The sequence below is a fragment of the Aquitalea pelogenes genome (assembly GCF_001515305.1).
Taxonomy (GTDB): Bacteria; Pseudomonadota; Gammaproteobacteria; order Burkholderiales; family Chromobacteriaceae; genus Aquitalea; species Aquitalea pelogenes.
In genome coordinates this window covers 1-102,576 of sequence record NZ_LNQV01000012.1, presented here as the reverse complement: position 1 = coordinate 102,576, position 102,576 = coordinate 1, and the positions used below count along the sequence as shown (strand labels likewise).

Sequence of the window (102,576 nt, the reverse complement as noted above, 5' to 3'; positions counted from 1 at the left end):
AACATGGTGGCAATGTACTGAGCCGGGTGGTGGCGCGCCTTACCGAAGTGGCACGCATCGTGCCGCAGATGGAACAATGGCTGGCGGCATTGCAACTGGACGACGCATTCCAGCTGGCCACCCCCACCCAGCCACAACACAGCCAGGCCATCGGCCTGACCGAGGCGGCACGCGGCATGCTGGGGCACTGGGTGGCACTGGATGCCGGGCGCATCAGCCGCTACCAGATCATCGCGCCGACGACATGGAATTTCTCGCCGCGCGACAGCCAGGGCCTGCCCGGCCCGCTGGAAAAGGCACTGGAAGGGGTGGAAGCCAGCGACCCGCAAGCCTTGCACGTGCAGCACATCGTGCGCAGCTTCGACCCCTGTCAGGTGTGTACCACGCACTAGCGCAGCTTATCTTTCATGTCCGGCCATGTGCGCTTGCCCGGTTCCGGGATCAACGGCAGGTAAACAGCGGGTTGGTGTTGCTGACAAAGTCCTCGCGCTTGCCCAGCTTGCGCGTCATGGTGGAAACATGGCCAACACCGCCACCCGACTCGGTCTCGCCAAACCGTAGCTCAACCACGTCGCCCTTGCGGATCTGGCTGCCCTCAGCTACATGAAACAGCCATATTGGCTGATAGTAATATTCGCCAAAGATGTCGCGCAGCGCACAGGTCCCGACCCCTACCCGACCGGCAGCAAAGTCCGCATCGGAAAACTGCTGGTGCCTGGCCCGCTCGGCTCGGGCAAAGTCCAGCGTCCATGCCTGGACAGCCATGCCTGCTTCAACCGCTTGCGGCACACCATCCGCACCGAAGCGGCACTCCAGTTCCCGGAATACCGTGCCACCGGGGCGATAGCTATGCAGATAAAACGGCAGGGCGGAGGCATCGTCGATGGTGGCCTGGTACTGGAACAACTTCCCGCTCAATGCCGGATCAGCATGTTTGCTGATCCGGACATAATCCTTCTCCTGCACCGTGCCACGCGCCGGTAACAACAGCAAGCGCTGCCACTGACGATAGCCATCGTATGCCTTTTCATCCGGAATCACACACCGCACCTGCACCAGCCGCCCGGCGCGGATTTCACTGTCAAATTGCTCCAGCCATGGTTCCAGTTGCGCAAACTGATGCAGCGCGGCGCGTTGCGTCGGTACCTCGCTGACCAGAACACGTCCCAGGCTGCCTTCATCCGGAGTCAGCTGACAAGCTGACAGCATCAGTCCCAGCAAAGTCAGCAGCAGGCTTGAGCACCGCGTCATGACATCCCCCTGTATCAGCTCCACTCACTACGGCTTGCCCCGCCGCTCAGACAGACAACAGCGATCAATCAGGTTTAGCTGAGTCTTCGTTCTGGCTGTGCAGCATGAATGTAAACAGTATAGGTATCCGCCGGCCGCTGTGCCCCGGCCAGCTCCAGCGCATGACCAATGGCACCACGGTGATAGGTGCCGTGATTGAGGATGTGAAACAGGATTTCCTCCCGGCTCATGCTGCCTGCCAGGCCATCGGCAAACACGAAACAGATGATTTCTGCCGCACGGTCCGGTTCCATGCCGGCAACATGGCTGGCAAACCAGGCGTCGGACGCCAGCAGACGGCGCTCCAGCTCGGTCAGTTCAGGCAGTTGCGCACTGTTGGTGGCAGCATGCGGCGCAGGCAGGCCCAGCAAGCGGGCGCGGAACAACTCTTCCACGATCAGCATGTGATTGAGCTGCTGGCAGACAAACCCCATAGTGGCTGACTGAAGAGTGGCATCCAGCGTGGCGATGGCCTGCAAGGTGCGCTGGTCGGCCCACTGTTTGTAGGCAAAAGCATGGGCAAACATGGTGTGAGTCCGGTGATGGTGAATGCCATATCATGCCATGCGACTGCGCGTGCGGCATCCGCAAGCCTGCGCTGCCATCAAAAAACCCCGCCCGGCCTTGCCAGGCCTGACGGGGTTGCAGATGAACAGGAAAAGCACTCAGCCCAAGGCTTCCACGCGGGCAATGCCTCCATCCGTCAGATGGTGTACCACCATGACCTGCTTGTCCTTGCCCGCCAGCAGCACTTCCAGCGGAATGCCCAGCTGCCGGGCGACATCTTGCGGTCTGGCATTACCGCGCGGTTTGCGGCGGTCCACCCCCTTGTACTTGTAGTAACTGGACATGGCCCATACCACCAGAGCGGTGCCCAGCGTGACACCAATCAGCGTGTAGATGCCCAGCGTGATCAGCTCGCCACTGCTGCGCGCGGAATCGAACACGCCTCCGGACTGCAATACATCCGCGCACCACTGCCATGCCGGCAGCCACAGATAGCACCAGACCACCCAGCCCAGCGTGGTGAGGAACCAGGACAGGAAGCGCTGCGGCGGCGACAGCAGGTGCGGCGCTTCGATAATCAGTTTGTCGGCACTATTTTCCATAATGAACTCCCCGATCGGGACTGGTCCAGCGGGCCCGGGTCCCTTTCTTTCTGATGACAGCTTGAGGAAAGGCGTACACCGAAGTCAGCACATTGAGCAGCCAGTACGCCAGCGGATACCAGATCATCCAGTAGTAATTCCTGCCCAGCCCCTTGTCATACTGGCTGTCGATGGCCTTGCTCACGGCAAACTGGGTGAGGCAGGTATAGCCCAGCAGCAGGCCGTACCAGCCCGGCAGGAAGGGGCTGGAGATGGATTGCAGCATGTTGGGCAGCAGCAGCGAAGCCAGCCAGTAGCAAATAACGAAGGCCATGCTGTACGACCACACCACGCTGAGGAAATACTCCAGATAGATGGGCCACATGTAACGGTGCCGCCAGCTGGTGAACACCCAGGCATTGCGCATCAGCGCCTGCGTGCCGCCCTTGGCCCAGCGCACCCGCTGCTTGAACAGGCCCCTGAGGGTTTCCGGCATCAGGATCCACACCAGCGCATGCGGTTCGAAGCGCACGGCCCAGTGCTTGTGTTGCAGCTTCCAGCTGATGTCGATGTCCTCGGTCAGCATGTCCTCGCTCCACATGCCCGCTTCTATCACTGCCGACTTGCGAAAGGCGCTGATGACGCCCGACACCGTGAACAGGCGGCCATAGGCACGCTGGGCACGTTTGATCAGGCCGATGATGGCGGTGAATTCCCCCACTTGCAGCCGCCCCAGGAGTGTGGTGCGGTTGCGGATACGCGGGTTGCCGGTGACAGCCGCCACGCGCGGCGAGCTGATGAAGTGGCGCAGCAGCCATTTGGCGGAATAAGGGTCCAGCACCGCATCGCCATCAATGCACAGCAGGTATTCGTTGCGCGAAAAAGCCAGTGCGGTGTTCAGCCCCACCGCCTTGCCCTGATTGGGTGACTGGTGAATCACCCTCAGGCGCGGGTTGCTGGCCGCCAGTTCGTTCAGGATGCTGCCGGTGTCGTCGGTGCTGCCGTCGTTGACGGCAATGACTTCAAAATCCGGATAATCCAGCGCCAGCGCGGCACCGATGGTTTCCCGCGCATTCTGCCCCTCGTTGTAGCAAGGAATGATGACCGAAACCGGCGGGTAATCCAGCACTGGCGGCTGGGAGACCGGCGGGTCCTTGCGCTCGTAATGCCAGTAGTAGAACACCGCCCCCTGCATCCACAACCAGGCCATGAACAGCGGGTAGTAGAAGGCGAAGGCCAGAATCACTGCAATCAATGTGCTCATCGTGGTCTCCCCTTATTCGGCCGGATTGGATTTCATGGAAAACACCCGCCGGATGACCGACAGCTTTGGCTGGTCCTTGAACTGGTCATCCGGGTAGTAGGCAAAGTGGCGGGCACCTTGCTCGTGCAGGGTATTCACCGTCTCCACCAGCTCTTCGGCCGGTACCGGCTGATTGGTGCGCCAGTTGGTGGCTTGCAGTTCGAACACGGTCTTGTCCAGCGCACCCGGAATGTCCTTCACGTCCTTCAGTAGCGCCTGCATCCATTGCCTGGGCTGCTCGGCCTTTTCCATATAAGGCATGGCCATCACCGCAACGTAGTCGTAGTTCTGCAAACCGCTGCGGTAGGACTGGGCAAACCAGGTTTCCGAGGCCGGGTTGAGCACCACCGGGGCGTAGTAATTGCGGGCTACCTTGAGCGCCGGTTCGTAGGTTTTCACCAGCTCGGCCAGTTCCAGGCTGAAGTCATCCAGCCGCTTGATCTTTTCGCTGGTCCAGCGTGCCAGGGTGGCCGGGTCCTTGCGTGCCTCGGCCGGGTTCAGCGGCAGGCCCTGTTGCTGATACCAGGCCTGGGCGTCGGTGCTGACGTCTTCATCGTCGGACAGGGTGGCGTCGTCATGGAACAGCAGCCCATGAAAGTGAGCGCCGCGTGCCAGGTCTTCGTAAATGCCGCGGATGGTGGCGCGGGCCTCGGCCGAATACGGCGACAGGCGGCGATAGCCTTTCACCTGTGGTGGCGAACCGTCACGCGAGGCAGCCAGCACCAGCTTGCCGGCCACCGGGTTGCTGTCCGGCAGCTTGAAAGCCAGCAGCGGCATCCAGGCATACACTTTCACATCGCAGCGGGTGTCCAGCGACCAGGCCACGCGGTTGAACAGGTCGGCGCGCATTGGCAGGTAACGGTTGGGGAAATACAGCGCCTCGGCTTCGCCAGTGCCCTTGGGGTCGGCAAAGGCTTGCAGGTAGACCGTGCTCACACCCATGGCCTTCACCCTATCAAGCAGGGCATCGATGTTCCTGTCCTGCTGAGCCGGGTCCGGGTCGTAGATGTAGTCCAGGTCCACATGCATGATGCGGCTGGATTCCGGTCGCACACCATCGGGAAACTTCTCCAGCTGGTGAAACTGGAAGGCCAGCTCCGGAATCCTGGTACGCGCATCCATCAGCACGCGGCGCATGGCTTCCAGTGGTGTCTTGCCGGTGTTGATGCCATCGTCCAGGCTCATGGTGATGGGCATGCCCAGCTCACCCGCCAGCTTGGTCACGCGGAAATTGTAGGCACCATACGGCCACACCATCACGCGCGGACGCTCGCCCAGCTTTTCTGCCAGGTAGTCACTGTTCTTTTTCATGTCCGCCGCAGCGCGGGCCAGATAGGCGTCGTAGCTTTCGTACTTGCCCTCGCTCCAGCTGGGGCTGGTATAAGCCGGTTCGGAGCCGCCTTGCGGATTGGCCATCACCCCCTTGTGCATGGCGTAGGAATGGCTGGCAATTTCAATCAGCCCGCTGGCTTTCATTTCCCTGATTTCATCCCAGCTGAGAAAACGGCTGCGCGGCACCCAGATGTCGCCGTATTGCACTTCCTGATCGTCCCGCGGCACCAGCCAGGAACCCACCAGCGCCACCACGGCCGGGGCCTTGAACTGCTTGAGAATGGGGAAAACCTTGCTGTACATGCTCTGGTAACCGTCGTCAAAGCTCAGCAGTACGGCTTTTTCCGGCAAGGGACGCGTACCGTTGCGGTCGGACAGAATGTCATCCACGCTGACAAAGTGGTAACCCTGCCCTTTCATCCAGGCCAGTTGTTTGGATAACAGCTGCACATCCACCGCATACGGGTCGGACAGCGACAAGGCATCTTCAGCCACTTCGTGGTAGCACAGGATGATCAGTTTGGAGTTGGCGGAGCTGGCCCCGGCATGCAGCGACAGCAACATGCCCAGTACCAGCAGCAGAATGCGGATCAGGTTTTTCATTTGATTTTCCAGTCCAGGAAGAGATAGATGCGGTTGCTACCGTCCGATACCCCGTCATAGGGGTGCATGGACCGCGAGAAGCCGTAACGGATCTCCCCTCCTTTTTTGAAATCCCAGACTTGTTCGATGGTGTAGGCCCAGGTGTTCTTGCTGCCGAAGGCCGTTTCGTAATAGCGCCCGCCGCTGATGCCGATGCGCTGATGGAAGCTGTTGTCGTAATAGCGCCATAGCGTGATGTCATTCATCAGGGTGATGCTGGTATCCAGGTCGCGGTGCGGGCTGTAGTAGTTGGCCGTGTCCAGCACGTCGTTGTGATTGGTGCTGGCTTCCAGAATGCCGTTGAGCTGATAGATCGGCCCCTTGATCAGGGTCTGGTTCACGGTCAGCGCAAAGCCCTGGCGCCGGTTGGTGTCGGTGAAGTCCATTTGCGAGGCTTCAAATTCCACCGTGGTGAGGTCGTCACGCTTGTACTCCAGCTTGCCCAGCAGGCGGTTGGCGTACACCCCGCTCTGGCGTGCTTCCAGCGGCGTGGCCATGCTGTTTTTCTCGTAGCGCAGACCCAGCAGCCAGTTGTCGTTCACCGTCCAGTCAAAACCGGCAAAGCCGCCTTGCATGGCGTGGCCATCGAGCTGGCTGAAACCGCCGATTTCACCGGTGCCGTACTGGCTGCGGTATTGCAGGCCCAGCCCGGCCGTTTCAAAGCGCACCTTGTCGCTGCCCACCCCGGTGGTGGAGGCAAAGTCGGCGGTCTGGAACTGGTGCTGGGCAAATACGCGCAGAGTGTTGTAGGTGGCGCTGTACAGCCGGGTCTGGCTGTCATAGGCATTGTGCATGCTGGTGCCCTGGCTGCTGCCCAGGTCGTGCCCGGCCTCCACCACCAGCTCCGGCCCCATCAAGGCGCGGTATTGCTCTTGCTGCTCGGTCAGCTTGAGCCGGCTTTCGGCCGAGTCCACCGGCATGGTTTCCAGTTCATCCAGCAGTCGTCGCGCTTGCTGGAAGTCCTGCCGCGCCAGGTCGGCCTCCACCTGTCCCACCATCACGTCCCAGTTTTTCTCCGGGCCATCGTCCACGGCCAGGCGCTTGAGCATGGCCTTGGTGGTGGTGGGCGACTCCAGCAACAGGGCAATCTGCGACATGCCGATGCGGGTTTGCGCGGCAAATGGCGCCAGGTCCAGCAGGCTGTCCATTTGCCGCTGTGCACCTTTCACATCACCCAGAAAGGCGGTGATCATGGCCTGGTGATAGGCCAGCGACAGGTAATCCGGGTTGAAGCGCTGATTACCGGTCAGCGGGTCGGCACTGCTGCGCGGCGTGGTGCGCAGCGCATCAGCCATGGTCTGGCTTGCCGCCTTGTACTGGCCGGATTCCAGCTGGGCATAGGCCAGGCCCACTTGCCACTCGGCCTTGGGGTCGTCGCGCCGCACCTTGTCCAGGGCTTTGCCAAACAGGCCGGCAGCTTTTTCCGGTTGCTTCAGTACCAGATAAGATGCGGCCACCGCGCCATAAGCACTGGCGGTATAAGCCAGCTGCGGATGCTGTTCGAACAGCTGGACGGCATCTTCCGGCCGACCGCGACGCTGCAATAATTGCAGGCGTACATCAATGGTTCTGGCTTGCATGGCCGGGGTAAGGCCGGGGGCATTCAGCCAGCGGGCATTCTGCTCCAGTGCCTGGTCCAGCATCTGCTGCATCTCGCGGATTTCATCCAGGTCGGCACGCACCTGTGCCCATTCGATGGCTTGCAGGCCACGTTGTTGGTCCAGCGACCAGTGCGGGTCCTGGCCCGGTAGTGCCGGGCGATCCAGCAAGGCTTGCTGGGCATCCAGCATTTGCAGGCTGGCCAGCACGCTGCGGTACTGGGCGTTGAGTACCGGGTCGTCGGCATAGCGGGCCTGCCAACGGCTCAAGTACACCAGCGCCTGTGCGTAAGCACCCTCACGACGCAGGGCATCGGCGTGGGCGCGGACTTCGGCCAGCTCCGGGCTGACCGGAGCGACTTCGCTGCTATCCACCAGCGTTCCGGCATCATCGCCATCAATGCCGTAATACTGGCTGATCCACTGCCGCACCTGCTCGCGCTGTGCCGGTTTGCCCTGGCTGTCGCTGGCTTGCTGCAGCACGGCCAGGGTTTTGCGCGTCAGCAAGGCAGGGTTCTTCGCAGCAATGTCCAGCGCGCTGTCCAGGTGGTTTTTCTGGCTTAGCAGCACCACGTAGTTATTGAAGAAGGATGCTGCCGGAATCAGCCGCTTGTAGGTTTCGGTGGTGAATTCACCGGCGCCCTTCAATTCGATGGTAGAAACTTTCAGAATCTGCTGCCGGTCCGTCTCGCTCAGCTCAGCACCGGGCTTGCCGTCCAGATCAGGCAAACCCAGCCGGGTGAGCACATCCTGCTTCAAGGCCATCAGTACCGGGTCGGCCGGGTAGCGTTGCAGATTGTCCTGGATGTAATCCAGCGAGCGGGCCTGATCGCCATGCAACATCAGCACATAGGCCCTGGCCCGGGTCAGCTCCAGCCCATCGGCGTGCGACACCGGATTGGTCTGGTTCAGGATATCCAGCGCACGGTTAATGTCACCGCCCTCAGCCGTACTCATGGCCTGCTGGATGCTGCTGCTGATATCGCCCCCACGGACTCTGGCCAGGCCATACAATCGACTGGCATTGGCGAATTCCTTGCGGCCTCGCAAACTGGCTGCCAGCAGTCGCAGGGTATCGGCATGCAGCTGATCCTCCCTGCCCTGGCTTGCCTTGATGGCCTTGGCGTACTGCTGGTCCCAGCACAGCAAGGTGATGTAGTCGTTGAGCAAGGGTTCAGCCAGCGGGCCTTTGCCCGCCTCCTGCTCCAGCATTTGCAACGCAGGCCGGGTATTGCCCTGCCGTGCCTGGATGATGGCTGCATCATAGGCCTTGCTCTTCCAGAGCGGCGCAGCCTCCCCCGAGGCAGCCAATGCGCCAAAGGCCATGCTGATGGCCAAGACTAGTTTTCGCATAGCGGTTTCAGTCTGGTTTGTTTGTAAGGCAAGAACATCCGGCACGGCCCTGCCATGGCCGGCACGGAAAGCGCACAACAACAGCACGCACAATGGCAAACCCGTGACGGCTCACCACAAAAGTCCAATATCATTAAATTTCAAAAGCATATAGCTATTTGTCATTACTAATTTGTGCAGATTTTTTGTTGATGAATCCCCAATAAAACAACGTCATTCACGTCTCCAAACCGGAGAGAAAAAGGACAGTAATGGACAAGAATCTAATCCGCTCAAGCGGAGATCTTTATTCCATTCAGGCGAAAGGACCAAGCGAGTGAGCCGACATCAGGCAATGGATTACCCGTGTTTTTTACTGATGCGGCGCTGAATTTTAGGGTGCAAGTATAGCAAATCCATGACAATTTACTGATTTTTTCAATACTTTGTTATTACTATAAAAAGTCTTTCTTTTTAGCCGTTATTTTAAAGTTAATCGTTTAAATTATTTCCACATGAAAAAGTTTAACTGCCACAGGAGTCACATCAAATAGTCTTTTCAGTTATCACTAGTCTTTTACGACTAGCCATTTCCCTATTCCAGCCATGGTTTCCATTGAGTTGCAGCTACCTGCAATTTATAACCATATTTAAATTGTCACTATTCAGTGCAAGTTCAACGCTGCCAACCCGTCAATGCATTGCCAGCAGGCGCACTCAGGGGTATCACAAGCAAGCGCCCCCACCAAAACAAGAAGAAAAAAAATGGGCACCAGGGAAAGCCACAAAAGAAAAATGCCGGGCAGCTGGCTCCCGGCATAAAATCAGTACAGCCGGACCGCCAGGCCGCCGCTCTCGCCCGGCAGACATGCCTGCCGGACAATCCATCGGATGAAACCACCACCCCTTACAGGAAACCGCCGTCATGCCCGTATCGCACCATGCCCTGCATGCGCCAGTCAGCCTGCCGGACGACAGCATTGCTGCAGCCGGACAGGAACTGGCCGAATCAGCCTGGATTGATGTCATCCAGCGCATGGATGAGGTGTACAGCGAACTGGTGGCCTCACAGGAAACGCTGGAGACCAAGCACCGGGAACTGGCCGAGGCCCATCACTTCACCGAGGGTGTGCTGGCAGCCATGACCGACGTGCTGATCGTGTGCGATACCGTGGGCAAGGTGCGCCAGGTCAACCGCGCCATGTTGCAGCTGACCGGACGGTCGGAAAATGCACTGGTCGGCTGCGATCTGACCGAACTGGTGCAGGATAGCCAGTCCCGGCAACAGATTGCCAGCCTGCTGGCAGCCGGGCGCAGCGATGTGCAGGATGTGGAAATCGCCCTGCCCCGCCAGCAGGGCGAGCCGGTACCGGTCACCTGGAATGTCAGCCCGCTGTATGACGGTGAAGGGCGCTACAGCGGCTTTGTCGCTGTCGGCCGGCCGGTGGGCGAACTCAAGCGCGCCTATGCCCAGCTGCAGGCAGCGCATCAGGCGCTGAAATCCGCCCAGGCCCAGCTGGTGCAAGCCGAGAAAATGGCCTCGCTGGGCCGGCTGGTGGCGGGCGTGGCGCACGAACTCAATAACCCCATCAGTTTTGTACTGGGCAATGCCCACGCCATGCAGCGCTATGCCACCAAGCTCACCCGTTACCTGAACGCCATTCACGCCCATGACTTGAGTCCGGAAAACCAGGCGTTGCGTATCGAGCTGAAAATCGACCGTCTGATTGCCGACCTGCCCTCGCTCAGCGAGGGGCTGATGGAAGGAGCCGAGCGCAGCGGGCATATCGTGGATGCACTGAAACGCTTTTCTGCGGTGGAAGAAAACACCCGGCAACGGGTGGATCTGGCCGACCTTACCCAGCGCGCGCTGCACTGGGTCAGCCGTGCCGCGCCATTCCGGGTGGAAGTCATCAATATCGGGCTGGACGCCCCCGCCTGGGTGTGCGGTTCGGCCAACCAGTTGCAACAGGTGCTGGTGAACCTGATCCAGAATGCGTTTGATGCCATCGAAAAAACCATGAAGCCCAGGCTGGATCTGAGCATCACCCGTCAGGCACAAAGCGTGGAACTGCAACTGCACGACAATGGCAGCGGCATCAGCGAGGAAGCCTTGCCACTGATCTTCGACCCCTTCTTCACCACCAAGCCCATCGGCAAGGGCACCGGGCTTGGCTTGTCCATCAGCTATGGCATTGTCGAACGCCATGGCGGGCAACTGAGCGCCGACAATCATCCGGATGGCGGTGCCTGCTTCACGCTGAGCCTGCCCGCGTTCAAGGACTAGGCTGCAGCAACAAAAACGGCGTTCCCGCAGGAACGCCGTTTGTTCAACTTGTCATCCTCAGCACGGAATCAGACGCGCTCGCCCCACAGGTCGTGCTCGCTGCAATCGACAATGTCCACCTCGACAAACTGGCCGGCTTCAAGACCGGTGGCATCTTCCACAAACACCAGGCCGTCGATTTCCGGCGCATCGGCATAGCTGCGGCAGATGGCAGTGCCCTCGTCGTCGATTTCATCCACCAGCACGGTCAGGCGCTGACCGATACGGGCTTCCAGCTTGCGGGCGCTGATTTCAGCCTGCACTTCCATGAAGCGCTCCTTGCGCGCCTCTTTGACATCTTCCGGCACCTGATCCGGCAAGTCGTTGGCGGTGGCGCCTTCGACTGCGGAATAGGTGAAACAGCCCACGCGGTCCAGCTGGGCTTCACGCAGGAATTGCAGCAGTTCTTCGAAGTCTTCTTCGGTTTCGCCGGGGAAGCCGACAATGAAGGTGGAGCGGATCACCAGCTGCGGGCAGATCTCGCGCCATTTCTTGATGCGCGCCAGCACATTGTCGCTGTTGGCCGGACGCTTCATCAGCTTCAGCACTTTCTGGCTGGCATGCTGGAACGGGATATCCAGGTAAGGCAGGATCTTGCCGTCGCGCATCAGCGGAATCACTTCATCCACATGCGGGTAGGGGTAAACATAGTGCAGGCGCACCCAGATGCCGTGCTTGCCCAGCTCCTCGCACAGCTCGGTCATGCGGGTTTTCACCGGACGGCCGTCGTGGAAGCCCAGCTTGTATTTGACATCCACGCCATAGGCCGAGGTGTCCTGCGAAATCACCAGCAGCTCCTTCACCCCGGCGCGGGCCAGATTGGCCGCTTCACGCAGTACATCGTGTACCGGACGGCTTTCCAGATCGCCGCGCATGGACGGGATGATGCAGAAGGTACAGCGGTGATTACAGCCTTCGGAAATTTTCAGATAGGCGTAATGCTTGGGGGTCAGGCGAATGCCGATATCCGGCACCAGGTCGACAAAGGGGTCGTGCGGCTTGGGCAGGTAGTTGTGTACCGCATCCATCACCTCGTCAGTAGCGTGCGGGCCGGTGACGGCAAGTACCGACGGGTGGGCATTCTGCACCACGCCATCCTTGGCACCCAGACAGCCGGTAACAATCACCTTGCCGTTTTCATTCAGCGCTTCGCCAATGGCATCCAGCGATTCGGTCACCGCCGAATCGATGAAACCACAGGTGTTGACCACCACCAGGTCAGCCCCGTCATAGGAGGAGGAAATTTCATAACCCTCCGCGCGCAGGCGGGTAAGAATGTGTTCGGAATCACTCTGGGCCTTGGGACAGCCGAGGGAAACCATACCGATACGAGGAGCTTTGGACATGTGGCGTAGTGCAAAAAATGAAAAACGCCAGATTATACAGCGATTTGCCGGTGCATACCCATGCAGCTTCCGTCAAAACACCCTGCCGTGGGCAAATGCTGCCGGGCATGAGCAGCATTTCAGATTGCCGAATCCAGATCGTCAGCAATCGCTGCCTTCATGGCTGGCCAGGCCATCAGGGTTTCATGTTCGCCCACGGTAAAACCACGGCCCAGCGCTGCTACCCGTTCGCGATAGGCATGCAGTTCCGGGTAATCCGCAAACAGCCGCTGCAGCTCCTGCTGTTGCGCTGCACTGGCCATGGCACAGCCACGGAACAAGACCCAGAGCAAAAAACCACAACCTGACCACAGAAACATGGACAGCAAGATACCCAGCGTGAGTGGTGCCAGCCCCAGCCAGCCCGTGGGCAGCAGGGTCGGCATGATGGACGGTGGCAGGATGAGGATCGATAGCAATACAAGCGGAATCATCATTCGCAGCAGACGGATCTGCCAGCGGCTGAGCGCAATCATGTCGAATTGTATTTGTGGTGCTGGTGCTTGCTTGTGGTCCATCTTCACGCTTCTGTTTGTCTGGCATGCGCAGACACCCTGTTGACAGCTTCCTATCTTATTGTTTTGTTTATTAATTATCGTTAATTTTGATCATGATTCTGTCAACAAGTGTAAAGACCAGCCAAAGCCGGGCCAGCCGGGCCGGTATTGGCCTTGCAATACAAATCCTGCATAAGCCAGAGTCATGTTTCATGGCGGACAAATGCAAAAACCCCGGCAAAACCGGGGTTTTTCGTGATGCAGTGAATCAGGCGTCGGCTTACACCAGCTGCAGGCGCACATCGATATTGCCGCGAGTGGCATTGGAGTACGGGCAGACAATATGTGCCTTCTCCACCAGCGCTTGCGCCTTGGCCGTATCGACACCGGGAATGCTGATCTGCAGATCCACTTCAATACCAAAGCCGGTCGGAATCGGGCCGATGCCCACAGTAGCATTCACCGTGGTGGTGGCAGGCAAGGCCACCTTGTCTTGCATCGCCACATATTTCAGCGCACCCAGAAAGCAGGCCGAGTAACCAGCAGCGAACAGCTGCTCCGGATTGGTACCCGGGCCACCGGCACCACCCAGTTCGCGCGGGGTGGACAATTGCACCTTCAATGCAGCGTCAGAAGATTCGGCACTGCCTTCACGGCCACCGGTAGCAGTGGCATTGGCGCGGTAGAGAACTTTTTCAATGGACATGGTGGATTCCTTGTATTGCATGAGTGGGGGTTCAAGCCGTTTGGCAGAAACCACTTTACCGCGCTTGCCAATACGATATGCTACAAAAAGTATTGATAAATTGATCAGGAGTCGCAAAGTGCTGGATACCTGTACCGACAGGCTGGACGCCTTGCTGCATCACTTCCCGGTGCGTGCGCGCCTGTTTCATTCCGGCAGCCTGTGCGGGGTGACCCGCTTTGACACGCCAGAGAGCGGCGGGCAGTTACATCTGGTGCAGCACGGTGAGCTGACCGTGGAACACCCCGGCCAGGCTGCGCTGCATATTGGCAAACCCAGCCTGCTGTTTTACCCGCGCCCGCTGGCACGACGCTTTATCAGCGATCCGCAAGCCGGTGCCACCCTCGCCTGCGCCCAGTTGCAATTCGACGGCGGTGCTGACAACCCGCTGGCCGGGGCGCTGCCGGATGTGGTCTGCGTATCGCTGAAGGACATTCCCGGCACCCAAGCCATTCTGGAGCTGCTGTTTACCGAGGCCTTCAACCACTACTGCGGCCGCGAGGCGCTGCTGGACCGCCTGTTCGAGGCGGTCTTCATCCAGCTGCTGCGCTATCTGATGGAAACGGGTGCCATCCGCGGCGGCATGCTGGCCGGCATGTCCCATCCCAGGCTGCGCCGGGCCCTGGTTGCCATGCATGAACAACCGCAACAGGACTGGACCCTGGACGCACTGGCTGCACTTTGCGGCATGTCACGCAGCGTGTTTGCCAATAGCTTCCGCAGTACGCTGGGCAGTACGCCGGGGGCCTACCTGCAAGGCTGGCGCATCAGCTGGCCCAGCAAATGCTGCGCCAGGGACAAGCATTAAAGCTGATTGCCGATGCGGTAGGTTATGGCAGCGAAGCCGCGCTGGCACGGGCATTCAAGGCACATTGCGGCCAGACCCCGCGCGCGTGGCGGCTGGCGCAGCAGCCCGCCAGCCTGACTACCGGCCAGCCCGTCAGTCAGTAGTACTGTGGTGGCAGGCATTACGTTCAAAAAAACTCACCTTTACGTTTATAACTTTCAATTTAACTCACCTATTGTTTGATGCATGCTGTGCACATCAACCATGGCACCAGGAGCCATCATGTCTGCACCGCATTCTGTCTTCACCCCTAGCGATCTGAAACTCGACGCACAGTGGATGCCCTTCTCTGCCAACCGTGCATTCAAGCAAGACCCGCGCATCATCGTGGCCGCTGACGGCAATTACTTCATCGATGACAAGGGCCGCCGCATTTTCGACAGTCTGTCCGGCCTGTGGACATGTGGTGCCGGTCATAACCGCAAGGAAATCCAGGAAGCGGTAGCACGTCAGCTGGGCACGCTGGACTATGCGCCGGGCTTCCAGTACGGCCACCCGCTGGCCTTCCGCCTGGCCGAGGAAATCGCCGGCATCATGCCGGATGGCCTCGACCACGTGCTGTTTACCGGCTCCGGTTCCGAGTGTGCCGATACCGCCATCAAGATGGCCAAGGCATACTGGCGCCTGAAGGGTCAGCCCAGCAAAACCCGCTTTATCGGCCGCGCCCGTGGCTATCACGGCGTAAACATCGGCGGCACCGCACTGGGCGGCATTGGTGGCAACCGCAAGCTGTACGGCCAGTTGATGGATGCCGACCACCTGCCGCACACCCTGCAGCCGGGTATGGCCTTTACCCGTGGCATGGCCGAAACCGGCGGCGTGGAACTGGCCAACGAGCTGCTCAAGCTGATCGAACTGCACGACGCGTCCAATATTGCCGCCGTCATCGTCGAGCCGATGTCCGGCTCGGCTGGCGTCATCGTGCCGCCCAAGGGTTATCTGCAACGCCTGCGCGAAATCTGCAACCAGAACAACATCCTGCTGATTTTTGACGAAGTCATCACCGCCTACGGCCGCATGGGCAAGTGGACCGGTGCCGACTACTTCGGCGTTACCCCGGATATCATGAACACCGCCAAGCAGGTGACCAACGGCGCAGTACCGCTGGGTGCGGTGATTGCCTCGAAGGAAATCTACAACACCTTCATGCAGCAGAACCTGCCGCAGCACGCCATTGAATTCACCCATGGCTACACCTATTCCGGCCACCCGGTGGCCTGCGCCGCCGGTCTGGCCACGCTGGAAGTACTCAAGCGCGAACAGCTGATCGAACAATCGCTGGCACTGGCACCGGTATTCGAGGACAAGCTGCATGCGCTCAAGGGCAGCCAGCATGTGGTGGACATCCGCAACTGCGGCCTGGCCGGTGCCATCCAGCTGGCCCCGCGTGACGGCGATGCCACCATCCGCCCCTACGAGGCAGGCCTCAAACTGTGGCAGGCTGGTTTCTACGTGCGCTTTGGCGGCGACACCCTGCAATTCGGGCCCAGCTTCAACACCACCCCGGCACAGCTCGACACCCTGTTCGATGCCGTGGGCAGCGTACTGAACAATCTGGCCTGAGCCTGATACTCAAACCAATACCGTGCATAGCAAGAAAGAATCCAACGTGAGCACCATCGCCCATCTGATCAACGGTGAGCTTGTCCAGCAGACAGGCCGCAGCACCCCCGTCTTCAACCCCTCGCTCGGCAAGCCGGTACGCGAAGTGGCCCTGGCCGACCAGGCCATCCTGCGTGCTGCCATCGACAGTGCCAAGGCCGCCTTCCCGGAATGGCGCAAAACGCCTCCGGCCAAGCGCGCCCAGGTGATGTTCCGCTTCAAGCAGCTGCTGGAAGCCAACCGCGACAAGATTGCCCAGCTGATCAGCGAAGAACACGGCAAGACGCTGGAAGACGCGGTGGGCGAACTGCAACGCGGCATCGAAAACGTGGAATACGCCTGCGGCGTGCCGGAACTGCTCAAGGGTGAATACAACCGCAATGTCGGCCCCAATATCGACAGCTGGAGCGACTTCCAGCCGCTGGGCGTGGTAGCCGGTATCACTCCGTTCAACTTCCCGGCCATGGTGCCGTTGTGGATGTACCCGCTGGCCATTGCCTGCGGTAACTGTTTCATCCTGAAGCCGTCCGAGCGCGACCCCAGCTCCACCCTGTACATTGCCCAGCTGCTGCATGAAGCCGGCCTGCCCAAGGGCGTGCTGAATGTGGTGAACGGTGACAAGGAAGCCGTTGATGGCCTGATCCAGGCTCCGGAAGTGAAAGCCATCAGCTTTGTCGGCTCCACCCCGATTGCCGAATACATCTACACCGAAGCCAACAAGCGCGGCAAACGCGTACAGGCGCTGGGTGGTGCCAAAAACCACGCCGTGGTGCTGCCGGACGCCGATCTGGACAACACCGTCAATGCACTGATGGGCGCGGCTTATGGCTCCTGCGGCGAGCGCTGCATGGCCATTTCGGTAGTGGTGGCAGTAGGCGACCAGGTGGCCGACAAACTGGTGGAAAAACTCAAGCCCAAGATTGCCGAGCTGAAAATCGGCGCCGGCACCTCCTGCGGTCTGGACATGGGCCCGCTGGTGACCGGTGCGGCACGCGACAAGGTGGTGGGCTATATCGACAGTGGCGTGGAACAAGGCGCAACCCTGGTGGTGGATGGCCGTGGCCTGAAAGTATCCGGCTGCGAGGAAGGCTTCTTCGTCGGCGGCACCCTGTTCGACCACGTCAAGCCCGGCATGAAGGTTTATGAAGAAGAAATCTTCGGCCCGGTGCTGTGCATCGTGCGGGTGAACAGCCTGGAAGACGCCATGCAGCTGATCAACGACCACGAATACGGCAACGGCACCTGTCTGTTCACCCGTGATGGCGAAGCAGCACGCCTGTTCTGCGACGAAATCGAAGTGGGCATGGTGGGCGTCAACGTACCGCTGCCGGTACCGGTGGCCTACCACAGCTTTGGCGGCTGGAAGCGTTCGCTGTTTGGCGACCTGCACGCCTACGGCCCGGATGGCGTGCGCTTCTACACCAAGCGCAAGACCATCACCCAGCGCTGGCCGCAACGTGCCAGCCATGAGGCTTCGCAGTTCGCCTTCCCCAGCCTGTAATCGCCGCACAGCAGACTGAAACAACACAGCCCCTGCCCACACCACGTGGACAGGGGCTGTGTTAATTCAGGCCGGGTAAAGCGCGTTCATGGGCAATCCGGGCGATCCGACGAATCCGTGACTGCCGGACGCCGCAATTGGCACATGCGCTGATGCAGGCGGGCGAAATCCTCCGCAGGCCCCATGCCCAGCTGTACCAGGGCAATAATTGCCTGCCCTTCACGCTGCGCCTTGGCATCCGCAGTTTCACCCGCTCCGGGCCATACCACCCAGGTGGCAGCCAGCGATTCATCAATATGGACCACCGCGTGAAACAGCGGGCTTTCCTTGCTCGAAGTTGCAAGCCGGCACAGTATGCTTGCCTGACCGTCGCCCGGTAGATCCGGCAGTGGCTGCCCGGCGGGCAGGCAATCCGCACTCCAGACGCTTGCACGCGCCTCAGGCGCAAGCGGCCAGGCCAGCAGGCTGAATCCATTAACTGGCAGTGCCTGTATCAGCTCCGGCGAGGCGTTGTTACACAGTGCACGCGACCATTGCCGCCGCAACTGGCTACAAAACACCTGGGACTGGGGAATGTCCTCTTCCCAGCCATAATTCTTGATGCGGATGCGCAACTGCGGCAGCTCCAGCGCGGCAGCAGGTACACTGGCATCGCGCAGGCGCTGCCGCGCGGCATCGGCTGCGGTAGCTTCTGCCTTACCCGTACCCAGAGAAAAGCTCTGCCCTCCTGCATACTGACTACCCACAGCAACGCGTGGCAGCACCAGCGGGTGATCGGCCACACGCACATACACATCCTGCACCAGCTCGGCCAGTTGCTCTTCCGTCAAATCACGGGGGCCACCACAGCCGGTGAGCAGCAGGAACGCAGACACAAAAAAACCCGCACTCACGCGGGTTGTGACGGACGCTGACATCAGGACTTGTCAGTATCGTCCTTGCCCGGCGGTACATAGCCGGGGAAACCAAAGCCGCTGAACAGCTGCTTGGTTTGCTCTTGCATGCGGTTCTGCATTTCCAGGAACATGCCGGTGCTCTGCTCCATATAGCTGGACATCACGTTCTGCATGGCAGGGCCCTGCAGCTTCATGAATTCCCCCCACATGGTGGAATTGAACACCGCCTTGTCGCCGTACAGTGCACGGGTTTGTTCCTGCAATTTGTGCTGCATCTGACCAAACAGTTGCAGGTTCTTTTCCAGGAACGGGCCCATCATGCCCTGCATGGCCTGACCATAAAAGCGGATGAACTGGGTCAGCACTTCATAGCTGAACATGGGCATGCCGCCGTTTTCTTCCTCCAGGATGATTTGCAGCAGCACGCTGCGGGTGATGTCATCCTGCGTCTTGGCGTCGACAACCTGGATATCCACGTTCTCGAGCACCAGCTGCTTTACGTCTCCCAAAGTGATGTAGGAACTGGTCGCCGTGTCATACAGGCGACGGTTCGGGTACTTCTTGATGACCCTTTTTTCAACACTCATGTAACACTCCCGGATTATTGTCGTTGGTGTTGTGCACCCGCAATTTATCATAAATACAACAAGCTAGAGCAAAACTTCTACCGTCCTTGCACGGACCATGCTACATTCCGCCTGCATTGTGCAGTGCAATATAAAAATAGATACAATCAATACAGAGCTTGTCGGTCATTTCCACGAAATCTAAAGATGAGGGTAATTACATGTTCAATACTAACGATCAACTGAGCAAAGTCTCCCTGTCCGGCTTTGAAGCCGCCCTGCGCGTGGCCCAGATCTCCCTGGACAGCGCTGAACGCTTGGTCAAGCTGAACCTGGAAGCCTCCAAGCAAACCCTGGAAGAAAACGTCAAGGTTGCCAAGGCCCTTGCCGGCGCCACTGATGCCCAGGAAGCCCTGAAGCAAATCAACCAGCTGGCCACCCAATCCGTGGACAAGGCTGTTGCCAACTCCCGCAACGTTTACGAAATCGTATCCGCTGCACAAAGCGAACTGTCCAAACTGGCAGAAGAAAACCTGGGCAGCTTCAACAAGAACCTGATCACCGCCCTGGAAGGTGCCGCCAAAAACGCACCCGCAGGTTCGGACAATGCCCTGAACGCCGTCAAGACTTCGCTGGCTGCTGCCGCCGCCGCCGTTAACAGCTTCAGCAAGGCTGCCCAACAGGTTGCCGAATTCACCGACAGCAGCATCAAGGCTGCCAGCAGCGCCACTGCCGACGCTGTGAAAACTGCTACCAAGCGCGCCTGAGTACGCTGATATCCAGTCAAAACCCCGCCAAGGCGGGGTTTTTTCTATTGTCTGATGCACAGCCAGCGCGGCGGGTTTACAATTCCTCCTTTGAGTTCCGGCAAAGACGACAGGTTCAACGCATGAAAATCAGCAGCAACTTTGACGCAGGCAGTATCGAAATCGTTTCGATGGAGAGTTTCGACGACATTCAGCTGCGGATCCCCCATGACAATGCCGCGGACTTTGCCCAGTGGTTCTATTTCCGCCTGCAAGGTGCCGCCTACCAGGCTTGTACCCTGCGCTTTCTGAATGCCGGCGAGTGCGCCTACCCGGAAGGCTGGACCAATTATCAGCTGATGGCCTCCTACGACCGCATCAACTGGTTCCGCGTACCGGCGCAATATGATGGCCAGGTGATGACGGTAGAGCACGTGCCGCTGGCCAACAGCGTGTACTATGCCTACTTCGAACCCTATTCGCACGAGCAGCACCTGAACCTGCTGGGCCAGGCACAAGGCTCGGGCCTGTGCCAGATCCACGATCTTGGCTTCACCGTGCAGGGCCGTGACATCAATCTGCTGACCATCGGCCACGAGGTTGAATCCGACCTGAAAATCTGGATCACCGCCCGCCAGCACCCGGGCGAAACCATGGCGGAATGGTTTGTCGAAGGTTTCCTCAACCGTCTGCTCGACCCGCTGGATGCCACCTCGCGTGCGCTGCTGGACAAGGCAACATTTTATGTCGTGCCCAACATGAACCCGGACGGTTCCATTCTGGGCAATCTGCGTACCAATGCCGCCGGTGCCAACCTGAACCGCGAATGGCTGGAGCCTTCGGCGGAAAAGAGCCCGGAAGTGCAGCTGGTGCGCAACAAGATGCTGGAAACCGGCGTTGACCTGTTCCTGGACATTCACGGCGACGAGTCGCTGCCTTATGTGTTCGTCGCCGGTACTGAAGGCGTGCCCTCTTATACGGATACCATCCGCCAGCTGGAAGAGAAGTTCAAACACTACCTGATGGTGGCCAACCCCGACTTCCAGGATGAAGTGGGTTACGAAAAGGATGCCCCGGGCAGCGCCAACCTCAGCCTGGCCACCAACTGGGTAGGGGAAAATTTCAAGTGCCTCGCCTTTACCCTGGAAATGCCGTTCAAGGACAATGCCAACCTGCCTGACGACGACTATGGCTGGAATGGCCAACGCAGCCTGCGCATGGGCGAGGCCGTCCTCACGCCCATTTACGCGGTGATTAACGAACTGCGCTGACCATGCCTGAGTAACAAAAAAGCCGGAGACAATCTCCGGCTTTTTTTATTGCGGCCCGGCAAGACAGGCATTACATGACGATTGGCAGCTTTTCCAGCGCCTTCACCAGTTCGATTTCGGCCAGACACCAGTCACTCCCCTTTTCCAGCACCTTGCCCAAGGCAATCTGGAAATGCTTGCCGCGGGCTGTCATATAGTATTGCTTGCCAAGGGTATAGCAAGAAATCGGCATGATCAGTGCGTTGATGCGCCGTCCACCACGATCAAAAGGAACGAACAAGGAAATGTGACCGGACAACCACACCATTTCCTGCGGCAAAGTGGGGTCAATCAGCTTGCTGTCTACCGGACGAAGGGACGCTGCGACCGGACGGCTGGAGAGCGTCTCCAGGCCCAGATAAATACGCTCACGCTGATTGGCACGCTTGACGCGGCGGATCAGGCCCAGGCTCCAGTTGTTGCTGTCCACATCGCGATAACCCACCAGGCCGCCCAGGCTGACCCATTCATTTCCCAGCGCATCCAGGGTGACGCCAAGGCCTGTCTGGCTGACATTGTCCACCGTCCAGCGCAAGAACTCGTCACGTGCCTGTGCTGCAGGTACGGCAGCTTCGCCGGACAGCGGCGCCAGTGCCAGCGTGCTGCGATCACGCTTGCGACTGGTGACAAAACCGTAAATGCGGATATTTGCCGCGTCGTCAAAACTGTCGGTGTCGGCCTGACGGGTTTGCACCTGACTGGCCTCATCCGGCTGGCGAATCAGGCGATGCAACAAAGACAGACGGTGCGCTACCTCAAGATTGCGATTGGTCACCGCCGTGCGCTCTGCCCGCTCAAAGCGTACCGGTTGCGCAGCCCATTCACGGCACAACATGCGCAGCAGGCCTGCATCGATACCGGGTTCGATCAGGGGCTTGAGCTCGGGCGGCAAACGGCCACCTTCCATCACGGTGGCCCAGCCATGGATGATTTCCACCATGTCTGCCGTCGACCAGTAACGCGCAGCGTCACCAGCCATATCCCCCACTGGGCGCATGGCGGGCTTTGCCTCATTCAGCACAACTACAAAACTGGCATCCTCTGCATATTCAGGGTGCAGCGACATGCGATTGGAAACCAGGCAAAGAATATGATAGGAAAAATTGAATTGGCGCTGGGTGAGATTACCGCTACTGAGCAAGGACAGCATCAGCATGATCAGATACTGATCCTGTACTGTCGTACCCGGACTTTCCTCGCCGAATAGAAAAACAGGCGTGGAATCAACCCGCATTTTCTCAGCGAAACGATAAAGCTGGTTTACATTTAGCCAGAACACATCATCAGGACTGAAATGCCGCAGATACTGCCAGCGGGCGAATTCGCCAAAATAATGCATCATGCGCACCAGTACCAAAGGCAGCATGGCACGCAGCGCTCCTCCTGCTGGACATCGACGTCAAATGACAGTGCGCGCTGGTAAAAATCCAGCAATTCCTTGCCAAAAGACAGTATCTGGGCGCGCAGCTGCCCTTCCAATACCTTGGGCATGCGGGAGTTGAGGAAATACTGTGTACACAGATTATCGTGCAGTGGCTGTATTTCCAGATTGAGCGTCAACACCGCATCCAGTAAATCGGCCGTCACCCGGCTTGATTGGGCATTCACCTCGGCCAGCATCTCGGTCATTTTCTCGTGAGCAGCCGCGCCGTATTCCTGCTTGAGTGCATCGGCATAAGCCTTGGCAGCGGCAGCATTGGCCAACGGATCTGACTTGCTCTTGGTGCCTCGGGAGAAAAAGTCCAACATGTCGTAGCTTTCGGGCGATCAAGGTAACGGTAAGCCGCAAGATAGACTGCCGTTGCGGTGTAGATTGTTATCAGTATTTATACACGGAGCCGATTGGGCAAGAAGAACTTGCATGCAAAAACAAAAAGCGCCCATGCAGGCGCTTTGGAACAGGCACTTGGCAGGCCATGTTACATCAGATGGCCAGATCTTCAAGCGTTTTGCCAGCAGTCAGCAGCTCCTGTACCCATACCGGCTTGCGACCGCGACCAGTCCAGGTCAGTTCAGCATTTTCCGGGTGACGGTACTTGGCTTCAACCGGCTTGCGCACGGCACCACCTACTTTGCCCAGCACTTCTTCAACGCTCAGGCCATAAGCCTTGGCCAGTTCGATGATCTGCTTTTTGGCTTTGGTTTTTTCTTCCGATTCGCGACGCTTGATTTCATTTTCAACGTCGCTTTTCAAAGCAACCAGCTCGGTAAAACTCAGAGTGCTAATGTCCATTTTCCGCCCTTATTATTCAGTTTGACCACAACAATTTCAATTTAGCCAAAAGCAGACAGAAACGTCAAGGCAGAAGTGCTAAATTTCTGTAAACAAAGCAAGTATTTATTCATCCTGAATAGGATAAGGCAGTGTCAGACATTCCAGGCGATGCTGGTATTCGGCTTCCAGATAAATCCCCTTCTCCCAGCAAACTGTCTGCACTACCACCAGCGCTTCTTGCTGCACTTCATTCACCGGACAAACTGCGGCAACCATACCAATTGATTGTTCCGGCAGTTCCGGACTGAATAGCTTGTCGCCGGCTCGCGCGCTAACTGCCAGGCTTGCCTTGAATAAACGCCGTTTTACTTTGCCCAGATATTGGGTACGCGCAACGATTTCCTGCCCCGGATAACAACCCTTCTTGAAGCTGACAGCACCAATCAAATCCATATTCGCCATTTGCGGGACAAATTGTTCCTGTGTTGCCAGTGTCACCCAGGCAATGCCTGCATCAATATCGCGGATACCCCAGGCTTGTGACGATACTGCTGTTGCTTTTTCGGCTACAAGCTGTGCTGCCAATGGCGAATCAGCCGTCAAATTGAGAATGAAACCACCACCTGGCAATGCAATGGCTACATCGGCATTATGTTCCTGCACGGCAAGTGGTCCGGCTGCCGGTTTCGCATAATACTGCGCAATGACGGCCTCCAATTGCGCACCGCGTACACCGAGCAAACAGGTATCAGCGCCATTGAGCACGGTAACCTTGACCTTGGAGCGCATGACAAACATGGTCAGACGTTTGGCAATGGCTTGGCAAATATCCGCAGAAACCATCAGGTAATAGCTGCCTTGCAGCTGCCAGGCCAGGAAACTGGCCAGCATGCGTCCTTTGGCCGTGGAATAGGTGGTGAAGCGTGCCTCTGCGCCTACCTCACGAATATCACCGGACAATTGTCCTTGCAGGAAGGATTCGGCATCTTCGCCTTCCAGACGGATCAGGGCAAAACCATCCAGTACTGCCAGTGCATTGCCTGAGCGGACCGCAGCAACCTGCCCGAACAAATCCGGAAATTGCAGCAGGCCATCCTGGCCAACACACCCGCGATTATCATCTACCCAAACTTGCCACGACTTGTTCATCTTGCGACACCTGTAATTAGCACACCAAATTAGTCAGGAATTCTACTTTTTCCAGCCCTGTTCTGCCAGCCTCATGCTTGGCAACATCACTGGTCAGCAGGATATTCTTTTGCCTTCATATACTTAGCCAACAGCAAGCAACAAGCCGCATGGAATGTGTAATATTCGACGGCCAAACCGTTGACAGGCCTGGCTCTCATCGGTATAGTTCGCACTCTCTTGATGTTCCCTGATAGCTCAGTCGGTAGAGCGACGGACTGTTAATCCGCAGGTCGCAGGTTCGAGCCCTGCTCGGGGAGCCACCCTATTCAAGCAAAAGCCCGCTTTTTATAAAGCGGGCTTTTTGTTTTTATTCCGCCATGATTCCTGTATTTTCTTTGTGCTTTGACAGATCCGCTCATGATGGTGCAAGAATATGCCACACAACATATCGGCATATTCATGCTAAAATAGCGTTTGGTTAACACTGTATTAAACAAAAACTAAAGGATCAGCCATGTCCATTCTGAAGGAATTCAAGGAATTTGCCGTTAAAGGTAATGTGATCGATCTGGCCGTCGGTGTGGTGATTGGTGGTGCTTTTGGTTCCATCGTCAAATCGCTGGTTGATGACGTAATCATGCCGCCTATCGGTCTTCTGGTCGGGAATGTCGATTTTGCCAATCTGTTCCTGGTTCTCAAGGAAGGCGTCAAACAGGCCGGACCTTATGCCTCGGTCGCCGCCGCCAAACAGGCTGGTGCCGTCACCATGAATATCGGCTTGTTCATCAACTCTCTGGTCAGCTTTACCATTGTCGCCTTTGCCATCTTCATGCTGGTCAAGGCCATCAACAGGCTCAAACGCGAAGCACCGGCAGAAGCACCGGCCGCACCCGCCACCAAGGAATGCCGCTACTGCCTGTCCAGCGTGCCCCTGAAGGCCACCCGCTGCCCCTGCTGCACATCACAGCTGGATTGATGCCACGCATCGGCAAACAAGTGAAAAGAGGCCTCAAGAGGCCTCTTTTGTTTTTTGCTGCACGCTGATTCAGCGCTTGTTCTTGCTCTTCAAACCAGCCGCCTCCAGCAAGCTGCTGGGATCAAACCCCAGCCGCAATGCGCCCCAGTGACGCCCATCCAGATAAACCGGCAAGGTCAGTTCGGACAGGATTTCCCCGGTATCACGCATATAGGTGTGCAGCAGGAAGGGCTGGGTGTTGTGCGCCGACTTCAGCCCTGCCGGGTCGGAGAAAATGCGCTTGTCACGACTGTTGACCAGGTCTTTCTCTTCATCACCCGTCACCGCCTGGCTATACCAGCTGTTATGCGTCGGGGCATAACCATTGCCATCCACCAGCAAGCAGAAGCGTCCGCCAACAACATCCCGTACCAGGGCGTCGTAATGCGGTTGCACCAGGCCTGCCAGCTTTTCGTCGTAAGCAGTATGGTATTTGGGCGGCTTGCTGCCGGGAATCTGCTGGTAGCGCTTGTCGAAGACATCGACACCAGACTTCAGCTGTTGCTGCAGAATGTCCTGCAGCACATCACGCTGCTTGCGCGCGAGGCTGATCATGCGGTCAAACTCGCCTTCGCCGATGATGAAGCGCGACACCATTTCCTGCACTTGCTCTGCCACACCGGACAGTTCGTCTGCCACATGCTCAGTATGATTCAGTCGCTCTGTCACCAACTGGCCCAGGCCATGAATCTCTGATACATGGCGATTCACCTGCCGGTTGGTTTCGGCAAAATCTTCCATGGTGCCGGCAATCTGGGTCAGGCTGCTGGCCGTGGTTTCAAAATCACCCATCATGCGGCCGAAATGTTGCGAGGCACGTGATACCACCTCGCGTGCCTTGTGTGTGTCCGTGGTGATTTCATTGGTTTCAACCTGGGTATCGGAAACCAGGCCCAGCATGCCATCAATATTGCTGGAAATCTCATCGGTGGCGTTCTTCACCTTTTCCGCGAGTTTGCGCACTTCATCGGCAACCACGGCAAAACCACGGCCGGTTTCACCTGCACGCGCAGCTTCGATGGCAGCATTCAGCGCCAGCAGATTGGTTTGATCGGAAATATCCTTGATCAGGTCAACAATGGTTTTGATACTGGCCGAGCGCTGACTCAGGTCTTCAACCGTCTGGTTGAAATGTCCCACCTTCTGACTGATGTCGTAAATGCGGTCCGCCACGGTTTTCAGTTCGTCATACGACTCGCGAGCCACATCCAGATTGGACAAGGTGGAGGCTGAAATGGATTGCGTCTGCCCGGTAACCTGATTGATGCCGGAAGTGGTCTGGTCACTGGCATCGCGCACCCGGGTGGCAAACTCGTCCTGGCGTACTGCGCTGCCCAGTGATTCGCTGACATTCTTGCGGGTACGTGCCGAATCCATGGCAATGCGTACTGTCATCAGGCGCACATTGCTGATGATTTCGCGCATTTTCAGCTGGAAGCGGTTATAGGAAATCGAAACTTCGCGGATTTCGTCATGCGTGACGGTGGGAATATCCCGTGACAAATCGCCCTCACCGGCACCTATCTCATTGAAAATGCCGATAATCATCTTGAGCGGACGCACAATCAGATAGCGCAAATACCAGACCATGAAACTGATGAAGACGAAGCCGGCCAGCCACAGTGCCGATGACCAGAAAATGGCGCCATCAATACTGGACTGTATCTGCGCCAGATTGGCCGCATTGATACCAGAACCGGCTAGCTGGCTGCGAATGCCAGTCAGCACCAGATAGACGTAAACCACCATGATCAGCTGGAACAGACTCAGAAAAAAGAAACTGCACAGCTTCCGGGTCAGGGTAAAGAAAAATGTTTTCTCGATCAGGGTATAGACGCGCCAGAACCACTCCATGCTCTCTCCTTACAACCTGCTGCTATTGCTTGTTATATGTTTAAAGCGGGCGCTACATTTTTACCCGAATTTAGTGAATTAACCAATCAAATTTAGGATAAACCTGATAGCAATCAAGAAGCATTACCATTCGCACCAAAACAATTGAAAACTATCAACACAAAAATTGATCAATTTGGCAGCAAGCAAACTCAGTTTGCCAGCCGTTGCCACACCATCCAGTACTCTTGCCCGGCGAAAACAGGTATAGCCGCAGCCACGGGCTGGCAAGTCAGCAAGCTGAAGGATGGATCCAGCCGCTGGTGCAAATCCGCCAGACTGGTTCCGTAGGGTGGGCCTTTGGGCTTGTCTGCCAGAAAAAACACCCCTGCCAGAAAACCGCCGGGTCGCAACAGTTGGCTGACCTTATGGGTATAGCTCTCCCACAGCCTGGGCGGCAAGGCACACAAGAAAGCACGCTCGAAAATGGCGTCATAGTGTGCATCGGCTTGCAGGGCAAAGAAATCGGCCTGCCACAACCGCGCGGTACTGCCCAGCAAAGCCTGACGCGCACGCTTGACCGCCTCGTGGCTGAAATCAATCGCATCCACCTGCATGCCTGCCGACAATAGCCAGGGGACGTCGGCCGCACTGCCACAGCCAGGCAGCAGTACCTTGCTGTCAGGTTCCAGCCCGGCAAAAAACTGCCGCATCTGCTCATCGCCAGCAGCACCCTCCCATGGCGTTACGCCTTGCTCGTAGCGCTGATCCCAAAATGCGGGCAGTGAACTATCCTGAGCCATCCGTCAGTCTTCCTTTTAATGCTAATTTGCTAATGCAACATATTGGGAAAGTTGCGCCAATACCCCGTCCAGCCCTTGCTCCAGACCAAGAGGCAAACCTCGCCCGTCCGGCAGACGCAACTGTAGTTGCCCCGCACTCATCCGCAGCATCAGGATACGGCCATCCAGTCGCAATACGCCCCACTCCTGACCATCCTGCACTTGCAAGTCCAGCAGCACGCCCAGACGCTCGGCAATTTCCAGCAAGGGCATGCGCTGTGGCAGGGTTTGCCATACTTGCTCGCGCTCGGTGCCATCCATGAAGCACCAGTTGGAAATTTCGGCAAAGCTACGGCCACATCCTCGACAAACATTGTCACCAACCGCAGTTGTACAGCGTGCAATGCATGGGGAATCGGGTCGTTGTGTTGCCATTGAATACTCCTGTATGAAACATATCTGTCATCTTTCTTGACGAAGGCAATAAAAATGTCAGATAAATGAAAGATCGCTGCAACATGATATACACCAATGCCTCGCAACGAATTATTGATTTTCCGTATATTGCGCATCCTGCGCACACGTCAGGTTCAGTATCTGGATGAACAGCAGATCATGACTGCCATGCGCCGCGAGATGGGGAATGAGGTCAACGAGAGCATCATCCAGGAACATCTGCGCTATATGCAGCAGCACGGCCTGCTCAAGCCCGTCAACCTCAAGCGCCATGGAAACGGTTACGCACTGGACTGGGCCGGCTACGACTATCTGGACGCCTCCTGAAACTGCGGTCATTTTAATGGCAGACAAGACCGGCAAAGGATTTTTCCTGAGCAGAAATGCAAAAACCCCCGACCGGGGGTTTTGTTTTGTCTGCATGTTTGCAGTGGATGACTGGACCAGCCTGAGTCTGCCAAGCCGCCTGGCTGACTTTATTGCTGGGCGAGTTCCGCCAGTTCTTCGTCGCTGAACAATCGCGACAGGGTGACAAAGCGCATGCCTTCACTTCCTTCCAGCGAAAAGCTGCTGCTGCGTCCGGGCAGGGCATCGATGGTGAGTTGGCAGTTCTGCCAATAACCGTACAGGAATTCGCTGATGTAAAAAGGGCAGCCGCCGATTTCGCCCAGCAGGATGTCATGATCGCCAACACGGAATTCCTGCTGGGTAAAACACAGTGGCGCACTGCCATCACAACACCCACCAGACTGATGGAACAGCAAGGAACCATGGCGTTGGCACAACACCGACAATAGTTCCGCAGCACGCTCTGTCATGTTGACGCGGGAAATCATGTCACCCCTTTGTGAAAAACCGGCGGCGCCAAAGCGAGAGCGGCTCGCGCCACCCCCAAGGAGGACCGCTGCTTGCACACGCACCACCAGTTACAGGTGATGACCGTGAGATGGACAGTTTGCAAACCGACGGTGCAGCACAGCGCACCACACCGTCGGCCCCTGGCGGAGGAAACCCGCCGCTTAGAAGAAGCCCAGGGCTTTCGGGCTGTAGCTCACCAGCAGGTTCTTGGTTTGCTGGTAGTGATCGAGCATCATCTTGTGGGTTTCGCGACCGATACCGGACTTCTTGTAACCACCAAAGGCAGCGTGTGCCGGGTAGAGGTGGTAGCAGTTGGTCCAGACACGACCGGCCTTGATCTCGCGGCCCATACGGTAGGCGGTGTTACCGTCACGGGTCCAGACACCGGCTCCCAGGCCAAAGGCGCTGTCATTGGCAATGTGCAGGGCTTCTTCCTTGTCCTTGAAGGAAGTCACGGCAACAACCGGTCCAAAGATTTCTTCCTGGAATACACGCATCTTGTTGTGGCCGGCCAGGATGGTCGGCTGCACATAGAAGCCCTCGGACAGCGCACCACCCAGATGGGCCTGACCACCACCAGTCAGCACCTGGGCACCTTCGGCACGACCGATGTCGATGTAGGACAGGATCTTGTCCAGCTGCTCACGCGAAGCCTGCGCACCGATCATGGTGGACATGTCCAGCGGATTGCCCTGCTTGATGGCCTTGACGCGGGCCACGGCGCGTTCCATGAAGGCATCGTAGATGGATTCCTGCACCAGCACACGCGACGGGCAGGTACATACTTCACCCTGGTTCAGGGCAAACATGGCGAAGCCTTCCAGTGCCTTGTCGAAGAAGTCATCGTCTTCGCGCATGATGTCTTCGAAGAAGATATTGGGCGACTTGCCACCCAGCTCCAGCGTCACCGGAATGATGTTTTCGGCAGCGTACTGCATGATCAGGCGGCCGGTGCCGGTTTCGCCGGTAAAGGCTACTTTGGCGATACGCGGGTTGGTGGCCAGCGGTTTGCCAGCTTCCACACCAAAGCCGTTCACAACATTGAGCACGCCGTCCGGCAGCAGGTCGGCAATCACTTCCATCAGCACCAGAATGGCCATCGGGGTTTGTTCGGCCGGCTTGAGCACGATGCAGTTACCTGCAGCCAGTGCCGGAGCCAGTTTCCACGCGGCCATCAGCAAGGGGAAGTTCCACGGGATGATCTGCCCCACCACGCCCAGCGGTTCATGGAAATGGTAGGCCACAGTGTCGTCGTCCAGCTCGGACAGCGAGCCCTCCTGCGCACGCAGGCAGGAGGCGAAATAGCGGAAGTGGTCGACTGCCAGCGGCAGGTCGGCAGCATTGGTTTCGCGGATGGGCTTGCCGTTGTCCAGGGTTTCCACCAGCGCCAGGAACGGCAGGTATTCTTCCAGGCGGTCGGCAATTTTCAGCAGCACATTGGCACGCACGGCCGGTGCAGTGCGGCCCCAGCGGTCGGCAGCGGCATGTGCGGCGTCCAGCGCCAGTTCGATATCGGCAGCAGAGGAACGGGCAATGTCACACAGCGGCTTGCCGTCGATCGGACTGATGTTGGTGAAGTACTGGCCTTGTACCGGGGCCACCCAGCGGCCACCGATGAAGTTTTCGTAGCGGGATTTCAGCGGAACTTTCTTGCTGATTGCGGCGAGTGCTTGCTGATACATGACGTTGCCTCCTGGCTATTAGAATCGGAGTGCCGGCGTGTCTACCGGCAGCCAGGTCATTGTGCGAAATTGTCTCGCCCTTCTCTATTCGACTTTGGTCTTAGAAACCGGGGCTCCGCCCCGGCAGACAGGTCAGTCCGCACCGGACTGCGCCAGCCGCCCCAGATGACCGATCAGTGCGCGCAGTCGTGCCGGACGTACCGGTTTGGTCAGGATGGCCCAGCTTTCTGCTGCAATCTCGGCAGCAACTTCCGGCGTTCTGTCCGCGGTGATGATGGCCGCAGGTATGCGCTGCCCCAGGGCTGCGTACAAGGCCAGTATGGCTTGCGGGCCGCGTTCTTCGCTGTCCAGGTGATAGTCCGCCAGAATCACGTCGGGTGGACGGCTGAGCTGGTCCAGCAAGGACACGGCCTGCGCGGTGTTGGCCGCCAGCAGCGGCAGACAACCCCAGCCGGACAGCAAGGTACTCATGCCGGCCAGAATGGCCGGTTCGTTATCAATCAGCAGCACCGACAGGCCCTGCAGTTCGGATGGACCCGGCGAAGTGACACGCTCTTGCTGGCGCGGAAACAGGCTGGCAGCCTCGGCCTGACCATAAGGCAGGACAATGCCGAAGAATGAGCCGCGCCCATAGTGTGACTGCACCACCAGCCGGTGCTGCAGGCGGGTGGCCAGGCGCTTGACGATGGCCAGCCCCAGGCCCAGGCCCTTGCTGCACATGCCACTGTGTTCGGCCAGCCGCTGGAACTCCTCGAACACCAGCGACAATTTGCCGGCCGGAATACCCTGTCCCTGATCCCACACGCCCACCAGCACGCCGTCGCGCACCCGACGGGCCCCCAGCAGCAAACTGCCTTGCTCGCTATAGCGCAGGGCATTGCTGAGGAAGTTGCGCAGGATGCGTCCCAGCAGCACCCAGTCGCTATGCACCACCACCGACAAGGGATGGCAACGCAGTTTCAGGCCTCGCTCTGCCACCAGCGGGCTGAACTCGATGCTCAGCTGACGCAGCAACTGGTCCAGATGAAAGTGACTGGGGGTGATTTGCAAGGCCCCGGCATCAATGCGGGACAGTTCCAGCAGGGTGTTGATCAGGTCGTCCACGGCTTCCAGCGAACTGGCGGCATGTTGCGCCAGCCGCATGCTGTCGGCACTGCCTTCGCGCTCGGCCAGGCTGGCAACAAACAGGCGCGCAGCATTCAGCGGCTGTAGCAGGTCGTGACTGGCAGCGGCAAAGAACCGCGTTTTACTGAGATTGGCCTCTTCCGCTGCCACGATGGCGGCGCGCAACTGGGTATTGGCATCACGTAATTCAACAGTGCGTGCCATCACGCTTTGTTCCAGCTCTTCCTTGGCTTGCTGCAGCACCTGTTCAGCCCGACGGGTTTGGGTGATGTCCTGGATCAGCGCGTAAAAACCATGCACCGCGCCGTCTTCGCCAATGTGCGGTATGAATGCCGCCTGGGCATATTCGACCGAACGCTTGGGTGCAGGCATCTTGAGTTCAAAGACGGAGGAAACACCAGCCAGTGCCTGCTCGACAAAATGGCGGCGCGGGTCGTACAAGTCAGGCCCCAGCACTTCACGCAGGGTATGGCCGTTGATCTCGTTGACCGGTTTGCCAAACCAGTCCTCATAGCCCTTGTTGGTAAAGCGGTAAACCTGGTCTTTGTCGACATAGGAAATCAATGCCGGCAAGGCGTCGGTAATCAGCCTGAGCTTGGATTCGCTTTCACGCAGCGCCCGCTCGTCATGCTTGCGCGCGGTGACATCGCTGCAGGTAATCACGAAGCCGGCATTGGGCATCGGGCAGGATTCGATCTCCAGCACCAGTCCGTGGCAAGTCTCTACCTCGTAACTGCCACTGATCGGACAAAGCAGCGGAATTTCGGCATCTTCCGGCAAGGCATGGCCAATGGACAGCGTGGCCGGGTGCAAACCCGCCAGTTCGCAAAAACGATGATTCCAGGCCAGCAACTGTGAATGCTGGTCGAATACGGCAATCCCCTGCCGCAGACTGTTGACGGTGGCGGCCAGCAATTGGCGGTGTGCTGCCTGGTCTTGCTGACGCAGCAGTTGTTCCTGGCGCTTGATTTCGCTGATGTCGGTATAAATGGCTACCCGGCCACCATCGGCCGTCGCCCGTTCACTGATGCGCAGACAGCGGCCATCGCTCAATGGCTCCAGATAGCTGCCGTTGCAGTCGTGGTGTTGGTTGCGGCGCAATGCGCGCCATGCATCGGCCTGGCCCATGGCATCCAGCACGGCGCCGGATTCGGCCAGATGATCCAGATATTCGGCAAAGTGCATGCCGGTGCGGACATGCCCGCGCAGTACCGGCAGCAATTCGACAATACGCTGGTTGAAGCGTACCAGGCGGTCGTGCTGGTCCCACTGGGCAAAACCGTCGGCAATGGTGTCCACCGCCACGCCCAGACGGTTATTGGCCTGCTCTGCCGCCAGCCGCGCCTCTTCCAGTGCGATATTGCTGGTCTTCAGGTCGTTGATGGCGCGTTCCAGCGCGTGAGTACGCTCCTGGATGCGCTTTTCCAGCTCGGCAGACACCTGGAAAATGGTAAAGGAATTGCCATTGTCGGCCATGCCGCTTTCCACGCGGTAAATCAATGCGTTATTGATCTTGCGCAGTTTGGCATTGTCCTTTTCCAGCTGCTCGACGTATTGCAGCAGCGTGGCTGAATCTGCCCGGGAGAGATCGACAGCCGGTTCCATGATTACCCCTGATGCAGCGCGCCCTGATGTCCGGCATAGCCGATGGCGATGCCGGTGAAGGTCTGGTTGACATGCATGGCATTGAACTGCTCGCCATAGGTATTGAAGCCCACGACCCGGTTCTGCACCAGCAGGCTGGAGAGCCGGCTTTGTGCAGCGGTATTGCTGATCATGATGCGGCGCAATACGCAGTCACATCCCAGCACCACCTGCAATGGTCCCAACTGGCTGCGTACCCGGGCAAAGGTCTGGTCCAGGCTGGCCACCAGGTCCTGCGCTGCGTGCCCGACAGCACCACGCCCTCATCCACACTGCAAAAGAAGGACAAGGACAAATCCGGGTTCACCCGCTGGATGGAGCGCACATACGGCACGCCACCCACTTGCAGCACCAGTGGATGTGCGGCAAAGGTATTGGCATCCAGTTGCTCGGGGTCCAGGCCCAGGGTGCGACAGTACTCTACTGCTGCCGGCTCCGCATTGATCTCGGTAACCAGCCGGCTATCGGCATCAGCCTCGGTGATCACCATGCGCTCACCGCTGCGCGCAGCGTGCTCGGACTTGAACATTTCGAACGGATGCCGACTGGCGACCATGACAAAGGCAGCTGCCTGGGTGTGGAAACGACCATCCAGCAATATTGCGGTATTTTCGAAGCGCATATTGTCACCGGCCGACCCACCCAAGAGCGGGATATGCCCCAGCGCAGAAGAAAGCCGGCTGGCGACCCGCTCCTCACATGCCGCGAGGCCATCTATCAGCATCAGGGCAAAGCTGTTGCGATCAATCGCAGAACCGCTCTTGCGCGCCAGCTCATGCCGGGCCGTCATCACCGCTTCAAAGGCATCCGCCAGTTCGAAGTCATGCAGCTGCTCCAGTCTGGCTGCAACGGCAAAGAAGTCGGGCTCGGCAAAACTGACTCCGCTGATACTGCCCTGCTGATAGCCATGGCAACCGATCTCGCCAGCCGTGGTACAGCCGACCACCAGGGCAGCGCCGAAATGCTGCTGCAAGGCAGGGGCCAGCAAGGAAAGGTCGTAGGCTGGGGAGATGAACAACAGCACCAGGGCCAGCGATGGCTGATGCAGCTGCTCGAACAATTCTGCCGCGGCTTGCGCCGGCTCTTGCTGCTGGGTGCTACCCAGCAGTACCGAAGACTGCTTCATCTTGTCTCCACCGGGCTGCACAGATGGCTGGGCAACCCTGTTCTGTGTCAGCCAGTCTGCGCTGACTTCTACTTTTGTTGCATGGTCAGCCATCACCAACACTGGCAGGCTGTATGGCAGACAGTGCTTGCACAGCCATACCGGCCATACATTCTGGCGTGCCAGCCTCACCCGCCGCTCCAGCCGGCATCCACTGGCTGGCAAGGGCAAGAGGTCGCAGCTCAACAGAATGCAATACGCTCCCGTCGCCAAGGCCATGCTGCCAGCATTGTGCATTTCAGGCTATAGTCTTGTTCGCTGGCCGAATCAGGCAGCTTTACTCACAAGTTGGGGTCGTGATGGAAATGAGTATTCTGATCGCCGATGATCATCCACTGTTTCGCGAAGCATTGAAAGATGTTGTGCTGGATGCATTTGGCCGTTCGGTGCAGTTGATCGAGTGCACATCACTGGCAGAAGTCCAGGCCGCCATTCATGATGACACGCTTGAGCTGGCACTGTTGGACCTTAACATGCCGGGCATGCACGGGCTGCAAGGCATAGCCCTGTTGCGGGAAAGCGCACCGGTGGTGCCGCTGGTGATCGTGTCGGCGGATGAACGCAGCGAAGTGGTCGCTGCCGCCTTGCAACTGGGCGTGTGCGGTTTCATTCCCAAATCAACACCACGTCAGCAAATGGCGGATGCAGTACGACGCATTGCCGAAGACGGGGAAATCTACCAGCCAGCACAATTGGCCGGACACGACACCAACAGCCCCACTCCATTGCCCCTGTCCGTGGAACAACAAGCCATGCGCAGCCGCATTGCCAGCCTGACGAAGCAAGAGCGCTGCGTACTGGATGCCATCATTGCCGGCAAACCCAACAAGATTGTGGCGATTGAATTGAATATTGCGGAAAGTACCGTCAAGGCACATGTATCGGCGATCTTGCGCAAGCTGGAAGTCAGCAGCCGTACTCAGGCCGTCATCAAGGCCGGCCCGGTTTTGGGTGGATAATCCATCCACTGCGCTTGCTGCTGATGTCACCTCCGTATCCCGTAGCAGCCAAAGCAGCAGGCACGCCATCAAACCACGCACATCACGCTGCTGATTCCATACAAATAATGGCAATAAATTCAAATATATGGATGTCTTATTACCATACCCACTGATTAATCTTGGCGCGAGCAGGAAAACTCATAAGATAGAAAAGAAATATCCATAGCAGCTTGCCTTGACCGGGGAAATGTATCACTGGAGGATGGCCAAACCCGAAGCACTTTCATTTTTCGGGAATCAACTCCATTAAGGAATCAAGCATGTCTGCAAAACTGAAAATCATGATCCTGGCCGCATTGATGAGCAGTTCTGCATTTGCCGCTACATCTGGCAATGCAAGCAAACATAATGCCTCTGGCAGCAAGCCGAGTGGCAAATACACCATTACCTGCAACGAATATCTCGTGCTCAAGGAAACCGACAAACCGGTCATTATTGGCTACGAAATCAGCAAACACAAAAATGGCAAGGTCAACGCCGCTGAAGTGATTGCCGATGTCGAAAAAGTTCGCCCGGAGGTAGATGAATACTGCAAGGTAAACAAAGAAAAAACCGTTTGGCAAAAGATCAAGAGCGCACTCTGATCCGGCTGAACATACCAGCCACATTGGCTGACCAGTATACGGAAAATATTTGATGGAAATGGCCAGGACTGAATCAATAATCTTGCCGCGGCCTATTGGCTGAACGCCCATGAAAAGAGCCACCCGACTTCGGGTGGCTTTCGTTTTTGTATCCGATGGTGAATGACCAATGACAGGCAGTACATAATTACAGGCAACAAAAAAGCCACCAAGTTTTGGTGGCTTTAATGAGTGTGTGCTGCTTTTGTTCTTGTGGTCGGGGTGAGAAGATTCGAACTTCCGACCCCCTGCACCCCATGCAGGTGCGCTACCAGGCTGCGCTACACCCCGACTCAAGAGAAACACATTGTAACTGTTTATTTAGTTTTTGCCAACACCTGAATCCAACCAATTCAGAATGGCTTCCAATTCGGTACGGACTTCCTGAGCCGTAATCGGGCGCTCCATTTCTCCGCCCGCACCCAGGCGCTGGCGCGCACCCTGAATGGTGAAACCGTCATCGTAAAGCAAGCCGCGAATACGCCGCACCAGCAATACCTCGTGGTGCTGGTAATAGCGACGGTTGCCACGACGCTTGACCAGGCGCAACTGGGAGAATTCCTGCTCCCAGTAACGCAGCACATGCGGCTTCACCCCGGTCAGTTCGCTCACTTCGCTAATGGTGAAGTAGCGCTTGGACGGGATTGCCGGCAAATCAGCCTTGCTTGTTAGCATGGTATTGCTCAACCATTCCTTTGAGTTTCTGACTGGCGTGGAAGGTCACCACGCGGCGTGCCGTGATGGGAATCTCTTCCCCGGTCTTGGGATTGCGGCCCGGACGTTGCGGCTTGTCACGCAGCTGGAAATTGCCAAATCCGGACAGCTTTACCGAATCGCCAGCTTCCAGTGCGATACGGATTTCCTCGAAAAACGTTTCAACCATGTCCTTGGCTTCACGCTTGTTCAGACCTACCTGGTCAAACAACAGGTCGGCCAACTCAGCCTTGGTCAAAGTCATGACTACCCCTTAACTTCTTGAATGCAAATATGGAAGGCGGACATTATGCCACGCCTTCCGGCAATAATGGCTTACAGTCGCAGCTGTGCCGCATGGCTGGCAGCCACGGCATCCAGCAGCTTCTGGATGGCTGGCTCGACATCTTCGTCGGTCAGGGTGCGGGCATCATCCTGCAACACCACACGGAAAGCCAGGCTCTTCTTGCCCTCTTCCACACCCTTGCCACGATAGACATCAAACAAGGCAACTTCCTTCACCAGCGCGGACGCATGCTGACGGAAAGTGTCCAGCATAGCAGCAACCGTTACCTGCTCGTCAACCACCAGCGCCAGATCACGACGTACCGGCTGCAATTTGCTGACCGGCTGAGCCTTGATGGCGTTGCGCTGTTCGACAGCGGCCAGATCCAGCTCAAACAGCACCGGCGGCGTTGGCAGGCCATACTGCTGCGCCCACTTGGGATGCAGCTCGCCCATCACGCCAATCACCTTGCCATTCAGGCTGATTTCAGCACAACGGCCAGGATGGAAGGCCGGGTGAGCGGCTTTGGCAAAGCTGGCTTGTGCCGGCAGCAGCAGGGCTTCCACATCGGCTTTCACATCGTAAAAATCGATGCGCTCGGCCTTGGCACCCCATTGCTCGGCAACACGCGGGCCCCATGCCAAACCGGCCACTTTTTCCGGCTGGGTAGTTTCGTCGGCCTGGCCGGCAGCATTCTTGCCGAATACACGGGCGACTTCAAACACCCGCACGCGCGGCTGTTTGCGGTTGAGGTTGCCTTGCAGCACATTGACCAGACCGCCAATCAGCGACGAGCGCATCACGCTCATTTGCGAGGCAATCGGGTTGATCAGACGTACCGGGTCGGCATTGCCGGCAAAGTCACGCTCCCAGGCTTCCTCGACAAAGGCGTAGCTGACCACTTCCTGGTAGTCACGACCAGCCAGGAAATGGCGGATGTCTTCACGCGGGCGACGTTCTTCCGGCAACGCCAGCATGCGCAAGCGAGCAGCCGGTGCTTCGTAGGGAATGGCATCGTAACCATGTACGCGGGCCACTTCTTCGATCAGGTCTTCTTCGATCTCGATGTCGTAGCGGAAGGAAGGTGCATGCACCAGGAAACCGTCTTCCAGGGTATCGAAAGCCAGACCCAGACGGGTGAGGATGGTGGCGATCTGCTCGGCAGACAGGGTGATGCCCAGCAGACGCGCTACGCGCGCAGTGCGGACTTTCACGCCTTTGCGGACAGGCAGTTCGGCAACTTGCTCGTTGAGCGGGCCGGCTTCGCCACCACAGATGGACAGCACCAGTTCGGTGGCGCGTTCCATGGCGTCGCGTTGCAGTTCGAAATCCACACCACGTTCGAAGCGGAAGGAAGAGTCGGAACCGAAACCCCAGGCGCGGGCCTTGCCGGCAATGGCTGCCGGGGCAAAGAAGGCACTTTCCAGCATGATGTCAGTGCTGGCGGTGGTAACACCGCTTTCCTCGCCACCCATGATGCCGGCAATGGCCAGCACCTTGGCGTCATCGGCAATTACCAGATTGTCTTCGGCAAGAGTGACGGTTTTCTCGTTCAGGCAGAGCAGTTGCTCGCCAGCCTTGGCCATGCGCACGGTGATACCACCGTTCAGCTTGGCCAGATCAAAGGCGTGCATCGGCTGACCTTGTTCCAGCAGTACGTAATTGGTGACGTCAACGATGGCGGAAATGGAACGCAGACCGGAACGCTCCAGACGGCGCTTCATCCAGTCCGGGGTCGGCGCAGCGGCGTTGACATTGCGAATCACGCGGCCGATATAGCGACCGCAGGCTTGCGGGGCGGCGATGGCAACCGGCACCACATCGTCAATTTGCGGCGCAACGGCGCTGATGGCTTGCGGCTGCAGTGCAGCACCGGTCAGGGCAGCCACTTCACGGGCGATACCCTTGATCGACAAGCAGTCAGCACGATTGGGGGTAATTTTCAGCGTGAACAACTGATCATCCAGACCCAGATAATCGCGGATGTTCTGGCCTACAGGCGCATCAGCCGGCAGCAGCATCAGGCCATCCACATCCTCCGGTACGCCCAGTTCCTTGCCGGAGCACAGCATGCCGCCGGATTCCACACCACGCATCTTGGTGGGCTTGATCTTGAAGTCGCCCGGCAATACCGCGCCCGGCAGTGCGCACGGTACGCGCACACCTACGGCCACGTTCGGTGCGCCACAGACAATCTGCACCAGTTCGCCAGTACCGACATCCACCTTGGTCACGCGCAGGCGGTCAGCGTTTTCGTGCTTGACGCACTCCTTGACCTCGCCAATCACCACACCGGTAAACGCTGGTGCCGCAGCGGTGGTTTCTTCCACTTCCAGACCGGCCATGGTCAGCAGGTAGGACAGTTCCTCGCTGGAAAGGGAAGGATTAACCCAGTTTCTCAGCCATTGTTCGGAGAATTGCATTGTTTATCCCTGCCTGCGCTTAATTGAACTGTTTGAGGAAGTTGAGATCGTTCTCAAAGAACAGTCGCAGGTCATTCACGCCGTAACGCAGCATGGCGAAACGGTCCAGACCGATGCCAAAGGCAAAACCGCTGTACTTTTCCGGATCGATATTCACATTGCGCAGCACATTGGGGTGGACCATGCCGCAGCCGCCCACTTCCAGCCAGCCACGCTCGCCCAGCACGTCGATTTCGGCGGACGGCTCGGTGAAGGGGAAGAAGGACGGACGGAAACGCACTTGCAGGTCGTCACGCTCGAAGAAGCGGCGCAGAAAGTCAGTCACCACTGCCTTGAGGTCGGCAAAGGACACGCCCTCTTCCACCCACAGGCCTTCCATCTGGTGGAACATCGGCGAATGGGTGGCATCGGAATCCACGCGATACACACGGCCGGGAGCCACGATCTTGATCGGCGGCTCATTGTTCAGCATGTAACGCACCTGGATCGGGCTGGTATGGGTACGCAGCACATCACCACCTTCTACATAGAAGGTATCGGCCATGGCGCGGGCCGGGTGGTTTTCCGGAATGTTCAGAGCCTGGAAGTTGTGGAAGTCGGTTTCGATTTCCGGACCGTCCGCTACCTGGAAGCCCATGGAACGGAACAGGGTGGCAATACGCTCCAGTGTCAGCGCCACCGGGTGCAGGCCGCCAGTGGACAAGCCACGGCCCGGCAGGGTTACATCCAGCGACTCGGCCGCCAGCTGAGCTTCCAGTTTCTGCGCATTGATCAGGTCACGGCGGGCATTGTGGGCGGTCTCGAAAGCCTGCTTGGCCACATTGATGGTGGCACCGGCAGCCTTGCGCTCCTCGGGAGGAAGCTTGCCCAATTGTTTGAGGAGTTCGGTCAGCTCGCCGCTCTTGCCGAGATAGCGCGCCTTGACCTGCTCCAGTTCGATGAGGTCGGACACTGCCTCGACGGCAGCCAGACCGGCTTGGAGAATCGCGTCAACGTTAGTCATTGGGTCTCACACCGTATGCGTCTTTCCGGCCTGTCGGCCGGCGATGTGGCAACCGTTGCATGACATCAGCGGTACCCTGCACCAACCGGCAGACCGGAACAAAAAGGCTGACCACACTCATGGCAGTCTGGTCAACGCTCTTGCAACATCTTTACTACAGGCAAATGAAAAAAAAGGGAGGCATTAGCCTCCCCTTTTACAGTCTTGCTATCAAGCGAGGCTAGCTTTCGCCTTTTCAACGATCTGAGCAAAGGCAGCCTTGTCGAACACGGCCAGGTCGGCCAGGACCTTACGGTCGATTTCGATGGCAGCTTTTTTCAGGCCGTTCATGAATTTGCTGTACGGCAGACCGTTTTCACGCGCAGCGGCGTTGATACGGGCAATCCACAGCTGACGGAACTGACGCTTTTTCTGACGACGGTCGCGGTATGCATATTGACCGGCTTTCATCACCGCCTGTTTGGCGATGCGATAGACGTTCTTGCGACGGCCGCGATAGCCTTTCGCCAGGGCAAGGATTTTCTTGTGACGAGCACGTGCGGTTACACCGCGTTTAACGCGTGGCATTATTCAGTCTCCTTATGCGTAGGGCATCATGGCGCGAACAGAAGCCATGTTGGTGGCGTGTACCATGGTGGTACCGCGCAACTGGCGCTTGTTCTTGGTGGTTTTCTTGGTCAGGATGTGACGCTTGAACGCATAAGAGCGCTTTACACCGCCATTGCCCAGCACGTTGAGACGCTTTTTCGCGCTCGACTTGGTCTTCATTTTCGGCATGGAAAACTCCTGCAGAATTTCTGAGTTAGATTAGACACAGGGTGACCCGAAGGTACTTGAAACCACTGCGTCACGCTTTTGCGCAGGGCGTTACCGCCCTACAAAATCAACACGGCAGGGTAGACCCTGCCGTATTGAGAAAACGATTATACCCGATTATTTCTTTTTCGGGGCAATCATCATCACCATTTGACGACCTTCCAGCTTGGGGAATTGCTCGACTGTCGCAATTTCAGCCAAATCGGCTTCAACACGCTTGAGCAATGCCAGGCCGATGTCCTGGTGAGCCATCTCACGACCACGGAAACGCAGGGTGATCTTGGCTTTGTCGCCATCATTAAGGAAACGGATCAGGTTACGCAGCTTGACGTTGTAATCACCATCGTCAGTGCCCGGACGGAACTTGATTTCCTTGATCTGGACCTGCTTTTGCTTGAGCTTGGCTTCGTGACGCTTCTTCGACTGTTCGTACTTGAACTTGCCGTAGTCCATCAGCTTGCAGACCGGAGGCTGAGCAGTCGGGGAAATTTCCACCAGATCCACATCATTTTCCTCGGCCAGTGCCATTGCTTCACGCAGACTGACAACACCAATCTGCTCACCTTCCATGCCTACCAGACGAATCTCGCGAGCGGTAATCTCGCCGTTGATCCGTGCTTCGCGTTCCTGAGCTATAGCCAAATCTCCTATTAATCTATCAAATGCCTGCCGTTGCCGGATCAGGCCTCGGGCATCTCAGCCTTGAGGCGGGCAATGAATGCATCCAGCGTGAGCTGACCCAGGTCTTCACCACGGGCGCGCACGGCAACCAGTTCGCCTGCTTTTTCCTTGTCGCCCACGATAATCTGGTACGGCAGCTTTTGCAGACTGTGCTCGCGGATTTTATAGCCGATCTTCTCGTTTCTCAAGTCAAGATCGACGCGGAAGCCTTGTTTCTTCAATGCTTCAGCGATTTGTGCAGCATAATCCGCCTGCGCTTCGGTGATATTCATCACCACCATCTGCACCGGGGACAGCCACAGCGGGAAGGCGCCTGCGTGGTTTTCGATCAGAATACCCAGGAAGCGCTCCAGCGAACCCAGTGCAGCGCGGTGCAACATCACCGGACGCTTGCGGCTATTGTCATCAGCCACATATTCAGCGCCCAGACTTTCCGGCAGCATGAAGTCCAGCTGCAGGGTACCACATTGCCAGGAGCGACCCAGCGCATCCTTGACGTGGTATTCGATCTTCGGCCCGTAGAAGGCACCCTCGCCCGGCAACTCTTCCCAGGCTACGCCGCAAGCCTGCAGCGCTTCGCGCATGCCTTGCTCGGCCTTGTCCCAGGTTTCTTCCGCACCCAGGCGTTTTTCCGGACGCAGCGCCAGCTTGATCGACACCTTGTCAAAACCGAAGCGCTCATACACTTCCATCACCAGACGATGGAAAGCCTTGGCTTCCTGGTTGATCTGGTCTTCGGTACAGAAGATGTGGCCATCATCCTGTACAAAGCCACGCACACGCATGATGCCGTGCAGCGCACCACCCGGCTCGTTACGGTGACAGGAGCCAAACTCGGCATAGCGCAGCGGCAGGTCGCGATAGGAGCGCAGGCCGCTGTTGAAAATCTGGATATGGCCCGGACAGTTCATCGGCTTGACAGCGTAGTCGCGCTTTTCCGATTCGGTGATGAACATGTTTTCCTTGTAGTTCTGCCAGTGACCCGACTTCTTCCACAATTCCACATCCATCATCATCGGCGTGCGGACTTCCTGATAGCCCTCTTTCACCAGCTTGCCGCGCATGTATTGCTCGACGTTCTGCCACAGCTGCCAGCCCTTGGGATGCCAGAACACCATGCCCGGCGCTTCGTCCTGCAGGTGGAACAGGTCCATTTGCACGCCCAGCTTGCGGTGGTCACGCTTTTCCGCCTCTTCCAGCATGTACAGATAGGCTTCCAGGTCTTCCTTCTTGGCCCAGGCCGTACCGTAGATACGCTGCAGCATTTCATTCTTGCTGTCGCCGCGCCAGTAGGCACCGGCCACCTTCATCAGCTTGAACACTTTGAGCTTGCCAGTGGACGGCACGTGCGGGCCACGACACAGGTCGGTGAACTCACCCTCGCGGTACAGGCTCAGCACCTCACCCTGCGGAATGGATTCGATGATCTCGGCCTTGTAGGCTTCGCCAATGCTCTTGAAGTAAGCAATGGCTTCATCACGCGGCAGTTCGTAGCGCTCGACCGGGATATCCTTCTTGGCCAGTTCGCTCATCTTCTTTTCGATGGCCGTCAGGTCTTCCGGGGTAAACGGGCGCTTGTAGGCGAAGTCGTAGTAGAAACCGTTTTCGATTTCCGGCCCGATGGTCACCTGTGCCTCCGGGAACAGCTCCTTCACCGCATAAGCCAGCAAGTGGGCGGTGGAGTGGCGGATGATGCCAAGGCCATCGGCATCCTTGTCGGTCACGATGGCCAGATCGGCATCACGATCGATACTGTACGAGGTATCCACCAGCACGCCATCGACGCGACCTGCCAGCGCAGCACGCGCCAGACCGGTACCGATGGACGCAGCCACTTCATGAACCGTTACCGGCTTGTCGAAGGATCGAACCGAGCCGTCAGGCAGGCGAATGTCAGGCATGTCAACTCCAAACAGGGCGTAATATCGTTACGAGGGTAAAAAAAAAGAGCGGCCTGAGCCGCTCTTTTTTTGCATGGTACAACCCGCAAGGCTCAGCTAGCGTGAGAATGTCGGGTTGTGGTAGTTCGCCAGTTTTTCACCTGGGATAACTCCATGCTGTGTATTGGTAGGCACGATTGGACTCGAACCAACGACCCCCACCATGTCAAGGTGGTGCTCTAACCAGCTGAGCTACGTGCCTGTCGTCGAGTTGGCAATACTAAAGGCCTGGCCGCGAAAATGCAAGCCCCTGACCGCATGAATCCACAAGACCGGCTGCTGCAAAGGCCGCCCGGCCACAAGCACCCGGCCAGCCTCAATTGTCCCGTCCATTGACATCTCTGCGGGGATTTTCCCTGCTTAAGCAACAGCCTCCTCCGCTTGCTGTATACTAGCGCGCTGATTTTGCATAACAAATACACCCCATGCTGAAGTTTACCGTACACAAAACATCTGGCGGCGCGCGGCGCGGCACACTGGAACTCAACCACGGCACCGTGGAAACCCCGGTTTTCCAGCCCGTGGGCACCTATGGCTCGGTCAAGGCCATGAGCCCGGTGGAGCTGAACGACATCGGCGCGCAGATCATTCTGGGCAACACTTTCCACCTGTGGCTGCGCCCGGGCCTGGAGGTGATCGAGCAGTTTGGCGGCCTGCACGAATTCATCGGCTGGGACAAACCCATTCTGACCGACTCGGGCGGCTTCCAGGTTTTCAGCCTGGCCGACATGCGCAAGCTGACCGAAGAAGGCTGCACCTTCCAGAGCCCGATCAACGGCAATAAGCTGTTTTTGAGCCCGGAAATCTCGATGAAGATCCAGACCGTGCTCAATTCGGACATCGTGATGCAACTGGATGAATGCACGCCGGGCCAGGTGGATCATGCCACCGCGCAGAAATCGCTACAGATGAGCTTGCGCTGGGCTGAGCGCTCGCGCCGTGCGTTTGACGACCTGAAAAATCCCAATGCCCTGTTCGGCATCGTGCAGGGCAATCTGTATACCGACTTGCGTCAGGAGTCGCTGGAAGGCCTGCTGCAGGTGGGCTTTGACGGCTATGCCATTGGCGGGCTGTCGGTGGGCGAACCCAAGCCGGAAATGTACCGCATGCTGAACGAGCTGAACGGCATGCTGCCAGCCGATAAGCCGCACTACCTGATGGGCGTGGGCACACCGGAGGACCTGGTGCACGGCGTGGCCAACGGCATTGACATGTTCGACTGCGTGATGCCGACCCGTAATGCCCGTAATGGCTGGATCTTCACCCAGTACGGCGATGTGAAGATCAAGAACGCACGTTACAAGGATGACAAGAAGCCGCTGGACGAGGAATGCGGCTGCTACGCCTGCCGCAATTTCAGCCGCGCCTATCTGCACCACCTGCACCGCGTGGGTGAAATCCTGGGTGCGCGCCTGAACACCATCCACAATCTTTACTACTACCAGGAACTGATGCGCGAAATGCGCAAGGCGATCGAAGAAGACCGCTTTGAGGATTTCCGCCTGGAATTTGCCGCCAAACGTGCGCGCGGCGTCGCCTGACAAGGGGAACCGCCCCGCTCACGCACAGGTCAGACATGCCCGACGGTTGGAAAAACCCACATAGCGTGGCTACAATGGCCGGTTTGTATCAACAACACCTAAATAACAAGGGAGCAAACAATGCCCTTCATCGATAAAGCTTTCGCCGCCGGTGCCGCACCGGCCGGTTTCGACATCATGTCTTTCCTGCCCATGATCGTCATTTTCGTTCTGTTCTGGTTCCTGATGGTTCGCCCGCAGCAGAAGAAAATGAAAGAGCATCAGAAGATGTTGTCGGAAATCCAGAAGGGTGACGAAGTCATTACCCAGGGTGGTGTTCTGGGCCGCGTGGTCAAAGCCGGCGAACAGTTCCTGACCCTGGAAATCGCCAATGGCGTGGAAATCAATGTGCAGCGCCCGGCCGTTACCGGCAAGGTGGAAAAGGGCACGCTGAAGTCCCTGTAATTCCCCAGGACGGCCGTCAGCCCGGTCATAACGGGTGACGGCCAGTTTCGTTTCCTACCTCCGATATCACTCATGAACCGCTATCCTCTCTGGAAATACCTCGTCATTGCGGTAGCCCTGATCATTGCCACGATCTACACGCTGCCCAACTTCTACGGCGAGACTCCTGCGGTACAGGTCTCCAGCACCCGCCAGTCCATTCCGGTGGACACCGCCCTGATGGGCCGCGTGGAAGAGGCTCTGAAAGCCCAGAACATCAGCCCGGACGGTCTTTATCTGGACGGCAGCAGCCTGAAGATCCGCTTCAAGGACGCCGACACCCAGATCAAGGCGCGGGACGCCATCCAGCGTGCGCTGGGTGACAGCTACATCATTGCGCTGAACCTGCTGCCGGCCTCGCCGCAGTGGCTGGCCGACCTGAAAGCCTACCCCATGTTCCTGGGCCTGGACTTGCGCGGTGGCGTGCACTTCCTGCTGCAGGTTGACATGCAGGCTGCCATCGACAAGACCATGGAACGCTACGCCGGCGACATCCGCCGCGAGCTGAAGAACAAGCAAGTGCGCTACGGCACCATCAAGCGCAATGGCAATGTGCTGGAAGTGCAGCTGCGTGATGCCGACACCCTGAAGGCCGCGCAGAATGTAGTCAGCCGCACCCTGCCCACCCTGGTGCTGAACAGCGACGATGCCAATTACAAGCTGACCGCCACGCTGAAACCGGAAGAAGTCACCAAGATCCAGAGCGATGCGGTCAAGCAGAACATCTCCACCCTGCATAACCGGGTGAACGAACTGGGCACGTCCGAGCCCATCATCCAGCAAGCCGGCCCCAACCGTATCGTGGTGGAACTGCCTGGCATCCAGGATACCGCCCGCGCCAAGGACATCATCGGCCGTACTGCCACGCTGGAAGTGCGCATGGTGGAAGACGACCAGGGCAAGGTCAGCGATGCACTGGCCGGCAATATCCCGGCCGGTTACGACCTGCTGGACGAAGCCACCTCGCGCGGCGACAGCAAGATTCTGGTGAAGAAGGACGTGGAACTGACCGGCGACAACATCAACGATGCGCAAGCGGGCTTTGATGAAAACGGTGCTCCGGCAGTACACATCAATCTGGACTCCACCGGCGCTTCCATCTTCCGTCAGGTAACGGCGGAAAACATCGGCAAGCGCATGGCGATGATCCTGGTGGAAAAAGGCCGTGCCGAAGTGGTGACTGCACCTGTCATCCGCTCTGAAATCGGCGGTGGCCGCGTGCAGATCTCCGGCAGCATGAACCCGGCAGAAGCCAATGACACCGCCCTGTTGCTGCGCGCCGGTTCGCTGGCCGCGCCGATGAACATCATCGAAGAGCGTACCGTCGGCCCGAGCCTGGGCAAGGAAAACATCGAGAAGGGCTTCCACTCCACCCTGTGGGGCTTTGCTGCCATCGCGGTGTTCATGGTGATCTACTACGGCGTGTTTGGCGTGTTCTCCGCCATCTCGCTGGCAGTCAACGTGTTCCTGCTGCTGGCTATCCTGTCCATCCTGCAGGCCACGCTCACCCTGCCCGGCATTGCCGCCATTGCGCTGGCGCTGGGTATGGCGATTGATGCCAACGTGCTGATCAACGAGCGTATCCGTGAAGAGCTGCGCAACGGCGTGCCGCCGCACTCGGCCATCCAGGCCGGTTACGGCCATGCCTGGGCGACGATTCTGGACTCCAACGTCACCACCCTGATTGCCGGTCTGGCCCTGCTGATTTTCGGCACCGGCCCGGTACGCGGCTTTGCCGTGGTGCACTGCATCGGCATCCTGACTTCCATGTTCTCCGCCGTACTGGTATCGCGCGGCCTGGTGAACCTGTGGTACGGCCGCCGTCGCAAACTGACCTCGCTGGCCATTGGCCAGGTGTGGAAACCTGAGAAATAAGGACGGGACAGACAATGGAGCTTTTCCGCATCAAACGGGACATCCCGTTCATGAGCTACGGCAGGTTGACCACGGCGATTTCGCTGATCACCTTCATTCTTGCCGTGTTCTTTCTGGCTACCCGTGGTCTCAACTACAGCGTTGAATTCACCGGTGGTACCGTGCTGGAAGTGCAGTACCAGCAGTCGGCCGACCTGAACCTGATCCGCGATACCGTGGACAGCCTCAAGCTGGGCGAAGCCACCGTGCAAAGCCTGGGCAGCAGCAGCGACGTGATGATCCGCCTGCCGAACAAGCCGGGCACCACCTCTGCCCAGCTGTCGGAAAAGGTCATGGGCCTGCTCAAGGCCAAGGACGGCACCGTGCAGCTGCGCAAGGTGGACTTTGTCGGCCCGAGCGTGGGTGAGGAGCTGGTTTCCCACGGCCTGACCGCTGCCATCCTGGTGTGTCTGGGCATCATGGCTTACCTGGCCCTGCGCTTTGAATGGCGCTTTGCCGTGTCGGCCATCATCGCCAACATGCACGACGTGGTGATCATCCTTGGCTGCTTTGCCTTCTTCCGCTGGGAATTCTCGCTGACCGTACTGGCCGGCGTGCTGGCGGTACTGGGCTACTCGGTGAACGAATCGGTGGTGGTGTTCGACCGTATCCGTGAAAACTTCCGCAAGCCCGGCCTGCGCGGCAAGAGCACGGCCAGCATCATCGACAATGCCATTACCGCCACCATGAGCCGTACCATCATCACCCACTTTTCTACCGAAATGATGGTGGTGTCCATGCTGGTATTCGGCGGTCCGGCACTGCATGGCTTTGCCATGGCACTGACCATCGGCATCGTGTTCGGCATTTACTCGTCGGTACTGGTGGCCAGCCCGATCGCGCTGTGGCTGGGTGTCAGCCGCGAGCACATGATCAAGCCGACCAAACCGAAAGAAGAAGCGGTGGTCTGAACCTGACCATGCATCTGCTGTAATGACTGGCCGGCTTGTCCGGCCAGTTTTTCATCCCCCACAGAACAAACCGGTGTCCCATGGAAGCCATCACTTTTCTGCTCGACTTCATCCTGCACATCGACGTCCATCTGGCCCAGCTGGTGGCCCAGTACGGCGTATGGATCTACGCCATCCTGTTCCTCATCATCTTTTGCGAAACCGGCCTGGTGGTGACGCCCTTCCTGCCGGGCGACTCGCTGCTGTTTGTCGCCGGTGCGCTGGCAGCCATGGGCAAGATGGATGTGCACATGCTGGTGCTGCTGCTGACCGTGGCCGGCATCCTGGGCAATACCGTCAACTACACCATCGGCAAACTGCTGGGCGCACGGCTGCTGCAACGCTTTCCGCGCCTGATCAAGCCGGAATACCTGGCCAAGACCCACGCCTTTTACGACCGTCATGGCGGCAAGACCATCATCTTCACCCGCTTCGTGCCCATCATCCGCACCTTCGCCCCGTTTGTGGCCGGCATCGGCAGCATGGGCTACCGCCAGTTCACCGTGTACAACGTGGCCGGTGCGGTGCTGTGGGTGGCCGGCTTCTGCTATGCCGGTTACTTCTTTGGCAACCTGCCCTTCGTGCGCAAGAACCTGGAGCTGCTGATCTTCGGCATCATCTTTGTTTCCTTCCTGCCCGCCATCATCGAGTTCTGGCGGCACAAGCGCGCCGCACAGCGCCAGTAAGCCTTGCCCGCTCCCGCACGCTGCGGCGGGAGCATTGCCCTACCCTTCCTGCCAGTCCGGCATTATCATCGACGGCCTATGAAACGCATTCACAAGCTCCCTGATCACCTGGTCAACCAGATTGCCGCTGGCGAAGTGGTGGAACGCCCCGCCTCTGCCCTGAAGGAAATGCTGGAAAACAGCCTGGATGCCGGTGCCAGCAAGATCACCGTCGACCTGGCCCAGGGCGGCATCAAGCTGATCCGCGTCACCGACAATGGTGGCGGCATTGCAGCCGATGATTTGCCGCTGGCACTGGACCGCCACGCCACCAGCAAGATTGCCTCGCTGGATGACCTGGAGCAGGTGGGCACACTGGGTTTTCGCGGTGAAGGGCTGGCCAGCGTGGCTTCGGTCTCGCGCCTCACCCTTACCAGCCGTCCCGCCGACAGTGCACACGCCCACCAGATCATCGCCATCGACGGTGCTCTGCACCCGGTCGAACCAGCCGCACACGCGCCCGGCACCAGCGTGGAAGTGGTGGACCTGTACTTCAACACCCCGGCGCGGCGCAAATTCCTCAAGAGTGAAAACACCGAATACGCCCACTGCGAGGCCACCTTCGAGCGCATTGCGCTGGCCCATCCGCAGGTGGAGTTCATGCTGCGCCACAATGGCAAGGTGATCTGGCGCTTGCCGGCGCAAGACATGCAGGCACGGGTAGGGGCGCTACTGGGCAAGGATTTCATTGCCGAAGCCATCACGGTGGAAACCGCTGCCGGCAGCATGACGCTGAACGGCTTTGTCGGCTCGCCCACTTACTCCAAGGCCAGCCGCGACGCACAGTATTTTTATGTGAATGGCCGCTTTGTGCGTGACAAGACCGCCCAGCACGCGCTGCGTCAGGCCTACCGCGATGTGCTGCATCACGAGCGCCACCCGGTGTATGCGCTGTTCCTGTCGATGGACCCGGCCGGCGTGGACGTGAATGTCCACCCCACCAAGATCGAGGTGCGCTTTCGCGAAAGCCAGGCCATCCACCAGTTCCTGTTTCACAGCATCAACAAGGCACTGGCTGCCACCACCGCCGGGAGCAGCAGCCCGGTGCCGGCGCAGGGTGACATCAACACCAGCGCCAATGTCAGCGAGCCGCAAGCCGCACTGTTTCCGCCGCGTAGCCCGGCCCCGGCATCAGGCAGCAGCCACACCCCGGCGCGACCTTTCAGCTACCAGCAGCAGAGCATGCCGCTGCATGTGGCGCGCGAAGCCATTGGCACTTACGACAAGATGTTCGGCGGCCTGCGCGAAGAAGAAAGCCGTCGCCTGGCCGAGGAAGCAGCAGTACCAGCCAGCCCCCTGCCCGCCATGTTGTCGCCAACCCAGTTGCAAGCCCTGCCGCAAGCCAGCGAGGGCATTCCGCCGCTGGGCTTTGCGCTGGCCCAGCTGCACGGGGTCTATATCCTCAGCCAGTGCGAAGACGGGCTGATCGTGGTGGACATGCATGCCGCCCACGAACGCATTGTCTACGAACGGCTGAAAACCGCGCTGGAGGCCGACACCATTCCGATGCAGCCCCTGCTGCTGCCGGTGTCGTTTGCCGCCGACCGCATGGAAGTGGCCACCGTGCACGAGCATGGCGAGCAGATGAAGCAACTTGGCGTGGAACTGGCACCGCTGTCCCCCACCCAGATTGCCGTGCGCGGTGTACCGGTGTGGTTGCAGGATGGCAACCCGGTTGATCTGGCCCGCGCCGTGCTGAAGGATGTGCGCGAATTCGGCCTCAGCCAGGTACTGACCGAGCGCCGTAACGAGCTGCTGGCCACCATGGCCTGCCACGGCGCAGTACGCGCCAACCGCCAGTTGACGCTGACCGAGATGAACGCGTTGCTGCGCGACATGGAAAGCACCGAACGCTCCAACCAATGCAATCATGGCCGCCCCACCTGGTCGCGCCTGAGCATGAAAGACCTGGACAATCTGTTCATGCGCGGGCGCTGAACCACACCGGACCACAAGACAAAACACCTATGGCCAAACTGTTTTTCCGCTACGCCGCCATGAACAGCGGCAAGAGCACCCAGTTGCTGCAGATCGCCAACAACTACGAAACCATGGACAAGCAGGTTGCCCTGTATACCGCCGCCATTGACGACCGCTTTGGCGTGGGCATGATTTCCTCCCGGCTGGGCATCCAGCGTCAGGCACACACCTTTGCCGGTGATACCGACTTTTTGTCACTGGATTGGGCCGGCATCAGCTGCATCTTGCTGGACGAAGCGCAATTCCTGACGCCGGATCAGGTCTGCCAGCTGCACCGGCTGGCCCACACCCGCAATATCCCGGTGATCTGCTTTGGCCTGCGGGTGGATTTTCAGGGCCACCCCTTTGCCGGATCCACCTGGCTGCTGACCCGCGCCGAAGAGATTGAAGAAATCAAGACTATCTGTGCCTGCGGCAAAAAAGCCACCATGCATATCCGCATCAATGCCGATGGCAGCCGCGTGGTGCAAGGCCCGCAAGTGGAGATAGGCGGCGAGGCGCGCTATCGCGCCGTGTGCGGCCGCTGCTTCCATCAGGGCTGACCCGCCGGCCCTTGCGCCGCCCGGCAGCCTTGCCCCAGACTGCCAGCCTCCGCCTCGTTCAACCATGACGCTACCGCCATGCATACATTCTTCTGGCACGACTATGAAACCTTCGGCGCCGTGCCGCGCCAGGACCGCCCCTCGCAATTTGCCGGGGTACGTACCGATGCCGAGCTGAACGAAATCGGCGAACCCGTCATGCTGTACTGCCAGCCCGCGCCAGACTACCTGCCCGCGCCGGAAGCCTGCCTGCTCACCGGCATCACCCCGCAGCACTGCCTGCAACACGGGGTGGCCGAGCATGAGTTCGCCGCGGTGATCGAACGCGAACTGGCCGCCCCCGGCACCATCGGCGTTGGCTACAACACACTGCGCTTTGACGATGAAGTCAGCCGCTTTCTGTTCTGGCGCAACCTGATCGACCCCTATGCCCGCGAATGGCAGAACCAATGCGGCCGCTGGGACATTCTGGACCTGGTGCGCGCCACCTATGCGCTGCGGCCGGAAGGCATTGAATGGCCACAACACGAAGACGGCCGCCCCAGTTTCAAGCTGGAACACCTGTCCGCCGCCAATGGCCTGCTGCACGAAGCCGCCCACGACGCGCTGTCCGATGTGCGCGCCACCATTGCCCTGGCGCGGCTGATCAGGCAAAAGCAGCCCAAGCTGTTCGACTATTACCTCAGCCTGCGCAAGAAAGACGCGGTAAAGGCACAACTGAACCTGCACAAACCGCAGCCGCTACTGCACATCTCCGGCATGTACGGTGCCGAGCGCGGCAATCTGGCCATTGTCTGGCCGCTGGCCCAGCACCCCACCAACAGCAATGAAGTGATTGTATGGGACCTGGCCTTCGACCCGGCCATGCTGCGCGGCCTGAGTGCCGACGACATCCGCCAGCGCATCTACACCCGCACCGAAGAGCTGCCGGAAGGCATGACGCGGCTGCCGCTCAAGACCATCCACATCAACAAATCGCCCTTTGTCGTGGCCAACCTCAAGGTACTGGGCGCAGACCGGGCAGCGCACTGGGGCGTGGACATGGTGCAGATACAACAGCACGCCGCCAGCGCCGCCGCCCTGCCCGACCTCACCCACACCTGGCGGCAGGTGTATCGCCGCGAAGCGGGCGAGCCGCGCGATGTGGACGAAAACCTGTACGGCGGCTTTGTCAGCAATAACGACCGCAAGGTGCTGAACAAGCTACGACTGAAATCCGCCGCCCAACTGACGGGCGAGATGGCCTTTTTCGAAGACGCCCAACTGGGTGAATTGCTGTTCCGCTACCGCGCACGCAACTTCCCCAGCAGTCTGTCAGATGAAGAAAGCCAGCGCTGGCGCGACTGGTGCCAGCACAAGCTGCAGGATGGCGTGGGCGGGCGCAACCTGGCGCAGTTCCAGCAGGAAATGGCAGCCGTACGCGAGCGCGAGCTGACACCGGCCCAGCAGGACATCCTGCAACAGCTGGACAGCTACGCCGCCAGCCTGCTGGCGCAACACTAGTAAAAGCGGTTCCGGGGCGGGTACAGCTGTGCGACAATCCCGCCCCAGACCCTGCCAGTACAAAGACCACACCATGTCACTCACACCCGACGCCATTCTGTTGATGGGCCCCACCGCTTCCGGCAAGACCGGCCTCGCGCTGGCGCTGGCCCGCCATTTCCCGGTGGAAATCATCAGCGTGGACTCAGCCCTGGTGTATCGCGGCATGGATATCGGCAGCGCCAAACCCACACCAGACGAAATGGCCGTCTGTCCACACCATCTGATTGACATCATCAGCCCACTGGAGACCTATTCCGCTGCGCAGTTTCATGCCGATGCCAACCGGCTGATCGTTGAAATCCGTGCGCGCGGCAATATGCCGCTGCTGGTGGGCGGCACCATGCTGTACTACAAGGCGCTGCTGGAAGGCTTGTCCGACCTGCCGCAAGCCGACCCGGCCCTGCGCGCCGAACTGGATGCCGAAGCCGGCCGTATCGGCTGGCCCGCCATGCACGCCAGACTGGCCGTGCTGGACCCGGACACCGCCGCCCGCCTCAACCCCAATGACGCGCAGCGCATTCACCGTGCGCTGGAAATCTGCCTGCTCAGCGGCCAGACCATGTCCAGCCTGATTGCCCGCGGCAAGGAAGCCGCCGCCGACTTTAACTGCCTGCCACTGGCACTGGTGCCGGAGGAACGCAGCTGGCTGCACCAACGCATTGCCCAGCGTTTCGAGCTGATGCTGCAGCAGGACTTTCTCTCCGAGGTTCGCCGCCTGCGTCAGGCCTACCCGACGCTCACGCCCGACCTGCCCTCCATGCGCTGCGTGGGTTATCGCCAGGCATGGGACTATCTGGACGGGCTATGCAGCGAGGCGGAATTCATCGAACGCGGCGTGGCCGCCACCCGCCAGTTGTGCAAGCGCCAGCTCACATGGATGCGCAGCCTGCCAGTGCTGCCGGTCAGCGCGCAGCGCGCCGACCTGACTGATTGCGTGCTGCAGGCCTGTAGCGATTTCATCACCGGTAAGCCGGTGGCGGATACATTGCGCTACACAGGCAGTTTCTGAGTACCAGACTCACACAAGAAAAAACCCGCCGTAGCGGGTTTTTTCTTGTTCAGCCGTAGTGTGCTCAGCTGGCAGCCACCAGCTTGATTTCCACTTTCCATGCCGGGTTGGCCAGCTTGGCTTCCACAGTGGCACGCGCCGGCACATTGCCAGCCGGAACCCAGGCGTCCCAGGCAGCATTCATGGCATCGTAGTCGGCCAGGCTTGCCAGGAAAATGGTGACATCCAGAATCTTGCTCTTGTCCGAGCCCAGTTCGGCCAGCAGGGTGTCGATCTGGGCCAGTACATTGGCGGTTTGCGCCTGGGCGTCGGCATCGGTGTTTTCCGGCACCTGACCGGCGAGGAAAATCATGCCGTTGCACACGGCGGCTTCGGCCAGACGGGCGCCCTGCTTGTGACGATAGATGCTCATGCTGCTTCCTTTGCTGCAAGGTGGGAAAGCGCAGATTCTACCGCTAAAGCAGGCGGTACACAGTGCCTACCCCTGTGCGAACACGGTGCCAGCTACAAAAAAAACCGGTGTAAAAACGGCAAGAACGCACCGCTGCAGCGGTGATGACACAGTCGCGGAACTTTTTTGCTGCGATGGCACAAAAAGCCGTCAATCGCGATTGACACCCGCAAACAGCGGGGACTAGAATCCGCGCATCTTTTTAATTCAGGTCTACTGCCTTGGACTGCCCCAGTCATCAACAAACTGTTTTGAGCTGATCCGCCAAGACCTGCGCCGTATCCCCCCGCCGCCGTCTTGTCAGATAAGATGGTGCGCACCTGCTTCACCCCCCTTGTTTCACCCCCGTGCACCCCGCCCTACCAGTTGCCCGTGCAGCATTGCGCTGTCGCTAAGCCGTGGCTTGTCGCCCAGCTTGCACTTGCAGCCAGATGCCGCATTGCGTTGCTGACTCCGCAGCCTCTGCGTCCGACCCGGCCACAGACGAGAAAGGAGCCGCCATGCCATCAGACAGTGATCGATGTCCTTCTTTGCCCATGAAATTTTTCACGGGTAATGCCTGATCCGTCTGCATCCGACACCATCAGGCAGCGCCCGAAGCCACTTCAGGAGCCTGATCATGCACTACGCAATGCTGCTGTCCACAGAACAGAACCAGGCCCGGCAACTGCCGGACCACTATGAATTCGCCTGCCACGATGAAAGCGTGTGGAGCTGGCTGTACCGCCATCTGCGCATCGCCCTTCGCGGCCGCAAGCAGGCTTGAGACTGCTGCCCGCCGACGTCCGGCAAACAGTGATTGACCGGCATCGCCCGATGCCAAGACCAGGAAAAGGACAAACATGGACCCCTACCCCAGTAGCGCGGTCGCACAGAGCAGCATGACGGCGAGCAGTACGATGAGGATGCCCTATCGCCACTGACATCCCCTTCTCCTCCCGCCTCCCCTCTGTGTGACCTCCTCGACCCGGCCCTTGTGCCACGCCGTATTGCCGTACCGACCTCGCCACGACAAGCCAGCAGGATGCCTGGATATCTCGCGTTTCATGCCTGCCATGAGACCAGACATCCATACCCCCTGAAAGGCAGATCCGAGCCGTCGGACCGCACCAGAATGCTTATGCAGTAACAGTTTCAGGGAGTAACACATGTCCAAACAAGATAACCGCACCGCCGTACTGGATAGCGCCCACATCGGAGACATCCGCGGCGCACTGGGCACCATCCGTCACAACGACACCGATGCCCGCCATGGCTGGATGGCCAAATTCAAGACCCTGCTGGCCATTCTCGGCCCCGGCCTCATCGTGATGGTGGGAGACAACGATGCCGGTGCCTTCAGCACCTACGCCCAGGCCGGACAAAACTACGGCACCTCGCTGCTGTGGACGCTGGCACTGCTGATTCCCGTCCTGTACGTGAATCAGGAAATGGTGCTGCGCCTGGGGGCCGTCACCGGCGTGGGCCATGCCCGGCTGATCCTCGAACGCTTTGGCAAGTTCTGGGGTGCCTTCAGCGCCATCGACCTGTTCCTGCTCAATGCGCTGACCATCGTCACCGAATTCATCGGCATCAGCCTGGGGATGGATTTTCTGGGTGTACCCAAAATTGTCGGCGTGGGCCTGGCTGCGGTATTCATCATGCTGTCGGCCAGTACCGGCGACTTCCGCCGCTTCGAGCGCTTTTCGCTGATTCTGGTGGCCGGCAGCCTGCTGCTGGTTCCCATCCTGGTGATGGTGCACCCGCCGATGACCCAGGTGGCGCATGATTTCCTGGTGCCGCAAATGCCAGCTGGCGGCAAGCTGGCCGACGTGATGCTGCTGATCATCGGCATTGTCGGCACCACCGTGGCACCGTGGCAGCTGTTCTTCCAGCAAAGCTATCTGATCGACAAGCGCATCACCCCGCGTTTCATCTCCTATGAGCGTGCCGATCTGTGGCTGGGCATTGCACTGGTGGTGATTGGTGCGGTGGCCATGATTGCCTTCACCGCCCAGGTGTTCATGGGTCATCCGGAGTTCGGCAACTTCCAGGATGCCGGCGCGGTCGCCAATGGGCTGGCCAAATACTATGGCCGCCTGCCCGGCACGCTGTTTGCCATCGCCCTGATTGACGCCAGCATCATCGGTGCCATGGCGGTATCGCTGTCCACCGCTTATGCGCTGGGCGATGTACTGAGCCTGAAACACTCGCTGCACCGCAAACCGGGTGACGCCAAGGGCTTCTATGCCATGTATTGCGGCCTGATCGTGCTGGCTGCCGCGCTGGTGCTGATTCCGGGCGTACCGCTGGGCCTGCTGACCAATGCCGTGCAAACCCTGGCCGGCGTGCTGCTGCCCAGCGCCACCGTTTTCCTGCTGTTGCTGTGCAATGACAAGGATGTACTGGGCCCGTGGGTGAACGGCCGCTTTTTCAATGTGCTGTCGGCCATCATCGTGGCGGTACTGGTGCTGTTGTCCATCATCCTGACTGCGGCGGTGGTCTTCCCCGACATGTCAGGCGAAACCATCAGCAATATCCTGATTGGTGGCAGCGTGATCGGCCTGATCATCGCCATCGTGGTGAACGTGCTGCATGCCCGCGAAGAAATGGAAAAGGGCCAGGTTGCGCATCACAAGGCACGCAAGGTGGATTTACATCACATGCATACCTGGCGCATGCCGGCGCTGGACCAGCTGCCCCCGCTGGTGCTGTCACAGCGTAACAAGCTGTGGATGGCCGTGCTGCGTGGCTATCTGGTCGTGGCCATGGGCATGGTGATCTACAAGGTTGTCGCCTCCATGCTGTAACACCCTGGCAGGACGCCATGGTCCTGCCCTCCCCTCGCATGACAGCTGGCGGTTTCGTCAGATTGCAACCGCCAGCTGTTACACATACGCCTGCACCAGACCATAACAACAGGAGGCTGCATGCACTTCGAATTTTCTGTCTTTACCCATTCCTTTATCGCGCTGGTCACTGCCTTTTTGCTGGGCTCGGCCATCGGTTACGAGCGCCAGGTGCGCCAGCGTACTGCCGGCCTGCGCACCAATGCACTGGTTGCGGTGGGCGCAGCTGCTTTTGTTGATCTGGCCATGCGGCTGGGCGGCAATGAAGGCGCCACTCACGTGGTGGCCTATGTGGTATCCGGCGTCGGTTTTCTGGGTGCCGGCACCATCATGAAGGAAGGCCTGAATGTACGCGGGCTGAATACCGCCGCCACCTTGTGGGGTTCGGCCGCTGCCGGTGCCTGCGCCGGAGCCGGCCTGCTGGATGCGGCATTACTGGATGCCATCTTCGTGCTGGCCGCCAACACCCTGCTGCGACCGGTGGTGAATTCCATCAACCGCACTCCGCTGGATGATGAGCACAGCGAAGTTACCTACCAGCTGTGCGTGATCAGCGACGAGGAACAGCAAAAGCTGGCTTTCTCCATGATAGACGCGCTGCTGGAGCGGGCGCAGTACCCGCTGGGTGATGTGAATGTCGAGCCATTTGGTGATGACGATGTGGAAATCACCGCCACCTTGCTGTCGACTTCGGCCGACTCAGTGGTACTGGAAGGGATTGCCGCCCAACTGACTGCCATGCCTTACATCAAGCAGGCCTACTGGAACCAGAGCATTACCGAATAGCCATCTTGTTTGCCCATAAAAAAACCCGCCAGGACGGCGGGTTTTTCTTGTGCCAGACCAAAGGCCTCAGGCCACGGCGGTCGTACGCAAATTCAGGGCAAAACGCTCCAGCGCGGCAATGCCGGATTGCTCGGCCCGCAGGCACCAGTCCTGCAGCTCGTGCAGCAGCTGCTCACGCGTCAGCGAGGAGCGTTCCCACAAACGGCACAGTTCCTGACGCATGGTATACACCGTTGTCAGCGTAGGACTGTGCTGCAACAACAGTTCCAGTTGCGCCTTGTCACACTCCGGCGTGTCCTTGGCATCCTGTTTCAGCCAGATTTTCATCTTGCGCGACAGATCGTCCATATCGGGCAGGCTGGCCTGTTCCAGCTCCTTGCGATACACCTCCTTGAGCTCGCGCGCATAACGTGCGGCAATGGCGTAGCGGTTGGCGATGATGGCCTGCAGGTGTTCCAGGTCCAGTTGCGGACGGCTGGCATCCTGTGCCAGACGCGGCGCTACCCGGCGTACCTTGGCCAGATGGCAGATTTCCAGCATGCGGATGTACATCCAGCCGATGTCAAACTCGTACCATTTGTACGACAGCTTGGCCGAGGTGCCGAAAGTGTGGTGATTATTGTGCAACTCCTCACCACCCACGATGATGCCCCAGGGGAAAATATTGGTGGACGCATCTTCGTTCTCGAAATTGCGGTAACCCCACCAGTGGCCCAGACCATTGATGACCCCCGCCGCCCAGAACGGAATCCACACCATTTGCACGGCCCAGATGGACAAGCCGGCCGGGCCGAACAGCAACAGGTCGATGGCCAGCATCAGGAAGATGCCCTTGCCAAAGTGTGGTGTGTACAGCTTGTGCTCGATCCAGTCATCGGGTGTACCGTGACCGAACTTGTCCATGATGGACTGATCCTTGCAGGCTGCGCGGTACAACTCCACGCCTTCCCACAACACTTTCCTGATACCCAGGATCTGCGGGCTGTGCGGGTCTTCCGGGGTTTCGCACTTGGCGTGATGCTTGCGGTGGATGGCGGCCCACTGCTTGGTCACCATGCCGGTGGTCAGCCACAGCCAGAAACGGAAGAAATGGCTGGGCAGCGGATGCAGGTCCAGCGCACGATGCGCCTGATGGCGGTGCAGATAAATGGTGACCGAGGCAATGGTGATGTGCGTCAGTACCAGGGCAACGACGATATACCCCCACCACGGGAGATCCAGCAAACCGTTAAGCCAAAACATGCGGGCAGACAACCTTGTAAATGGGCAATCCTCCATTTTAACCAATAGACATGGCAGTGTCAGGGTGTTTTCTAAGGTTCGACTTGCGGCGTGCATGGTGTACCATAGGGCCTTATTCCACACACCCTTCAGAAAAACGCTTGTGTTGCCAAAACGACGTCTGATTATTGCGGGAGCCACCCTCGGTGGCCTGTTGGTGTTCAATGGCGCGGCTGCCTTCTGGGCCGGCATGAAAGCCGAAGACACGCTGGAAGAACAGTACAAGATGCTGGCCAGCCTGCCCGTATTCAAGGTGAAGTCCCACAGCTATGACCGCGGCTGGTTCTCCTCCACCGAAACCACCGAGCTGGAATTCAATCGCCGCCTGTCCGGGCCGTATGAGAGCATGCTGCCGGACAACTTCAAGCCCTTGTTGAACTCCACCATCAAGTTCACCAACCACATCAAGCATGGCCCTTTCCCCGGCCTGTCCAGCCTGGATTTCCGTCCTGCACGCGCGCTGGTCACCACGGAATTCGCCATGAGCGATGCCACCCGCAAAACGCTCAAGACCTTCTTTGGCGACAAGGACCCGATCACCATCACCAACCGGCTGGGTTTTGGCGGCGGTGGCGCACTGAACATCAACGTGCCGTCCTTCGACTATGAAGAAGCGCTGTCCGGCGTGAAGATGAAATGGAAAGGCTTCGACCTGAAGCTGGACTATGCATCGGGCTACAAGGAATACAAGACCGAAGCCAATTCGCCGGGCTTCCTGCTGGAAGCCTCCAGCAAGGGCAGCCTGGCCTTTGACGGCGTGCGTTATGTGTCCGACATCCGCCCTGGTGCCACCGGCATCAAGCTGGGCACCAGCGAACTGACCGTGGGCAATGTGCAGCTCAACTGGAAAGACAGCGTTCCTTACAGCATCAAGCTGAACGAGCTGGTTTACCTGATGACGCGCATGCGGGTGGGTGAATTCATCAACCCGTCCGGCGAATTCAAGCCGTCGGCGGTATCGCTGAAGAATTTCCGCTACCAGATTGTCAGCAGCGAGCAGGACGAATTCGTCAATACCCGCGGCAAGCTGGACTTTGCCGAGTTCAACTACAACGACCAGCACTACGGCCCGATGCGGCTGGACGTGTCGGCCAACCATCTGCACGGCCCCACCCTGCTGAAACTGGATCAGGCCATCAGCCAGATTCCGTTTGAAGGCGTGGACCCGGCGGTGTTGCGCAAGCAGTATATCGACACCATCAAGCAGACCGGCATTCCGCTGCTCACCAACAATCCCAAGCTGGTGATCAACGACTTCTACCTGAAGATGCCCAGCGGCGAAACCACACTGCAAGGCAGCCTGGGGCTGAACGGACTGCAGCAGGCGACCTGAACAACTCCACCGCCTTCCTCAAGCGTTTTGAAGTGGAAGCCAGGCTGAGCCTGCCGCGCAAGACCCTGGAAAACCTGGTGGTGGCGCAAGCCCGCACCCTGTTCATGGTGGACCAGAGCGCGGAAGTGCAGCCGAACATGGGTGAAGTGGAAGACCTGGCGCGCAATCTGCTGGATAGCCAGCTGACGCAGTGGAAGGATGAAAAATTCATCAATGAAGACAAGGGGCAGATTTCCACCCAGTTGAATTACAAGGGCGGCAATCTCACCATCAACAGCAAGAAGGTTGCCCTGCCATGGGAAGAGCAGGAAGACCCGGCGCCTGATGCCTCGGCACCGGCAGCCAAGAAACAGACCAGTGCTGGCAAATAAGCAGTCGGCACAAATAGCAAAGGGGGCCAAGGCCCCCTTTTTTACGCCACTGCCGACGTCATTTCATCACAACATGCCCTGCCCACTCAGGCAACAGCACGCCCCGGATGACAGGCACTCATCTGCTGCAGCGTTTCCTTGCGCAGCTGGTTGGCACAACAGGCACACTTGCCGCACTCGGAAGCCACACCCAGCTCTGCCCGCAGGTCACACATGCGAGTGGCACCGTTTTCTACTGCCTGACGGATCTGGCTGTCGGTTACCGCGTTGCACAAGCAGACATACATGGCACAAACCCTGAATGAGAATAATTCTCTGTATGGTATTTTCAAATAATAACGATTGTCAATTACATTAGGAGCAGTCACATGCAATGGAAGCCGAATACCACAGTGGCCACCATCGTGGAACGTGATGGTCGCTATCTGATGGTGGAAGAAGAAACCGAGCAAGGCCTGCGCTTCAACCAGCCCGCCGGTCATCTGGAACACGGTGAAACCCTGTTTGCCGCCGCCATCCGCGAAACGCGCGAAGAAACCGGCTGGGAGGTGGAATTACAACACCTGGTGGGCATTTACATGGTGGACAAACCGGACAGCGACATTACCTGGCTGCGTTTTGCCTTTGCCGCGCGTGCGGTGCAACATCACCCGGCACAAAAACTGGATGCAGGGATTGTCAGCGCGCACTGGCTTACTTACGATGAAATCGCCGCCCGCCTGTCGCAACACCGCAGCCCGGTTGTCATGCAATGCCTGGATGACTACCGGCTGGGACAACGCTTTGCCCTGGACCTGATTCACCATCAACCCTGAAGCTGGCGGCAAGGGAGGAAACCTTGCGTCACCTTCACCTGCTGCTGCGCCGCTGCCTGTGGCTTGGCATGCTGCTTGCCGCCGGGACGCTGCATGCGGACCCCTTGCAGCTCTGTTATGATTACGGCTGCGCCAAACAGCTGGAAGTGGAAATTTCCGAAGAAGCCCGCGACTGGCTGGCCCGGCTGTTCGAGCATCCGCAGGATGCCAGTACCGAACGCAGCCAGATCCAGCGTGCCGTCCAGGCCCTGTACTGGCTGTCGGCACAAGACAGCCCGCTGTGGCACGACAAGGGTGGCGACCGCTTCGACAACGATGCCGACGGCCGCATGGACTGCATCGATCACAGCCATAACGACTCAGCCTTCCTGCAGTTCCTGGCAACCCAGGGCTGGCTGCATTTTCACCGGGTCGACCCCATTGTGCGACGCACCCGCTGGCTGGTGACCCAACACTTTGCCAGTCATATCACCGAGCAGGACACCGGCCAGGAATGGGTGGTGGACAGCTGGTTCAATTCATTCGGGGAACCACCCGTAGTGGTGCCCCTGGCTCTCTGGAAAGAAGGATTTTCCCCGTGACGGGTAAGAAACGTATTGTCGTCGGCATGTCCGGCGGTGTGGATTCGTCGGTAACCGCCTGGCTGCTCAAGCAACAGGGCCATGAAGTCATCGGCGTATTCATGCAGAACTGGGAAGACGACAACGACGACGAATACTGCTCCATCAAGCAGGACGCACTGGATGCCATGAGCGTGGCCGACATCGTCGGCATCGACATAGAAATCGTCAATTTCGCCAAGGAATACAAGGACCGCGTGTTCTCGTACTTCCTCAAGGAATACTCGGCTGGCCGCACCCCCAATCCGGACGTGCTGTGCAATGCCGAAATCAAGTTCAAGGCCTTTCTGGACTACGCGCTGGAACTGGGTGCCGACTGCATCGCTACCGGTCACTACGCGCGCAAGATGGAAAAGGACGGGCAGCACTACCTGATGAAGGCAGTGGACCACACCAAGGACCAAAGCTACTTCCTGTACCGCCTGCAGCAACACCAGCTGGCAAAAGCCATCTTCCCGCTGGGCGACATCCGCAAGACCGAGGTGCGCAAACTGGCCGAGGAAGCCGGCCTGCCGACAGCAGCCAAGAAGGACTCCACCGGCATCTGTTTTATCGGCGAGCGTCCGTTCCGCGAGTTCCTGCAACGTTATCTGCCCACCCAGCCGGGCCAGATGGTGACGGCAGAGGGCAAGGTGGTGGGCGAGCACATGGGCCTGATGTACTACACACTGGGTCAGCGCAAGGGCCTGACCATAGGCGGCAGCAAGGATGGCAGCGGCGAACCGTGGTTTGTTGCCGGCAAGGATATTCCGGGCAACAAGCTGATCGTGGTGCAGGGGCATGACCACCCGCTGCTGCTCAAGCCCACGCTGGCGATGAGCGATTTGTCCTGGACGTTGAACGGCGCACCAGCCGCTGGTGAATACGCGGCCAAGAACCGCTATCGCATGGCTGATGCGGCCTGTTCGCTGTCGCCGGTAGTGGATGGCCAGGCCACCCTCACCTTCCGCGAAAAACAGTGGGCGGTGACACCAGGCCAGTCTGCCGTGCTGTACGACGGTGATATCTGTCTGGGCGGCGGCATCATCCAGTAAGCAAGCCCGGCATCACACCAAGCCTGCCACGCGCAGGCTTTTTCACGCCCGGCTGGCGCGCAGGAATACCGAAAACAGCTCGGATTACGAATTGATACCCAGCTTGCTGTACAGGTGTTTCTTGTGCACGCGCACGGTTTCCACCGATATCTGCAAGCGCTGGGCAATCGCCTTGCTGGAATGACCACCCAGCATCAGCTGGGCAACCTCGTTCTCGCGCAGGGTGAGGCCCTGCCCCTCCAGCCCGACCGGGGCTGCCTGCGGCGCGGCCACAGCAGGCTTGCTGGCGGCCAGTTGCTCGAAATGCAGGCGCTGGCGCATCAGGGCCAGTACCCAGGGCTGCAACAGGCTGAGCGTGGCCATCTGCTCCGGGCTGAAGCGCTGCCCCGCCCCCAGCGACAGGCACAAGGTGCTGCCATCCTCACCGGGCAGGTTGAACTGCACCTCGTCCTCGACAATGTTCAGGCGGAAATAACGCTGGTAGTAATCGGTGAAGGGGAAACGGTCCGGTGCCACCTCGTCCAGCCGCAGCAGCCCGGCATGGCGGTACTCCAGGCTGGCCACATAAAACGGGTCCAGCCGGTACAGTCCCTGCAGATAATCCTGAAACAAGGTATCCACCCCGCCATCAGCCATGGCCTGCTCGGCCAGCACCGTGGGCGGGCGGTCCGGGTAAAACAGCAGCACCACCCAGCTGTCAAAAGCCACATAATCGGCCAGCACCCCCAGCAGGGACGGCCAGAACACCGGTTTGTCCAGCTGATCAATCAAACGCCCCACCGTGCGATGCCAGGCGATATCCTGTATTTCCAAGGCCACGACTACCCCAATCTGGTTACCCACTTGATGTAATTTTCATACGCTTGACAGCAGCCGATACTGAGCCCTGCGCTGACAGCTTCTCAAGCTAGCACGCTTCCAGACTCTCCAACAGCCTCCCTGCAGACAACGGGGCAGTGCCAGCGATGTAGTCTGACAACATTCAACCAAGGAGACAGCATGATTGTAGAACTGGCCCAGCTGCCCGGTGTCGATGGCGACATCCCGGCCAACACCGCCAGCGCCCTGGACGCCATTGCCCGTTGCGGGCCGGATACCCGGCTGCTGGTATTCCCGGAAACCTATCTCAGCGGTTTTCCCACCGCCGACAATATCGCCGCACTGGCCCAGCCCATAGCCGGCCCAGCCATCCGCACCATCCAGCAGGCGGCACGCGAGAAAAACATCAGCATCGCCATCGGCTTTGCCGAGGCGCATGAAGGCCGCTTTTACAACACCACCGCCCTGCTCACCCCGCAAGGTGTGGCACTGGCTTACCGCAAAACCCATTTGTGGGCATCCGACCACGGCATCTTCACCCCCGGCGATGCACTGGTGAGCTGCGAGTGGGAAGGCCTGCGCGTCGGCATCCTCATCTGTTTCGATATCGAGTTTCCGGAAACCGCCCGCGCGCTGGCGCAGCAGGAGGTGGACCTGCTGATTGTCACCAACGGCAATATGGACCCCTACGGCCCGGTACATCGCACTGCGATTACCGCCCGTGCCATGGAAAACCAGCTCTTCGCCGTGATGACCAACCGCTGCGGCAGCGGTGACGGCCTGCAATTTGCCGGCGAAAGCGCGGTGATCAACCCCTTTGGCCAAGTGGTGGCCAGTTGTGGCCGCGACCCGCAACAGCTGCGTGTGGCACTGGACCTGAAGCAACTTGAGGCCAGCCGCCGCGACTACCGCTATCTGCACGACCGGCGCATTGCCCTGGCAGGTGAAGTCATCAACGGCGAAAACGGCCAGCGCAGCTTCCGCATCCGGCACTAGCCACACCCTGGCAATCACTGGCAGTCAAAACAAAAGAGACAGGCTCATGACAACAAGCACAAACATGAGCAACAAAGGAGAAACAATGGAAACGAAACAACTGGAGCGCTCGCTGACGCTGGGCTCCGTGGTGCTGTTTGGCCTGGCATACATGACGCCCATCATCGTGCTGGGGACCTTCGGCATCCTGGCGCAAATGACCGATGGCATGGTACCCGCCTCCTATCTGGTGGCGCTGGTGGCCATGCTGTTTACCGCCTACAGCTATGGCCGCATGGCGGCGGCCTTCCCGGTGGCCGGTTCAGCCTACACCTACACCCGCAAATCCATCCACGCCAAGCTGGGCTTTCTGGTGGGCTGGGCGGTGTTGCTGGACTATCTGTTCCTGCCAATGGCCATCTGGCTGATCGGCGCGGCCTATCTGGCGTCGGCCTTCCCCGGTATTCCGATGGCGGTTTGGGTGATTGCCTTCATCGTGTTCACCACGCTGATCAATATCGTCGGACTGAAGATGGCCAATACCGTCAATTACCTGATGATGCTGCTGCAATTCCTGGTGCTGCTGGCCTTTGTCGCGCTGTGCATCCACTATGTGGCGGGCGATGCCAGCAAGCCCTTGTGGAATCTGGCGCCCTTCTTCCGTGGCGACATGAAGCTGCCGATGATCATGGCTGGTGCCGCCGTGGCCTGTTATTCCTTTCTGGGTTTTGATGCGGTCAGCACGCTTACCGAGGAAACCCGCGATGCACGCCACACCATTCCACGCGCCATCATGTGGATTACCATCATCGGCGGGCTGATTTTCGTGGTGGCATCCTACTTTGTGCAGCTGGCCCATCCGTCCAGCCAGTTCAAGAACGTGGATGATGCGGCTTTCGAAATTGCCAAGAATATCGGCGGTGACCTGTTTGCCAGCATCTTCCTGATCGGCCTGATCATCGGCCAGTTTGCCTCCGGCCTGTCGGCGCAGGCCAGTGCCTCGCGTCTGCTGTACGCCATGGGCCGCGACGCGGTGCTGCCGCAGTCCGTGTTCGGCAAGCTGCATGCGCGCTTTCGCACCCCGGTGAACAATCTGGTGATTTGTGGCGTGGTGGCCTTGCTGGCGCTGAAGCTGGATGTCACCACCTCCACGTCATTCATCAACTTTGGTGCTTTCCTCGCGTTCAGCTTCGTCAACCTGTCGGTGATTGCCCACTACTACGTGCGTCAGCGCCGCCGCGCACCACGAGACTTCTTCCTGTTCCTGCTGTTCCCCCTGATCGGCATGCTTGCCGACCTGTGGCTGCTGGTCAGCCTGGATAGCCGTGCCATCATGCTGGGCCTGATCTGGCTGGCGCTTGGCATTGCCTATCTGGCCAAGCTCACCGGCTTCTTCCGCCGCGAGCCGCCGGAACTGGATTTTGTCGAAGCCGAAGGCTGATTTTCTGAGCAATACACGCAAAAAAGCCCTGATCACTCAGGGCTTTTTCTTTGGCATCAAACCTGCGCGGCTTACACCGACAGATAGGACGACTGCTTCAGACCACGGCAGAACTCGGCAAAGAACACATTGCGCTCGTCGCTGGACAGGTCGGCCGCACGGGCTTTTTCTTCGTAGCGGTTGAGGATTTCCTCCGGCGACAGGTGCACATAGCGCAGCATGTCTTCGATGGTGTCATGCTCTTCCACGCCGGCAAATTCCAGCTGGCCATTGTCGCGCACATAGACGTTGACCGAGTCGGTATCGCCAAACAGATTGTGCATGTCGCCCAGGATTTCCTGGTAGGCACCCACCATGAACACGGCAATCAGGTATTCCTTGCCCGGCTCTACATCATGCACCGACATGCTGGATTCGATGCTTTGCTGGTCGACATACTGCTTCACCTTGCCGTCCGAATCGCAGGTCAAATCCTGCAGCACGGCGCGGCGGGTGGGCTGCTCGTCCAGCCGGTGGACCGGCATGATGGGCAGGATCTGGTCGATGGCCCAGGTATCCGGCAGGCTCTGGAATACCGAGAAGTTGCAGAAATACTTGTCCGCCAGCTTGTCGGTCAGCTCGTCATACACCTGGCGCTGCGAACGCTGGCTGGCTTGCAACTGGCGATGCAGGCGACGGCACAGGGTGGCGTGCACGTCCTCGGCCATGGCTTTTTCCTTCAGCGAAATGCGGCCGGCGGAATACAAGTCGGACACGTCGGACGCGTAATGGCTGGCGCGGTAATAGATTTCCGTCACCATTTCCTCGTCGGTCAGTTCCATCAGCTCGAACAGCTTGCGCACCGGCTTGGCCAGTACCGACAGGTCGTCCACTTCCGGCACGCTTTCCGGCAGGCGCTCCACGTCGGTCACGTTCATGATCAGCACCGCGTGGTGGGCGGTCATGGCGCGGCCGGATTCGGACAGGATGCGCGGGTGCGGAATGCCGTTTTCGTCGCAGAACTCGGCCAGCATCGACACGATGACCTGGGCGTATTCGTCCATGTCGTAGTTGATGGAGCTGGCATTGCGCGAATGGGTGCCGTCATAGTCCACGCCCAGACCACCGCCCACATCGACGTGGTCAATCGGCAGGCCCAGCGCACGCAATTCGGCAAAGTAACGTACGGCTTCGCGGAAGCCGGCACGGTAGTCGCCGATATTGGCAATCTGCGAACCCATATGGAAGTGCATCAAGCGCACGCAGTCGGACATGCCGGCAGCAGCCAGCTTGTCGGCAGCGGAAATCAGCTGGGCCGCGGACAGACCGAACTTGCCCTTGTCACCACCGGTATCCGCCCATTTGCTGCTGGCCAGCGAGGACAGGCGCACGCGCATGCCCAGCATCGGGCGCACGCCCACCTTCTGGCTTTCTTCAATGGCCAGGTCAACTTCGGATTCTTTTTCGATGACGATGAACACCTGATGGCCCAGCTTCTGGCCGATCAGCGCCAGACGCACGAACTCGCGGTCCTTGTAGCCATTGCAGATGATGGTGCCGCCCTTGGGGGCCAGCGCCAGCACGGCCATCAGTTCCGGCTTGGAGCCGGCTTCCAGACCGATGGACACGTCACGGGTGGCGATGATGCTTTTCACCACCGCTTCTTGCTGGTTCACCTTGATGGGGTAAATGGCGGTGTAGCGATTGCCGTAGTTTTGCGTGGCAATGGCGTTGTCAAATGCGCCGCACAGGCGCGTCACACGGTCTTGCAGGATGTCCGGAAAACGCACCAATAGCGGCAGATCCAGTCCTTTTGCCCCCAGTTGACGGCTCAATTCGTGCAGATCGATACGTGTGGCATGGCGCACATTCGGCTGCACCTGGATGCATCCGTTGTCGCCCACGTCGAAATAGCCCGCCCCCCAATGCCGGATGCCGTACAGGCTCCGGCTATCAGCCACAGTCCAAGCCATGAGATTTTCCCTCAATGATTCGATGGATAACCCCGCTCCTTAGTGCGCGGCTTTCGGGCTACAAAGCTTTTATGTGGGCCTGGGATGTCGGAGCGAAACAATTGATTGTCGGTGTTTTGCATTGCAAAACGAGCGCGGATTTTAACAACATCACGCAGCTTGACAAGTAAAAATTTGATGACGGAACCACAGCGGCATTTTTTGGGGCAAAGCCGTGTCCGGCACAGCCCGGCGTGACGGCAAAAAAACGGCAAATATGCTGCCCGATCAGTCTTTTGACAGCATATCTTCCATTTTGTGGTGCTACACGATAATCATCATCCAACTGGCATGCACAGGCAGACCAACAACGCGCTTTACAGCGCGTCCTTCATCCGATAATAGGCCATGCCCAGCACCAGTGCTGGCGTGCGCAACAGCTTGCCACCGGGAAAGTCGCGGTGCTGTACGCGGGCAAACACATCCAGCCGGCCTGCGGTGCCGGCAATGGCTTCGGCAATCACCTTGCCGGCAATCCCGGTGACATTGACCCCGTGGCCGGAAAAGCCTTGCATGTAGTAGATATTGCCGGCCAGACGGCCCAGGTCCGGCGCGCGATTGACGGTGATGTCGCAAAAACCGCCCCAGGCATAGTCCACCTTCACATCAGCCAGCTGCGGAAACACCCGCAGCATATCGCTGCGCATTGCCCCGGCCAGATCGTGCGGCTCGCGCCCGGAGTAACTCACTTTGCCACCAAACAGCAGACGGTTGTCCGCCGACAGGCGGTAATAATCCAGCACGAAGTTGGTGTCACACACTGCCATATTGTTGGCGATCAGGCTGGCCGCGCGTTCACGTCCCAGTGGCTCGGTGGCAATCACATAAGTGCCGGCCGGCATGATCTTGCGCTCCAGCTGCGGCAGCAGCTGGCCAATATAGGCATTGCAGGCCAGCACCACGTGCTGGCAACGCACTTGCCCCTGTTCGGCATGCACCACTGGTTGTGCGCCCTGCTCCAGTCGCAATACCGGGGACTGTTCGTAAATCTTCACCCCGGCGGCAATGGCGGCACGCGCCAGACCCAAGGTGTAGTTGAGCGGATGCAAGTGGCCGGAACGCGGATCAAACAAACCACCCTGATAGCGTTCGCTGCCCAGTTGCTGCGCCAGCGTAGCCTTGTCCCACAGCTGCATGCCGCCATAGCCGTATTCGGTTTCAGCCTCGTGCTGCCAGGCTTCCAGCTCCTGCATGTGGCGCGGCTTGATGGCGGCATTGCAAAACCCACGCGTCCAGTCGCAGTCAATGCCGTGTTTTCTTACCCGCTCATCGATGATGTCCACCGCCTCCACCGACATATCCCACATCACCCGCGCCAGCTCGGTCCCCAGTTGCGCACGCAAGGTGTCGGTGCCACAGGCATAACCGGCAATCACCTGTCCACCATTACGTCCGGAAGCACCAAAGCCGATGGTGCTGCCTTCCAGCAAAGTGACAGTAAAACCGCGCTCGGCCAGGTTGAGCGCGGCGGACAAACCGGCCAGCCCGCCACCCACCACGCAGATATCGGCACCGACCGCGCCTTGCAGTGGCGGGCAGGCCTCCCAGTGGCTGGCACTGGCCTGGTAGTAGGACGGCACGGCAGGCTGATGGGCGAAGCGGAGCATGAGAACCTCGGTGACAGGAAGTTGAATTGCGTGAAACAAAAGCCATGACTACGGGCGTAAAAAAAGCGGACACACTGATGATGTATCCGCTTTTACCTGCTGGATTGACCTTACATGGTCAGGATGACCGGTGCATCGGCACGCCAGCTGACAAATACCGGGTCGCCCCAGGTGGGAGCGGTTTCGTCGGCATCGTACCAGCGCGAGGACGGCACAACCGATTTCACTACCTTGCCACTGGCCAGCTTGATGTGGAACACGGAGTAGCTGCCCATGTAGGCAATGTTTTCCACCACACCAGCAGCCATGTTCGGGCCGGCTGCCACGGTCTTGCGGTCCAGGCGTACGTCTTCCGGACGGACACTGGCCCACACATGCATGCCCTTGGGACCGGTAATGCCGTGGTCGATACGTACCACACCGCCCAGTTCCTGCGAGGTGATTTCCACGCGGTCGGCTTCATCCACGGTCACCGCACCTTCGAACATATTGGTTTCACCAATGAATTCGGCGGTGAAACGACAGTTGGGGTAGTCGTAGATTTCGGTCGGGGTGCCCACTTGCAGCAGCTTGCCTTCGGACATGATGCCGATGCGGTCTGCCATGGTCATGGCTTCTTCCTGGTCGTGCGTCACCATGATGCAGGTTACGCCCACCTTTTCGATGGTGCTGGCCAGTTCAAGCTGGGTTTGCTGACGCAGTTTCTTGTCCAGTGCGCCCAGCGGTTCGTCCAGCAGCAGCAGCTTCGGACGCTTGGCCAGGCTGCGCGCCAGTGCCACACGCTGTTGCTGACCACCGGAGAGTTGATGCGGCTTGCGGTTGGCATACTTGCGCATCTGCACCAGATCCAGCATTTCATCCACACGGGCGCTGATTTCCGCCTTGGGCAGCTTGTCCTGTTTCAGGCCAAAGGCAATGTTTTCGGCCACGGTCATGTGGGGGAACAAGGCATAGCTCTGGAACATCATGTTGACCGGGCGCTCGTACGGCGCCAGGCCGATCACATCCTCGCCATCGAGGATGATCTTGCCCGAAGTCGGGTTGTCCATGCCTGCCAGCATGCGCAGCAGGGTGGACTTGCCGCAGCCGGAACTACCCAGCAGCGCAAAAATTTCGTGTTGTCTGATTTCCAGATCAACATTGTCGACAGCAACGTGGTCGCCGAATTTTTTGACCACCCCACTGATTTTCAGATAAGGCTTGTCATTGGCTTGCACTTTCTGAACCTGCTTGGCAGCCTGTGTACCAGCATTTGATTGAACCGGCTTGTTGGCCGCTACAGCATCCGTCATGATTTTGCTCCCTCCTACTATTCCAGCCCAGGCGGCTGATTTCGCGTGTCCGCGACCTGAATAACGGTCAGCTTACAGAAAAGGCAGGTTTACCACCTTTTCACTCGCACCTAAATCCGCTTTCAAAACAATACCAGTCCCCACCGTGAATGGGCAGTGTCTGGCAAAGAAAAAGCGGGAAAAACGGTCAAACCGGAAACGATACCTTCATGGGGGGGCCTACTGAAGCGGGCGTAGCCTGTATTGCCGTGATGAACGGCAATGCGTGCTGCGACAAAATTCATGCTGGCTCCTCCCCTACTCTCCCGAACGATCTGGTCAGCACTGTGCATTGATCACAAATGGGCTTAAACATCCCGTCATGTCATGCCAGCATTACTGCCCAAAGCAGTCTATACGCTGCTCTTTTGCTGGAGAGAAGCCTAGCTTACGTTTAATAAATTTGACAAGCCTCAAGACGAAACTTGATCAAAAGTGAGCGAGCAATGTGGCTTTCAGGCCTCACAGTGCTGCATTTGGGGAAAAAAACCAGAATAGGCACTTCACATTTGATACAAAACAGGCTTTCCGGGCCGGCATGTTTAATTCATCGAACAAGCCCACCAGCAGGATGCGCCAGGCGTCGCTCGACAAACAGGCTGCTGCCCGGCTGCTTCTTGGCCTGCTTCTTGGCCTCCGCAGTGGCAGCACCGACTTCGTAATGCGTGGGAAACTGGCCCGGCGCCACCCTGACCACACCCACCGACAGGGACGTCAGTGGAAAATGCATCTGCTCGCCATTACGGCCCGGCATGTCAAAACCGCCACTGGCCAGATGCACGGGGTCAAACATGCCTCGCACTGCTGCGTCGAATTGCTGCAACATCTGCTCCAGCCGTGGCCGCCAGTCTGGCGATTGCAGCAGCAAGGCAAAATCGTCCCCGCCGACATGACCGACAAAGTCACGGTCGGCATCCACGCAATCCACCAGCAGCCGGGCCAGCAGGCAGATCATCTCGTCTCCTGCCGCATAACCGTACAGATCATTGAAGGGTTTGAAATTGTCCAGGTCGGCATAGGCCACCACAAAAGGCAGCTGCGCTTCCAGCAAGCGGTCTATCGCTTCGGACAAGGGGACATTACCGGGCAAGCCGGTAAGCGGGTTGGCATAACGTGCAGCGGAAATCTGCAATTCGGTCATTTTGCGCATCAGGGCAAAGCCGGTCCCCATGCCCAGATACTGCCCGTTTTCGGTAATGATGAAGCCATCCACCAGATAACGCTGCTCGGATGCCACCACCAGCGTGGACAAATCATGCACGTTCAAATCGGCATTCACGATCAAGGGCTGCTTGTCCATCATCGTGGTGCAGGGCTTCTTGCCGTAGAGTTCGCGATTGAATGGCCGGGCAAAGCTTTCCAGCAGGTGATGACGCCGCAGCAGGCCAACCGGCACGCCATCCTTTACCACCGGGATGGCAAAACGTGCCGGATCGCGATCGAACAGGCGATAGGCCGCTTCATTGGGCACATCCGGCGTCAGGCAGGGCACTTCCTGCAACAAATCCCGCGCCGTGGCCTGCATTTGCCAGGGCATGCGGTTGCGACCGCCCTCCCACACCACGCCGTTGACGTGAATCTGCAAATCCAGCGCCGGCACCGCACTGGGCCGCGCCAGCAGATAGCCCTGCCCATAGCGCACGCCCAGCCTTTGCAAGGTGCGCAGCTCGGCCTGGGTTTCAATGCCTTCGGCCACCAGCATGGCGCCGGACTGGCGGGCAATGTCCACCATGGAGCGGACAAATTGCTCTTTCAGCGGATCCAGATGCAGTTGCTGGACAAAGTGTTTGTCCAGTTTGACAAAGTCCGGCCGCAGCTCGGACCACAGCCGTAAATTGGAAAAGCCTTCGCCAAGGTCATCCAGCGCAATGCGAAAGCCATTGTCGCGGTAATGCGTGGTGGCAAGGCGCAAACTGTCATAGCACGCGGCAGGCGTGGTTTCGGTAACCTCAATGATGATGCGCTCGGCCGACAGGCCGATTTTCTGCAGGAAAGCCAGCGTTTCACCCTGACGATGTTCGGGTGCCAACAAGGTGGCCGGACAGATATTCAGGAACAGCAAACCGGACAGCCCAAGTTCGACAAAACGTTCCATGGTGACCTGGCGGCAGCTTCGATCCAGCATCACTGTCAGCTGGCAGCGTTCGGCCTGGTCGAACAGGCTGACCGGCGAGTGCAGCGGGCTGTTGGACGGCCCGCGGATCAGGCCCTCGTAACCCAACACCCCACCGGTGGTGAGATCGACAATCGGCTGGAATACCGGCTGCAGGCGTCGCTCGCTGATGATTTCTTCCAGTTCGTGACAGCGCGAAGCCAGCTGGGCCAGTTCGGTCACTTCCCTTTGCGGCGTACAGTCCATAGCGATGGTTTGATTATCCGGCCAATGTACAAACCGGTACTTTAAACCGTACAAATGACAATCTCTTTACCTGGCCACGGGTAAATCTCAACAAAACGGCCGCTTGCTGGCTCTCCATCGGCAATGCGGCCTAGAATGACAGAAACGACGATCCGCGCAAGCCATCAACCGCAGGAGCCTTCCATGCCCCATCTCGCACTCGGCAGCCACTCGGTTTTTTATGAAATCAGCGGTCATGGCCAGCAGGATTTGCTGCTGTTCAACGGCATCACCATGTCCACACCGGCCTGGGGCCTGATGATGCCGGCACTGGAAAGCCAGTATCGCGTGATCCGCTTCGACTTTCTGGGCCAGGGGCAAACCGACAAGCCCGTCGCCGACAAATACACGCTGGCAGAACAGGCCGACCTGGCTGCCGCCTTGCTGGATGCCTTGCAGCTGTCGCAGGTCTTTCTGGTGGGGCTGTCCTATGGCGGCATGGTGGCCCAGCACTTTGCCCACCGGCACGGGCAGCGCGTGCGCAAGCTGCTGCTGGCTTCCACCCTGGCCTGGTCGGATGAGGCCAACAACCGCATCAGCCAGAGCTGGATAGAGTGCAACCAGGCGGGTGGGCTGGATTTGCGTTACAGCGCCAGCATACCCTGGCTGTTTTCCAGCCGTTTTCTCACCGCCAACGCGGCCATGCTGGAGGACATGAAAACCCTGGCCGGCATGGTGGACTGGGATGCAGTCATCCGCCTGATCAACGGTGTGAAGGAGCATGATGCCCGCAACTGGCTGCCGCAACTGCAGATTCCTTGTCACATCCTGTTAGGTGCGGAAGACCGGCTCACCCCGCTGTATCAGGCAGAAATCTTGCAGCAACGCATTCCACATGCCACGCTGGAACAAATTCCGCACGCTGCGCATGTCCTGCATATCGAAGCGGCAGAAGCCTTCAGCCGCAGCATCATCCGCTTCTGCCAGCCCTGACGGGGCCAACAGTCAAACAACAACAAAGGAGAACCCTATGGAAGAGGCCGTACTGCTCAAGGTAAGCCCGCAAGGCATTGCCACCATCAGCCTGAATCGTGGCGAGTTGCACAATGCGCTGGATGACAAGATGGTGGACTTGCTGACCGCCACCCTGGAAACACTGGCCGAAGACGACAGTGTTCGTGTTGTGGTACTGACTGGCGAGGGCATCAGTTTCTCGGCAGGCCATGACAGCGCCTGGCTGCGACGCCTGACCGAATTTGATGAAAGCCAGCAAAGACGGGATGCCCAGCGCCTGTCCCGTCTGCTGGAAACGCTGGACCACCTGCCCAAACCCACCATTGCACGGGTACAAGGCTCGGCCTTTGGCATCGGTGCGGCACTGGTTGCCTGCTGCGATGTTTCCATCAGCGTATCCGAAGCCTTGTTCTGCTTCTCCGACGTGAAGCTGGGTATCATTCCGGCCCTGGCAGCACCCTACATCATGCGCGCCATCGGCCCGCGTGCCGCGCGCCGCTACTTTGTCACGGCAGAACGCATCAACGCAGGCAAGGCACGTCGCCTGGGACTGATTCACCAGACGGTGGAAAACGATGAACTGGATGACGCGGTGGAACACATGTGCCGCCAGCTGCTGCTGAACGGCCCGCACGCCATGGTGGCAGCCAAGCAGCTGATCCGCGACATCGAGCACCGCGACATTGCCCCCGCCGTCATCGACCTGACCATAGACCGCATGGTGGCCTTGCGGCGCAGCGATGAGGGACAGGAAGGCGTCAGGGCATTCCTGGAAATGCGCAAACCCGGCTGGATAGACTGAATTGCCCAGAAACGGCATGCCCGTTCATCAGCGCGGCATGCCGGCTGCACGCCGGGCGGAAATGGTTACAATCAGATATCGTTTCTTGCCTGGACTGCCGATGACCTCTCAGCCATCCCGTTTTCTGCAACACGTGCTGCAAGCCAACACAACCACCCTGCCGGAATGGCAACTGGCCACTGGCGTGACTGCGCGCTGGCATGCCGCCAATGTGGTGGAATTATTCCCTGCAGGCCAGCACTGCAAGCCCGCATTCATTCTGTTGTCCTGCGGCATCCACGGCAATGAAACCGCACCCATCGAAGTAATCGACGCCATGCTGGCCGATATTGCCAGCGGCACCCTGCCCTTGCACCACCGGCTGCTGGTGGCATTTGGCAACCCCAAAGCCATGCAGCAAGGCGAGCGCTATCTGGATTACGACCTCAATCGTCTGTTCAATGGCGCCCACCAGCAGCAGCCTGACGCGCAAGAGGCCGCTTGTGCTGCCTTGCTGGAACAAGAAGCCGACCGCTTCTTTGCCCAGGCTCCGGCCCATGCACTGCGCCTGCATTACGACCTGCACACCGCCATCCGTGGTTCGGTATATGAAAAGTTTGCCATCTACCCCTTCCTGCACCAGCGCGCGCATGATCCGGCTCAACTTGCCTGGCTGAAACATTGCGGTATCGAGGCGGTACTGCTGCACAGCAAACCGGCCAACACCTTCAGCTATTACACCAGCCACGCGCATCAGGCGCATGCCTTCACCCTGGAACTGGGCAAGGCCCGCCCGTTTGGCCATAACGATCTGTCCCGCTTTGCCGGTATCGACCAGGCCCTGCGCCAATTGGTGAGTGATACCACGCCGCCGCTGGCTGACTATCAGCCGGGTGACTATCCGCTGTTCCGGGCCAAGTACGACCTGATCAAACACAGCGAGGCCTTCCGCCTGCACCTGGATGCACAGGTGGAAAATTTCACAGCCCTGCCTGATGGTTTCCTGATTGCCGAAGATGGTGCAGAACGCTATGTCGCTGATGGCGGGGCGGAACGTATCCTGTTCCCCAATCCCGGCGTCAAACCCGGCCTGCGGGCCGGCATCGTGGTGGAACCTGCCACCCTGTAACCGCCCGGCAGAACCATTAAAAACGGCTACCTTGTGGTAGCCGTTCTGGTTTTGTGCTGCCTGAGGCCGGGCTCAGGACATGTAGTTGAACAGGGACAGGCTGGTCACCTTGTTGTACACCAGCTGACTGTACTTGAGCGAAGTCTGGGTCTGGGTAAAGCTGGTGATGGCACTGGGCATGTCCAGATCCTGCAAGTCACTGATGCCACTCTTGTACTGCAAACCAGCTGGTCCCCATGTCCTGCACGCTCTGGTTTTCCTGACGACGGGCACCAATCGACGCAATATTGGTGGCCAGGTTCTTCTGGGCGGTATCCAGTGCCGAAACGATATTGCCCATGTCGGTACTGTAAGTAGATGGCTTGGGGTTCTGCGCCAGCAGGTCATTGAGCGACTTGAGCGCATCAAACACTGCCGTCGGGCTCGTTGCATTGCCAAAGATATTGCTGCCCGCATCGGAAATCTGCATGCTGCGCGAGGCACTGATGGGGACATTGCGCTGACCGGTGTCCCCCTGATAAGTCGCAGCGTATGTTGCATCCAGCACAAAGGGCGGCGTATCCACCTTGTTGCCACTGAACAGGTAGTTGCCCTTGCCGTCGGTAGCATTGGCGTAACCGGTCATTTCGGAAATGCCCTCCTGCACCTGCTTCTGAATCATCAGCAACTGGTCGGACGACAGGACGGTGTTACCCGCCTGGATGGCGGAAGCTTTCAGACTGGTCAGCAAGTTTGATGCATTGGTCAGCTGCGACTCGGCCAGCGACAAGGTGGACTCCACCGCCTTGGTGTTGGTGATGAACTGGGTATTCATCCCGTCAGACTGGTTCAGCTGCAGGATGCGCGCAGCAGCAACCGGATCATCGGCCGGGGTGACCACACGCTTCTGCGTATCGAGCTGGGATTGCAAGGACTGCAACTGCGACTGCAGCGATTGCATGTCGTAGGTGCCGGTCTGGTAAGAAGTAGCGGTACTGATTCTCATGATTCAACCCTCGCCTCAGCCACCCATTTGCAGGATTTGCTGGAATAGTGTCTGTGCAATCTGGAGAACCTTGCCAGATGCCTGATATGCCTGTTGGTACTTGATCAGGTCGGCGGCTTCCTGATCCATGTTCACCCCGCTGACATTGGAGCGCGAGGTGGTAGCCTGCTGCAGCAGGGTGGTTTGCGACGACGATGCCAGTTTCACCGTATTGGTGGCATTCCCCACAAAGCTGACGGTGGTCGAATAGTAAGTCTGGAAAGACTGCAAGCCGGTATTGGTACCATTCTTGTTATCGTCAACAATCTTGCGGGTCTGCAAGCCCATCATTTCGCCCAGGTTGTTACCGTTGCCGCTGACTGCCGTGCCAGTGGGCACCGGCGAGACATTGATGGTCATGCCGGCCTTCATCTGGCCGGACAGCTGGAACTTGATCCCCAGGTCGTTGGCAGGCGTGGCATTGTCCACCAGCTTGTAACCGTTGGATACCGTCGGGTCCGGCACTACGTTGAAGGTCTGACCGTTGTCCGGGCCACCGGTCAGCGTGGCAGTAATGCTGGTTGCAGTGGTGGCATTGATGCTCATGCCGGTCAGGCCGGTAACCGGGTGCGTCGATACCGAAGGCGGCGACGATGTGCTGGCCCAGCCATACGTACCGGGCATGCTGGCCCACACACCGGACAGCGTGACGCCGGTACCGGACGGGGTGATGCCACCACTGCCCAGTTGCAAAGAAGACGAGGCAGCCAGCTTGGTAGGGTCGGACAACAGCAACTGCATATTGGCCACTGCATCCTGTGGGTGCGAGGCGTAACTGGTCATGTCGGCAAAGATCAATCCGCCCTGATTGCCGGACAAATCACGTCCCAGCTGGTTCTGGTAATTCATGGCCGTGGTGAAATCGATAGCCAGCGTGCCCAGCTTCTGCTGGGTAGACAACAAAGTACCGTCACGAAAATCCAGATAACCCGCCAGTTGACCACCCGCCAGGGCGGTACTGGGCACCACGGTATTGGTGCCGTTTGCATTGGGATAGGTAACCTGCACGTTCAGGGGATTGGTGGGGTCGTTCTGTGTTCCCAGCTTGGTGACATTATTGCCCATCACCAGCGCCTGGCCATTACCGATGAACACGCTGTAGGTACCATCCGATTGCGGCACAGCCTTGGCGCTGACCAGTTTGTTCAGCTGCTCCATGGCCTGGTCGCGCTGATCCATCAGGTCGTTCGGCTGTTGCTGGGTATTGCCCGCAGCAGCAGCGGCAATCTGATTGTTCAGGTCGGCAATGTTCTGCGCCAGTGCATTGATGCTGTTTACCGTGCTGGTAATTTGCGAATTGGCCCCGGCCTGCATTTGCGACAGGTTGTTGCCGATAGCGGTGAAATTGGAAACCAGCGCCTGCGACATATTGACCACGGTCTGCCGGCTGGGCACCGAGGACGGGTCTTGCGACAGGGTTTGCAGACTGCTGTAAAAGCTCTGGAAAGAATTGCTCAGGCCAACCGTAGGATCAGACAACAGGTTGTTGATCTGGTTAAGCTGGGACAACTGGCTGGAATAATAATTACTGCCAGCCTGAGCAGTGAGCACCTGGGTATCAAGATACTTGTCGTAGATGCGGCTGATGCCGGTAATGTCCACGCCCTGGCCCAGGTAGCCGAAGCCTTCCTGTTGCGGCATGCGCGCAGCCTGACTCAGCACCTGGCGGTTATATCCGGGCGTATTGCCATTGGCAATGTTCTGGCCAACAACAGACAGGGCGGTTTGTGCCGCATTCAGGCCACTGACGCCAATGGAAAATATATTTGAGCCCATTTTTTCCTCTCTGCTGTTATATCGACTGCAACTGCTTAAACTTTAATCAGGACCGGACCGACTGCTGCGCCAGCGTGGCGGCAACATCCACCAGCTTGCGCGCATAGCGCGGATCGGTGGCGTAACCACCGTTTTGCAAGCCTTGCGCGAAACCGGCCACATTACGGCCCTGGTTGAGCACAGCCTGGTAACGTGGCGACTCCTTGAGCATGCGCGCATAGTCGCTGAATGCATCGGCATAGGAATCGTAGGAGCGGAAGCTGTCCACCCGTTTCTGCGGCACACCATTGACATATTCGGTCGTGGTGATGCTGGTGGACTTGCCTTGCCAGTCTCCAGTCGCCTTGATACCAAACAGGTTATGCGAGTTGCTGCCATCGGCATTGCGAATGGCGCGCTTGCCCCAGCCGCTTTCCAGCGCGGCATGGGCCACCACAAACTCCGGTGCCACACCCAGTTGCGCTGCAGCTTGCCGCGCATGCGGCAACAAGCCCTGTACAAAGCTCTTGCTGTCACCGCCTACCGTAACCGTTGCCGTCGGTGTCGTCGTACTGCTGCCTGCAGTGGCCGCTTCTGCCTGTGCCGCCTGATAGGCTTTCAGCGCCGAGGACTGGCTGAAGCGGCTAGCCAGCACCGGACCGGATGAAGCAGGCCGTAACTGCGTGGCATCCGCGGCCGGGTCAAGACCTTGCTGCTTGGCAATCTGCTGGTAAACCAGGTTGGCAATGCCCATCCCCCCGGCTTTGCTGAGCGACTGCACCAGTTGCTGGTCCAGCATGCCGCGGTAGGTGTCCATGTCGGAATCCTGCTCGTCATCAAACTTGGTCTGACGCATGGTCTTGAGCATGGTCCCCATCAACAGGGCTTCAAACTGCGACGCGGCTTCCTTGGCAGCACCTTGCGGGTCCTTGGCCATACGCGCACGCAGGCCGGACATCTGGGTCGGGTCTACCGCCAGTTGCTGGTTCTGGGCATCTGCTGCCGTATAGCTAGGGGAAAACTGCGTCGTCATGTCTCGCTCCTTGCCGCTCACATAGCAAGAAGCGGGCCAACGAAAAAGGCCCCGCTTGCGGGGCCTTTTGCCAGCAGGAAAACCAGGGCTCAGATGATCTGCAAATCAGCCTTCAGCGAGCCTGCAGCCTTCATCGCCTGCAGGATGGAAATGAGGTCTTGCGGGGTGGCACCAAGCGCATTCAATGCCGATACCACCTGGTTGAGATTGGCGCTCTTGGCCACTTTCAGCACCTTGCCACCATCACTGGTCACACTGACGTTGGCCTGATTGGTAGCTACGGTCTGGCCTCCGGACAGGGCTGGCGGCTGGCTGACCTGCGGGTTGTTGCTGATGGTGACTGTCAGGTTACCGTGGGCAATTGCACAAGGCTCCAGCTGCACCGCCTGGTTCATCACGATGGAGCCGGTACGGGCATTGATAATGACCAGAGGGGAAACTTCTGCCGGGTCTACGGCAAGATTTTCCATCCGCGACAGAAACTGCACGCGCTGGTTGGAATCAAACGGCGCACGCACTTCCACCAGACCACCATCCACCGCACGGGCAGTGCCACTGCCAAACGCCTTGTTGATGGCCTGCACCACGCGATTGGCCATGGTGAAATTGGCTTCCTGCAATTCCAGGTTGATGAATTCGCCATTACCCAGCGCGGTAGGCACTTCACGCTCCACCGTAGCACCACCGGCAATGCGCCCCACGCTCAACTGGTTGATCTGCGCCTTGCTGCCACCGGCGGAGGCTCCCGCGCCGCCAACCAGTACATTACCCTGGGCCATACCGTAAATCTGGCCATCGGCACCCTTGAGCGGAGACAGCAGCAAGGTGCCGCCACGCAGGCTCTTGGCATCACCGATGGACGACACCGTCACGTCCAGCGCCTGGCCTTTGCGGGCAAAGGGCGGCAGCGTGGCGGTCAGGCTGACTGCCGCTACGTTTTTGGGGTCAACCTTGGTTCCGGGCGGAATCTGCACGCCCAGCTGGGTGAGCATATTGGACAGCGACTGGCCGGTAAACGGCGAAGAAGTTACCTTGTCACCACTACCGTCCAGCCCCACCACCAGGCCATAACCCAGCAATTGGTTGGAACGCACGCCGGCGATGTTGGTGATGTCTTTCAGCCGATCGGCCGCCAGCACTTGCGCCCCCAGCATCAGGCAAGTCAGTGCAAGCAGGAATTTTTTCATGATGTCATCCAGTCCTGGCCATCAAATGGGAATGATGCTGAGGAAAAACTTGGCCAGCCAACCCGGCTCATTATACAGGCGGTTATTACCCTTGGTTTCCTGCTCGATGCGGGCGTCCGCCACCTTGAGTGAAGATACCGAACGATCCGCGGCGACATCCCGCGGGTTCACCACGCCGGACAGGCGGATGGATTCGGTATCGCCATTGATGCGTACCACCTTTTCACCACTGACAACGAGGTTGCCATTGGACAGCACTTCGATCACCGTCACGGTAATCGAGCTGACAAAGGTCGTGGCTACCTGATTGGTACCCTTGCCGGTATTGCTGGCCGAACCGCTGCCATTAAGCGATGCTCCCAGGCCCTTGGTGAGGCTGCCGGGTATGAAGGGCAGCTGCATGCCGCTGGAGATGGTGTCCGACAAGGCCGAAGAACGGGTGGCCGTGGTCTGTTCCGACTGCGAGGTGGACGACTTTTCCTGGATGTTGATGGTGAGCGTATCGCCTACCAGCGCCGGCATCTTGTCCTCGAACATGGCGCGATAGCTACCCGACTGGAAGATGGAACCGTTGGCAGGCAGGGTAGCAGCCTGTGGTTGCGGCCGCGCCGTCATTGGCAGGGTCACCAACGGGGGCTCCTGGGCTGCACACCCGGCCAGTACGGCCACCAGGCCCAGCGTCATCCATTTCAGCATGTTCATATCGCCCTCCTCTTGCATGGCACCTGTTTCATTACGCCATGCCTGCCCTTTGATTGCACAAGCACCTGCATCAGGACGTTGTTGGTCGCGCACTTTCTGCGTGACGGTCAACGTCCTTGTTCAAACTTACATCTGCGTCAGTTTCTGCAGCATCTGGTCGGCCGTGGTAATGGCCTTGGAATTCATTTCGAAAGAGCGCTGTGCGGTAATCATGTTGACCAGTTCTTCAGTCACATTCACGTTGGAACCTTCCAGAAAACCCTGCCGGACGATACCGCGGCTGTCAGTACCCGGATCACCATCTTGCGGATCACCAGACGAGGCACTTTGCAGATACAGGTTATTGCCCACACTCTCCAGGCCTTGCGGGTTGATGAAAGTGGTCAGCTGAATGGTACCAGCCGTCTGCGGAGCCGGATTATTGGGCAGGAAATACTGCACGACCCCGGCGCTGGATACCGTGATCTGGGTAGCCGTGCTGGGGATGTTGATATTAGGGTTCAACTGGTAACCGTCAGAGGTGACGATGTCACCACTGGAATTGCGCTTGAATTCGCCATCACGGGTGTAGGCCGTGGTGCCATCCGGACGCAGGATGCGGAAGAAGCCGTCACCGGTGATGGCCCAGTCCAGCGGCTGGCTGCTTTGCGTCATGTTGCCCTGGGTAAAGTTCTTGGCGGTGGCTACGGCAGTGGCACCGGTACCCACTTGCAGGCCGGTGGGCGTGGTGCTGCCATCGGCCAGCTGGGCGCCCGGCTGACGCAAGGTCTGGTAGTAGAGGTCTTCGAACACAGCGCGCCCGCGCTTGAAACCGACGGTATTGACGTTGGCCAGGTTGTTGGAGATTACATCCAGATTGAACTGGCTGGAGTCCATCCCGGTTTTGGCAACATAAAGCGCACGCATCATGGCGGTGTTTCCTCAGTATTCTTGTTGGTATTCGGTTTGGCGTAATGCAGATCAGCCCATGGCCAGCAACTGGGTGGCTTTCTGATCATTCTGATCAGCGTTCTGCATCAGCTTGATATTCATGTCGTACTGACGACCGTGGGAGATCATCTGCACCAGGCTTTCCACCGCATTGACATTACTGGCTTCCAGCGTTTCCGGTACCAGCTTGACATTGGTATCGGCGGTGGCGGTGTCGCCATTATTCATGCGGAACAAGCCGTCCGGCCCCTTGTACACTTCCTTGGCACCGGGGTTGACCAGCTTGATCTGGCCCAGCAGCTGCGGGGTACGGTCCTTGCCGTTTTGCGGCACACCGACCACCGAACCATCCTGTCCCAACTGAACCTGGTAGCCGGTAGGAATGGTAATCGGGCCGCCATCACCGGTGATGGGCAGGCCACTGCGGGTGCGCATCATGCCGTTGGCGTCCAGGACATAACCACCGTCGCGGGTATAGGCCTCGCTGCCATCGGCAGCCTGCACGGCAAAGAAACCGGGAGAGCCCAGGGCAAAATCGCTGGGGCTGCCGGTATGCATCAGGCTGCCCTGACTCATGTCGTGACCAATGGTGTTGTCCACCACATAGGTGCGGGTGGGCGCACCAGGCCCTACCACCGGCAAGGCACGGAATGATGCCAGATCGGCCTTGAAGGCATTGGTATGGGCATTGGACAGATTATTGGCCGTGGTTGCCTGCTGCAAATCAACATGTTTGGCACCGGTCATGGCCAGGTACAGCATCTTATCCATTGAATCCCCGCTTCTTCAGGCTGTGGTGATTGTGATCAGTTACAGGTTGATGATGGTCTGCATCAAGGTGTCTTCGGTCTTGATGGTCTGCGCATTGGCCTGGTAGAAGCGCTGCGCCGTGATCATGTTGACCAGTTCCGCCGTCAGGTCGACGTTGGAATCTTCCAGGGCCTGCGACTGCACGGTGCCGGCATTGCCGGAACCCGGCGCATTGTAGGCCGGCACGCCGGATTGCAAGGTTTGCTGCCAGCGGTTGCCGCCTTCATTCTGCAGGCCTTGCGAGTTGGTGAAGGTAGCCAGTGCCACCTGCCCGATGATCTTGTTCTGACCATTGGAGAAGCTGGCCATGATATTGCCGTGGGTGTCGATGTTCATGCTGCTCAGGGTACCTGGCGCATAGCCATCCACGGTTTCGGTCGGCGTACCGGAAGCCTGCGCCACCTGGGTGGAGCCGGTGTAATCAATGGTCAGGGTAACCGGCGAGGATGAACCATTCACCGGGGTAGGGCTGAAGGTAACGCTGAACGGCGTGGTGTTGGTCAGGTTACCCGAGGTGTCGTAGTTCATGGTGTAGGTATTGGGCGTGGTGGCGGCATTGCCGTCCACATAGGCCGTCACCGTCCATGGCGTACCGGTCGCGGTGGGAGTGCCCTTGACGTAGTACAGGGTCAGGTTGTGCTGGTTACCCAGGCTGTCGTATACCTGCGCGGCATTGGACCAGTTGAAGGTCTTGGTATTGGTGGGGTCCAGCGGGGTGACTGTCGGGGTAGTCAGCCGCGAATCCACATTGACACCCATGGTGACCTTGGTGGTGGCTGCCGGGGAAATCAGGTTGGTTTGAAGTTTAAGGTCGGTGACCGGGCCCTGGGTTACCACGCCATTATTGGCCATCCAGCCTTGCAGGCGATCGTTGCCATTGACGATGTAACCATCCTTGTCCACCTGGAACTGGCCGTTACGGGTGTAAGCCAGTGAGCCGGTAGACGAGGTAGGGTTCTGCCGCACGATGAAAAAGCCATTATTGTTGATGGCCAGATCAAGACTACGTCCGGTCGGGGTAATATTACCGGCGCTAAAAGACTGGGTTACTGCGTTCACCTGCGAGCCGATACCGGCACTGGTACTGGCCACACCGTAAAAGCTGGTGGAAAACAGATCGCTGAACTCGGTTCGCGAGCTCTTGAAACCCACCGTGCTGGCATTGGACACGTTATTGCCAATGGTATCCAGCTGCGAGGATGCCGAATTCAGACCACTCAGACCTTGTTGAAAACCCATGGTACTACTCCCCGAAACCTGATTACGCTAATGAACGGATTTAAGACAGCTGGGCGACGTTGGCAAGGCCAACGCTGGTGCCATCCTTCATGATCAACTGCGGCGAACCGCTGGCCCAGCTCACTGCAGTCACCGCCTGATTGGCATAAGGCGTGGCCGTGACGGCGGTGCTGCTGGCGCTGGTCGCCTGGGCAGAGAAGGTGTATTTACCGGTAGGCAGCTGATTGCCATTGGCATCCTTGCCATCCCAATTGAAGGAATTCAGGCCAGTGCTGGGGCTCTTCACCGTGAGGGTATCCACCACCGTGCCATTGGCATCCTTGATGCTGACGGTGTAATCGGTTGCCGCGCCACTCAGATTGACCGCCCCTTGCACCGAACTGCCGCTGGTAAGGTCGAGCGCATTGCCCGGTACCAGCGCCTGCTTGCCAATCATGGTGGCAGCCATCAGCGACTGGTTGGCGGCCTGCGACTGCACCAGGCTTTGCATGGCGGTGTTGAGGGTCTGCATGCCGGACACCTGGCTGATCTGTGCCATCTGGCTGGTGATCTGGCTGTTATCCATCGGATTCATCGGATCCTGCGCCTGCAGCTGGGTCACCAGCAATTTCAGGAAGCGGTCCTGGATACCCTGGGCACTGGTATCGGTATTGGCATTGGTCGAGCCGGTGCCGCTACTGGAATTGCCGTTCAGCACTGCATACGGATTGGACGAGGAATTAACCGAGCTGGTCATCGCATGGGCCTTTCATCACTGACCCAGCTGCAGGGTTTTCTGCAGCAAGGTCTTGGCGGTATTCATCATTTCCACATTGGTCTGATACGAGCGCGAAGCGGAAATCATGTCGGACATTTCCTCGACCGGATTGACATTGGGCATGTTCACATAGCCCTTTTCGTCCGCCAGAGGGTTACTGGGGTCATACTTCAGACGCGGCGGCGTCTGGTCTTCCACAATCGAAGTCACCCGTACCCCCGCCACTTGCGGCTGGGAGGCACTGACCGGCAAGGCCGTAAACACCACATGACGGCCCTTGTAAGGCTGACCGGTGGAGCTGGTGGCACTTTCCGCGTTGGCGATATTGCTGGCCACCACGTTAAGCCGCATCGACTGGGCGGTCAGCGCGGAACCGGAAATGGCAAAAATATTGGCAAGAGACATGCTTACTGGCCTCCACCGGTAATGGCGCTGTTCAGCGTGGAAATGCGCTTGCTCAGGAAGGTCAGCGTGGACTGGTACTGCAGCGCGTTATCGGCGAAAGCGGCACGCTCCACGTCCATGTCCACGGTGTTACCGTCCAGGCTTTGCTGTACCGCATTGCGATACTGCACGGCAGGCTTGCCGGCGGCACCTGCGGCATCGCCCGGCAAGTGACGCGCATCGGTCACATTCATGGCCAGCTTGTTCTGGCTGCCCTGTGCCGATTGCAAGGCCTGCTTGAAATCAAAATCCACTGCCTTGTAATTGGGGGTGTCGGCATTGGCAATATTGCTGGCAATGACTTCCTGGCGGTATGCGCGCAAATTGAGCGCCCGCTGCTGAAAATCGAATTCCTTGCCAATCTTGTCCAACATGACCATGCCTCCCTGAATGTGCACTCTCGTTAGCAGGAATCATGCCAGCCAGATCCAAAACCGTAGATGCCTGATTTTATTGACTGGAGGCCGATCTCGCCGTCACATGGGGACAGTACAAATCCGGCAAGGCGGCAAGTTTTGCCGCCACGTCTGCGCCACTGCCGCCAGCGGCAAAAACAAGACCGCCGCTGCCTGATGGCAGCGGCGGTCTGGAGTTACCGAACCGGGCACCGGGGCGCCGGGAGCAGGCATCAGCCCTCTCGCACCTCGAAGTCGTGGGTGATATCAGCAGTCTTGCCCAGCATGATGGAAGCCGAGCAGTATTTTTCTGCCGACAGCTTGATGGCACGTTCCACCACTTCCGGCTTCAGTTCGCGGCCAGTCACCACAAAGTGGAAATGAATCCTGGTGAACACCTTGGGTTCGGTATCTGCGCGTTCGGCTTCCATTTCCACCCAGCAGTCGGTCACTTGCTGGCGCGACTTTTTCAGGATGGAAATCACGTCATAACTGGTACAGCCAGCCGTACCCAGCAACAGCAGTTCCATCGGCCGCGGGCCCAGATTCCGGCCACCACCTTCCGGCGCACCGTCCATCACCACCGCATGGCCGCTGCCGCTTTCGCCCATGAAACACACGCCATCCACCCATTTGAGTCTTGCTTTCACTACCAGTCCCTTCCTGTTTTGTTGCGCGCAGGTGCGCCTGATTGGCACAGACTATCATTCCGGATTTGGGCAGACAAAGATTAGCCGGTAAAATGGAAAGATTGCCCCGTTATAAAGCCATCATGCTGGTACTTGGAATCGAATCATCGTGCGACGAAACCGGCGTTGCACTGTACGACCTCACGGCGGGCCTGGTTGCCCACCAACTGCATACACAAATGGCAATGCACGCCGAATACGGTGGCGTGGTGCCAGAACTTGCCAGCCGCGACCATATCCGCCGCGTCATCCCGCTGACCGAAGCCTGCCTCGCCGACGCTGGCAAAACCCTGGCCGATGTGGATGCCATTGCCTACACCCAGGGCCCCGGTCTTGGTGGTGCGCTGATGGTGGGAGCCAGCGTGGCCAATGCCCTGGCTTTCGGCCTGAACATTCCGGTGATCGGCGTGCATCATCTGGAAGGCCATTTGCTGTCGCCGCTGCTGGCCGACCCGCGTCCGGACTTTCCCTTCATTGCCTTGCTGGTTTCCGGCGGTCACACCCAGCTGATGGCGGTGCATGGCATCGGCCAGTATGAAGTACTGGGCGAAACACTGGACGATGCCGCAGGTGAAGCCTTCGACAAGACGGCAAAGCTGCTGGGTCTGCCCTACCCCGGCGGCCCGCTGCTGTCACGCCTGGCCGAGGAAGGCGACCCGAACCGTTTCAATCTGCCGCGCCCCATGCTGCACAGCAACAACCTGGACATGAGTTTCTCCGGTCTGAAAACTGCCGTGCTGACGCTCAGCAAGCAGGTTGAAGCCGAACACAGCCAGATTGACGAGCAAACCCGCAAGGACATTTGCCGCGCCTTTCAGGAAGCCATTGTCGAAGTGCTGGTCAGCAAATCGCTCAAGGCGCTGAAACAGAGCGGCATGAAAAAGCTGGTGGTGGCTGGCGGTGTCGGTGCCAACAAGCAGTTGCGTGCCGCGCTGGATCAGGCCGCCAGCCGCCGCAAGCTGGAGGTGTACTACCCGCCACTGGCACTGTGCACCGACAACGGCGCGATGATTGCCTTTGCCGGCGCCATGCGCCTGCGCCATGCCACTGCACCGGGCAGCTACTCCATCAAACCACGCTGGGACCTGTCCACCCTTCCCGCTGCTTAATATCCCGTCGGCACGGCGCGCTGTGCCGCACAGAAACCAGACATGATCCAATTGAAAAACCTCAGCCTGCGTCGCGGGCTGAAAGACTTGCTGATCGACGCCAGCCTCACCCTCAACCCCGGTTACAAGACCGGCCTGGTCGGGGCCAACGGCGTAGGCAAGTCCAGCCTGTTTGCCCTGCTCAAGGGCGAATTGCACGCCGATGCCGGCGATGCCGACATTCCCAAGCAATGGGTGATGGCGCACGTGGCGCAGGAAACCCCGGCGCTGGATACCGCCGCCATCGACTATGTGCTGGATGGCGATCAGGAATTGCGCCAGCTGGAGGCCGAGCTGGCCACCGCCGAAGCGCGTGATGACGGCAGTGCCATTGGTCATCTGCATGGCGAACTGGCACGCATTGAAGCCTATTCCGCCCCGGCCCGTGCCGCCAAGCTGCTGACCGGCCTGGGCTTTGCCGTGGAAGCGCACCGCAACCCGGTGAAGAGCTTTTCCGGCGGCTGGCGCATGCGGCTGAACCTGGCCCAGGCGCTGATGTGCCGCTCCGACCTGCTGCTGCTGGACGAGCCCACCAACCACCTGGATCTGGAAACCGTGCTGTGGCTGGAAGACTGGCTGCAAAGCTATCCGGGCACCTTGCTGATTATCTCGCATGACCGCGACTTCCTGGACAGCATTTGCAGCCATATTGCCGAAGTGGCCAACCAGACCCTGACGCTCTACACCGGCAATTACAGCCAGTTTGAAACCATGCGGGCGGAAAAACTGGCGCGTCAGCAGGGCGAATATGACAAGCAGCAACGCCAGATCGCCCATCTGGAATCCTTCATCACCCGCTTCAAGGCCAAGGCCAGCAAGGCAAGACAGGCGCAAAGCCGGGTGAAGGCACTGGAAAAGCTGGAGCGCATTGCCCCGGCCCACATCGCCTCGCCGTTTGATTTCCACTTCGACAGCCCGGACAACCTGCCCAACCCGCTGCTGCGGCTGGACAAGGTGGATATCGGCTATGGCAGCACCACCATCCTGCGCGGGCTGTCGCTGTCGGTGGAAGCCGGCAGCCGCATCGGCCTCTTGGGGGTGAACGGTGCCGGTAAATCCACCCTGGTAAAACTGCTGGCGGGCGACCTGCCGCAGCAGGCCGGTGAGGTGATCAAGGCGCAAACGCTGAAGATTGGCTATTTCGCCCAGCATCAGCTGGAAACCCTGCGCGAAGACGAATCGCCGTTGCAGCACATGCAGCGGCTGGCCCCCACAGTGCGCGAGCTGGAACTGCGCAGCTTTCTGGGCGGTTTCAACTTCCGCGGCGACAGCGCCACCGATCTGGTCGGCCCGATGTCCGGTGGCGAAAAAGCCCGTCTGGCACTGGCAATGATCGTCTGGCAAAAGCCCAATCTCTTGCTGCTGGACGAACCCACCAACCACTTGGACCTGGAAATGCGCCATGCGCTGACACTGGCCTTGCAGGATTTCTCCGGCGCGCTGATTGTGGTATCGCACGACCGCAGCCTGCTGGAATCCACTACCGACCTGTTCTGGCTGGTAAGCGACGGCACGGTCAAGCCGTTTGATGGCGATCTGGAAGACTACCGTCAGTGGCGTCTGGCCCAACTGGCCGAAGGCAACAAGCCATCCAGTGGCGACGCCCAGGCGGTCAACCGCAAGGAGCAGAAGCGCCAGGAAGCCGAAGCCCGCCAGAAACTGGCCCAGTTGAAAAAGCCCCTGCTGAGCAAACTGGCCAAGCTGGAAAAGCAGCTGGAGCAACTGAGCGGCGAGAAAAACCAGCTGGATGCCTTCATGTCCGGTGAAGACGCCTATAGCGATGCCAACAAGGGCAAGCTGGCCGAAGCCGTCAAGCGACTGGGCGTGGTCAGCAGCGAACTGGCGCAGGTGGAGGAAGACTGGATGCTGTTGCAAGAAGAGCTGGAAGCGCTGGAGAGCAGCGCCCAGGCCGACTGAAACCATTGACTGCCAAGGGTTGTGGCCACGCCACCACGGCCACAACCTTGCAGCCGGCTGCAATTATCCACAGCAATCAGCGGATAACTCTGTGGATAAGTACTGAACAAATAAAAAAAGTCTTTTGCCATGAGCCACTTGCTGGCGCTGCCTAGAAAAAAGGCAGATCAGCAAGATTCAATGCCTAATTAGACGAGTCTGCAAACAAGGTAAGCCAGGATATTGAATAATTCGGCTAAGTCATTGTTTTAAATTACTTATATATAATTTATATGAGCAATTTAATTGCATTAATTATAATTAAAATTCCATAGGCATAACAACTTCATTGCCACAACTTTTCCACATCAACTTCACTGCCAGCTCATGCATCCGGGCCTGTCTGCTGCAACAGCTTGCCAGGATTCATGATGCCGTTCGGATCAAAAACCGCCTTTACCCCACGCATTAGGGCAATCTCCTCTACCGAACGTGTTACGCCCAGATAATCGCGCTTGAGCAAGCCCACGCCGTGTTCTGCTGACATGCTGCCGGCAAACTCTGCCACCAGTGCAAACACCTGCTCATTGACCTGCTCACAGGCATGGCGGAAATCCGCCAGCGCCCAACTGGCCGGTTTCAGCACATTGATGTGCAGGTTGCCATCGCCGATATGGCCGTACCACAACACCTCGAAGTCCGGATAATCGCGGGCCAGCAAGTCTTGCAAACGCGCCACGAACTCCGGCAGCTGACTCAGTACCACCGAGATGTCATTCTTGTACGGTGTATAAGGCGTGATGGCGGCGCTGATGCCCTCCCGCAAGCGCCACAAGGCCCTGGCCTGCTGCCGTGACTGGGCAATGAGGCCATCACACACCCAGCCCTGCTCCAGGCAAGCAGAAAATACCTGCAAGACAGTTTCTTCCTGCGACTGGGTAGGCGTTTCCAGTTCCAGCAACACATAGAAAGGCTGCCGCTCTGCCAGCGGCGCTGTTGTCTGCTGGGCAGCCAGCACATGGGTCAGCGCCAGATCAGAAAAGAATTCGAAAGCCTGCAGCGTGAGTGCGCTGCGAAAGGCGTGAAACACCGCCATGATGTCCGCCAGCCCGGGCAAGGCCAGCAACAGCACCGTGGAGGGCGGCGGCGGGTCGGTCAGGCGCATGGTGGCAGCCACCACCAGCCCCAGTGTGCCTTCCGACCCAACAAACAGATGGCGGAAGTCGTAGCCGGTATTGTTCTTGGCAAGGCCCAGATTGCACTCCAGCACGTCGCCGCTACCGGTCACCACGGTAAGGCCAGCCACCCAGTCACGGGTCATGCCATAGCGCACCACCCGGATACCGCCTGCATTGGTCGCGATATTTCCGCCAATCTGGCTGGAACCACTGGAAGCAAAGTCCACCGGATAATAAAGACCGTGGTCGGCGGCAAACTGCTGCAAGGCGGCAGTGACTACCCCGGCCTGGCAGCGCACGGTCCGCGCCAGCGGGTCAAAACCGTCCATCCGGCTCATGCGCTCCAGTGACACCACTACCTCGCCCTGCACGGCAACCGCACCGCCAGACAGGCCGGTACGGCCGCCAGAGGGGACAATACCCACTCCCTGCGCATTGGCCCAGCGCACCACGGCCTGCACTTCTTCGATACTCACCGGAAACACGATGGCAGCCGCCTGCGGCGTGGTGTAACGCGTCCAGTCCTGGCCATAGCGCGCACACGTTTCTGCATCAAGGTGGATACGATCGGCAGGCAGGATGGCCTGCAAGCTGGTCAACTGGGCGGCGGTAAGCACGGCGAGGCTTTCTGATAAAGGGAACAGGTATGGTCATGCCGGAGATGGGCTCCAGCCTAGCACAAGCAGCAGGCATGAAAAAAGCCGCTCCCGATGGAAGCGGCTTGTGGTTTGCTGGCCGGAAATCAGGCGACAGCAGGCTGCTTTTGCAGCATGGCCACCAGTTCGGCAATCTTGCGCTTGAGTTCGCGACGATCAACGATCATGTCGATAGCACCCTTTTCCAGCAGGAATTCGGAACGCTGGAAGCCTTCCGGCAGGGTTTCACGCACGGTCTGTTCGATCACGCGCGGGCCGGCAAAGCCGATCAGCGCGCCCGGCTCGCCAATCACGACATCGCCCAGGAAGGCAAAGGAGGCGGACACACCACCCATGGTGGGATCGGTCAGCACCGAAATGAAAGGCAGCTGGTCATCGGTCAGCAGTTGCAGAGCGGCACTGGTCTTGGCCATCTGCATCAGCGAGTTCAGGCCTTCCTGCATGCGCGCACCGCCGGATGCCGCCACGCAGATGAACGGGGCCTTGGCTTCGATGGCGGCTTGTACGCCACGCACGAAGCGCTCACCCACCACCGAACCCATGGAGCCGCCAATAAAACGGAACTCAAAGGCTGCCACCACGGCCGGCATGGAGTGGATGCTGCCTTGCATCACCACCAGCGCATCGTCTTCGCCGGTGCTGTTTTGCGCGGCTGCCAGGCGATCGGGATAGCGTTTGCCATCCTTGAACTTCAGAATGTCCACCGGTTTGACTTCGGCACCGATTTCACGGCGGCCTTCGTCATCCAGCAGCATGTCCAGCCGCTGACGGGCATTCAGCGGATGGTGATGATTACATTTCGGACAAACCTGCAGATTGCTCTCCAGGTCGGTGTAATACAGTACGGCTTCACATGCCGGGCACTTGCTCCACAGCCCCTCCGGTACCGCTGAAGGCTTGTCGGCGCGAGAATCGCGCTTGATCTTCGGCGGCAGGAGCTTGTTCAACCAGCTCATGCTGACTCCTTGCTCAACACAACCCGGCCAGACCAGCCGGGTTGTCAGTAAAACGGGGTGATGTCACCCCGTTTGCGTGTTCCTTAAAGAATGGCAGCTTTCAATTCCGCTACCAGACCGGTCAACCGCTCTTTGGCAGTTTGTTCTGTAGCCGCCTCGATTTCCTGCACTAGTCGGCTCCCTACCACCACGGCATCGGCCGTCACGGAGATGGCCTTGGCTGTGGCGGCATCGCGAATGCCGAAGCCAACGCCGATGGGAACCTGAATATGTGCTCTAAGGGCGGCAATTTTACGCGCTACATCGTCAATGTCCAGATTTCCTGCACCGGTGACGCCTTTGAGCGACACATAATAGACATAACCACGTGCGTGACGGGCGATTTCGCGCACCCGTGCCTCTGGCGTGGTAGGGGCAATCAGGAATACCGGGTCCAGATCGGCAGCAATCAGCGCGGCAGACAGATCTGCCGCTTCTTCCGGCGGGCAATCCACGGTCAGCACACCATCCACCCCTGCCTCACGTGCCGCTGCGGCAAACGCCGCATAGCCCATGACGAATACCGGGTTGAGATAACCCATCAGTACGACTGGCGTGGTGGTGTTGGTTTTGCGGAATTCCGCCACCATGGCCAGTACATCGCGCAAGCCCACCTTGTGCACCAGTGCGCGTTCCGATGCGCGCTGGATCACCGGGCCGTCAGCCATCGGGTCGGAAAACGGCACGCCCAGTTCGATGATGTCGGCACCACCATCCACCAGACCGTGCATCAGCTCGACGGTACGGGACGGATGCGGATCACCGGCGGTAATGAAGGGAATCAGCGCCTTCTTGCCCTGCAGGGCAGCAAAACATGCAGCAATACGTGACATAAGCCTTCCTTCGCCTTGTTACAGCGTGATACCGGCCAGGCCGGCCACGGTATTGATGTCCTTGTCGCCACGGCCGGACAGGTTGACCAGAATCACCTTGTCCTTGCCCATGGTGGGCGCAACCTTGGCAGCCCAGGCCAGCGCATGGCTGGACTCCAGCGCCGGAATGATGCCTTCCAGATGGCAGCAGTCATGGAAGGCAGCCAGGGCTTCCTTGTCGTCGATGGCAACGTATTCGGCGCGGCCGATGTCCTTGAGATAGCTGTGCTCAGGACCGACACCGGGGTAATCCAGACCGGCCGATACCGAATGGGTTTCCACCACCTGGCCGTTGGCATCCTGCATCAGATAGCTCTTGGCACCGTGCAGCACGCCCACGCCGGCACCGCCGGACAAGGGGGCGGCATGCATGCCGCTGTCAATGCCGTGACCACCGGCTTCCACGCCCACCATGCGCACACCGTCCACATTGATGTAGGGGTAGAACATGCCGATGGCGTTGGAGCCGCCACCCACACAAGCGACCACCACGTCGGGCTGACGACCGGTCAACTCCGGCATCTGTTCTTTGGATTCTTCGCCGATCACCGACAGGAAGTCACGCACCATCATCGGGTAAGGATGCGGGCCGGCTGCGGTCCCCAGAATGTAGAAGGTGCTGTCGACATTGGTCACCCAGTCGCGCATGGCTTCGTTCAGCGCGTCCTTCAGGGTTTTGGAACCGGACTCCACCGGCACCACGGTGGCACCGAGCAGCTTCATGCGGAAGACATTGGGCGACTGGCGCTTGATATCTTCCGAGCCCATGTAGACAAAGCATTCCATGCCATAACGTGCCGCCACGGTAGCGGTGGCCACGCCATGCTGGCCGGCACCGGTTTCGGCAATCACGCGCTTCTTGCCCATGCGGCGTGCCAGCAGGGCCTGACCGATGGCATTGCTGATCTTGTGTGCGCCGGTGTGGTTGAGGTCTTCACGCTTGAAGAAAATCTGCGCACCGCCCAGTTGTTCCGACCAGCGTTTGGCGTGGTAGATGGGGCTGGGACGGCCCACATAGTGTTTCAGCTCCTGGCGAAACTCTTCCCAGAAGGTGGGATCGGCCTTGACGCGCTCGTATTCGTTCTTGAGCTCGTCCAGTGCCGCCATCAAGGTTTCGGCAACATAGACGCCACCATACGGGCCGAAATGGCCTTTTGCATCCGGAAGATCATACCGCTCCATGCCTTGCTCCTGATATGAACGCTGCCATTCTGGCAGCATCTTTGATTCCCTTGGCTGCTTCCACTCCGCTGGAAACATCCACCGCCGCCGGCCGCACTGCGGCCACGGCTTGTCCGATATTGTTGTCATCCAGCCCGCCGGACAAAATCAACGGCAGGGGCAGATTGTCCGGCAGCAAGGTCCAGTCAAACGTGGTACCGGTGCCACCATGTGCGCCTTCGACAAAGGCGTCGGTGAGTAGTCCGCGCGCATCCGGGTATTGGGCTGCCGCGGCGCTCAGGTCGAGGCCTGGCTTTACCCGTACTGCCTTGAGATAAGGCCGCTGGAAAGAACGACAGAACTCAGCGCTTTCTTCACCATGAAACTGCAGGATGTCGATGCTGCAGGCGCCCAGCACTTCTTCCACCCAGCTGCGTTCCGGGTTGACGAACAGGGCCACCACGCTGACAAAGGGCGGCAAGGCGGCAATCACCGCCTGCGCCTGGGCGATGCTGACATTGCGCGGGCTTTTCGGATAAAACACCAGGCCGATGGCATCGGCACCCAGGCGGGCGGCTTCGACACCATCTTGCGGGCGGGTAATACCGCAAATCTTGATTCTGACTGTCACTTCATCTCCACAAGGCCAAGCGCGCCGGTTCAGCCAGCGTCGGCAGGGCAAACTGCGCGGGATAACCCACACCGGTCAGGTACAAACCGTCCGGCATGAAGGTGGGCGGTGCCCGGGTACGGTCGCGCGTGGCCAGCAGGGCTTGCAAGTCGGCCTCATCCAGGCTGCCCTTGCCCACATACAGCAGCGCGCCAACGATATTGCGCACCATGTGGTGCAGGAAGGCATCGGCCATCAGGTCAAAGCGGATCAAACCGCCCTGCTCGCTGATATCCAGTTGCTGCAAGTTCTTGAGCGGGCTCTTGGCCTGACATTCGGCAGCACGGAAGCTGGAAAAATCATGCTGTCCCAGCAAGCACTGTGCAGCACGACGCATGGCATCCACATCCAGTGGCTGGTGATACCAGCCCACCTTGCCAGCCAGCAGACAGGGGCGCACCGGATGAGTCAGCAGGAAATAGCTGTAAGAGCGCGAAAAAGCGGAGAAACGGGCGTGAAAGTCGTCTGACACCTCACGCGCCCACACCACCGCCACTTCGTGCGGCAGCAAGGCATTCACACCACGCACCCATGCCGTCAGCGGTCGTACCGTCTGCGTATCGAAATGCACCACCTGCATGGCGGCATGCACACCGGCATCGGTACGGCCAGCGGCCAGCGTTGTAATTTCATGACCGGCAATCCGGCTGATGGCCTGGTTCAGTTTGTCCTGAACGGTATTGCCATGCGGCTGAGTCTGCAACCGGAGAATGCCCGACCGTCATACTCGATGCCGAGCGCTATTCTCATGCCCACACCTTCACTAGCAAACATCACACAGTCCGGGTGGCTAACCCAGGCTGCAAGTATTCAAAGCATCAACTCTACCCTATCCGGCAGGGTTTACGCCATGTTGACATGCAAGAAGCCGGCAAGGCGGCGTTGCCGGGCGCGCCATGAAAAACGGGGATGCTGTTGCATCCCCGTATCTGTTGCGTCCCCCGGAAGCTAGACAGTCTGCCCGGCTTCCTTCATCAGCGCTTCGGCAGTTTCCTTGTCGCCCATTTCCAGATACAGCTTGGCCAGCTCAATCTTGTCATTGGCTTCAGACTGCGGTGTTGGCGCTGCTGCCTGCGGTACCGGTTTGCTGACCGGGGCCTCCGGTGCTGACGACGCGGGGAGCTCGGACAGGAAATCCATGTCCAGCATGGGTTCCGGTGCCTGCTTTACCGCATTTTCCAGCTCCTGCTCACCCAGGGAAGCAAAGGCATCCAGTCCGCTCAGCGGGTCATTATGCTCGGCGGCGGGTGGTAATGGTGCCGGGCCTGCCGGTGGTTTTTGCAGGAACTCCGTATCCAGTGCCGGCTCTGGCGGCGGTTCCACGGCTCCAAGTTCGGTAGCCAGATCAATCCCGCCTTCCGCGGCCACGGCAGTCGCCGCGATGTGCTCAGTGGCAGGCGTCAGTCTGACCGGTTGCAGGTCTATCGGGCTGGCCACCGCCACTGGCTGCATATCGAACAAGGGGTGCTCCGGTGCCAGGGTACGGCCCAGCTCACACACCCGCATCCACAGCGTGCTGTCCTTGCCAAAGATGCCGCGCGCCGTGGTGGCCTCGGCAATGAAACCATCCTTGTCCGGCATCATGGCCAGCACTTCCAGCAGTTTGTAGCGCAAATCCTGCCGCATGGGTTCACGCACCAGACCTTCGCGCAAAATGTCCAGCGCCTGATCCAGCCGACCATAAGCCAGATACACCTCGGCTTCGGCAATCAGGTCGACCGAAGCCAGATCGATACCCTCGCCGCGCTTGATGCCACTCATCAGTGTGGTCAAGGGACCCATGGTCAACATCGAAGGATTATCCGCTGCGGGCAAGGGCTCGGCAGGCGGCTGCTCGGCTTCCTGTTTGTTACGGCGTCTGCGCTGGGCCAGCAACAGGCCGGACAAACCGATTACCGCCGCACCACCCGCTAGGGCAACGGTATTGTCATGCAAGACTGCCAGCACATCATCCACCAGGAAGCTGGCTGGTTTTTCCGCCTCAGGCGCCTTGCTGACGACAGGCTTGGCTGGCGTGGCTGCCTTGCTGGCTGCTGCTTGCGGCGCCGAAGCGACTACGGGCTGGGCTGCTGCTTGCGGCGTAGATGCTGCTGCATGACTGACTGTGGGCTCGGCAGCAGCCTGACTGGCAACCGGCTTGTTCTGGGCTGCAATGGCTGCAGCACTGGCCTCTGCAGCCTTGGCCAGTTGCATGATGCGAATCTTTTGTTCCAGTTCCTGCGCTTTTTGTTGTGCCTGCTGCAAGACCTGATCCTGACGTTGCAGGATATTTTTCAGCCGAGCCTCTTGCTCATTGATTGCAGCACCCGGACTGACGCCCTTGATGGCGGAAACCTGTGGTGCCGATGCCGCCGAGGCCGATGCAGCTGGCTTGGCCGTTGCTGCCGGTACTTTCACCATGGGCTTGAGACTTACCGCATCGGGCGGCACAACCGGCTTGGCCGGAGCCTCATGCGGCGTGGCTGCTGGCGCGGCCACCGGTGCCGCTGGCGCAGCAGCCGCCACCGGCTTGCCAAGAGGCTTTTCTTCCCCCTCGGCTTGCTTTAGCGGATGACTGGCCGGTGCTGCGGCCAGATGCCATGCCGCCGGATATTTCAACGCGGTACCGGCACGTAGGCGATTGACATCACCGCCGATAAAGGCATCGGGATTCCCCTCGTACAAGCGCCCTGCCGTTTCAACGGCCGAACCGCCACCTTTCATGCGGGAGGCAATGCGCGACAGGGTATCGCCATGACGCACACGGTACACCTTCAAGGGTTGCACCTGAGCGGCGGCAAGCTTGCGGTCAGGCGCTGGCGTTACGGCATGCTCCTCCACCGTGTAGCCATTGGGATCGAGCAACAGGGTATAGCGCTTCTGGGCGTGCACATTGGCCGCACCGACATCCAGCCGGAAGGAAAGTACAGGCTCATTCAGGGGCCGGGTGCTGCGCAGCTGCAATACCGACTTGTCCGCCACACGAGTCAGCTGGTGCGAGATGGAGGCGATCAGCTGGCTTTGTTCGGCACTGGGGTTGCCTTGCAGGCTGTCAGCCGTCAGCGCCACATGGATATTGTCGGTTTGCCTGGCCGCGGTGCCAAACAACTCCAGTTCGGCCACCAGAGGTTCACCCAGCTTGGAATTCACCTTGAGCTGACCCAGGCCCAGGCTGCCCAGACGTGGCATCTGGTCTGGTGCCACCACCGACTTCTTGACGGTATCGTCGTGAGCCGGCTGCTTGTCCTTGCGTGGCGGACCATCGCGCAGATAGTCCACTTCAAACTCACGCACCAGACGACCGGCCGGCCAGCTCATTTCCACCGCAAAGCGCAGCAAGGGCTCATCGAAATGGCTGGGCCCCTTGACCAGAATCTTCTGAATACTGCCGTCAGGCTTGCGAATGGCCGAGAACTTCAGCACCGGTGCCGACTGGCTATAGGTAGAAACCAAGGGATATTTGTTGCGATCAGCCAAGCCCACCAGCACATTCCCTTGCGGATCTTCGTCCATCACCGGGATTTCTGCCTCGAAGGGCTGGCCCTCGGAAGACAGGACGTGAATGGGCCCCAACCCTGCCAGCGCCGATCCTGCGGCACCCATACCGGCCAGCAACAGGGCCAGCAAGGTCATGCGATGTGTTGAAGCCATGATGCGGACTTCCCTGATTCCTGCTCTGGCAGGTTTTATTACGAATGAACTACCCGGCTTAAACGTGCGCTTGCATCAGGCAAACGGAAAATGCCGGGCGGCACCATGGCACCGCCCGCTACACAAACTAACCAGTCAGTACACTGCAGACATCATGCACTGATCTTGGCCAGCAAAGCCTCGGCTTCCTCTTTCAGGCTTCCTTGCGCCTCACCGACCAAGTCCTGCAGTACCTCACGGGCACCGTCGCGGTCGCCCATGTCCAGATATACCTTGGCCAGATCAAGCTTGGTGGACAACGGATCATCCAGCAGCATGCCATCAGCGGCTGGAGCAGGCTCCACCACTGGTGCTGGTGCTGGTGCTGCCGGTGCAGGCGCGGCCGCTACCATGTCCTCATACAAGGATTCAAATCCATCGCTGGCAGGCGAGGCTGCCGGAGCCGCTGCCGGCTGTGGCGCAGCCTTGCTGGCTACTGGCTCGCTAGCCACGCTATCCAGATTGAAATCAAAATCGAGCAGATTGGTCTCGGCTTCCGGTTCCGCTGCCGGCTTTTCGGCGGCTGCAGGTGCCGGTGCTGCCAGCTCGGCGTCCAGATCAAAGTCCAGCATATTGGAAACTTCGGCCGGTTTTTCCGCTACTGTTTCTTCTTCAAACAGTGCAGCACGCAAAGGATCTTCCGCACCTTGCGGGGCAGCAAGCGGCTCGGGTGCCGGGCTGGCTGCAACAGGCTCGGCAGCGCCAAACAATTCCTGGTCCAGATCGATCAATCCATCACTGGCAGGTGCGGGGGTTTCGGCAGGCAGCTCATCAGCGGCCAGTTGATACAGCGCATTGGTCGGGTCGATACCCAGCCCCATGGCCGCAACCTTGGCCCAGGCCTGGCCCTTGCCGTCGGTGCTGGCATGGAATTCCCGTGCCAGCTTCTCGAAGTTGGCGGTATCAGGACGGGCAGCATACAGTTCCAGCAGTTTTTGCCGCACTTCCTGACGGGACGGATCCTTGGCCAGCGCATCCTTCAGGATTTCCTCAGCCTGCGCATCACGGCCATAAGCCATATACACTTCGGCTTCGGCTACCGGGTCCACTTCGGCCGCATCAATCGCACCGGACGACTGGGTAAAATTGGTCATGAAAGAATGACCGCCACTGACCGAGCTGGGGCCACTACCCACAGCAGAACGGCCCAGCACGGCATTGCTGGCCTGGGTGGAAAGCTGCAGGGAGGAACCGGATGCAGCCTTGCGGCGACGGGAGATCAGCACGCCCAGAGCGCCCAGCAGACCGACACCGGCAACCCCGCCGCCAATCAACGGCAGGTTATCAATCAGGCCATCCAGCCAGGAACGCTCCGGCGGCGGTGGGGGCGGCGCTACCGGCTTGGGCGCAACCA

92 protein-coding genes, 3 tRNA genes and 2 pseudogenes are annotated in these 102,576 nt (G+C 58.8%); 36 read left to right on the top strand and 61 right to left on the bottom strand.

The features are described 5' to 3' along the window. A partial coding sequence (locus AWT75_RS07390; protein ID WP_193394066.1) for a nickel-dependent hydrogenase large subunit occupies positions 1-392 on the top strand: 392 nt, incomplete at its 5' end. 49 nt (positions 393-441) lie between these two features. Here the strand turns inward: AWT75_RS07390 and AWT75_RS07385 are convergent. The 6 genes from AWT75_RS07385 to AWT75_RS07360 all read right to left on the bottom strand — a co-directional run bounded on the left by AWT75_RS07385 (position 442) and on the right by AWT75_RS07360 (position 8,606). Further along, entirely contained in the window at positions 442-1,251 is an 810-nt protein-coding gene (locus AWT75_RS07385; protein ID WP_062788534.1) for a hypothetical protein, read from the bottom strand. A gap of 74 nt (positions 1,252-1,325) precedes the next feature. Further along, positions 1,326-1,817 carry a DinB family protein gene (locus tag AWT75_RS07380; protein ID WP_062788532.1) on the bottom strand — a complete coding sequence of 164 codons (492 nt, stop codon included), beginning with the start codon at positions 1,815-1,817 and terminating at the stop codon, positions 1,326-1,328. A gap of 138 nt (positions 1,818-1,955) precedes the next feature. Continuing rightward, on the bottom strand, positions 1,956-2,399 hold the full coding sequence (gene pgaD, locus AWT75_RS07375) for a poly-beta-1,6-N-acetyl-D-glucosamine biosynthesis protein PgaD (protein WP_045845143.1): 444 nt from the start codon (positions 2,397-2,399) through the stop codon (positions 1,956-1,958). Then, complete coding sequence (pgaC, locus tag AWT75_RS07370) at positions 2,389-3,642, bottom strand: poly-beta-1,6-N-acetyl-D-glucosamine synthase (protein ID WP_062788530.1); 1,254 nt, start codon at positions 3,640-3,642, stop codon at positions 2,389-2,391. The genes pgaD and pgaC overlap by 11 nt, the downstream gene beginning before the upstream one ends. A gap of 12 nt (positions 3,643-3,654) precedes the next feature. Continuing rightward, on the bottom strand, positions 3,655-5,616 hold the full coding sequence (gene pgaB / locus AWT75_RS07365; protein ID WP_062788528.1) for a poly-beta-1,6-N-acetyl-D-glucosamine N-deacetylase PgaB: 1,962 nt from the start codon (positions 5,614-5,616) through the stop codon (positions 3,655-3,657). Continuing rightward, the gene (locus tag AWT75_RS07360) at positions 5,613-8,606 is read right to left on the bottom strand and encodes a PgaA family protein (RefSeq protein WP_153013261.1); all 2,994 of its coding nucleotides are present in this window, start codon (positions 8,604-8,606) and stop codon (positions 5,613-5,615) included. Before AWT75_RS07360 ends, pgaB begins: the two co-directional genes overlap by 4 nt. A gap of 904 nt (positions 8,607-9,510) precedes the next feature. On the opposite strand from AWT75_RS07360, the gene AWT75_RS07355 reads away from it, so the two are divergent. After that, positions 9,511-10,872, top strand: a complete 1,362-nt coding sequence (locus AWT75_RS07355; protein ID WP_062788524.1) for a PAS domain-containing sensor histidine kinase — start codon at positions 9,511-9,513, stop codon at positions 10,870-10,872. A gap of 68 nt (positions 10,873-10,940) precedes the next feature. Here AWT75_RS07355 and rimO read toward each other — a convergent pair whose 3' ends face one another. From rimO to AWT75_RS07340, 3 genes are all read right to left on the bottom strand, one after another. Further along, on the bottom strand, positions 10,941-12,257 hold the full coding sequence (gene rimO, locus AWT75_RS07350; RefSeq protein ID WP_062788522.1) for a 30S ribosomal protein S12 methylthiotransferase RimO: 1,317 nt from the start codon (positions 12,255-12,257) through the stop codon (positions 10,941-10,943). Positions 12,258-12,376: 119 nt separating this feature from the next. Beyond that, positions 12,377-12,814 carry a hypothetical protein gene (locus AWT75_RS07345; RefSeq protein ID WP_062788520.1) on the bottom strand — a complete coding sequence of 146 codons (438 nt, stop codon included), beginning with the start codon at positions 12,812-12,814 and terminating at the stop codon, positions 12,377-12,379. Positions 12,815-13,073: 259 nt separating this feature from the next. Next, a complete protein-coding gene (locus AWT75_RS07340; protein WP_045845327.1) occupies positions 13,074-13,499 on the bottom strand; it encodes an organic hydroperoxide resistance protein in 426 nt (141 codons plus the stop codon). A gap of 118 nt (positions 13,500-13,617) precedes the next feature. On the opposite strand from AWT75_RS07340, the gene AWT75_RS07335 reads away from it, so the two are divergent. From AWT75_RS07335 to AWT75_RS07325, 4 genes are all read left to right on the top strand, one after another. Next, on the top strand, positions 13,618-14,346 hold the full coding sequence (locus AWT75_RS07335; RefSeq protein ID WP_204376896.1) for an AraC family transcriptional regulator: 729 nt from the start codon (positions 13,618-13,620) through the stop codon (positions 14,344-14,346). Continuing rightward, positions 14,322-14,489 carry a helix-turn-helix domain-containing protein gene (locus tag AWT75_RS22095; RefSeq protein WP_204376895.1) on the top strand — a complete coding sequence of 56 codons (168 nt, stop codon included), beginning with the start codon at positions 14,322-14,324 and terminating at the stop codon, positions 14,487-14,489. Before AWT75_RS07335 ends, AWT75_RS22095 begins: the two co-directional genes overlap by 25 nt. A gap of 118 nt (positions 14,490-14,607) precedes the next feature. Further along, positions 14,608-15,948 (top strand): omega-aminotransferase AptA, encoded by a 1,341-nt coding sequence (aptA, locus tag AWT75_RS07330; protein WP_045845150.1) that lies wholly within the window; start codon positions 14,608-14,610, stop codon positions 15,946-15,948. A gap of 46 nt (positions 15,949-15,994) precedes the next feature. Then, on the top strand, positions 15,995-17,488 hold the full coding sequence (locus AWT75_RS07325; RefSeq protein WP_045845329.1) for a CoA-acylating methylmalonate-semialdehyde dehydrogenase: 1,494 nt from the start codon (positions 15,995-15,997) through the stop codon (positions 17,486-17,488). An 86-nt stretch (positions 17,489-17,574) separates the two neighbouring features. On the opposite strand, the gene AWT75_RS07320 is transcribed toward AWT75_RS07325, so the two are convergent. Together AWT75_RS07320 and phaR are read right to left on the bottom strand one after the other, a co-directional pair. Then, the gene (locus AWT75_RS07320; protein WP_153013260.1) at positions 17,575-18,363 is read right to left on the bottom strand and encodes a hypothetical protein; all 789 of its coding nucleotides are present in this window, start codon (positions 18,361-18,363) and stop codon (positions 17,575-17,577) included. Positions 18,364-18,404: 41 nt separating this feature from the next. Further along, positions 18,405-18,971, bottom strand: coding sequence for a polyhydroxyalkanoate synthesis repressor PhaR (gene phaR / locus AWT75_RS07315; RefSeq protein ID WP_062788515.1), 567 nt, complete (start codon positions 18,969-18,971; stop codon positions 18,405-18,407). Positions 18,972-19,171: 200 nt separating this feature from the next. Between phaR and AWT75_RS07310 the strand changes: the two genes are divergently transcribed. Further along, on the top strand, positions 19,172-19,717 hold the full coding sequence (locus AWT75_RS07310; protein ID WP_045845153.1) for a phasin family protein: 546 nt from the start codon (positions 19,172-19,174) through the stop codon (positions 19,715-19,717). A 122-nt stretch (positions 19,718-19,839) separates the two neighbouring features. Further along, on the top strand, positions 19,840-20,967 hold the full coding sequence (locus AWT75_RS07305; RefSeq protein WP_045845154.1) for a M14 family metallopeptidase: 1,128 nt from the start codon (positions 19,840-19,842) through the stop codon (positions 20,965-20,967). Between the two features lie 70 nt (positions 20,968-21,037). Here AWT75_RS07305 and AWT75_RS07300 read toward each other — a convergent pair whose 3' ends face one another. The 4 genes from AWT75_RS07300 to ygfZ form a co-directional block, all read right to left on the bottom strand. Beyond that, on the bottom strand, positions 21,038-22,372 hold the full coding sequence (locus AWT75_RS07300) for a hypothetical protein (RefSeq protein ID WP_062788512.1): 1,335 nt from the start codon (positions 22,370-22,372) through the stop codon (positions 21,038-21,040). Further along, positions 22,345-22,755 (bottom strand): hypothetical protein, encoded by a 411-nt coding sequence (locus AWT75_RS07295; RefSeq protein WP_062788510.1) that lies wholly within the window; start codon positions 22,753-22,755, stop codon positions 22,345-22,347. Before AWT75_RS07295 ends, AWT75_RS07300 begins: the two co-directional genes overlap by 28 nt. Positions 22,756-22,930: 175 nt before the next feature. Next, entirely contained in the window at positions 22,931-23,239 is a 309-nt protein-coding gene (locus tag AWT75_RS07290) for an H-NS histone family protein (protein WP_045845156.1), read from the bottom strand. A gap of 105 nt (positions 23,240-23,344) precedes the next feature. Further along, on the bottom strand, positions 23,345-24,370 hold the full coding sequence (ygfZ, locus tag AWT75_RS07285; RefSeq protein WP_062788508.1) for a CAF17-like 4Fe-4S cluster assembly/insertion protein YgfZ: 1,026 nt from the start codon (positions 24,368-24,370) through the stop codon (positions 23,345-23,347). A gap of 226 nt (positions 24,371-24,596) precedes the next feature. Between ygfZ and AWT75_RS07280 the strand changes: the two genes are divergently transcribed. Both AWT75_RS07280 and mscL read left to right on the top strand, forming a co-directional pair. Next, a tRNA-Asn gene (locus AWT75_RS07280) sits at positions 24,597-24,672 on the top strand. Positions 24,673-24,866: 194 nt separating this feature from the next. Next, the gene (mscL, locus tag AWT75_RS07275; RefSeq protein ID WP_045845158.1) at positions 24,867-25,328 is read left to right on the top strand and encodes a large conductance mechanosensitive channel protein MscL; all 462 of its coding nucleotides are present in this window, start codon (positions 24,867-24,869) and stop codon (positions 25,326-25,328) included. A gap of 69 nt (positions 25,329-25,397) precedes the next feature. Here the strand turns inward: mscL and AWT75_RS07270 are convergent, their stop codons facing one another. From AWT75_RS07270 to AWT75_RS07260, 3 genes are all read right to left on the bottom strand, one after another. Next, positions 25,398-27,221, bottom strand: coding sequence for a methyl-accepting chemotaxis protein (locus AWT75_RS07270; protein ID WP_045845159.1), 1,824 nt, complete (start codon positions 27,219-27,221; stop codon positions 25,398-25,400). 191 nt (positions 27,222-27,412) lie between these two features. Beyond that, positions 27,413-28,003, bottom strand: a complete 591-nt coding sequence (locus AWT75_RS07265) for a methyltransferase domain-containing protein (RefSeq protein WP_062788506.1) — start codon at positions 28,001-28,003, stop codon at positions 27,413-27,415. 21 nt (positions 28,004-28,024) lie between these two features. Beyond that, the gene (locus tag AWT75_RS07260) at positions 28,025-28,417 is read right to left on the bottom strand and encodes a DUF1289 domain-containing protein (protein ID WP_082695993.1); all 393 of its coding nucleotides are present in this window, start codon (positions 28,415-28,417) and stop codon (positions 28,025-28,027) included. Between the two features lie 96 nt (positions 28,418-28,513). Between AWT75_RS07260 and AWT75_RS07255 the strand changes: the two genes are divergently transcribed. Then, positions 28,514-28,765: a hypothetical protein gene (locus tag AWT75_RS07255; protein ID WP_045845162.1), complete on the top strand. Its 252-nt coding sequence runs from the start codon at positions 28,514-28,516 to the stop codon at positions 28,763-28,765. A 149-nt stretch (positions 28,766-28,914) separates the two neighbouring features. Here AWT75_RS07255 and AWT75_RS07250 read toward each other — a convergent pair whose 3' ends face one another. The 5 genes from AWT75_RS07250 to AWT75_RS07235 all read right to left on the bottom strand — a co-directional run bounded on the left by AWT75_RS07250 (position 28,915) and on the right by AWT75_RS07235 (position 34,873). Beyond that, positions 28,915-29,274: a DUF779 domain-containing protein gene (locus AWT75_RS07250; RefSeq protein ID WP_045845163.1), complete on the bottom strand. Its 360-nt coding sequence runs from the start codon at positions 29,272-29,274 to the stop codon at positions 28,915-28,917. A gap of 183 nt (positions 29,275-29,457) precedes the next feature. Continuing rightward, positions 29,458-30,978 (bottom strand): aldehyde dehydrogenase, encoded by a 1,521-nt coding sequence (adh, locus tag AWT75_RS07245; RefSeq protein ID WP_062788502.1) that lies wholly within the window; start codon positions 30,976-30,978, stop codon positions 29,458-29,460. A 132-nt stretch (positions 30,979-31,110) separates the two neighbouring features. Then, positions 31,111-33,708 (bottom strand): hybrid sensor histidine kinase/response regulator, encoded by a 2,598-nt coding sequence (locus tag AWT75_RS07240; protein WP_062788500.1) that lies wholly within the window; start codon positions 33,706-33,708, stop codon positions 31,111-31,113. A gap of 2 nt (positions 33,709-33,710) precedes the next feature. Next, complete coding sequence (locus tag AWT75_RS23680; RefSeq protein WP_338021291.1) at positions 33,711-33,974, bottom strand: FIST C-terminal domain-containing protein; 264 nt, start codon at positions 33,972-33,974, stop codon at positions 33,711-33,713. After that, positions 33,878-34,873 (bottom strand): FIST signal transduction protein, encoded by a 996-nt coding sequence (locus AWT75_RS07235; RefSeq protein WP_239689502.1) that lies wholly within the window; start codon positions 34,871-34,873, stop codon positions 33,878-33,880. Before AWT75_RS07235 ends, AWT75_RS23680 begins: the two co-directional genes overlap by 97 nt. A gap of 344 nt (positions 34,874-35,217) precedes the next feature. Here AWT75_RS07235 and AWT75_RS07230 point away from each other — a divergent pair, with 344 nt between their 5' ends. Together AWT75_RS07230 and AWT75_RS07225 are read left to right on the top strand one after the other, a co-directional pair. Next, positions 35,218-35,871 carry a response regulator gene (locus tag AWT75_RS07230; protein ID WP_239689501.1) on the top strand — a complete coding sequence of 218 codons (654 nt, stop codon included), beginning with the start codon at positions 35,218-35,220 and terminating at the stop codon, positions 35,869-35,871. A gap of 302 nt (positions 35,872-36,173) precedes the next feature. Beyond that, a complete protein-coding gene (locus AWT75_RS07225) occupies positions 36,174-36,497 on the top strand; it encodes an HdeA/HdeB family chaperone (RefSeq protein WP_045845167.1) in 324 nt (107 codons plus the stop codon). A gap of 253 nt (positions 36,498-36,750) precedes the next feature. Here AWT75_RS07225 and AWT75_RS07220 read toward each other — a convergent pair. From AWT75_RS07220 to AWT75_RS07175, 10 genes are all read right to left on the bottom strand, one after another. Beyond that, positions 36,751-36,827, bottom strand: a tRNA-Pro gene (locus AWT75_RS07220). A gap of 30 nt (positions 36,828-36,857) precedes the next feature. Next, on the bottom strand, positions 36,858-37,211 hold the full coding sequence (locus AWT75_RS07215) for a MerR family transcriptional regulator (protein ID WP_045845168.1): 354 nt from the start codon (positions 37,209-37,211) through the stop codon (positions 36,858-36,860). After that, positions 37,192-37,494, bottom strand: a complete 303-nt coding sequence (locus AWT75_RS07210; RefSeq protein WP_045845169.1) for an integration host factor subunit alpha — start codon at positions 37,492-37,494, stop codon at positions 37,192-37,194. Before AWT75_RS07210 ends, AWT75_RS07215 begins: the two co-directional genes overlap by 20 nt. Before the next feature lie 71 nt (positions 37,495-37,565). Next, on the bottom strand, positions 37,566-39,938 hold the full coding sequence (gene pheT / locus AWT75_RS07205) for a phenylalanine--tRNA ligase subunit beta (RefSeq protein ID WP_062788495.1): 2,373 nt from the start codon (positions 39,936-39,938) through the stop codon (positions 37,566-37,568). 19 nt (positions 39,939-39,957) lie between these two features. Then, complete coding sequence (pheS, locus tag AWT75_RS07200) at positions 39,958-40,941, bottom strand: phenylalanine--tRNA ligase subunit alpha (protein ID WP_045845171.1); 984 nt, start codon at positions 40,939-40,941, stop codon at positions 39,958-39,960. 210 nt (positions 40,942-41,151) lie between these two features. Continuing rightward, entirely contained in the window at positions 41,152-41,508 is a 357-nt protein-coding gene (gene rplT / locus AWT75_RS07195; protein ID WP_045845172.1) for a 50S ribosomal protein L20, read from the bottom strand. A 12-nt stretch (positions 41,509-41,520) separates the two neighbouring features. Beyond that, positions 41,521-41,718 carry a 50S ribosomal protein L35 gene (rpmI, locus tag AWT75_RS07190; RefSeq protein WP_045845173.1) on the bottom strand — a complete coding sequence of 66 codons (198 nt, stop codon included), beginning with the start codon at positions 41,716-41,718 and terminating at the stop codon, positions 41,521-41,523. 156 nt (positions 41,719-41,874) lie between these two features. Beyond that, entirely contained in the window at positions 41,875-42,399 is a 525-nt protein-coding gene (gene infC / locus AWT75_RS07185; protein ID WP_082086295.1) for a translation initiation factor IF-3, read from the bottom strand. Between the two features lie 38 nt (positions 42,400-42,437). After that, a complete protein-coding gene (thrS, locus tag AWT75_RS07180; protein ID WP_045845174.1) occupies positions 42,438-44,339 on the bottom strand; it encodes a threonine--tRNA ligase in 1,902 nt (633 codons plus the stop codon). Between the two features lie 164 nt (positions 44,340-44,503). After that, positions 44,504-44,580: transfer RNA gene (locus tag AWT75_RS07175), tRNA-Val, on the bottom strand. A gap of 223 nt (positions 44,581-44,803) precedes the next feature. Between AWT75_RS07175 and tgt the strand changes: the two genes are divergently transcribed. The 9 genes from tgt to miaA all read left to right on the top strand — a co-directional run bounded on the left by tgt (position 44,804) and on the right by miaA (position 55,067). Continuing rightward, entirely contained in the window at positions 44,804-45,919 is a 1,116-nt protein-coding gene (tgt, locus tag AWT75_RS07170) for a tRNA guanosine(34) transglycosylase Tgt (protein ID WP_045845175.1), read from the top strand. Positions 45,920-46,039: 120 nt separating this feature from the next. Beyond that, the gene (gene yajC, locus AWT75_RS07165; protein WP_045845176.1) at positions 46,040-46,363 is read left to right on the top strand and encodes a preprotein translocase subunit YajC; all 324 of its coding nucleotides are present in this window, start codon (positions 46,040-46,042) and stop codon (positions 46,361-46,363) included. A gap of 72 nt (positions 46,364-46,435) precedes the next feature. Continuing rightward, positions 46,436-48,277, top strand: a complete 1,842-nt coding sequence (gene secD / locus AWT75_RS07160) for a protein translocase subunit SecD (protein WP_062788492.1) — start codon at positions 46,436-46,438, stop codon at positions 48,275-48,277. Between the two features lie 14 nt (positions 48,278-48,291). Continuing rightward, positions 48,292-49,227 carry a protein translocase subunit SecF gene (gene secF, locus AWT75_RS07155; protein ID WP_062788490.1) on the top strand — a complete coding sequence of 312 codons (936 nt, stop codon included), beginning with the start codon at positions 48,292-48,294 and terminating at the stop codon, positions 49,225-49,227. Positions 49,228-49,307: 80 nt separating this feature from the next. After that, positions 49,308-49,952 (top strand): DedA family protein, encoded by a 645-nt coding sequence (locus AWT75_RS07150; protein WP_045845179.1) that lies wholly within the window; start codon positions 49,308-49,310, stop codon positions 49,950-49,952. A 78-nt stretch (positions 49,953-50,030) separates the two neighbouring features. Next, the gene (mutL, locus tag AWT75_RS07145; protein WP_062788488.1) at positions 50,031-51,929 is read left to right on the top strand and encodes a DNA mismatch repair endonuclease MutL; all 1,899 of its coding nucleotides are present in this window, start codon (positions 50,031-50,033) and stop codon (positions 51,927-51,929) included. A gap of 29 nt (positions 51,930-51,958) precedes the next feature. Beyond that, a complete protein-coding gene (locus AWT75_RS07140; RefSeq protein ID WP_062788486.1) occupies positions 51,959-52,513 on the top strand; it encodes a thymidine kinase in 555 nt (184 codons plus the stop codon). A 78-nt stretch (positions 52,514-52,591) separates the two neighbouring features. Then, positions 52,592-54,016, top strand: a complete 1,425-nt coding sequence (gene sbcB, locus AWT75_RS07135) for an exodeoxyribonuclease I (RefSeq protein ID WP_062788483.1) — start codon at positions 52,592-52,594, stop codon at positions 54,014-54,016. Positions 54,017-54,089: 73 nt separating this feature from the next. Next, on the top strand, positions 54,090-55,067 hold the full coding sequence (gene miaA / locus AWT75_RS07130) for a tRNA (adenosine(37)-N6)-dimethylallyltransferase MiaA (protein ID WP_062788481.1): 978 nt from the start codon (positions 54,090-54,092) through the stop codon (positions 55,065-55,067). A gap of 64 nt (positions 55,068-55,131) precedes the next feature. Here miaA and AWT75_RS07125 read toward each other — a convergent pair whose 3' ends face one another. Then, positions 55,132-55,479, bottom strand: a complete 348-nt coding sequence (locus AWT75_RS07125; RefSeq protein ID WP_062788479.1) for a RidA family protein — start codon at positions 55,477-55,479, stop codon at positions 55,132-55,134. Positions 55,480-56,137: 658 nt separating this feature from the next. Here AWT75_RS07125 and AWT75_RS21660 point away from each other — a divergent pair. The 3 genes from AWT75_RS21660 to AWT75_RS07115 all read left to right on the top strand — a co-directional run bounded on the left by AWT75_RS21660 (position 56,138) and on the right by AWT75_RS07115 (position 59,132). Continuing rightward, positions 56,138-56,284, top strand: coding sequence for a hypothetical protein (locus AWT75_RS21660; protein WP_161937730.1), 147 nt, complete (start codon positions 56,138-56,140; stop codon positions 56,282-56,284). 382 nt (positions 56,285-56,666) lie between these two features. Next, the gene (locus AWT75_RS07120; protein WP_045845185.1) at positions 56,667-58,307 is read left to right on the top strand and encodes an NRAMP family divalent metal transporter; all 1,641 of its coding nucleotides are present in this window, start codon (positions 56,667-56,669) and stop codon (positions 58,305-58,307) included. A gap of 120 nt (positions 58,308-58,427) precedes the next feature. Next, complete coding sequence (locus AWT75_RS07115) at positions 58,428-59,132, top strand: MgtC/SapB family protein (protein WP_062788477.1); 705 nt, start codon at positions 58,428-58,430, stop codon at positions 59,130-59,132. A 66-nt stretch (positions 59,133-59,198) separates the two neighbouring features. Here the strand turns inward: AWT75_RS07115 and AWT75_RS07110 are convergent, their stop codons facing one another. Continuing rightward, positions 59,199-60,374, bottom strand: coding sequence for a DesA family fatty acid desaturase (locus tag AWT75_RS07110; RefSeq protein WP_062788475.1), 1,176 nt, complete (start codon positions 60,372-60,374; stop codon positions 59,199-59,201). On the opposite strand from AWT75_RS07110, the pseudogene AWT75_RS07105 reads away from it, so the two are divergent. Further along, a pseudogene (locus tag AWT75_RS07105) lies at positions 60,280-62,117 on the top strand (YdgA family protein). The gene AWT75_RS07110 and the pseudogene AWT75_RS07105 overlap by 95 nt on opposite strands. Before the next feature lie 86 nt (positions 62,118-62,203). Here AWT75_RS07105 and AWT75_RS07100 read toward each other — a convergent pair. After that, positions 62,204-62,404: a (2Fe-2S)-binding protein gene (locus tag AWT75_RS07100; RefSeq protein ID WP_062788473.1), complete on the bottom strand. Its 201-nt coding sequence runs from the start codon at positions 62,402-62,404 to the stop codon at positions 62,204-62,206. 81 nt (positions 62,405-62,485) lie between these two features. Between AWT75_RS07100 and AWT75_RS07095 the strand changes: the two genes are divergently transcribed. From AWT75_RS07095 to mnmA, 3 genes are read left to right on the top strand one after another with little or no spacing between them, the layout of a single operon-like run. Beyond that, the gene (locus AWT75_RS07095) at positions 62,486-62,932 is read left to right on the top strand and encodes an NUDIX hydrolase (RefSeq protein WP_062788471.1); all 447 of its coding nucleotides are present in this window, start codon (positions 62,486-62,488) and stop codon (positions 62,930-62,932) included. A gap of 23 nt (positions 62,933-62,955) precedes the next feature. Next, complete coding sequence (locus AWT75_RS07090; protein ID WP_052693739.1) at positions 62,956-63,513, top strand: hypothetical protein; 558 nt, start codon at positions 62,956-62,958, stop codon at positions 63,511-63,513. Further along, positions 63,510-64,586: a tRNA 2-thiouridine(34) synthase MnmA gene (mnmA, locus tag AWT75_RS07085; protein ID WP_062788469.1), complete on the top strand. Its 1,077-nt coding sequence runs from the start codon at positions 63,510-63,512 to the stop codon at positions 64,584-64,586. The genes AWT75_RS07090 and mnmA overlap by 4 nt, the downstream gene beginning before the upstream one ends. Before the next feature lie 84 nt (positions 64,587-64,670). Here mnmA and AWT75_RS07080 read toward each other — a convergent pair whose 3' ends face one another. Beyond that, on the bottom strand, positions 64,671-65,405 hold the full coding sequence (locus tag AWT75_RS07080) for a helix-turn-helix transcriptional regulator (protein WP_062788467.1): 735 nt from the start codon (positions 65,403-65,405) through the stop codon (positions 64,671-64,673). Between the two features lie 180 nt (positions 65,406-65,585). On the opposite strand from AWT75_RS07080, the gene AWT75_RS07075 reads away from it, so the two are divergent. Further along, positions 65,586-66,401 (top strand): carbon-nitrogen hydrolase family protein, encoded by an 816-nt coding sequence (locus AWT75_RS07075; RefSeq protein WP_045845193.1) that lies wholly within the window; start codon positions 65,586-65,588, stop codon positions 66,399-66,401. An 85-nt stretch (positions 66,402-66,486) separates the two neighbouring features. Next, positions 66,487-67,821: an APC family permease gene (locus AWT75_RS07070; protein WP_062788465.1), complete on the top strand. Its 1,335-nt coding sequence runs from the start codon at positions 66,487-66,489 to the stop codon at positions 67,819-67,821. 71 nt (positions 67,822-67,892) lie between these two features. On the opposite strand, the gene speA is transcribed toward AWT75_RS07070, so the two are convergent. The 4 genes from speA to AWT75_RS07050 all read right to left on the bottom strand — a co-directional run bounded on the left by speA (position 67,893) and on the right by AWT75_RS07050 (position 75,085). Continuing rightward, positions 67,893-69,773 (bottom strand): arginine decarboxylase, encoded by a 1,881-nt coding sequence (gene speA, locus AWT75_RS07065; protein ID WP_062788463.1) that lies wholly within the window; start codon positions 69,771-69,773, stop codon positions 67,893-67,895. Positions 69,774-70,129: 356 nt separating this feature from the next. Then, positions 70,130-71,419: an NAD(P)/FAD-dependent oxidoreductase gene (locus tag AWT75_RS07060; protein WP_062788461.1), complete on the bottom strand. Its 1,290-nt coding sequence runs from the start codon at positions 71,417-71,419 to the stop codon at positions 70,130-70,132. 110 nt (positions 71,420-71,529) lie between these two features. Further along, the gene (locus tag AWT75_RS07055) at positions 71,530-72,711 is read right to left on the bottom strand and encodes an ABC transporter ATP-binding protein (protein ID WP_082695992.1); all 1,182 of its coding nucleotides are present in this window, start codon (positions 72,709-72,711) and stop codon (positions 71,530-71,532) included. Positions 72,712-73,297: 586 nt separating this feature from the next. Next, positions 73,298-75,085 carry a GGDEF domain-containing protein gene (locus AWT75_RS07050; RefSeq protein ID WP_239689498.1) on the bottom strand — a complete coding sequence of 596 codons (1,788 nt, stop codon included), beginning with the start codon at positions 75,083-75,085 and terminating at the stop codon, positions 73,298-73,300. 207 nt (positions 75,086-75,292) lie between these two features. Between AWT75_RS07050 and AWT75_RS07045 the strand changes: the two genes are divergently transcribed. The 3 genes from AWT75_RS07045 to astE all read left to right on the top strand — a co-directional run bounded on the left by AWT75_RS07045 (position 75,293) and on the right by astE (position 78,012). Next, the gene (locus AWT75_RS07045; protein ID WP_062788457.1) at positions 75,293-76,081 is read left to right on the top strand and encodes an alpha/beta fold hydrolase; all 789 of its coding nucleotides are present in this window, start codon (positions 75,293-75,295) and stop codon (positions 76,079-76,081) included. 37 nt (positions 76,082-76,118) lie between these two features. After that, entirely contained in the window at positions 76,119-76,904 is a 786-nt protein-coding gene (locus AWT75_RS07040; protein ID WP_045845199.1) for an enoyl-CoA hydratase-related protein, read from the top strand. A 100-nt stretch (positions 76,905-77,004) separates the two neighbouring features. After that, on the top strand, positions 77,005-78,012 hold the full coding sequence (gene astE, locus AWT75_RS07035) for a succinylglutamate desuccinylase (RefSeq protein ID WP_062788454.1): 1,008 nt from the start codon (positions 77,005-77,007) through the stop codon (positions 78,010-78,012). A gap of 196 nt (positions 78,013-78,208) precedes the next feature. Here the strand turns inward: astE and flgL are convergent, their stop codons facing one another. The 12 genes from flgL to AWT75_RS06975 form a co-directional block, all read right to left on the bottom strand. Then, positions 78,209-78,997 carry a flagellar hook-associated protein FlgL gene (gene flgL / locus AWT75_RS07030; protein WP_239689497.1) on the bottom strand — a complete coding sequence of 263 codons (789 nt, stop codon included), beginning with the start codon at positions 78,995-78,997 and terminating at the stop codon, positions 78,209-78,211. Between the two features lie 15 nt (positions 78,998-79,012). Beyond that, positions 79,013-80,812 carry a flagellar hook-associated protein FlgK gene (gene flgK, locus AWT75_RS07025; protein WP_045845201.1) on the bottom strand — a complete coding sequence of 600 codons (1,800 nt, stop codon included), beginning with the start codon at positions 80,810-80,812 and terminating at the stop codon, positions 79,013-79,015. Positions 80,813-80,858: 46 nt separating this feature from the next. Then, a complete protein-coding gene (gene flgJ, locus AWT75_RS07020; RefSeq protein WP_062788452.1) occupies positions 80,859-81,824 on the bottom strand; it encodes a flagellar assembly peptidoglycan hydrolase FlgJ in 966 nt (321 codons plus the stop codon). Between the two features lie 89 nt (positions 81,825-81,913). Beyond that, positions 81,914-83,011, bottom strand: a complete 1,098-nt coding sequence (locus AWT75_RS07015; protein ID WP_045845203.1) for a flagellar basal body P-ring protein FlgI — start codon at positions 83,009-83,011, stop codon at positions 81,914-81,916. A 21-nt stretch (positions 83,012-83,032) separates the two neighbouring features. Continuing rightward, positions 83,033-83,713: a flagellar basal body L-ring protein FlgH gene (locus AWT75_RS07010; protein ID WP_062788536.1), complete on the bottom strand. Its 681-nt coding sequence runs from the start codon at positions 83,711-83,713 to the stop codon at positions 83,033-83,035. Positions 83,714-83,839: 126 nt separating this feature from the next. Beyond that, a complete protein-coding gene (flgG, locus tag AWT75_RS07005; RefSeq protein WP_045845204.1) occupies positions 83,840-84,622 on the bottom strand; it encodes a flagellar basal-body rod protein FlgG in 783 nt (260 codons plus the stop codon). Between the two features lie 51 nt (positions 84,623-84,673). After that, positions 84,674-85,414: a flagellar basal body rod protein FlgF gene (locus AWT75_RS07000; RefSeq protein WP_045845205.1), complete on the bottom strand. Its 741-nt coding sequence runs from the start codon at positions 85,412-85,414 to the stop codon at positions 84,674-84,676. Between the two features lie 39 nt (positions 85,415-85,453). Then, entirely contained in the window at positions 85,454-86,692 is a 1,239-nt protein-coding gene (flgE, locus tag AWT75_RS06995; protein ID WP_045845206.1) for a flagellar hook protein FlgE, read from the bottom strand. A gap of 40 nt (positions 86,693-86,732) precedes the next feature. Further along, positions 86,733-87,428, bottom strand: coding sequence for a flagellar hook assembly protein FlgD (locus AWT75_RS06990; protein WP_045845207.1), 696 nt, complete (start codon positions 87,426-87,428; stop codon positions 86,733-86,735). A 15-nt stretch (positions 87,429-87,443) separates the two neighbouring features. Continuing rightward, positions 87,444-87,854 (bottom strand): flagellar basal body rod protein FlgC, encoded by a 411-nt coding sequence (gene flgC / locus AWT75_RS06985; protein ID WP_045845208.1) that lies wholly within the window; start codon positions 87,852-87,854, stop codon positions 87,444-87,446. A gap of 2 nt (positions 87,855-87,856) precedes the next feature. Then, entirely contained in the window at positions 87,857-88,267 is a 411-nt protein-coding gene (flgB, locus tag AWT75_RS06980; protein ID WP_045845336.1) for a flagellar basal body rod protein FlgB, read from the bottom strand. Between the two features lie 254 nt (positions 88,268-88,521). Continuing rightward, positions 88,522-88,938 carry an OsmC family protein gene (locus tag AWT75_RS06975; RefSeq protein WP_045845209.1) on the bottom strand — a complete coding sequence of 139 codons (417 nt, stop codon included), beginning with the start codon at positions 88,936-88,938 and terminating at the stop codon, positions 88,522-88,524. A 122-nt stretch (positions 88,939-89,060) separates the two neighbouring features. Here AWT75_RS06975 and tsaD point away from each other — a divergent pair, with 122 nt between their 5' ends. Then, positions 89,061-90,086 carry a tRNA (adenosine(37)-N6)-threonylcarbamoyltransferase complex transferase subunit TsaD gene (gene tsaD, locus AWT75_RS06970; RefSeq protein WP_062788449.1) on the top strand — a complete coding sequence of 342 codons (1,026 nt, stop codon included), beginning with the start codon at positions 89,061-89,063 and terminating at the stop codon, positions 90,084-90,086. A 42-nt stretch (positions 90,087-90,128) separates the two neighbouring features. After that, a complete protein-coding gene (locus tag AWT75_RS06965) occupies positions 90,129-92,042 on the top strand; it encodes an ATP-binding cassette domain-containing protein (RefSeq protein ID WP_062788447.1) in 1,914 nt (637 codons plus the stop codon). A gap of 364 nt (positions 92,043-92,406) precedes the next feature. Here AWT75_RS06965 and AWT75_RS06960 read toward each other — a convergent pair whose 3' ends face one another. The 8 genes and pseudogenes from AWT75_RS06960 to AWT75_RS06925 all read right to left on the bottom strand — a co-directional run. Next, positions 92,407-93,816, bottom strand: a complete 1,410-nt coding sequence (locus AWT75_RS06960) for an FAD-binding oxidoreductase (protein ID WP_062788445.1) — start codon at positions 93,814-93,816, stop codon at positions 92,407-92,409. A 125-nt stretch (positions 93,817-93,941) separates the two neighbouring features. Next, positions 93,942-94,811 carry an acetyl-CoA carboxylase, carboxyltransferase subunit beta gene (gene accD, locus AWT75_RS06955; protein WP_045845213.1) on the bottom strand — a complete coding sequence of 290 codons (870 nt, stop codon included), beginning with the start codon at positions 94,809-94,811 and terminating at the stop codon, positions 93,942-93,944. An 83-nt stretch (positions 94,812-94,894) separates the two neighbouring features. After that, the gene (gene trpA, locus AWT75_RS06950; protein ID WP_045845214.1) at positions 94,895-95,683 is read right to left on the bottom strand and encodes a tryptophan synthase subunit alpha; all 789 of its coding nucleotides are present in this window, start codon (positions 95,681-95,683) and stop codon (positions 94,895-94,897) included. A gap of 18 nt (positions 95,684-95,701) precedes the next feature. Then, complete coding sequence (gene trpB / locus AWT75_RS06945) at positions 95,702-96,904, bottom strand: tryptophan synthase subunit beta (RefSeq protein WP_045845215.1); 1,203 nt, start codon at positions 96,902-96,904, stop codon at positions 95,702-95,704. After that, on the bottom strand, positions 96,891-97,514 hold the full coding sequence (locus AWT75_RS06940) for a phosphoribosylanthranilate isomerase (protein WP_045845216.1): 624 nt from the start codon (positions 97,512-97,514) through the stop codon (positions 96,891-96,893). The genes trpB and AWT75_RS06940 overlap by 14 nt, the downstream gene beginning before the upstream one ends. Before the next feature lies 1 nt (position 97,515). Beyond that, positions 97,516-98,303: pseudogene (truA, locus tag AWT75_RS06935) on the bottom strand (tRNA pseudouridine(38-40) synthase TruA). Positions 98,304-98,501: 198 nt separating this feature from the next. Beyond that, positions 98,502-101,183 (bottom strand): FimV/HubP-related protein, encoded by a 2,682-nt coding sequence (locus tag AWT75_RS22710; RefSeq protein WP_239689496.1) that lies wholly within the window; start codon positions 101,181-101,183, stop codon positions 98,502-98,504. A 152-nt stretch (positions 101,184-101,335) separates the two neighbouring features. Beyond that, positions 101,336-102,576, bottom strand: a 1,241-nt coding sequence (locus AWT75_RS06925; RefSeq protein WP_275575696.1) for a motility hub landmark protein FimV, incomplete at its 5' end; no start/stop codon positions are given.

Coding starts and splice junctions, on each gene's coding strand:
- AWT75_RS07385 (WP_062788534.1), bottom strand. CDS start 1,251: ATGACGCGGTGCTCAAGCCTGCTGCTGACTTTGCTGGGACTGATGCTG.
- AWT75_RS07380 (WP_062788532.1), bottom strand. CDS start 1,817: ATGTTTGCCCATGCTTTTGCCTACAAACAGTGGGCCGACCAGCGCACC.
- pgaD (WP_045845143.1), bottom strand. CDS start 2,399: ATGGAAAATAGTGCCGACAAACTGATTATCGAAGCGCCGCACCTGCTG.
- pgaC (WP_062788530.1), bottom strand. CDS start 3,642: ATGAGCACATTGATTGCAGTGATTCTGGCCTTCGCCTTCTACTACCCG.
- pgaB (WP_062788528.1), bottom strand. CDS start 5,616: ATGAAAAACCTGATCCGCATTCTGCTGCTGGTACTGGGCATGTTGCTG.
- AWT75_RS07360 (WP_153013261.1), bottom strand. CDS start 8,606: ATGCGAAAACTAGTCTTGGCCATCAGCATGGCCTTTGGCGCATTGGCT.
- AWT75_RS07355 (WP_062788524.1), top strand. CDS start 9,511: ATGCCCGTATCGCACCATGCCCTGCATGCGCCAGTCAGCCTGCCGGAC.
- rimO (WP_062788522.1), bottom strand. CDS start 12,257: ATGTCCAAAGCTCCTCGTATCGGTATGGTTTCCCTCGGCTGTCCCAAG.
- AWT75_RS07345 (WP_062788520.1), bottom strand. CDS start 12,814: ATGGACCACAAGCAAGCACCAGCACCACAAATACAATTCGACATGATT.
- AWT75_RS07340 (WP_045845327.1), bottom strand. CDS start 13,499: ATGTCCATTGAAAAAGTTCTCTACCGCGCCAATGCCACTGCTACCGGT.
- AWT75_RS22095 (WP_204376895.1), top strand. CDS start 14,322: ATGCTGCGCCAGGGACAAGCATTAAAGCTGATTGCCGATGCGGTAGGT.
- aptA (WP_045845150.1), top strand. CDS start 14,608: ATGTCTGCACCGCATTCTGTCTTCACCCCTAGCGATCTGAAACTCGAC.
- phaR (WP_062788515.1), bottom strand. CDS start 18,971: ATGAGTGTTGAAAAAAGGGTCATCAAGAAGTACCCGAACCGTCGCCTG.
- AWT75_RS07310 (WP_045845153.1), top strand. CDS start 19,172: ATGTTCAATACTAACGATCAACTGAGCAAAGTCTCCCTGTCCGGCTTT.
- AWT75_RS07305 (WP_045845154.1), top strand. CDS start 19,840: ATGAAAATCAGCAGCAACTTTGACGCAGGCAGTATCGAAATCGTTTCG.
- AWT75_RS07300 (WP_062788512.1), bottom strand. CDS start 22,372: ATGCTGCCTTTGGTACTGGTGCGCATGATGCATTATTTTGGCGAATTC.
- AWT75_RS07295 (WP_062788510.1), bottom strand. CDS start 22,755: ATGTTGGACTTTTTCTCCCGAGGCACCAAGAGCAAGTCAGATCCGTTG.
- AWT75_RS07290 (WP_045845156.1), bottom strand. CDS start 23,239: ATGGACATTAGCACTCTGAGTTTTACCGAGCTGGTTGCTTTGAAAAGC.
- ygfZ (WP_062788508.1), bottom strand. CDS start 24,370: ATGAACAAGTCGTGGCAAGTTTGGGTAGATGATAATCGCGGGTGTGTT.
- mscL (WP_045845158.1), top strand. CDS start 24,867: ATGTCCATTCTGAAGGAATTCAAGGAATTTGCCGTTAAAGGTAATGTG.
- AWT75_RS07270 (WP_045845159.1), bottom strand. CDS start 27,221: ATGGAGTGGTTCTGGCGCGTCTATACCCTGATCGAGAAAACATTTTTC.
- AWT75_RS07265 (WP_062788506.1), bottom strand. CDS start 28,003: ATGGCTCAGGATAGTTCACTGCCCGCATTTTGGGATCAGCGCTACGAG.
- AWT75_RS07260 (WP_082695993.1), bottom strand. CDS start 28,417: ATGGCAACACAACGACCCGATTCCCCATGCATTGCACGCTGTACAACT.
- AWT75_RS07255 (WP_045845162.1), top strand. CDS start 28,514: ATGCCTCGCAACGAATTATTGATTTTCCGTATATTGCGCATCCTGCGC.
- AWT75_RS07250 (WP_045845163.1), bottom strand. CDS start 29,274: ATGATTTCCCGCGTCAACATGACAGAGCGTGCTGCGGAACTATTGTCG.
- adh (WP_062788502.1), bottom strand. CDS start 30,978: ATGTATCAGCAAGCACTCGCCGCAATCAGCAAGAAAGTTCCGCTGAAA.
- AWT75_RS07240 (WP_062788500.1), bottom strand. CDS start 33,708: ATGGAACCGGCTGTCGATCTCTCCCGGGCAGATTCAGCCACGCTGCTG.
- AWT75_RS07235 (WP_239689502.1), bottom strand. CDS start 34,873: ATGAAGCAGTCTTCGGTACTGCTGGGTAGCACCCAGCAGCAAGAGCCG.
- AWT75_RS07230 (WP_239689501.1), top strand. CDS start 35,218: ATGAGTATTCTGATCGCCGATGATCATCCACTGTTTCGCGAAGCATTG.
- AWT75_RS07225 (WP_045845167.1), top strand. CDS start 36,174: ATGTCTGCAAAACTGAAAATCATGATCCTGGCCGCATTGATGAGCAGT.
- AWT75_RS07215 (WP_045845168.1), bottom strand. CDS start 37,211: ATGCTAACAAGCAAGGCTGATTTGCCGGCAATCCCGTCCAAGCGCTAC.
- AWT75_RS07210 (WP_045845169.1), bottom strand. CDS start 37,494: ATGACTTTGACCAAGGCTGAGTTGGCCGACCTGTTGTTTGACCAGGTA.
- pheT (WP_062788495.1), bottom strand. CDS start 39,938: ATGCAATTCTCCGAACAATGGCTGAGAAACTGGGTTAATCCTTCCCTT.
- pheS (WP_045845171.1), bottom strand. CDS start 40,941: ATGACTAACGTTGACGCGATTCTCCAAGCCGGTCTGGCTGCCGTCGAG.
- rplT (WP_045845172.1), bottom strand. CDS start 41,508: ATGCCACGCGTTAAACGCGGTGTAACCGCACGTGCTCGTCACAAGAAA.
- rpmI (WP_045845173.1), bottom strand. CDS start 41,718: ATGCCGAAAATGAAGACCAAGTCGAGCGCGAAAAAGCGTCTCAACGTG.
- thrS (WP_045845174.1), bottom strand. CDS start 44,339: ATGCCTGACATTCGCCTGCCTGACGGCTCGGTTCGATCCTTCGACAAG.
- tgt (WP_045845175.1), top strand. CDS start 44,804: ATGCTGAAGTTTACCGTACACAAAACATCTGGCGGCGCGCGGCGCGGC.
- yajC (WP_045845176.1), top strand. CDS start 46,040: ATGCCCTTCATCGATAAAGCTTTCGCCGCCGGTGCCGCACCGGCCGGT.
- secD (WP_062788492.1), top strand. CDS start 46,436: ATGAACCGCTATCCTCTCTGGAAATACCTCGTCATTGCGGTAGCCCTG.
- secF (WP_062788490.1), top strand. CDS start 48,292: ATGGAGCTTTTCCGCATCAAACGGGACATCCCGTTCATGAGCTACGGC.
- AWT75_RS07150 (WP_045845179.1), top strand. CDS start 49,308: ATGGAAGCCATCACTTTTCTGCTCGACTTCATCCTGCACATCGACGTC.
- mutL (WP_062788488.1), top strand. CDS start 50,031: ATGAAACGCATTCACAAGCTCCCTGATCACCTGGTCAACCAGATTGCC.
- AWT75_RS07140 (WP_062788486.1), top strand. CDS start 51,959: ATGGCCAAACTGTTTTTCCGCTACGCCGCCATGAACAGCGGCAAGAGC.
- sbcB (WP_062788483.1), top strand. CDS start 52,592: ATGCATACATTCTTCTGGCACGACTATGAAACCTTCGGCGCCGTGCCG.
- miaA (WP_062788481.1), top strand. CDS start 54,090: ATGTCACTCACACCCGACGCCATTCTGTTGATGGGCCCCACCGCTTCC.
- AWT75_RS07125 (WP_062788479.1), bottom strand. CDS start 55,479: ATGAGCATCTATCGTCACAAGCAGGGCGCCCGTCTGGCCGAAGCCGCC.
- AWT75_RS21660 (WP_161937730.1), top strand. CDS start 56,138: ATGCACTACGCAATGCTGCTGTCCACAGAACAGAACCAGGCCCGGCAA.
- AWT75_RS07120 (WP_045845185.1), top strand. CDS start 56,667: ATGTCCAAACAAGATAACCGCACCGCCGTACTGGATAGCGCCCACATC.
- AWT75_RS07115 (WP_062788477.1), top strand. CDS start 58,428: ATGCACTTCGAATTTTCTGTCTTTACCCATTCCTTTATCGCGCTGGTC.
- AWT75_RS07110 (WP_062788475.1), bottom strand. CDS start 60,374: ATGTTTTGGCTTAACGGTTTGCTGGATCTCCCGTGGTGGGGGTATATC.
- AWT75_RS07100 (WP_062788473.1), bottom strand. CDS start 62,404: ATGTATGTCTGCTTGTGCAACGCGGTAACCGACAGCCAGATCCGTCAG.
- AWT75_RS07095 (WP_062788471.1), top strand. CDS start 62,486: ATGCAATGGAAGCCGAATACCACAGTGGCCACCATCGTGGAACGTGAT.
- AWT75_RS07075 (WP_045845193.1), top strand. CDS start 65,586: ATGATTGTAGAACTGGCCCAGCTGCCCGGTGTCGATGGCGACATCCCG.
- AWT75_RS07070 (WP_062788465.1), top strand. CDS start 66,487: ATGGAAACGAAACAACTGGAGCGCTCGCTGACGCTGGGCTCCGTGGTG.
- speA (WP_062788463.1), bottom strand. CDS start 69,773: ATGGCTTGGACTGTGGCTGATAGCCGGAGCCTGTACGGCATCCGGCAT.
- AWT75_RS07060 (WP_062788461.1), bottom strand. CDS start 71,419: ATGCTCCGCTTCGCCCATCAGCCTGCCGTGCCGTCCTACTACCAGGCC.
- AWT75_RS07055 (WP_082695992.1), bottom strand. CDS start 72,711: ATGACGGATGCTGTAGCGGCCAACAAGCCGGTTCAATCAAATGCTGGT.
- AWT75_RS07045 (WP_062788457.1), top strand. CDS start 75,293: ATGCCCCATCTCGCACTCGGCAGCCACTCGGTTTTTTATGAAATCAGC.
- AWT75_RS07040 (WP_045845199.1), top strand. CDS start 76,119: ATGGAAGAGGCCGTACTGCTCAAGGTAAGCCCGCAAGGCATTGCCACC.
- astE (WP_062788454.1), top strand. CDS start 77,005: ATGACCTCTCAGCCATCCCGTTTTCTGCAACACGTGCTGCAAGCCAAC.
- flgL (WP_239689497.1), bottom strand. CDS start 78,997: ATGAGAATCAGTACCGCTACTTCTTACCAGACCGGCACCTACGACATG.
- flgK (WP_045845201.1), bottom strand. CDS start 80,812: ATGGGCTCAAATATATTTTCCATTGGCGTCAGTGGCCTGAATGCGGCA.
- flgJ (WP_062788452.1), bottom strand. CDS start 81,824: ATGACGACGCAGTTTTCCCCTAGCTATACGGCAGCAGATGCCCAGAAC.
- AWT75_RS07015 (WP_045845203.1), bottom strand. CDS start 83,011: ATGAAAAAATTCCTGCTTGCACTGACTTGCCTGATGCTGGGGGCGCAA.
- AWT75_RS07010 (WP_062788536.1), bottom strand. CDS start 83,713: ATGAACATGCTGAAATGGATGACGCTGGGCCTGGTGGCCGTACTGGCC.
- flgG (WP_045845204.1), bottom strand. CDS start 84,622: ATGATGCGTGCGCTTTATGTTGCCAAAACCGGGATGGACTCCAGCCAG.
- AWT75_RS07000 (WP_045845205.1), bottom strand. CDS start 85,414: ATGGATAAGATGCTGTACCTGGCCATGACCGGTGCCAAACATGTTGAT.
- flgE (WP_045845206.1), bottom strand. CDS start 86,692: ATGGGTTTTCAACAAGGTCTGAGTGGTCTGAATTCGGCATCCTCGCAG.
- AWT75_RS06990 (WP_045845207.1), bottom strand. CDS start 87,428: ATGACCAGCTCGGTTAATTCCTCGTCCAATCCGTATGCAGTGCTGAAC.
- flgC (WP_045845208.1), bottom strand. CDS start 87,854: ATGTCTCTTGCCAATATTTTTGCCATTTCCGGTTCCGCGCTGACCGCC.
- flgB (WP_045845336.1), bottom strand. CDS start 88,267: ATGTTGGACAAGATTGGCAAGGAATTCGATTTTCAGCAGCGGGCGCTC.
- tsaD (WP_062788449.1), top strand. CDS start 89,061: ATGCTGGTACTTGGAATCGAATCATCGTGCGACGAAACCGGCGTTGCA.
- AWT75_RS06965 (WP_062788447.1), top strand. CDS start 90,129: ATGATCCAATTGAAAAACCTCAGCCTGCGTCGCGGGCTGAAAGACTTG.
- accD (WP_045845213.1), bottom strand. CDS start 94,811: ATGAGCTGGTTGAACAAGCTCCTGCCGCCGAAGATCAAGCGCGATTCT.
- trpA (WP_045845214.1), bottom strand. CDS start 95,683: ATGTCACGTATTGCTGCATGTTTTGCTGCCCTGCAGGGCAAGAAGGCG.
- trpB (WP_045845215.1), bottom strand. CDS start 96,904: ATGGAGCGGTATGATCTTCCGGATGCAAAAGGCCATTTCGGCCCGTAT.
- AWT75_RS22710 (WP_239689496.1), bottom strand. CDS start 101,183: ATGGCTTCAACACATCGCATGACCTTGCTGGCCCTGTTGCTGGCCGGT.